The organism is Mesorhizobium sp. M1312 (assembly GCF_040318115.1).
In the GTDB taxonomy this organism is placed as follows: Bacteria; Pseudomonadota; Alphaproteobacteria; order Rhizobiales; family Rhizobiaceae; genus Mesorhizobium.
This window is the reverse complement of sequence record NZ_JAMYLQ010000032.1, coordinates 1-95,806: the sequence shown is the minus strand read 5'-3', so window position 1 is coordinate 95,806 and position 95,806 is coordinate 1. Positions and strand designations below refer to the sequence as shown.

At 62.5% G+C, this 95,806-nt stretch carries 83 protein-coding genes, 1 tRNA gene and 1 pseudogene; 43 read left to right on the top strand and 42 right to left on the bottom strand.

Annotated elements, in window-relative coordinates; translation table 11 throughout:
* Positions 1-157 precede the first annotated feature (157 nt).
* From NKH36_RS28500 to NKH36_RS28485, 4 genes and pseudogenes are all read right to left on the bottom strand, one after another.
* Positions 158-705, bottom strand: a pseudogene (locus NKH36_RS28500) (dihydrofolate reductase family protein).
* 41 nt (positions 706-746) lie between these two features.
* On the bottom strand, positions 747-899 hold the full coding sequence (locus NKH36_RS28495) for a dihydrofolate reductase family protein (protein WP_352961169.1): 153 nt from the start codon (positions 897-899) through the stop codon (positions 747-749).
* Between the two features lie 35 nt (positions 900-934).
* Positions 935-1,861 (bottom strand): SRPBCC family protein, encoded by a 927-nt coding sequence (locus NKH36_RS28490; protein ID WP_352961167.1) that lies wholly within the window; start codon positions 1,859-1,861, stop codon positions 935-937.
* Positions 1,858-2,199, bottom strand: a complete 342-nt coding sequence (locus tag NKH36_RS28485; RefSeq protein ID WP_352961165.1) for an ArsR/SmtB family transcription factor — start codon at positions 2,197-2,199, stop codon at positions 1,858-1,860. The genes NKH36_RS28490 and NKH36_RS28485 overlap by 4 nt, the downstream gene beginning before the upstream one ends.
* Before the next feature lie 440 nt (positions 2,200-2,639).
* Here NKH36_RS28485 and NKH36_RS28480 point away from each other — a divergent pair, with 440 nt between their 5' ends.
* On the top strand, positions 2,640-4,283 hold the full coding sequence (locus tag NKH36_RS28480) for an MFS transporter (RefSeq protein ID WP_352961163.1): 1,644 nt from the start codon (positions 2,640-2,642) through the stop codon (positions 4,281-4,283).
* A 55-nt stretch (positions 4,284-4,338) separates the two neighbouring features.
* Here the strand turns inward: NKH36_RS28480 and NKH36_RS28475 are convergent, their stop codons facing one another.
* The gene (locus NKH36_RS28475) at positions 4,339-5,760 is read right to left on the bottom strand and encodes a coiled-coil domain-containing protein (protein ID WP_352961161.1); all 1,422 of its coding nucleotides are present in this window, start codon (positions 5,758-5,760) and stop codon (positions 4,339-4,341) included.
* A 334-nt stretch (positions 5,761-6,094) separates the two neighbouring features.
* On the bottom strand, positions 6,095-7,207 hold the full coding sequence (locus tag NKH36_RS28470) for a TauD/TfdA family dioxygenase (RefSeq protein ID WP_352961159.1): 1,113 nt from the start codon (positions 7,205-7,207) through the stop codon (positions 6,095-6,097).
* Between the two features lie 468 nt (positions 7,208-7,675).
* Here NKH36_RS28470 and NKH36_RS28465 point away from each other — a divergent pair, with 468 nt between their 5' ends.
* Positions 7,676-7,960 (top strand): SCP2 sterol-binding domain-containing protein, encoded by a 285-nt coding sequence (locus NKH36_RS28465; protein ID WP_352961157.1) that lies wholly within the window; start codon positions 7,676-7,678, stop codon positions 7,958-7,960.
* 55 nt (positions 7,961-8,015) lie between these two features.
* On the opposite strand, the gene NKH36_RS28460 is transcribed toward NKH36_RS28465, so the two are convergent.
* Both NKH36_RS28460 and odc2 read right to left on the bottom strand, forming a co-directional pair.
* Complete coding sequence (locus NKH36_RS28460; protein WP_352965360.1) at positions 8,016-8,579, bottom strand: GNAT family N-acetyltransferase; 564 nt, start codon at positions 8,577-8,579, stop codon at positions 8,016-8,018.
* 262 nt (positions 8,580-8,841) lie between these two features.
* On the bottom strand, positions 8,842-9,975 hold the full coding sequence (gene odc2 / locus NKH36_RS28455) for an ornithine/lysine decarboxylase (RefSeq protein WP_352961155.1): 1,134 nt from the start codon (positions 9,973-9,975) through the stop codon (positions 8,842-8,844).
* 538 nt (positions 9,976-10,513) lie between these two features.
* Between odc2 and NKH36_RS28450 the strand changes: the two genes are divergently transcribed.
* The 4 genes from NKH36_RS28450 to NKH36_RS28435 all read left to right on the top strand — a co-directional run bounded on the left by NKH36_RS28450 (position 10,514) and on the right by NKH36_RS28435 (position 14,524).
* Entirely contained in the window at positions 10,514-11,713 is a 1,200-nt protein-coding gene (locus tag NKH36_RS28450; RefSeq protein ID WP_352961153.1) for an amidase, read from the top strand.
* Between the two features lies 1 nt (position 11,714).
* Positions 11,715-12,614, top strand: coding sequence for a LysR family transcriptional regulator (locus NKH36_RS28445; protein ID WP_352961151.1), 900 nt, complete (start codon positions 11,715-11,717; stop codon positions 12,612-12,614).
* An 85-nt stretch (positions 12,615-12,699) separates the two neighbouring features.
* The gene (locus NKH36_RS28440) at positions 12,700-13,368 is read left to right on the top strand and encodes a DUF1007 family protein (RefSeq protein ID WP_352961149.1); all 669 of its coding nucleotides are present in this window, start codon (positions 12,700-12,702) and stop codon (positions 13,366-13,368) included.
* Between the two features lie 4 nt (positions 13,369-13,372).
* Positions 13,373-14,524 (top strand): nickel/cobalt transporter, encoded by a 1,152-nt coding sequence (locus NKH36_RS28435; protein ID WP_502912132.1) that lies wholly within the window; start codon positions 13,373-13,375, stop codon positions 14,522-14,524.
* 31 nt (positions 14,525-14,555) lie between these two features.
* On the opposite strand, the gene denD is transcribed toward NKH36_RS28435, so the two are convergent.
* The 4 genes from denD to NKH36_RS28415 form a co-directional block, all read right to left on the bottom strand.
* A complete protein-coding gene (gene denD, locus NKH36_RS28430) occupies positions 14,556-15,533 on the bottom strand; it encodes a D-erythronate dehydrogenase (RefSeq protein WP_352961147.1) in 978 nt (325 codons plus the stop codon).
* Position 15,534: 1 nt separating this feature from the next.
* On the bottom strand, positions 15,535-15,741 hold the full coding sequence (locus NKH36_RS28425; RefSeq protein ID WP_029349698.1) for a hypothetical protein: 207 nt from the start codon (positions 15,739-15,741) through the stop codon (positions 15,535-15,537).
* Between the two features lie 63 nt (positions 15,742-15,804).
* Complete coding sequence (locus NKH36_RS28420; RefSeq protein ID WP_352961145.1) at positions 15,805-16,791, bottom strand: cation diffusion facilitator family transporter; 987 nt, start codon at positions 16,789-16,791, stop codon at positions 15,805-15,807.
* Between the two features lie 13 nt (positions 16,792-16,804).
* Entirely contained in the window at positions 16,805-17,491 is a 687-nt protein-coding gene (locus NKH36_RS28415) for a GNAT family N-acetyltransferase (RefSeq protein WP_352961143.1), read from the bottom strand.
* An 83-nt stretch (positions 17,492-17,574) separates the two neighbouring features.
* On the opposite strand from NKH36_RS28415, the gene NKH36_RS28410 reads away from it, so the two are divergent.
* Positions 17,575-18,777, top strand: a complete 1,203-nt coding sequence (locus NKH36_RS28410; RefSeq protein ID WP_352961141.1) for a pyridoxal phosphate-dependent aminotransferase — start codon at positions 17,575-17,577, stop codon at positions 18,775-18,777.
* 65 nt (positions 18,778-18,842) lie between these two features.
* A complete protein-coding gene (locus tag NKH36_RS28405) occupies positions 18,843-19,223 on the top strand; it encodes a YciI family protein (protein WP_352956323.1) in 381 nt (126 codons plus the stop codon).
* A gap of 16 nt (positions 19,224-19,239) precedes the next feature.
* On the opposite strand, the gene NKH36_RS28400 is transcribed toward NKH36_RS28405, so the two are convergent.
* The 3 genes from NKH36_RS28400 to trhO all read right to left on the bottom strand — a co-directional run bounded on the left by NKH36_RS28400 (position 19,240) and on the right by trhO (position 22,236).
* Positions 19,240-19,995, bottom strand: a complete 756-nt coding sequence (locus NKH36_RS28400) for an SDR family oxidoreductase (protein ID WP_352961139.1) — start codon at positions 19,993-19,995, stop codon at positions 19,240-19,242.
* A 280-nt stretch (positions 19,996-20,275) separates the two neighbouring features.
* Positions 20,276-21,058 carry a tellurite resistance TerB family protein gene (locus tag NKH36_RS28395; RefSeq protein ID WP_352961137.1) on the bottom strand — a complete coding sequence of 261 codons (783 nt, stop codon included), beginning with the start codon at positions 21,056-21,058 and terminating at the stop codon, positions 20,276-20,278.
* A gap of 254 nt (positions 21,059-21,312) precedes the next feature.
* On the bottom strand, positions 21,313-22,236 hold the full coding sequence (gene trhO, locus NKH36_RS28390) for an oxygen-dependent tRNA uridine(34) hydroxylase TrhO (protein ID WP_352961135.1): 924 nt from the start codon (positions 22,234-22,236) through the stop codon (positions 21,313-21,315).
* Between the two features lie 190 nt (positions 22,237-22,426).
* Here trhO and NKH36_RS28385 point away from each other — a divergent pair, with 190 nt between their 5' ends.
* Positions 22,427-23,065 (top strand): 2-dehydro-3-deoxy-phosphogluconate aldolase, encoded by a 639-nt coding sequence (locus NKH36_RS28385; protein WP_352961133.1) that lies wholly within the window; start codon positions 22,427-22,429, stop codon positions 23,063-23,065.
* Positions 23,066-23,175: 110 nt separating this feature from the next.
* Here the strand turns inward: NKH36_RS28385 and mepK are convergent, their stop codons facing one another.
* Complete coding sequence (mepK, locus tag NKH36_RS28380) at positions 23,176-25,080, bottom strand: peptidoglycan L,D-endopeptidase MepK (RefSeq protein ID WP_352961131.1); 1,905 nt, start codon at positions 25,078-25,080, stop codon at positions 23,176-23,178.
* 379 nt (positions 25,081-25,459) lie between these two features.
* Positions 25,460-27,001: a sigma-54-dependent transcriptional regulator gene (locus NKH36_RS28375; protein WP_352961129.1), complete on the bottom strand. Its 1,542-nt coding sequence runs from the start codon at positions 26,999-27,001 to the stop codon at positions 25,460-25,462.
* 210 nt (positions 27,002-27,211) lie between these two features.
* Between NKH36_RS28375 and NKH36_RS28370 the strand changes: the two genes are divergently transcribed.
* The 11 genes from NKH36_RS28370 (at position 27,212) to NKH36_RS28320 (ending at position 40,433) form a co-directional block, all read left to right on the top strand.
* A complete protein-coding gene (locus NKH36_RS28370; protein ID WP_352961127.1) occupies positions 27,212-29,050 on the top strand; it encodes a M3 family oligoendopeptidase in 1,839 nt (612 codons plus the stop codon).
* A 374-nt stretch (positions 29,051-29,424) separates the two neighbouring features.
* Positions 29,425-30,231, top strand: a complete 807-nt coding sequence (locus NKH36_RS28365) for a helix-hairpin-helix domain-containing protein (protein ID WP_352961125.1) — start codon at positions 29,425-29,427, stop codon at positions 30,229-30,231.
* Between the two features lie 173 nt (positions 30,232-30,404).
* The gene (locus tag NKH36_RS28360; protein ID WP_352961123.1) at positions 30,405-31,550 is read left to right on the top strand and encodes an aminodeoxychorismate synthase component I; all 1,146 of its coding nucleotides are present in this window, start codon (positions 30,405-30,407) and stop codon (positions 31,548-31,550) included.
* Entirely contained in the window at positions 31,499-32,161 is a 663-nt protein-coding gene (locus NKH36_RS28355) for an aminotransferase class IV family protein (protein WP_352961121.1), read from the top strand. Before NKH36_RS28360 ends, NKH36_RS28355 begins: the two co-directional genes overlap by 52 nt.
* Before the next feature lie 34 nt (positions 32,162-32,195).
* Positions 32,196-33,116: a heme-dependent oxidative N-demethylase family protein gene (locus tag NKH36_RS28350; protein WP_352961119.1), complete on the top strand. Its 921-nt coding sequence runs from the start codon at positions 32,196-32,198 to the stop codon at positions 33,114-33,116.
* 133 nt (positions 33,117-33,249) lie between these two features.
* Positions 33,250-34,695 carry a homospermidine synthase gene (locus NKH36_RS28345; protein ID WP_352961117.1) on the top strand — a complete coding sequence of 482 codons (1,446 nt, stop codon included), beginning with the start codon at positions 33,250-33,252 and terminating at the stop codon, positions 34,693-34,695.
* Between the two features lie 196 nt (positions 34,696-34,891).
* Complete coding sequence (omp10, locus tag NKH36_RS28340; protein ID WP_352961177.1) at positions 34,892-35,263, top strand: outer membrane lipoprotein Omp10; 372 nt, start codon at positions 34,892-34,894, stop codon at positions 35,261-35,263.
* 178 nt (positions 35,264-35,441) lie between these two features.
* Positions 35,442-37,547, top strand: a complete 2,106-nt coding sequence (locus tag NKH36_RS28335; protein ID WP_352965352.1) for a 5'-nucleotidase C-terminal domain-containing protein — start codon at positions 35,442-35,444, stop codon at positions 37,545-37,547.
* Positions 37,548-37,794: 247 nt separating this feature from the next.
* Positions 37,795-38,859: a ferrochelatase gene (gene hemH / locus NKH36_RS28330; RefSeq protein ID WP_352961113.1), complete on the top strand. Its 1,065-nt coding sequence runs from the start codon at positions 37,795-37,797 to the stop codon at positions 38,857-38,859.
* 148 nt (positions 38,860-39,007) lie between these two features.
* A complete protein-coding gene (locus NKH36_RS28325) occupies positions 39,008-39,958 on the top strand; it encodes an SPFH domain-containing protein (RefSeq protein WP_352961111.1) in 951 nt (316 codons plus the stop codon).
* 10 nt (positions 39,959-39,968) lie between these two features.
* Entirely contained in the window at positions 39,969-40,433 is a 465-nt protein-coding gene (locus tag NKH36_RS28320) for an NfeD family protein (protein ID WP_352961109.1), read from the top strand.
* A 53-nt stretch (positions 40,434-40,486) separates the two neighbouring features.
* Here the strand turns inward: NKH36_RS28320 and NKH36_RS28315 are convergent, their stop codons facing one another.
* A complete protein-coding gene (locus NKH36_RS28315) occupies positions 40,487-41,488 on the bottom strand; it encodes a KpsF/GutQ family sugar-phosphate isomerase (protein ID WP_352961175.1) in 1,002 nt (333 codons plus the stop codon).
* A 151-nt stretch (positions 41,489-41,639) separates the two neighbouring features.
* Between NKH36_RS28315 and NKH36_RS28310 the strand changes: the two genes are divergently transcribed.
* On the top strand, positions 41,640-43,370 hold the full coding sequence (locus NKH36_RS28310; RefSeq protein ID WP_352961107.1) for an outer membrane beta-barrel protein: 1,731 nt from the start codon (positions 41,640-41,642) through the stop codon (positions 43,368-43,370).
* Between the two features lie 104 nt (positions 43,371-43,474).
* Here the strand turns inward: NKH36_RS28310 and galU are convergent, their stop codons facing one another.
* Positions 43,475-44,380 carry a UTP--glucose-1-phosphate uridylyltransferase GalU gene (gene galU, locus NKH36_RS28305; RefSeq protein WP_502912131.1) on the bottom strand — a complete coding sequence of 302 codons (906 nt, stop codon included), beginning with the start codon at positions 44,378-44,380 and terminating at the stop codon, positions 43,475-43,477.
* A 212-nt stretch (positions 44,381-44,592) separates the two neighbouring features.
* Between galU and NKH36_RS28300 the strand changes: the two genes are divergently transcribed.
* Complete coding sequence (locus NKH36_RS28300) at positions 44,593-45,819, top strand: lytic murein transglycosylase (protein WP_352961105.1); 1,227 nt, start codon at positions 44,593-44,595, stop codon at positions 45,817-45,819.
* A 130-nt stretch (positions 45,820-45,949) separates the two neighbouring features.
* Entirely contained in the window at positions 45,950-47,191 is a 1,242-nt protein-coding gene (locus tag NKH36_RS28295; protein WP_352961103.1) for an SGNH/GDSL hydrolase family protein, read from the top strand.
* 80 nt (positions 47,192-47,271) lie between these two features.
* Here NKH36_RS28295 and NKH36_RS28290 read toward each other — a convergent pair whose 3' ends face one another.
* A complete protein-coding gene (locus NKH36_RS28290; RefSeq protein ID WP_352965350.1) occupies positions 47,272-48,726 on the bottom strand; it encodes a glutamate synthase subunit beta in 1,455 nt (484 codons plus the stop codon).
* A 143-nt stretch (positions 48,727-48,869) separates the two neighbouring features.
* Complete coding sequence (gene gltB, locus NKH36_RS28285) at positions 48,870-53,618, bottom strand: glutamate synthase large subunit (RefSeq protein WP_352961171.1); 4,749 nt, start codon at positions 53,616-53,618, stop codon at positions 48,870-48,872.
* Positions 53,619-54,088: 470 nt separating this feature from the next.
* Here gltB and NKH36_RS28280 point away from each other — a divergent pair, with 470 nt between their 5' ends.
* On the top strand, positions 54,089-55,141 hold the full coding sequence (locus tag NKH36_RS28280) for a threonine aldolase family protein (protein WP_352961099.1): 1,053 nt from the start codon (positions 54,089-54,091) through the stop codon (positions 55,139-55,141).
* A gap of 73 nt (positions 55,142-55,214) precedes the next feature.
* Here the strand turns inward: NKH36_RS28280 and NKH36_RS28275 are convergent, their stop codons facing one another.
* Positions 55,215-55,682 carry an Hsp20 family protein gene (locus NKH36_RS28275; protein ID WP_352961097.1) on the bottom strand — a complete coding sequence of 156 codons (468 nt, stop codon included), beginning with the start codon at positions 55,680-55,682 and terminating at the stop codon, positions 55,215-55,217.
* 539 nt (positions 55,683-56,221) lie between these two features.
* Here NKH36_RS28275 and NKH36_RS28270 point away from each other — a divergent pair.
* Positions 56,222-57,196: an alpha/beta fold hydrolase gene (locus tag NKH36_RS28270; protein WP_352961095.1), complete on the top strand. Its 975-nt coding sequence runs from the start codon at positions 56,222-56,224 to the stop codon at positions 57,194-57,196.
* A gap of 73 nt (positions 57,197-57,269) precedes the next feature.
* Here the strand turns inward: NKH36_RS28270 and NKH36_RS28265 are convergent, their stop codons facing one another.
* From NKH36_RS28265 to NKH36_RS28255, 3 genes are all read right to left on the bottom strand, one after another.
* Positions 57,270-57,812 carry a DUF1579 domain-containing protein gene (locus NKH36_RS28265; RefSeq protein WP_352961093.1) on the bottom strand — a complete coding sequence of 181 codons (543 nt, stop codon included), beginning with the start codon at positions 57,810-57,812 and terminating at the stop codon, positions 57,270-57,272.
* Between the two features lie 98 nt (positions 57,813-57,910).
* Positions 57,911-58,684 carry a histidinol-phosphatase gene (hisN, locus tag NKH36_RS28260; protein ID WP_352961091.1) on the bottom strand — a complete coding sequence of 258 codons (774 nt, stop codon included), beginning with the start codon at positions 58,682-58,684 and terminating at the stop codon, positions 57,911-57,913.
* Positions 58,685-59,089: 405 nt separating this feature from the next.
* The gene (locus NKH36_RS28255) at positions 59,090-60,046 is read right to left on the bottom strand and encodes an N-formylglutamate amidohydrolase (RefSeq protein ID WP_352961089.1); all 957 of its coding nucleotides are present in this window, start codon (positions 60,044-60,046) and stop codon (positions 59,090-59,092) included.
* 148 nt (positions 60,047-60,194) lie between these two features.
* On the opposite strand from NKH36_RS28255, the gene cpdR reads away from it, so the two are divergent.
* Entirely contained in the window at positions 60,195-60,557 is a 363-nt protein-coding gene (gene cpdR, locus NKH36_RS28250) for a cell cycle two-component system response regulator CpdR (RefSeq protein ID WP_006199474.1), read from the top strand.
* 118 nt (positions 60,558-60,675) lie between these two features.
* Positions 60,676-60,750, top strand: a tRNA-Val gene (locus NKH36_RS28245).
* Here the strand turns inward: NKH36_RS28245 and NKH36_RS28240 are convergent.
* The 3 genes from NKH36_RS28240 to NKH36_RS28230 form a co-directional block, all read right to left on the bottom strand.
* Complete coding sequence (locus tag NKH36_RS28240; RefSeq protein ID WP_352961087.1) at positions 60,739-60,996, bottom strand: hypothetical protein; 258 nt, start codon at positions 60,994-60,996, stop codon at positions 60,739-60,741. The two genes, NKH36_RS28245 and NKH36_RS28240, sit on opposite strands and share 12 nt — an antisense overlap.
* Positions 60,997-61,064: 68 nt before the next feature.
* Positions 61,065-62,027, bottom strand: a complete 963-nt coding sequence (gene fcl / locus NKH36_RS28235; protein WP_352961085.1) for a GDP-L-fucose synthase — start codon at positions 62,025-62,027, stop codon at positions 61,065-61,067.
* Between the two features lie 139 nt (positions 62,028-62,166).
* On the bottom strand, positions 62,167-63,321 hold the full coding sequence (locus NKH36_RS28230; RefSeq protein ID WP_352961083.1) for a dihydrodipicolinate synthase family protein: 1,155 nt from the start codon (positions 63,319-63,321) through the stop codon (positions 62,167-62,169).
* Between the two features lie 236 nt (positions 63,322-63,557).
* Here NKH36_RS28230 and NKH36_RS28225 point away from each other — a divergent pair, with 236 nt between their 5' ends.
* The 13 genes from NKH36_RS28225 (at position 63,558) to NKH36_RS28165 (ending at position 78,243) form a co-directional block, all read left to right on the top strand.
* Positions 63,558-64,601 (top strand): LacI family DNA-binding transcriptional regulator, encoded by a 1,044-nt coding sequence (locus NKH36_RS28225; protein ID WP_352961081.1) that lies wholly within the window; start codon positions 63,558-63,560, stop codon positions 64,599-64,601.
* Positions 64,598-65,617 (top strand): Gfo/Idh/MocA family protein, encoded by a 1,020-nt coding sequence (locus NKH36_RS28220; protein WP_352961079.1) that lies wholly within the window; start codon positions 64,598-64,600, stop codon positions 65,615-65,617. The genes NKH36_RS28225 and NKH36_RS28220 overlap by 4 nt, the downstream gene beginning before the upstream one ends.
* Before the next feature lie 10 nt (positions 65,618-65,627).
* A complete protein-coding gene (locus NKH36_RS28215; protein ID WP_352961077.1) occupies positions 65,628-67,229 on the top strand; it encodes an acyl CoA:acetate/3-ketoacid CoA transferase in 1,602 nt (533 codons plus the stop codon).
* Positions 67,222-67,998 carry an enoyl-CoA hydratase/isomerase family protein gene (locus tag NKH36_RS28210; RefSeq protein ID WP_352961075.1) on the top strand — a complete coding sequence of 259 codons (777 nt, stop codon included), beginning with the start codon at positions 67,222-67,224 and terminating at the stop codon, positions 67,996-67,998. The genes NKH36_RS28215 and NKH36_RS28210 overlap by 8 nt, the downstream gene beginning before the upstream one ends.
* 18 nt (positions 67,999-68,016) lie before the next feature.
* Positions 68,017-69,528 carry an aldehyde dehydrogenase family protein gene (locus NKH36_RS28205; protein WP_352961074.1) on the top strand — a complete coding sequence of 504 codons (1,512 nt, stop codon included), beginning with the start codon at positions 68,017-68,019 and terminating at the stop codon, positions 69,526-69,528.
* A 59-nt stretch (positions 69,529-69,587) separates the two neighbouring features.
* Positions 69,588-70,841: an ABC transporter substrate-binding protein gene (locus NKH36_RS28200; RefSeq protein WP_352965344.1), complete on the top strand. Its 1,254-nt coding sequence runs from the start codon at positions 69,588-69,590 to the stop codon at positions 70,839-70,841.
* Positions 70,842-71,005: 164 nt separating this feature from the next.
* Entirely contained in the window at positions 71,006-71,962 is a 957-nt protein-coding gene (locus NKH36_RS28195; protein WP_352965342.1) for a carbohydrate ABC transporter permease, read from the top strand.
* Complete coding sequence (locus tag NKH36_RS28190) at positions 71,959-72,903, top strand: carbohydrate ABC transporter permease (protein WP_027153273.1); 945 nt, start codon at positions 71,959-71,961, stop codon at positions 72,901-72,903. The genes NKH36_RS28195 and NKH36_RS28190 overlap by 4 nt, the downstream gene beginning before the upstream one ends.
* Before the next feature lie 4 nt (positions 72,904-72,907).
* Complete coding sequence (locus tag NKH36_RS28185) at positions 72,908-74,023, top strand: ABC transporter ATP-binding protein (RefSeq protein ID WP_095484049.1); 1,116 nt, start codon at positions 72,908-72,910, stop codon at positions 74,021-74,023.
* A gap of 5 nt (positions 74,024-74,028) precedes the next feature.
* Positions 74,029-75,531, top strand: coding sequence for a GMC oxidoreductase (locus tag NKH36_RS28180; protein WP_352965340.1), 1,503 nt, complete (start codon positions 74,029-74,031; stop codon positions 75,529-75,531).
* Positions 75,528-76,289 (top strand): 3-ketoacyl-ACP reductase, encoded by a 762-nt coding sequence (locus NKH36_RS28175; protein WP_352965338.1) that lies wholly within the window; start codon positions 75,528-75,530, stop codon positions 76,287-76,289. Before NKH36_RS28180 ends, NKH36_RS28175 begins: the two co-directional genes overlap by 4 nt.
* A 12-nt stretch (positions 76,290-76,301) precedes the next feature.
* Complete coding sequence (locus NKH36_RS28170) at positions 76,302-77,930, top strand: GMC family oxidoreductase (RefSeq protein ID WP_352965336.1); 1,629 nt, start codon at positions 76,302-76,304, stop codon at positions 77,928-77,930.
* 10 nt (positions 77,931-77,940) lie between these two features.
* On the top strand, positions 77,941-78,243 hold the full coding sequence (locus NKH36_RS28165; protein WP_352965335.1) for a Dabb family protein: 303 nt from the start codon (positions 77,941-77,943) through the stop codon (positions 78,241-78,243).
* Between the two features lies 1 nt (position 78,244).
* On the opposite strand, the gene NKH36_RS28160 is transcribed toward NKH36_RS28165, so the two are convergent.
* The 3 genes from NKH36_RS28160 to NKH36_RS28150 all read right to left on the bottom strand — a co-directional run bounded on the left by NKH36_RS28160 (position 78,245) and on the right by NKH36_RS28150 (position 81,658).
* Positions 78,245-79,090: an EamA family transporter gene (locus NKH36_RS28160; RefSeq protein ID WP_352965333.1), complete on the bottom strand. Its 846-nt coding sequence runs from the start codon at positions 79,088-79,090 to the stop codon at positions 78,245-78,247.
* A gap of 7 nt (positions 79,091-79,097) precedes the next feature.
* On the bottom strand, positions 79,098-80,012 hold the full coding sequence (locus NKH36_RS28155) for an endonuclease/exonuclease/phosphatase family protein (RefSeq protein ID WP_352965331.1): 915 nt from the start codon (positions 80,010-80,012) through the stop codon (positions 79,098-79,100).
* 95 nt (positions 80,013-80,107) lie between these two features.
* Positions 80,108-81,658 carry a cation:proton antiporter gene (locus tag NKH36_RS28150; protein ID WP_352965329.1) on the bottom strand — a complete coding sequence of 517 codons (1,551 nt, stop codon included), beginning with the start codon at positions 81,656-81,658 and terminating at the stop codon, positions 80,108-80,110.
* 160 nt (positions 81,659-81,818) lie between these two features.
* On the opposite strand from NKH36_RS28150, the gene NKH36_RS28145 reads away from it, so the two are divergent.
* On the top strand, positions 81,819-82,445 hold the full coding sequence (locus NKH36_RS28145) for a glutathione S-transferase family protein (protein WP_352965327.1): 627 nt from the start codon (positions 81,819-81,821) through the stop codon (positions 82,443-82,445).
* Between the two features lie 163 nt (positions 82,446-82,608).
* The gene (locus tag NKH36_RS28140) at positions 82,609-82,941 is read left to right on the top strand and encodes a hypothetical protein (protein WP_352965325.1); all 333 of its coding nucleotides are present in this window, start codon (positions 82,609-82,611) and stop codon (positions 82,939-82,941) included.
* 159 nt (positions 82,942-83,100) lie between these two features.
* Here NKH36_RS28140 and NKH36_RS28135 read toward each other — a convergent pair whose 3' ends face one another.
* The 11 genes from NKH36_RS28135 to NKH36_RS28085 form a co-directional block, all read right to left on the bottom strand.
* Positions 83,101-84,165, bottom strand: coding sequence for an ABC transporter ATP-binding protein (locus tag NKH36_RS28135; RefSeq protein WP_352965324.1), 1,065 nt, complete (start codon positions 84,163-84,165; stop codon positions 83,101-83,103).
* 29 nt (positions 84,166-84,194) lie between these two features.
* A complete protein-coding gene (locus NKH36_RS28130) occupies positions 84,195-84,989 on the bottom strand; it encodes an ABC transporter permease (RefSeq protein WP_352965322.1) in 795 nt (264 codons plus the stop codon).
* Positions 84,986-85,894 carry an ABC transporter permease gene (locus NKH36_RS28125; RefSeq protein WP_352965320.1) on the bottom strand — a complete coding sequence of 303 codons (909 nt, stop codon included), beginning with the start codon at positions 85,892-85,894 and terminating at the stop codon, positions 84,986-84,988. Before NKH36_RS28125 ends, NKH36_RS28130 begins: the two co-directional genes overlap by 4 nt.
* Positions 85,895-85,952: 58 nt before the next feature.
* Complete coding sequence (locus NKH36_RS28120; RefSeq protein ID WP_352965318.1) at positions 85,953-87,059, bottom strand: ABC transporter substrate-binding protein; 1,107 nt, start codon at positions 87,057-87,059, stop codon at positions 85,953-85,955.
* A 240-nt stretch (positions 87,060-87,299) separates the two neighbouring features.
* A complete protein-coding gene (locus NKH36_RS28115; protein WP_352965316.1) occupies positions 87,300-88,472 on the bottom strand; it encodes an iron-containing alcohol dehydrogenase in 1,173 nt (390 codons plus the stop codon).
* A 17-nt stretch (positions 88,473-88,489) separates the two neighbouring features.
* Positions 88,490-89,875, bottom strand: coding sequence for an aldehyde dehydrogenase family protein (locus NKH36_RS28110; protein WP_352965314.1), 1,386 nt, complete (start codon positions 89,873-89,875; stop codon positions 88,490-88,492).
* A 12-nt stretch (positions 89,876-89,887) separates the two neighbouring features.
* Positions 89,888-90,307, bottom strand: coding sequence for a type II toxin-antitoxin system VapC family toxin (locus NKH36_RS28105; RefSeq protein WP_352965312.1), 420 nt, complete (start codon positions 90,305-90,307; stop codon positions 89,888-89,890).
* Entirely contained in the window at positions 90,297-90,701 is a 405-nt protein-coding gene (locus tag NKH36_RS28100; RefSeq protein WP_352965310.1) for a helix-turn-helix domain-containing protein, read from the bottom strand. The genes NKH36_RS28105 and NKH36_RS28100 overlap by 11 nt, the downstream gene beginning before the upstream one ends.
* A gap of 106 nt (positions 90,702-90,807) precedes the next feature.
* A complete protein-coding gene (locus NKH36_RS28095) occupies positions 90,808-92,178 on the bottom strand; it encodes a glutamine synthetase family protein (RefSeq protein ID WP_352965308.1) in 1,371 nt (456 codons plus the stop codon).
* Positions 92,179-92,294: 116 nt separating this feature from the next.
* On the bottom strand, positions 92,295-93,857 hold the full coding sequence (locus NKH36_RS28090) for an amino acid permease (protein ID WP_352965306.1): 1,563 nt from the start codon (positions 93,855-93,857) through the stop codon (positions 92,295-92,297).
* A gap of 19 nt (positions 93,858-93,876) precedes the next feature.
* A complete protein-coding gene (locus NKH36_RS28085; RefSeq protein ID WP_352965304.1) occupies positions 93,877-94,695 on the bottom strand; it encodes an N-formylglutamate amidohydrolase in 819 nt (272 codons plus the stop codon).
* 134 nt (positions 94,696-94,829) lie between these two features.
* Here NKH36_RS28085 and NKH36_RS28080 point away from each other — a divergent pair, with 134 nt between their 5' ends.
* Entirely contained in the window at positions 94,830-95,657 is an 828-nt protein-coding gene (locus NKH36_RS28080; RefSeq protein ID WP_352965303.1) for a MurR/RpiR family transcriptional regulator, read from the top strand.
* Positions 95,658-95,806 lie beyond the last annotated feature (149 nt).

Here is a 95,806-nt window from a genome sequence, read left to right as displayed (position 1 = left end):
TCGACCTCAACGTAAGCCAACGATAAGATGGGAAACTGTTCGCGATGTCCTCGCACACCTGTTCGCGATGTCCCCGGTCCAAACAGTCCGGAGCGCGCCGCTTCCCCGGCTCTCCCATTTCGACAAGCCTAGTTGACGGGAGAGAGCGGATCGACCGTCATTGTCTGCTCTCCGGCGCGTAATGGAGAATGACAACACCTGACTTGAGCGTCCTCGTCTCCAGATGCTTCAGGGGTATCCGGTTCGGGCCGCCCTTGAAGAGCGGCGTGCCTCTCCCGAGAATGACGGGGTTGATCCCGAGGTGATACTCGTCGACCAGGCCGTGCTCCATCAGGGTCGCCGTGAGGCGGCGCTGCCGAACACGAAGATGTCTCCGCCGTCCCTGGTCTTCAGCTTGGAGACTTCTTCCGCGACATTGCCGTTGAAGACCTTCGTGTTGTTCCAGTCGGCGCTTTTCAGCGTGCGCGAGAAGACCACCTTCTCGATCTTGTTCATGAAGTCCGCGATCCAGCCTTGCTCGGACGGCCAATAGGCTGCCATGAGCTCGTAGGTCACGCGTCCGAAGATCAGCGTGTCGGCCTTTTCCTGGGTCTCACGAATGTAGTTCTCGAGTTCTTCTTCGAAGACGAACCAACTGATGTCCCCGTCCGGACCTTCGAAGAAGCCGTCGACGGTCACCATGTCCCATATGATCAGTTTTCTCATGGAACCCTCCTCTTCGTGTATCCCTTTGTGAATTCTCGGCTCTATCCCGCGAAGCGGAAGCGCATGTTGGTGATCTGCCCCGCTTCCGAGACCTCGGTCTTCTCCAGCCTGACCGGCTCCATGCCCTTCTGACTGAAGAGGCGGATGCCGACGCCGATGAGGACGGGCGCGACATGGATGAGGACCTCATCCACAAGCCCTAATTCGGGCCGACGGGAAGTCGCAGCATTCAGCGGGATGCGACGAAGCGTTCCAGTTTGCCCAGAGTTTGCAGTCCCAGTTCCACGGCACCGAAACCCTTCGCCTCCTGGAACTCGGCAGCCGTGCTGAATACCATGCCCAGCGTTACCTTCGTTGCCCCGTCCTGATCCTCGAACGAGGCCCAGGCGTCGGCATGTTTCGGCCCGTTCTCGCCCCAATGCAGCGTATAGCCGATCCTCTCCTCGGGCCGGACATCGACATAGAGATGGTGGTTGGGGAAGACCGTGCCGTCAGGCGCGATCATGTCGAATACCCATTCGCCGCCCGTTCGCAAGTCGATCCTCTTGGTCCGACAGGAGAAGCCTTCCGGCCCCCACCATTGCGGCAGCGTTTCAGAGTTCATCCAGGCGCCCCACACGACGGATCGCGGCGCCTGAATCACGCGCTGCAGCACCATAGTCCGTTCAGCTGCGCCCGCGAGGTTGTCCAGGCCGGCGCCGAAGCCTTCCCGATAGCCTGCCTCCATGTCCTGCGCCAGCGAGGAAAGCTGCACCGTCACGACCAGCCGGCTGCGCTCGTGCGTGCCTGAAAGATTTGCCGTCACCAGCGCTGCTGATTGCGTCACGCCTTCGCACGAGATCACCTCGTAGTTCACGCTGCACACCGCTGGCTTCAGCGCAAGCCAGCCATTCTCGCACCGGATGTCAGGCTGGCCCTCTACCTTGCAGAGCGAGACCTCGCGCCCACCCACCCTGGTGTCGGCCTCCAGGAACTCCACGGTGACCGAGGGCGATGGCGCAGCCCAGATCGCCCGTGCGGCCGGGGCCGTCCATGCCTCCCACAACACGGCCAATGGCGCGGCCACGTCCCGTTCGAAGGTGAGCGTCGCAAAGCGGCCCTTCCTATCATCAGGCACGGGACGGGTCGCATCGTTTGTAGCGAGATTCTGTGTCATTCTGCGCGCTCCTTCATCACATTCATCACAAATGCGTCCAACCGGTCGAGCCGAGCTTCCCAGATGGCCCGCTGTTCATCGAGCCATGTCCGCACTGGGTCCAGAGCCTCGGGCACGATAGCGCAGGTGCGTATCCGCCCGTCCTTGGAGGTGGAGATCAACCCTGCCTCCTCCAGCACGGAAAGGTGCCGCATCACCGTGGGCAGACGTAGTCCCGTGGGCCCAGCCAGATCCGTCACCCGCGCAGGCCTTTCGGCGAGTCGAGTCAGGATCGACCGACGGGTCGGATCGGCCAGAGCGTGGAAGAGCAGCGATAGATCAGGATCATGCTTAGCCATGTCGCTAACTATCGTCCAATTTGCTGGCGGCGCAACGAAAACTTCGTCAAGTCGCTAAGTTTTTTCCGTCCAAGCAGACGGCTTCCGTTGCCGAGTCCGCTGAGAAGTTGCTCGAAGCGATGCTCGCACAGGCCGATGCCTGCAATCGAAGACAAATTCCTGAAGCCGCCAGTCCGCTTCCCAGCCGTTCGCGTTTTATGGGTTTCATTCGCCTAGCAGGCAGCGGGCGCGGCGGGCGGAAAGTCGGCCACCTCACCGAAGCGCCTCACGCGGCTGCAAGGATGGCCGCTGACTTGTTCCGGCGTCCGCTATCCTGTTGTTGGACCATGATCTTCTTTGAAAAGGCGTTCGCCCTTTGCGAAGTCATGCTCTAATTCTAGGGGACGGCATGAGGGCACCGATTCTGGAAGAACGCAGCATTTGAAGTCGGGGAAGCATCCATGATCGACGACGAGCCGGACAGCGAACGCGTCTCGGCGCTGGCGCCGTTCCGGCACGGTATTTTTCGCGCCGTATGGTCCGCCAGTCTGGTTTCGAATTTCGGTGGCTTGATCCAGGGCGTCGGCGCCGCATGGATGATGACCACGATCGCCACCTCGTCCTATCAGGTCGCACTGGTCCAGGCCTCGACGACCTTGCCGATCATGCTGTTTGCGCTCGTTGCCGGTGCGATCGCCGACAGCTTCAACCGGCGCAAGGTCATGCTGATTGCCCAGATCTTCATGCTGGTCGTCTCGGTTCTGCTGACCGTGTTCACCTATCTTGGCTTGATAACGCCGTGGACGCTGCTCGCCTTCGCCTTCCTGATCAACAGCGGCACGGCGCTTTACAACCCGTCATGGCAGGCTTCTGTCGGCGACATGGTGCCGCGCGCCAAGCTGCCGGCGGCCGTCGCGCTCAACTCCTTGGGCTTCAACCTGACGCGCAGCGTCGGCCCGGCGATCGGCGGCATCATCGTTGCCGCCGCAGGTGCTGCGGCGGCTTTTGCCGCCAACGCTTTGAGTTATGTCGGGCTCCTCATCGTGCTTGCCCGCTGGAAGCCGGATTTGCCAGCCTCGACACTGCCGCGCGAGACGCTGGGGGCGGCGATGGGGGCCGGCCTGCGCTACGTCGCCATGTCGCCCAATATCGGCAAGGTGCTGGTCAGGGGTGCGGCTTTCGGCTTCAGCGCCGGCGCGGTTCTGGCGCTGCTGCCGCTGGTGGCGCGCGATGTCGTCAAGGGCGACGCCTTGACCTACGGCATCATGCTCGGTGCGTTCGGCATCGGCGCCGTCGGCGGCGCGCTGATCAGCGTCCGGCTGAGGCAGATCCTGTCCAGCGAGACGATGGTGCGCATGGCATTCGCCGGCTTCGCGCTTTGCGCCTTCAACGCCGCCGTCAGCGACCACGCCTGGCAGACGTCGCTCGGGCTGCTCATCGGCGGCGCCTGCTGGGTGATCGCGCTGTCGCATTTCAACGTCACGGTGCAGATGTCGACGCCGCGCTGGGTCGTCGGCCGGGTGCTCTCGGTCTATCAGACCGCGACCTTCGGCGGCATCGCGCTCGGCAGCTGGATTTGGGGTGTTGTCGCCGATGCGCATGGCGCCGAATTCGCGCTGGTCGCGGCGGCGGTCGCGATGCTGGCGGGCGGCGCAATCGGCCTCTTGCTGCCGTTGCCGCAGCAGGCGGTGCTCAACCTCGATCCCACCAACCGTTTCAAGGAGCCGCACCTTGCGCTCGACCTAAAACTGCGCAGCGGCCCCATCGCCATCATGATCGAATACATTATCCGCGAGGAGGACGTGCCGGAATTCCTGGCCACCATGGCCGAACGCGGCCGTATTCGCCGCCGTGACGGCGCCCGCAACTGGACGCTGGCGCGCGATCTCGAAAATCCCGCAATATGGATCGAGCACTATCACACGCCGACATGGCTCGAATACATCCGCCACAACAAGCGGGCCACCCATGCCGACGCCGTTGTCGGCGAGCGCGTACGGGCACTGCACAGCGGCGACGAGCCGCCCCGCGTCCGCCGCATGATCGAGCGTCCGACAACCGCCGGCACGGCGATCGTCATGCCGAAAGGACCGATCGAGCATTAGGCCGTGCCGGTGTGTCCAGTTGGATGAGCACATGACGGCGCAGCCCACTCGCGCTTTAGGACGCAGCGCGCAGGCTCGTCCGGACGCGCCGCCTGCTTGTGGCGCGGGCCTTCTCCGCCACGACACCGGTGATCTCGACCACGCCGTTCTCGTGCGGTCTGGCGTTTGTGACCTTGTGGAGACGCTCATAGGGCAACAGTTCCTTGACCCGAGCATCGAGCAAGGCGACTTCGGCTCGCAGATCCTCGCATTCCTGCCTCTGGACATCGAGCTGTATCTGTTCGGATGCCTGCTGCAGGGAAAGCTGCGAAAAATTCGCGCTCACGGTCGAAAGGTGCATCTTGTCGTCTTCGTTCTCCTTTCTGAGAACGGACAATCTTTCCTCCGCAATTTGCTTTTCGGCCACGGCGTCGCTCCATTGAGCCTTGAGATTGGCGATCTCGCTGGCGGCTTGACTGTTCTCGTTCGAGGCAACTTCCAATCGTGATTGGAGGTTGCGAATTTCAGAACGCAGGCCGCCGATCTCCGTGAAACTACGCGCACGCTCGGCTTCCCTGTCGCTTTCCATGATACGGACAGCTTCTGTCATTTCCGACAGCTTCGCTTGCGCGATATCGAGCGATTTCTGCAGCCGCATCTCCTCTTTCTCGCTCTTGCCAAGCGCAGCCAGCAGTTCCGAAAGTCGCGTCGCATCACTGGCATGAATCGTCGAGAGTTCATCCAGCCTGTGCCGCGCCTCAGCTTCCCGTTTCAGCGCCTTGTCGAGATCGATCGACAGGCTGACATGTTTTTCCCTTAGTATGTCGTTCTCGCGTGCGCATCTGTTGGCCTCAGCCGTTCTGGCCGAAAGCGTTTTTACGAGGTCGCCGAACTCCGCTTCGCGTTCTGCGCTCGCATTGCCTGCCACGACGAGTTCCAGCCTTGCTGCAGCCAGCGCACCGCGAAGTGCCTCCTTGTCCTCCACCAGGCTTATCTCGCGCTGCTGCAGCACCTCGACAGCGCTTTCACGCTCGCGCTGTTTTCTGGTCGCGTCGTGGAGCTGCTCCGATAGCACTCTTTGCTGCGTGGTCAGGCTGACATTTGCCAGTTCCAGTTCGTTGGCGCGAAGAATGTCCCCGTGAAGCAGCTTCAGGAATTCGCCTGTCAGATGATGCGAGGTCGCGATCTCCGACAGTTTCGTGTTGATCTCCTCCAGATACTCCCGCGCATCGTCAAAGAGCCCATCAACGGCATTTAACGCAGCCAGTCGGGTTTGTGCATGGGAAGTCAGCCGTAATGCGATCTCGGGAGTGTCCGCATCGTCCTCCGGCTGAGAGTTGTCATTCTTTGCTGCGAGATTCTCATCCGGGACGTCATTCAACGGCGATTGGTCGTCTAGCTTGAGACACTCATCGAACGCATCCGCCAAATCGGCTTCGAGCTCCTTGAATGCTCTGTCCACCTTTTCGGCACGCTTGATCAGACTTTTGATTCTCATGACTGAACATCCCCCTCTTGTAGCGCCATCATGGGGTCTTGATCCTCGCCTGCCGGATACGGGTTCATCCTACCTCCCCTGACGCGGTCGCCGCGTGAGATGACCGCTCTTGAATCTGCTGTCATGGTCCCGTTCACACCACCCTGAGCGCATGAGGCCGAGTCCACGCTAGGGACAGGCTTGGCCACTGTCCTCGTCTGTTTGAATGAGGCAAACCGTGTAACTGCCCTGATTGTCGCCCGCTTTCGGGCAACAACCGGAGGAGCGTCCGTCAGAGTTCCAGACTTGGGTACCGACCGCCACTGACCGCGCATCCGCGATCATCGTCGTGCCGCTATCGGGAGAGGACGCGAATACGACTCTGAAACTCACCCCGATCGACATAGCATCCGCGCAAATGTCGTTGCCCGGTGTTTGGGTTGAACGATTGGCGGCCGTGCAGCACCCGGCGATTGTCGAAGACCCCCATTTCGCCGGCCTTGAGGCGGTAGGCTAATTGAAAACGCGAGCCGCGGATCATCATCATCAGCTTGCGATAAGCCGCATAAAAGGGCGCGCATATGTCGGAGGGAAGGTCGATGACATCGACAAGATGGGCGTTGAACCGCAACTCTGTCACTTCTCCATCGCGTCGAGTTACGATCACAGGAAACCGACCGCGCAGATCGTAGTTTTCGTCGTGAAAACGATAGGGTATCTCGACCTCGCACAAGAGACGGTAGGCTTCCGGATCTTCCGCCTCTAACGCGGCCACGACCGCAAACCCGTCGGCAAAGACCGATCCACCGCCTTCAGCTTCGTTGGCGAGGCAATGCAGGAATTGATAGCCGGGCGGCACCTCCTGGTTGGCGAGATCGGTGTGTAACGGCAGGGCGACCGGCGTATAGGCCAGATTGTTCGGGTTTGGCATCGACACGACCTCGAACATGGTGCCGAAGTTTGTCTGGCGCAGGAATCCTATCCGCTCGGCCGCACGCCGCCCAGCGTCGGGATCATCGTCAAGCCCATCGACGATGGAGAGCCCGTATGCAGCCGCTGCCTTCAGCCAGGAGAGCAGATCGGCATCGCTTTGCAAGATGTCTCCGGCGGAGTGACGCGGTATGGTTTCAAGATCGAGCGAGCCGTCCCAGAGTTTCGGGGCGATGTCAGCCGGATCGTCCCGCTTTCTGCCCGGACGGTAGGATTCGAAGAACCGGCTCGGGAATTCCTCCTCAGCGTCGTCGTTCGGCCAGACAATGCTCACGGCGCCGCCCCTGTCCCGCACGCTGACGGGTCTGAGTGAGGGGTCTACGCTGGTCAGGTCGAATATTCGCTCTTCGGTCTGCGGGTGAAACGCCGATGGCGCATTATCCTTTAGCCAGAGCCACGGATAGCAGACGGTTTCGCCTGACGAGAAAGTCACGGCAAGCGCGGTCTCCCGGGCTTCCACGGAAAGCATGGTATTCATGACGGTGTCTCTCTGAACACGAAATTTAAGTTTCAGCTTGCATCGGGCCCGCAGGCCATCAACCCAGCGGTGGTGGCCACCACAAGCTCGGCTTCCCATAACGATGGGATCCGGGATTTCTGTTCGGTTCTTCGAGCACTCGATCACCAGGTGAAATCTGGCCCAGCTGAAATCTGGTTCAGATCCACATGGCGATGGTAGCGGTCATTTGCCGGCAGTGTCCAGCTAAATGCGATGGGACCGCCATCCCCTCTCTCGGCTGCCTCTTATGGACAACCCAGCTTCGCTGCGGCGATAAAACCATCCTCATCTCGGAGAACCGCGTTGACGTAAACGTCAACCCGAAGCTAAATGCGCCAGCGACCGTGATCGCGAAATGCGCAAGACGGCGACTTCGGCCAGAATCGAAGTGCCCCAGACCGAAGTGCCAATGGGTGCGACAAACGCAACGAGACGAGGAGAACGGCCATGGGCGTTCAGGAAATTGCCGACAAGATCAGCGCGCGCGTGGCGAGTGCTGGGTTCGATCGTTCGGTGAAATTCGATACCGGCGGCGACGGTGTCATCGTCATCGACGGCGCTGATGTCTCGACCACCGACGCGCCCGCCGACTGCACCATAAAGCTTTCGCTCGACGATCTGGAGTCGCTGATTGCAGGCGATCTCAACCCGACCATGGCGTTCATGTCCGGCAAGATAAAGGTCGAAGGCGACATGAGCGTCGCCATGACGCTGAGCCAGCTGATCGGCTGATTCAACCAATCCGGGATGAAAAAAGACGCCGCCCGATGGGCGGCGGCTTCTTTCGTCAGGCCGCGAGCGGCAGCCGCTGTGCCTTCAGCTTGCGCCCCGCCGCTTTCAACGTGCCCTGCACGCCGGCGAGCGCGCCTTCCGCCAATTCCAGCGCCAGCAAGCGGTGCCGTTCGTAAGGTCCGGGCATGGCAAGCGAGCCGGTTTTTTCGGCCGAAAACCCGAAACGCTCGTAATAGGGCGCATCGCCGACCAAGAGGATCGCCGCATGGCCGAGGCGCGCGGCTTCAGCGATTGCATGGCGCATCAGCGCCGAGCCGATGCCGGCATTCTTGATTGCCGGATCGACGGCGAGCGGGCCAAGCAGAAGCGCTGCCTGACCGCCCTCGCCCAGCACCACATCCCAAAGCCGCACGGTGCCGGTGACGGCGCCCGACGCATCGCGCGCGACAAAGGCCAGGCCTTCCGAAGGCCGGCGGCCGCGCCGCAGCTTTTCCGATGATTTTTTCCGGCGCTTCGGCCCCATGGCGCGATCGAGCAAAGCCTCGCGCGCCAGGACGTCGGCAGCGGCTTCGGCGGTGATGGCAAATGCGTCGGCAATCTCCCCCCTCGAGGGGGAGATGTCGCCGAAGGCGACAGAGGGGGTCGCCGCGCGTGAAGCGCCGACGCCGTGCGGTCCAAGAGAGGTCGCGTCAGCCGGACCGACCCCCTCTGGCCTGCCGGCCATCTCCCCCTCGAGGGGGGAGATTCCCGCGGCGCCCTCAACAATGAAATTTACAACGTCCATTTCCGCAATCCCTGGCGAGCGGAGATCTGTTCCACAGGCGAGCCCGGGCGGGCGACAGGCGCCCACCTGGGATGATCTGAGCGGTTCTTTCGAACCGTCAGATCACGTAGGATCGGAGAGGCTCGAAGCCGTTGAAGGCGACCGAGGCGTAGGTCGTCGTGTAGGCGCCGGTGCCCTCGATCAGCACCTCGTCGCCGATGGTCAGCGACAAGGGCAGCGGATACGGCGTCTTCTCGTACATCACGTCGGCCGAATCGCAGGTCGGCCCGGCGAGCACGCACGGCGCAGTTTCGGTGCCGTCATGCGCGGTCACGATCGGGTAGCGGATCGCCTCGTCCATCGTCTCGGCGAGACCGCCGAACTTGCCGATGTCGAGGAACACCCAGCGCACATTGTCGTTGTCGGCCTTCTTCGAGATCAGCACGACTTCCGACTTGATGACGCCGGCATTGCCGACCATGCCGCGGCCCGGTTCGATGATTGTCTCGGGAATCGCGTTGCCGAAATGCTTGCGCAACGCCGAGAAGATCGCCTGGCCATAGGCCTGCGCCACCGGCACATCCCTGAGGTAACGGGTCGGGAAGCCGCCGCCCATATTGACCATCTTCAGGACGATGCCTTCGTCGGCGAGAGTGGCAAACACCTTTTTGGCGTCGCCGAGGGCGCGGTCCCAGGCGGTCAGGTCGGTCTGCTGCGAGCCGACATGGAACGACACGCCATAGGCGTCGAGGCCGAGCGTCCTGGCATGGCGAAGCACGTCGACCGCCATCGCCGGCACGCAGCCGAACTTGCGCGACAGCGGCCATTCGGCGCCTTCGCCGTCGGTCAGCACGCGGCAGAACACACGGGCGCCGGGTGCAACGCGGGCGATCTTCTCGACCTCCTCGACGCAGTCCACCGCGAACAGCCGGATGCCGAGCTGATAGGCGCGCTGGATGTCGCGCTCCTTCTTGATGGTGTTTCCGAAGGAGATGCGGTCCGCCGGCGCACCGGCGTCCATCGCCATCTCGACCTCGGCAACGGAAGCGGTGTCGAAGGACGAGCCCATCGCAGCAAGCAGGCGCAGGATTTCCGGCGCCGGGTTTGCTTTCACCGCATAGTAGATTTTCGAATCGGGAAGCGCCTTCTCGAAAGCGCGGAAATTGTCGCGCACGACGTCGAGATCGACGACGAGGCAGGGGCCGTTCGGACGTCGGCTGGCGAGGAAGTCAAGGATGCGCTGGGTAGCCATCGGGGTCTCTCCATCAGCGCCTTTCGGCGCGCACAAAGGCTGCGGGACGCGGGTCATCGACCTCGCGAACACAAAGGCGGGACGTCACATCCATGGAACCAGCCGGTGGAGACCCCGGAACCATGAAGCGCCGTCTCGCGGCGGTGAACCTTGGCCTTGCCCGGCCTCGGTTCGCTTTGTCTGCCTTGGCTTGGATTGGGAGAACCCGTTCCGCACTGCCGGAAATGAAGGTGTGCCTCTTCAGTAACCCCGGTCTTTGGACGACCGGCAGAACACCAGAAAGGCCCGCACCGTCGTTGCTTCAAGGTGTCCTCGGTCTGGCAGTTGGCCGCTAAACCGACTGGAGGGGTTAGCTCCAGTTACCTTACCGATATTCCCTCACCATTTTGAGGATCGGCGGACACCCACAGGCACGTGCGACTTTGGGCAAGCGCGATATAAGGTCGAAGCATTTCACAATCAATAAAAATCGTACGCCAGGTTGTAAAATTCTTGGCGTCGAACAATGTTGCAACAACTGTATCCGGATATCGAACGCATGACAGGCACTCGCGGCCCTCTGAACGCTTTTCTCGACCTTGACGATGTCCCTGTGTCCAATGCGCAATCCGGCCCGCTTGCCGGCCTGCGGCTGGCCGTCAAGGATATTTACGACGTGGCCGGCTACCGCACCGGCTGCGGCAATCCGCAGAAATACCAGGAGGCTTCACCCGCCTCGGCGACAGCGTCGGCCGTCCAGGCGCTGCTTGATTTGGGCGCGCGCTTCGTCGGCAAGACGCAGACCGACGAATTGGCCTTCTCCCTGATGGGGCTGAACGCGCATTTTCCGTCGCCGGTCAACCCGGCAGCGCCGGACCGCATCACCGGCGGCTCGTCCTCCGGTTCCGCCGCCGCGGTCGCCGGCGGGCTGGCCGACATCGCCATCGGATCCGACACCGGCGGCTCGATCCGCGCGCCGGCGAGCTTTTGCGGCTTGATCGGCCTGAGGACCACGCATGGCCGCATTTCGCTTGAAGGCGCCATGCCGCTGGCCCCTTCACTGGACACGTTCGGCTGGTTCGCCAGGGACATGGCCACCTACGAAAAGGTCGGCACGGTGCTGCTCGACGACGATCGGCACCGCCGCGACTTGGCACGGGCCCTCGCCCTCGACGCGCTGGACGGCCTCGTGCTCGGCCCGCTGCAGGCCGACGAATATCGCGCCATGGTCCGCACTGTCGCTTCGGTGCTGGGCGCGCCGCGCACCGTTGCCCCGCTGTCGCGTTCCACCGATGATCTCTATTGGTGCTTCCGCAAGCTGCAGGGGTACGAGGCCTGGCAAAATCATGGTGCCTGGATCTCGCAGGGTGACCGGATGCTCGGCCCCGGCGTCAAGGAGCGTTTCGAGCATGGCGCGACCATCGATGCCGCAACCGCACAACGTGAAACGAAACGTCGCGTTTCGTTTCGTCTTGAGCTTGCCGACCTGCTTGGCGAGGACCGCGTCCTCGTGCTGCCGACCGCTCCAAGTGCCGCCCCGCTCAAGGCCGATTCCTTCGACGATTTGCAGACCTACCGCGAACGCGCGCTAAGGCTGCTGTGCCTTTCCGGCCTGTCCGGCTTTCCGCAGATCACCCTGCCGCTGGGCAAGGCTAAGGGTGCGCCATTCGGCCTGTCGCTGCTTGGACCTGAGAACAGCGACCGGCAGCTGCTGGCGCTTGCCGCGCGCATCCTTTCAGCCCACCAAGGGAGCGCATGACATGGATACGCTGACCCGCATGCGCGCCTTTATCGACGTTGTCGAGGCCGAAGGTTTTTCGGCAGCGGCGCGCAAGATCGGCCGCTCCAAGGCACTGCTGTCGAAATATGTGCGCGAGCTGGAGGACGAGCTCGGCGCATTGCTGCTCAACCGCACCACCAGGCAGTTCTCGCTGACCGAGGCCGGCCACACCTATTACCGCCGCGCCTCGGAAATCGTCCGCGAGGTCGACAGCCTGGCCGATGCGGTGCGTGAATCCTCCGGCGACGTTCGCGGCAGGATCAAGCTGTCGGCGCCGCGCACTTTTGCTGACGCACCGATCGGCCAGTCGCTGATCGACTTCGCCAAGCAGCATCCCGACATCGTGCTCGACATTCATCTCGACGACCGCTTCGTCGATCTGGTCGAGGAAGGTTTCGATCTCGCTGTGCGCATTTCGCGGCTGGAGAACTCCTCGCTGATCGCGAGGCGTCTGGCGCCGTTTTCGGTGCGGCTCTGCGCATCTCCCGAACTGATCGCCAAGCACGGCATGCCGGTGCGGCCGCAGGACCTTGGCCGCGTGCCCTGTATCATCGACACCAATGGCCGCTGGCTGACCAACTGGCCGTTCAAGGGCGACAGTGGCGATACGGTAACCGTTTCGGTCTCCGGTCCGATCGAGGTCAACAGTCCGATGGCCGCCAGGGCCGCCGCGGTGGCTGGATTGGGATTTTCCATCCTGCCCGATTTCATCGCCGCTCCCGACATCGAAAGCGGCCGGCTGGTGACTGTGCTGGATGACCGCATCCTTTCGGGTAGCGGCATTTTCGCCGTCTATCCGCACCGGCGCTATTTGCCTGCCAAGGTTCGCGTTTTTGTCGACTTCCTGGTGCAATGGTTCAAGACGAATGACAGCGCATGAGCTTTCAGACGCCTGGCGGTCCCATTTTCGCCCCCTTTCTGGTAACTCTCGATATTTACCGAAGTCGATGGAATCGCGACCGAGAATGCATCTGAAACGGCAAGCAATCATGATGGCTTCGGCCATGGCGGCGACATTTGCCATGGTCGGACCGGCCGAAGTGCATCCCCACGTCTTCGCCGAGGCCCGCCTCGAAGTGGTTCTCAGCCCGGATCACCAAAGTGTGAAGGCGTTGCGCCATCTCTGGCGCTTCGACGATTTGTTTTCGAGTACGGTGATGATGGAATTCGACAAGAATTCCGACCTGAAGCTCGACGACAAGGAGCTGAAGGAAGTCGCCGACACCGTCCATGCATCGCTGGCGGAATTCAATTACTTCCAACTCGTCACCGTCGACGGCAAGGACGAGGCGATGAACCCGCCGCCGCAGCTGATGGCCAATTTCGAGAACGACCAGCTCATCATCCTGTTCGAATCCGAACCGAAGGCGCCGATGAAGTTGGCCGGCAAGATCGATATCGGCGTCTACGACCCGACCTTCTACACGGCAATCGATTTCACCGAGGATGCCAATCTGCAGGTCGATGGCATGCCGTCGACATGCGCAAGCAAAGTCGTTCGTCCGAACCCCGACGAGGCGCTCGCCGAGAACCAGAAGACCCTGACGGACGCCTTCTTCAACGATCCGACAGGCACTGATATGAGCAAGATCTTTGCGACCAAGCTTGAACTGAACTGTCAGCCAGAAGGATGATCCGGTGACGAAACCGTCCCTGCGTTTGGCCTTCGGCCTTTTGGCCGCCGCCCTTGTGATGACGCACTTCCTCGGCGCCGCTCACGCCCAGAGCTCGCTCGGCATCGGCACCAATGACGGGATAGCTCCAACCACCGGCCCGTTCGCCCACATCCTGATGTGGATCAACCTGCGCCAGCAGGAATTCTACCGCGCGCTTGCCGGCGCGATGAAGGCGATGCGCGAGGACGACAGCAAGCTGTGGCTGCTTATCGGCCTGTCCTTCGCCTATGGCATTTTCCATGCAGCCGGCCCCGGTCACGGCAAGGCGGTGATCTCGTCCTACATGGTGGCGAACGAAGTCGCGCTCAAGCGCGGCATCGTGCTGTCCTTCGTCTCGGCCCTGCTGCAGGCGCTGACGGCGATCCTCGTGATGATGCTCGCCTACTTCGTCCTGCGCGGCACCACCATATCGATGACCGATGCGGCATGGTTCCTCGAAGTCACGAGCTTTGTCTTCGTCACCCTGTTCGGCGCCTGGCTTTTGTGGCGCAAGGCCGGCCCCGCTATCCTTCGCCTGTTCGGCGCCAACCCTGCCTACAGCCTCTCGGCGGCCCATGCCGGCCATTCGCACGCAAGTCATTCGCATGCCGGCCACGCGCATTCCGCGCATGTCCATGCGCTGCATGTCCATGACGATCACGATCATGCGCACGATCATAGTTTCCACGCACACGACCACAGCGCACATGACCATCACCATGGTCATGACGGTCATCATCACGCGGCGGGCGACGTTTGCGAGACATGCGGACATTCGCACGCGCCAGACCCGGCGCTGCTTTCCGGCGACCGCTTCGACTGGCGCACCGCCTGGTCGGCGGTGGCCGCGGTCGGTATCCGGCCGTGCTCGGGCGCGCTGATCGTGCTGAGCTTTGCCATGCTCAACGGGCTGTGGTTCGGCGGCATCCTGTCGGTGCTGGCGATGGCACTTGGCACCGCGATCACGGTCTCGATCTTGGCGACGCTGGCGGTGACGGCCAAGAACTGGGCGGTCTATTTCGCCGGTGACGGCCGCATGGGCAACCGCATCCATTCGATCGTCGAGATCGGCGGCGCAGCCTTCGTCTTCCTGTTCGGGCTGCTGCTGCTTTCGGCGAGCCTGACTGGCGGATGACGCCTTGCGCGTCCAATTGGACGCGCCCTAGCTAACCGGCAATCTTACCGTCCAGCTCGTCCTCGACATGGGCGCGGATGATGTCGTCGAAGCTGGTTTCGGCGGCAAAGCCATGCTCCCTCGACCGCCGCGCCTCGAACCGTGTCGGCCAGCCCTTGACGATCGCCCAGATCCTATCGTCGGGCTCCTCGCGGATCAGTTTCACCGCCTTGGCGCCGGCAATGCGTTCCAAGGCCTCGATCTGCTCGCCGACCGTGACCGCGACACCGGGCATCGTCAGATTGCGGCGCGGCCCGACGACGCTGCCGTCGATCCCTGCTGCGTGGATCAAAAAATTCACCGCGGAGCGCGGGCTGGCGTGGGTGTGCACGACAGAGCGCGGCACCGGCAATACTGCTTCCTGGGCGCTCAACGGCTCGCGGATGATGCCGGAGAAAAAGCCTGACGCGGCCTTGTTGGGCTTGCCCGGCCTGACGCAGATGGTCGGCAGCCTGATGCCGATGCCGTCGAAGAAGCCGCGCCGCGTATAGTCGGCGAGCAATGCTTCGCCCATCAGCTTCTGCGTGCCGTAGGAGGTCAACGGCGTCGGGTGGAATTCGTCGGGGATGATGTCCGGAAACGGTGCGCCGAACACGGCGATCGACGAGGTGAAGACGACGCGCGGCGCAAACCCCGCCAGCCTTATGGCATCGAACAGCGCCCTTGTGCCGTCAAGATTGACGCGATAGCCGAGATCGAAATTGGCTTCCGCTTCGCCCGACACGACGCCGGCGAGATGGAAGATCACGTCGGGGCGCGACGCGACCAGCCGTTCCATCGCGCTCGCCGCGGCGAGATCGCCTGTATGGATAGTGACACCGACGCCTTCCAGCGCCGGCGCCTGCGGCGGCACGATATCGTGAAGGTCGAGCGCGGCGATCCTCCGGCCGCTGAGCGTTCCGTCCTTCGCCAGCCGGGCGATGAGCTTGCGGCCGACCATGCCTGCCGCGCCGGTAATCAAAATACGCATATCAATGATCCTTTTTGCGCTGGCTGCGGCCACGCAGCCAAAACACGACGAAAATGGCCACCATGAAGACAGCGGCAATAACAGCGGCAAGAATGGTCGAGACTCGGCCGACCGCCAGCATCACGGTTGGCAAATAGTAGGCGGCGATGCCGAACAGCAGCAGCACCCAGAGGGCACCTATCGCCGCGTTGCGCGTGTCGCGATCCATCACGCGGCCCTGACGCGGCGGGAATTCATCAAGTTCGTTACCAATGCCATGGAACTTCCGGTGTCAGTGATAGTGGCCATGATGCGGAGCCGCATCGTGCGCATGGTTGTGCTCGCCATCGTGCTCATCATGGCTGTCGGCGCAATGGCCGAATTCCGGTTCTACAGTGGCGTGGGCAATGCCATGCTCGGCGGCAAGCCGCTTCTTGATGGCGCTGACCGCCTTGTGGGCATCGACGCCATCGTTGAGGCAAGCATGCAAGGTCGCCATGTTGCTTGACCCGTCGAGCGACCAGACATGCATGTGATGCACCTCGCGCACGCCCTTGATTGTCCCCTCTATGTCCCTGGCGATCAGGTCGCGATCGAGGCTTGCCGGCACGCCTTCGAGCAGGACATGGGCTGCTTCGCGCATCAGCGACCAGGCCGTGGACAGGATTAGCAGCGAGACGAGGACGGACAGGATCGGATCGATAGGCGTCCAGCCCGTTGCCAGGATGACCAGCGCAGCTATGATCGCCGCCGCCGAGCCAAGCAGGTCGCCGAGCACGTGCAGGATGGCACCGCGCATGTTCAGGCTGTCGCGGTCGCCGCCATGCAGCACGAAGAAGGAGCCGATATTGACCAGCAGACCGGCGATCGCGACGACCAGCATCGGCCCGCCGAGCACGGGCGCAGGCGTCAGCAGGCGTTCCCAAGCCTCATAGATGATCCACAGCGCAATGGCGAAGATGGCGATGCCGTTGGTGTAGGCGACCAGCGTTTTGACCCGGCCGAAACCGTAGGTGAGGCGAACGGTGGCCGGCCGGCCGGCCAGATGAAAAGCATACCAGGCAAGGCCGAGCGCGATACAGTCGGCGAGCATGTGGCCGGCATCCGCCAGCAGCGCCAGCGATCCGGTGAAGAGACCGCCAAGCGCTTCCACGACCATGAAGCCTCCGGTCAGGCAGGCTGCGATCAGCACCCGTTTCTTGTCGGTCGAGCCATGCACATGACCGGCGCCGTGGCTGTGGCCATGCCCTTGCGAACCCTGGTCATGGGTATGCGCCATTCACGAACTCCCGCTACGCACCGAACTCGGCGCGGAAATCCTCGAGCCGTCGCTTCTGCCGGCCGTCGCCATCGAAATTAGCCGGATCGAGCCATGCCTCATAGGCTCTGCGCAATGCCGGCCACTCCTTGTCGATGATCGAATACCACGCGGTATCGCGGTTTTCGCCCTTGACCACAAGATGCTGCCGAAAAATGCCCTCGAACTTGAAGCCGAAACGTTCCGCCGCGCGCTTCGACGGCTCGTTGCGGTTGTTGCATTTCCATTCGTAGCGGCGGTAGCCAAGCTCGTCGAAGACGTATTTCATGAACAGGAACTGCGCTTCCGTCGCTCCCGGTTTACGCGAGATCAGCGGACCCCAATAGATGTTGCCGATCTCGATGACGCCATAGGCCGGATCGATGCGCATCAGTGTCTGGCGCCCGGCAATTTTTCCGCTGGCCTTGTCGATGACGGTAAAGAACAGCGGGTCTTGGCTCACTTCGGCCTTGTCCAGCCAGGGCTGGAAAGCGGCGCGGCTCTCTGGCGGATAGTCGGGCAGCCAGGCAAAGCGGCTGTCGACATCCGCCACCGAGGATGCTTCAAACAAGCCGTCGCCGTGCTTTTCGGCGTTGAGCGGTTCCAGCCTGACAGTGCGCCCCTCCAGGACTTTCCGTTCGGGCCGCGGGCGCGGTTGCCAATTCTTGAGATTTTCCGACACCCAAAACTCCAATCCATTTGACTTTTGCGAACGGACGCTCACAAAAACGCTCGCTCGGCGAAAGAACCACACGGACGGGAAAAATGCTCCACACGATTTCGGCCTTCGATCGTCTCGGCGAGGAAAACGCTTTCGCGGTGCTGGCTCGTGCCACCGCGCTCGCCCATCAGGGCCGCGATATCGTCAATCTCGGCATCGGCCAGCCCGACTTCAAGACGCCGCAGCACATCGTCGAGGCGGCGATCAAAGCGCTGCGCGACGGCCACCACGGCTACACGCCGGCCAATGGCCTGCTGGCAACACGCGAAGCGGTGGTGCGCCGCACGCTGACCACCACCGGCGTCGAGGTATCGCCCGAGGCGGTGATGATCCTGCCCGGCGGCAAGCCGACCATGTTTGCCGCGATCCTGATATTTGGCGAACCGGGCGCCGAGATCCTCTATCCCGATCCCGGCTTTCCCATCTATCGCTCGATGATCGAGTTCACCGGTGCTGCTCCGGTACCGGTGCCGATGCGCGAGGAGAACGGCTTTGCCTTCTCGGCGCAGGAGACGCTGGCGCTGATCACGCCGAAGACCAGGCTGCTCATCTTAAACTCGCCAGCCAACCCGACCGGCGGGGTCACCCCCCGCGCCGAGATAGAGAAGCTGGTCAAAGGGCTGGAAGCGCACCCGGACGTCGCCATCCTCTCGGACGAGATCTACGACGTGATGACCTATGACGGCGAGACGCATTGCTCGCTGCTCAACTTTCCCGAAATCCGCGACCGGCTGATCGTGCTCAACGGCTGGTCGAAGACCTGGGCGATGACCGGCTGGCGGATGGGCTGGTCGATCTGGCCAAACGGCGACGACAAGGGCGCCCACCTCTACGACAAGGTGCGCAAGCTGGCGGTCAATTGCTGGTCCTGCGTCAATGCACCGAGCCAGTATGCCGGCATCGCCGCCATCGACGGCCCGCAGGACGACGTCGACAAGATGATGCGCGCCTTCGACCGCCGCAGGAAGGTCGTGGTCGAAGGACTGAACGCCTTATCAGGCGTTTCCTGCATCACACCGAAGGGCGCGTTCTATGCCTTCCCCAATATTTCCCAAACTGGCTGGAAGGCCAAGAAGCTGGCGTCTGCCCTGCTTGAGGATGCCGGCGTGGCGCTAATCGGCGGACCTGATTTCGGCACTCTCGGCGAAGGCTATATCAGGCTGTCCTACGCCAATTCCGAAGAGAACATCCTGCGCGCGCTGGAGCGGATCGAGACGTTTCTGGCAAATGAGGAGAGGCCACGTTGACCCCTGTCGGGAAAGGCTGGGGTCGAACCTCCTTGGATATTCCGAGCGAAGAAAGGTGACGTCAGATGTTTTATGCGATCCTCGCCTATCACGTTGAGGAAGTGATCACGGCGCTGACGCCGGAGGAGGACGCGGCGCTGATGACCGATCTGCTCCAGATAAACGAACGGCTATACCGGGAAGGCTCCCTTGGCCCGGCGGCGCGGCTCGGGGCGACACAAGACGCGTGTACCTTGCGCGGGCCGGGCGCCGGAATGGTCATTGACGGACCCTTCGCCGAGACCAAGGAGCAATTGTTGGGCCTTTACGTCGTCGATTGCGCAACGCGTGATGCCGCGATCGCGATTGCGCGCGACCTTCGGCGCGTCAATCCGACCGCCGTCTACGAAATCCGCCCCATTTCGCTGTATCTTCCCGGCGTGCCGCTTTCGGCTACGCAGTCTTAGACCGCTCTTCGAGTAACTACCCCCGCCCGACATACGGCATCTTCGTGGCCATCACGGTCATGAACAGCACATTGGCGTCGAGCGGCAGGCTGGCCATATGGACAACGGCATTGGCGACCTGCTGGACATCCATCACCGCTTCGGCGGCGATGGAGCCATTGGCTTGCGGTACCCCGACAGTCATCGGCTGCGCCATGTCGGTCAAGGCGTTGCCGATGTCGATCTGGCCGCAGGCGATGTCATAAGGCCGGCCGTCCAGCGCCAGCGTCTTGGTTAGCCCTGTAATGGCGTGCTTGGTCGCGGTATAGGGCACCGAGCCCGGCCGCGGTGCGTAAGCCGACACCGAGCCGTTGTTGATGATGCGGCCACCCATCGGCTGTTGCCTGCGCATGGCGCCGAAGGCGGCGCGGGCGCACAGGAACGAGCCGGTGAGATTGACCCCGACAACTTCGTTCCACACCTCGACGGGGATCTCGTCGATCAATGTCGACTTGTAGCTAGTGCCGGCATTGTTGAAGAGCAGGTCGACACGACCGAAAGCCGCCGCCACCGTCTCGAACATCTCGTCGACCTGATCGGCCTTGCTGATGTCGCAGGCGACCGCCAACGCCTTGGCCTGTGTCGATCCGGCGTCGGCGATCGCCTGGTCCAGCACCTGCTTGCGGCGTCCGCAGAATACCGTGTTCCAGCCGGCCTTGAGCAGTGCCGTGGCGACGCTTTTGCCGACGCCTGTGCCGGCGCCGGTGACAATGGCTGTTTTGTAGTCTGTCATAACTGTCCTCCTACAGCGCCGCGTCTCCGCAAAGGACGCCATAGCACCTTGATTTCGAGCAATTTGATTTTGTGCATGATCGCTTCCAAAAATCGATTCCGATTTCGGGTCATGCGCTAACCGGCTTCAACAAAAGGGCGGCCATTGGCGGCCGCCCTGATCTGAACCGGCCTGGGAGGAGGAAAGCCGATCCGACTACCTAAAATAATGCGCTTCCTAGGTAAACGAGACATTAACGCGAGAGCGGCGCCCGGATTCCCGCTCTCCGCGATCCTGAAGTCTACCAGCGCGAACTGGCGGTTGCCTTGCCCGACGCCGGTACCCCTGACTCCGGCACCGCTGACTCCGGCACCTCTGGCGCCGGCACCTTTGCCGCCGACACCGTTGCCTCGACATGGTCGACCAGTGCGTCCGGCAGGCCGAGGCGGCCGGCGAGCAGATCGAGGTAGCCGCGTTCGGCACGCTTATCCGGATCGATGGTGAGGCGCGAGGCGGTGTAGAGTTCGAGCTTCTGCGCGTCGGTTTGGGCGCTAGCGACCAGCGTATCCAGGTCGAGCGGCGTTTCCAGCTCCGACATCAGGAATTTCTCCGCGTCGGAGCCGATGCCCGCGAGGCTGAGCTTGCCGGCGATCTTTTGCCGTTCGTGGTCGTCGATGTGGCCGTCGGCCTTCGCCGCCGAAATCATTGCCCGCACCAGCGTCAGCGTGAATTCGTCCTCGCCTTGCGGCGCTTGCGAGGGATGGAAGCTGGTGTCGGCGGGCGGCGGCAGCAATTCCGGCGAGCCGGCTGCGGCCGTCTCCGCAGGCGCCTTGCCGTTCTTGTAGTTCTGGTAGGCCTTGTAGGCGAGGCCGCCGATCATGGCCAGGCCGCCGAGCTTCACCGCAGTGCCGGTGACCTGACGGCCAGCGCCGGTTCCGAGCAGCACCGCGGCCAGTGCGCCGGCGGCCAGCGGATTGTCCTTGGCCATCTGCACCGCCTGACCCCCTTTGTCGCGGACGGTCGACCCCGTTCCGGGAATTTGCGAGCCGAGCAGATCGTCGAGGAGCTTCTTGGGATCGAACATCAATGCCTCCAGAATTGGCCCGATCGAACGTAGACGGGCAGGTTTTCGGACGTTGAAGAGGTAGGTCCCGCATATTGACATTACAATGACGGATGGGGCGATTTGCCAATGATGGCGGGAACGAGATGATGTCAGGATCTGCCTTGTCGGCCCGAAAATCGGAATCGATTTTCGGAAAGCACGCTGCGTAGAATCGCTGGGTAGATTCAAATCGTTAGAGCGTACTTTGTGAGTCCAAGCGGACGCACGTCGCTCTAACGTCCGATGTGCGGAGCCCTGCCTTGCGCTTCTGCAAGTTCGACCTGGCGCTGACGCTCGGCGTAGCGCGCGCGATCCTCGTCCGAGCGGGTATCGAAGCAATGCGGGCATGAGGTGCCGGCGGTGTATTTCGGCGATAACAGGTCCTGCCCGGTCAGCGGATGCCGGCAGGCGCGGCATAGTTCCGCCTCACCCTCGACCAGCCCGTGCGACACCGAGACGCGCTCGTCGAAGACGAAGCACTCGCCCTGCCAAAGGCTTTGCTCGGCGGGCACCTCTTCGAGATATTTCAGGATACCGCCCTTGAGATGGAACACATCCTCGAAGCCGAGCGACTTCACATAGGCCGTCGCCTTCTCGCAGCGTATGCCGCCTGTGCAGAACATGGCCACCTTCCGGCCGACGAGCTCGGCCCGGTGCTGCTCGACCCAGGACGGGAATTCGCGAAAGCTCGTCGTGGCGGGATCGACCGCGCCCTTGAAGGTGCCGATCGATACCTCGTAGGCGTTGCGCGTGTCGATGACGATCGTATCCGCATCCGAGATCAGTGCGTTCCAGTCGGCCGGTGCGACATAGGTGCCGGCGCTTGCCGCCAGATCGAGATCCTTAACGCCCATGGTGACGATCTCGCGCTTCAGCCGCACCTTCATGCGGTGGAACGGCATCTGCGCGGCGCTGCTGTACTTGACCTCGAGACCGGCGAGACCTTCGATGGATTCGAGATGATCGATGAGCGCGGCGATGTCAGCTTCGCTGCCGGCGACCGTGCCGTTGATGCCCTCATGCGCCAGAAGCAGCGTGCCCTTGATACCGCGTCCGCAGCAGAAGGCGGCGAGCGGCGCGCGCAACGCCGCGAAGCCGTCGAGCCGGGCAAATCTGTAGAGCGCGGCGACGCGGAAAGGTTGATTGGGCAGTGTCATCGCCGAAGCCACTAAACGCTCATAAAAGCCGTTTCAAGGCTGATGCGTGGATCAGCCTCTCCTTCGTGGCTTTGACGGCCGGGGCTGAGGGCATTGCCGGAGTGCGTGACATCGCGACACGCTTCGTTTCGTGGACAGAAAAACGGCCTTCTGCTAACCGGTTGAACGGATCAATACCGGAGAGACGACAATGCCCAGCAAGACCGAAAAGCTCCTGTCGCTCCTCAACGGCCAACCGGTTATCCCGGTGCTGAAGATCGCCAATGTCGCCGATGCCGTGCCGCTGGCGCGCGCGCTGGCGCGCGGTGGCCTGCCGGCGATCGAGATCACGCTGCGGACCGCCGATGCACTGGAGGCGATCCGGTTTGTGGCAAGCAAGGTCGAGGACGCCATCGTCGGCGCCGGCACCATTCTGGACGCCCGCCAGTTCGGCGAGGCTGCAGCAGCCGGCTCCAAGTTCATCGTCAGCCCCGGCATCACCCACGAGCTTCTGGCGGCGGCGAAGGACAGCGACGTTCCGTTGCTGCCCGGCGCCATCACGCCGGGTGAGATCATGACCGCCCGCGAGGCAGGCTTGCGTTTCCTGAAATTCTTTCCGGCGGAACAGTCGGGCGGCATCGCATCGCTCAAGGCATTCGCCTCGCCGCTGGCGGATGTGCAATTCTGCCCGACCGGCGGTATCACCGGCAAGAACGCGGCCGATTATCTGAGCCTGCCCAACGTGATCTGCGTCGGCGGCTCCTGGGTGGCGCCGGACGAGTTGGTCAAGGCCGGCAAGTGGGACGAAATCGAAGCCCTGGCGCGCGCCGCGAGCAAGCTCGGGCGGTAGAGACACCTCTCACCCAAGTGGACCGGGTGCATCGCGGCGGCGTTTTTGTTTGCGAACAGCAAAAAGCCGCGCGGGTTACCCGGCGCGGCTTTGTATTGCTGGTCGATCCGCTACTTGGTCTGGAAGCGGGCTACCGACATGAACTTGACGGCATTGCCGGTAAACCGGTTGGCATCGGCCAGCTGATCGTTCGGCTGGAAGCCCGCGGTGTAGACCTCGGTCGGCGGCGTGTGCACGATATTGTAGGCATAGCGCGGCGCCGTCGTTGCGCTGGAGACGGTGGCGACATTCTCGCCGCTATTCAATGCCCAGCGCGCCGCCTTCGGCTCGGCGGCGACCACCACGGACTTGGGACCAGGCTTCAGGTCACGGGCGGTTGCCCTGGCTGCCTTGCGGGTGGTCTTCACACCCGCACCGATCGCCGCGGCCGGATCCGAGCCGGCCGGGCGGGCAGAGACAGCCTCGCGCGGCGATGCGGCATTGACGTTCGCCGGATTGCTGAGGACCGAGCTCGGCTGGGCGAGCGAAGCGACCTGGTATTCGTCGGTTGCGCTGACCCGCTCGAGGACGGCCTTGACCGCGTCGGATTGGACCTGGTCCGTCTCGGCCAAGTCGGGCCGCTCCAAGTCGAGTTGGGCCAAGTCGGGCTGGGCCAAATCGGGCTGGGCCAAGTCGGGCCGTGCCGACGGCAGCACCGAGAACGCATCGGTAGCGGTCTTGCCGTGCCCGGCCGTATCCGCGAGCGCCAAAAGCACATCCTTGTCCTGCGGCGCAAGGTCGGCCGCTGCAAGGTCGGCCGGCAGCGAGTGATCGGGACGCCAGGTCGGCAACGGAATGTTGTTGGCCGCAACCTGCGCCGCATCGGCGACAGCGGACGGCTCGGCCATGCCGAAGGGAGCGCTTGCCGGCGCTTGCGCCACCGCCACCGCCTGTTCGGTGGTGGCGGTGGCATCCGCCACGCCGAACGGAACGTTTTCGGGCGGCTGAGCGCCGACCTCGGTCTTCGGACGCGGGGCGAAATCAGGCAGCGGCACGCTGCGCGCCTGCAGCGCCGCGATGATCGTTTCCGGCGTGTCCTCCTCCGATTCCGGAGCGGGCGCATCGGCGATTTGCGGAATCTCGGCGCGCTTCGCATCCTCAGGCGACACGATGGCAATGCCCGGAAGCTTGCTGTTCTTGGCGGCCGGCGCCGGCTTCGCGGTCGCCAGCTTCACGCTCTTTGCCTTCGGCGCTGGCGCGGCCGCCACATCGGCGCTGTCATCGGCCTCGTCTTCACCGCCGCCGAAGAAAGCCGCCAGCAGACCGCCGGATCTTTTGGAACCGCCACCTGCGCTGGCCAGTTCGATGGCGGGAGCGCCGGCGCCCTTGCGCGCCTTGTAGGAAGCGAGCGCCTGTGAATAGCCGGGCAGCGGCTTGCCGTCGCTCGGCACATGCAGCGTCTTGCCATTGGGGAACACGCGCGCCAGTTCCTGGCGGCTGATGCCCGGCCAGTGGCGCACATTGCCGACATCCATGTGGACAAAGGGCGAGCCGGACCTCGGATAATAGCCGACGCCGCCGCCCTGCATCCGCAGACCGATGTCGCGAAGTTTCTTCAGCGGCACGCCGGGAATGTAGAAGTCCATGGCCTTGCCGAGCATATGCTGGCTTTTCTTGGCGACGCCCCTACTGCGGCTGCGCAGCATCGAGTTCGTGGACGACGAGCGATAACCGCACACGACCTGGATATAGTCGCGGGCGCCGCTCTGCCGGTAAGCCTCCCAGACCAGGTCCAGCAGGCGCGGATCCATCTTGGTCGGCTCGTTGCGGCGCCAGTCGCGCAGGATGACGTTGATCTTTTTCAGACCCGCCTGGTCGTAGCGGCCGCCGCGCTTGAAGACGATCTCCGCCTTCTCTTTGGTGTGGAGGTTATAGAGTTTCAGCGAACGCGTCTGGGCGCTGGCGCCGGTCGCAGCCGCTGTAAGGAAGCCAAAGGCGAGAATCACCGCTGCCAGCCATCTCGGCCAGACGCTCATGTGATAATGCCGCCCGTTTGTGTGTCGTTCGACTTTGTTCAAATCAAAAGGCCTTGCAGGCTGCCGTTTGTCCCCGGATTTGACCAACGGATGCGGTGGTGTTCGCATCCGAATATCGATCCTAATGGTTAATCATCGCTTATTGAAGCCGAAATGCGGTAACACCGTGGCGATATCCCGTCAAAAACATTGCGCAGGGTTTCTTGGTAAACCGCTGGTTTAGATCATGTTTCGGCCCTTGCCTGAACACGATCTGTTACCGGCCGCCTCAATGCGTGAATACTGCCGGCAAGCGCGTCACCCCGACGCGCGTCACGCCCGCTCGATGACTGAGAACTGTTCTGATGCCAAGCTGGCAAGCTGGTCCGGAGTTGCTTTGTCAGGAAGCAAGCCGGTCGATACGGCCTGTTTCCGGATCGATGCCGTATTCCTTGAGCTTCCTGTAGAGCGTGGAGCGGCCGATGCCGAGGCGGCGGGCAACCTCGCTCATCTGGCCGTTGTAGTGGTCGACGGCGAGCTTGATCATTTCGAGTTCGACATCGGCCAGCGCCCGCACATTGCCGCGTTCGTCCAGCGCCCGCAGCGTGCCGAAGCGGGGCTGCGGCCTGGCTGGCGGATCGAGTTCGGTTGCAGCGATGCCGTTATAGGCGGGCACGTCTTCGCCAAGCGGCTCGATGACCAACGGCGATGCAGGACGTGGCAACGCGCCATGCACATCGAGGTTGACGGTGCCCTCGACCTGCGCCCGGATCTGCGGAAACTCCTCTTCAGTCAGCACATCGCCTTCACAAAGCACCGAGGCCCGGAAGACGGCGTTTTCCAGCTGCCGGATGTTTCCCGGCCAGTCGTAGGCCTGCAGCATGGCGAGCGCCGCAGCCGAAATGCCGTGCAGGCGGTGACGTGGATCGGTGGGCGCAACCTTCTCCAGGAAGTGCTCGACCAAATACGGGATGTCGTCGCGACGATCGCGCAGCGGCGGCACGAAGATCGGATAGACGTTCAGGCGATAGAACAGATCCTCGCGGAACTTGCCGTCCTTGACCTGCTGCAGAAGATTGCGGTGTGTCGCCGAGATCAGCCTGATGTCGACCCTGACGGTCGAACGCCCGCCGACCGGATCGACCTCACCGTCCTGAACGGCGCGCAGCAGCTTGACCTGCACGTCGAGCGGCAGGTCGCCGATCTCGTCGAGGAAGAGCGTGCCCGAATGCGCTTCGACGAACTTGCCGGTGTGTTTTTCGGTGGCGCCGGTGAACGAGCCCTTCTCGTGGCCGAACAGGATCGATTCGACCAGATTGTCGGGGATGGCGCCGCAATTGACGGTAACGAAGGGTTTTGCGCGGCGATCGCCGCTGCCCTGGATGGCGCGCGCCACCAGCTCCTTGCCGACACCGGATTCGCCCTCGATAAGGATCGGGATGTTGGACGCGGCCGCCTTCTGGCCGAGACGGATCACCAGATCCATCGCCGGGCTGTGGGTGATCATGTCCTTGAAGGTCAGATGGCCGCCACGCCGCCGCGACGTGCGCTTCACTTCACCCTCGACCGCTTCGACCTTGAGCGCATTGCCGATCGATGCCTGCAGCCTGTCGGGAGAGGCCGGCTTGACGACGAAATCGAAAGCACCATGACGCATGGCCGAAACGACGGTCTCGATGCCACCCTGGGCAGTTTGTACGATGACCGGAACTTGGATGCCGCGCTCACGCATCGCCTTCAGCACCCCGATGCCGTCGAGGCCCGGCATGACGAGGTCGAGGATGACCACCGACACGTCGCGCGCATTGGGCCCGTCGAGAGCGTCGAGACCGGCTTCGCCACCATCCGTGATGATCGCGCTGTGGCCGAATTTCGTCACGGCCGCCTCGAGCAGCCTGCGCTGCACGGGATCGTCATCGACTATGAGTATGGAACCTGTCATGACTGGTTCAACGATGCTCGCCCAATATGCCCACCCCACTATGCCCGCCCAAATGGGCAATCCACCCCTATGGATCATCTTGGCACAGGGTTCTAAATAAGGTTTCAAAAAACCCGGTGAACGAATTCCTTAGGATTTGACCGGCTTTCTCATCCCTTTTGAATCTTTGAGGCTGACCGCTTGGGTCCTGCAATCTCGAAAGTATCGGCAATGCGCATGGTTTTTGGTCGGCAGCTTGCAGCGGCGGTGTCCGGTCAGGGCGCGGCGGAGCTTGGCGATCTGCCGGAATGGAATCTCGCGGATCTCTATTCGGGCATGGACGCCCCCGAGCTGAAGCGCGACATCGCCAGGGCGGCGGCCGATGCCATCAGCTTCGAGAGCCGCTGGAAAGGCACGCTCGCCGCCGAGGCAGAGCGTGCCGACAGCGGCAGGCTGGGCGAGGCGCTTGCCGCCTATGAGGCGCTGGAGGAACTGATCGGCCGGATCGTCTCCTATGCTGGGCTGGTCTATGCCGGCAACACCGCGGATCCGCAGCGCGCCAAGCTCTATGGTGACATTCAGGAGAAGATGACCGACGCCAGCGCGCATCTTCTGTTTTTCGCGCTCGAACTGAATCTGATCGACAATGGCGCGATCGAAACCGCGCTCGCTGCCGATCCCGCCTTCGCTCACTACCGGCCGTGGGTGCTCGATCTGCGCATGGACAAACCCTATCAGCTCGAGGATCGGGTCGAGCAGCTTTTCCACGAGAAGTCGATTACCGGACGCGGCGCCTGGAACCGCCTATTCGATGAGACGATGACCGATCTGCGCTTCGACATCGATGGCGAGGAGCTCACCCTGGAGCCGGCGCTGAACCGCCTCCAGCATGCCGATGGCGAGGCGCGCCGCCGGGCCTCCGAAGCGCTGGCCGCGACCTTCCGAAAGAATCTGCGCACGTTCACGCTGGTCACCAACACGCTGGCCAAGGACAAGGAGATTTCCGACCGCTGGCGCGGCTTCGAGGACATCGCCGATTCTCGCCATCTCGCCAATCGAGTCGAGCGCAGCGTGGTGGACGCGCTGGCCTCAGCCGTTCGCGATGCCTATCCGCGCCTGTCGCACCGCTACTATGCAATGAAGGCGCGCTGGCTCGGCATGAAGGTGATGAACCACTGGGACCGCAACGCGCCGCTGCCGGAGACCCCGCAAGCGATCATCGGCTGGGACGAGGCCAAGAACACGGTGCTTTCCGCCTATCAGCGCTTTTCACCTGACATGGCGGAGATCGCCCGGGTTTTCTTCGACCGCAATTGGATCGACGCGCCGGTCAGGCCTGGCAAGTCGCCGGGCGCCTTCGCGCATCCGACCGTGCCGTCGGCGCATCCCTACGTTCTGCTCAATTACATGGGCAAGCCGCGCGACGTGATGACGCTGGCGCATGAGCTTGGCCATGGCGTGCATCAGGTGCTGGCCGCAGGCCAGGGCGCGCTGATGGCTTCGACGCCGCTGACGCTGGCCGAGACGGCATCCGTCTTCGGCGAGATGCTGACCTTCCGCTCGCTGCTGGACCAGACCACGGACAAGCGCGAGCGCAAGGCCATGCTCGCCCAGAAGGTCGAGGACATGATCAACACGGTCGTGCGCCAGATCGCTTTCTACGAGTTCGAGCGCAAGGTGCATGCCGAGCGCAAGAACGGCGAACTGACATCCGACAGGCTCGGCCAGTTCTGGCTGGAAGTGCAGGCGGAAAGCCTCGGGCCGGCGATCAAGCTGCGCGACGGTTACGAGGTCTTCTGGACCTACATTCCACACTTCATCCATTCGCCTTTCTACGTCTACGCCTATGCGTTCGGCGACTGCCTGGTGAATTCGCTCTATGCGGTCTATCAAAATGCAGAGCATGGCTTTCAGGAGAAATATTTTGCCATGCTGCGCGCCGGCGGCACCAAGCATCATTCCGAGCTCCTGGCACCCTTCGGTCTTGACGCCACCGACCCTGCCTTCTGGCAGATCGGACTTGGCGTGATCGGCGGGCTGATCGACGAGCTCGAAGCTCTGGACAATTGACGCACAGCGCTGAACATACGGGGCTGACAGAACAGTTTAGCCGCAATGCATATTGAGGCCGTGCTATTCTTGCCCTAAATATCTGTTCTTAAATAACTCTCCGTGGAATTTTTCCGTTAGCTTTCGGGAAGCTGTATGATAGCGTCCCGCCTCAAGCTCAGTCGGGCGCGGGGCTCAGGCCAGGAAAAATCTTCGGTCCGGTCACGGCGCTTTGGCGAATGCGATAGCGGCCGTTGGCCATGGCAGGAAAAGCCGGTCGCCGACAGCACGATCTAAGCCGGCTGTTCCGTGAACAGCGGAGCCACCATTGAATGGTCCTTGTGCCAAGGTCACCACTCCAGGCCATGGCAGATGGATCGGACTGGAGAGAGACAATGGGCACTTTTTTCTACATGCTCCTGGCGTTCCTGGTAGGTGTGTTGGTTGGCTGGTTCATCTGGGGACGCCTGCGTGGCGAGCTCGACAGCCTGCGCGGTGACGTGGACCGCACGCGCATCGAGCGCGACAGGCTGCGCGCCGACGCCGACCGCCTGACCGGTGAACTGGAAGTATGCCGCGGCGCCCGCGCCGACCTGGAGCGCCAGTTGGCCGAGGCACAAGGCACCAAGACCGGCGCGACAAAGGCAGCAATCCCGGCACCCTCGGCATTGATGGCGACATCCGCGCCGGCCAAGTCGACGCCGGCCAAGACCACGCCCGCCAAGTCCGGGCCAGCAAAGACCGGGCCAGCAAAGACCGCGCCAGCCACGACCGCGTCCAAGAAACCGGCGGCCTCAAAGGCGGCAGCCGTGCCGAAGGCCAGTGCGTCGAAGGCGAGCGCTTCGACGGCAAGTGCGCCGAAACCTCCCGCCTCGAAGACGGGTGCTGCACCAAAGAGCGCTGCGCCAGCGGCAAAGAAGGCCGCGACAACAAAGGCGGCGGCTGGCAAAGCCAGCAATCTGCGCCGCCTGATCGGCATCGGCCCGGCAAACGAGCGACTGCTCAACGGGCTCGGAGTCACAACCTATGCGCAAATCGCCGCCTGGACGGCCGCCGACGTCAAGCGGATCGAGGAGACGTTGAACTTCGACGGCCGCATCGAGCGTGAGCGCTGGATCGAGCAGGCGAAACTGCTTGCCGCTGGCGACGAGAAGGAATTCGCGCGCCGCTTCCCGACCGCGGGGACCGCGAGCAACAGCTGAATTGCCTGCCGGCATCGAGCACATAACAGATTGGCGGCGCGCCCTCGAGGTGCCGCCAATTTGCTGCATCAAGGCTGCCTTTTGCGTCTTGAGACGCCGCTCTCTCGATTGCGCGCGATCGAGCCCCCATATAGAGCGATAGCTGGCGTCATCGATCGCAGCATCCGAGTCCCATGCCCCTGCCCTCTGCAATTTTCAGGAATGACGAGCGCGCACATCAGCTCGTTTTCGACCGCCCGGCCGACATCATCGTGGCGCATGAGGCAGAGGATTTCCTGCCGGCGCTGGAAATTGCTCAGGCCGCGCATGACGCTGGCAAATGGCTGGCCGGCTATTTCTCATATGAGGCCGGCTACCTGCTCGAGCCGAAGCTCGTTCCGCTGCTGCCGGGCGGACGCCGCGCCCCGCTTGTCTGCCTGGGGATTTTCGACGCGCCCGTCGAACAGGCGGTCGTGCCCAGCAACGCGCCGGCGACCAACGGTCCGATCTTCGACGCAAGGGCTGCATGGTCTTCAGAAGACTACGCAAGACGCTTTGCGCGGCTCCACAATCACATTCGCAAGGGCGATTGCTATCAGGGCAATTTGACCTTTCCGGTTCATGCGCAGTGGTCGGGCGATCCGCTGGCCGCTTTCGACGCGCTGACCGAGCGCCAGCCGGTGAAATACGGCGCGCTGGTCGCGCTCGGCGATCCGGTCGTTTTGTCGCGCTCGCCGGAATTGTTCTTCGAGGTCGACGCCGAAGGCATGATCGAGACCCATCCGATGAAGGGCACTGCCCCGCGCGGCGCGACCAAGGCGGAGGACAAGCGGCTGAAGGCGTTCTTGCTCAATGACGAGAAGAATCAGGCTGAGAACCGGATGATCGTCGATCTCCTGCGCAACGACATCTCGCTGATCAGCGAGGTCGGCACGCTGGAGGTGCCGGAGCTTTTCCGCATCGAGAGCTACCCGACCGTGCACCAAATGGTGAGCCGCGTGCGGGCCAAGCTCTTGCCCGACCTCACCATCCGCCAGATCTTCGCTGCGCTGTTTCCATGCGGATCGATCACCGGCGCCCCGAAAATCCGCGCCATGGAAATCCTGCACGATCTGGAAGCCACGCCGCGCGATGTCTATTGCGGCGCCATCGGCTGGATCGCGCCCGGCGGCAGGATGCGCTTTTCGGTGGCGATCCGCACCATATCGCTCTTTTCCAGTGGCGAAGCCGTCTACAATATCGGTGGTGGCGTCGTCTTCGATTCGACGGCCGAGGAGGAGTATCAGGAGTGCCTGCTGAAAGCGCGCTACGCGACGGGAACACCGCCGATTTCGAGCTGATCGAAACCATGCGCTGGCAGCCGGGCCAGGGCTTCCTCCGTTTTGACCGCCATTTGGCCCGCCTTTATGGCTCGGCAGCCGAACTGGGTTTTACCTGCGATCCGCAGAAGGTCGGTGAGATGCTCAGGAACGCCGTCGACCGGCCGGACATAGCCTTGCGCACACGCCTCGTCCTGTCGCGCAGCGGCAAGGTGACGGTCTCGGCGCTGCCTTATGAGCCGCATGCAGCCGACAAGGTCTGGAGGCTGCACCTGGCGCGGGTGCGGCTCGATTCAAGCGACACGCTGCTGCGCCACAAGACGAGCCGCCGGGACACCTATCAGCGGGCGCGCGCCGAATATCTGATCAGCCGGGCCGACGAGGTGCTGCTGGCTAACGAGCGTGGCGAAATCTGTGAGGGCACGATCACCAATCTCTTCGCCGATTTCGGCGACGGCGCGCTGGCAACGCCGCGGCTCGATTGCGGCCTGCTGCCTGGCGTATTGCGCGGCGAATTGCTGGACGAAGGCCGCGCCCACGAGGCAATTTACACCTTGGATGATCTTAAGTCGGCCAAAGCGCTGTTCGTTGGCAATTCACTGCGCGGATTGATCCCGGCGCGGCTGGGGTGACGTGATCCGTTTGGAACTCCCATATCGAGGCGGCATGAGCATCCCCACCTACACGCCCTATGACGGCTCGTCGAAGCTGTTTGCCATCGGGCTGAAACCGCTCGACTTCGACAGATGGATCGAGGTCGATGGGCATCTGCTGCCTTATCTCGCCGAAAAGCGCCGGCTGTATACCGAAATCCCCGGCAGCGTCTTCGTCGAAGAAGACGGCACGCGCAACGCCCAACGCGAGCTGCTCGACCTGCTCGGCGCGCATTTGCTGGCGAAGTATCCAGACCTCTATCGCCGCTCCGGCACCGGGATCGAGGTGATCGGCACTGAGGCCGGAACTGCCGGCGGCTTCAGCGATGCGCCGCTTGTCGCAGCCTCGTTGCTTGTGCAGGAAGACCTGATCCTGATGCGCCGCGACGAGAGTGGCTGGCGGCTGGTCGCCGGCTCGCTCTGCTTTCCCTCCTCATGGTCGCTGATCGAAAAATTCGGCAGGCCGTTGCAGGAGATCCATGCACCGGTGCCGGGCTTCGGTCCAGGCACGCGCCCGGCCGACCTCATCAACCGCATGTTCGACAGCCTGCAGGGTCAGGCCGTCGAGCGCTACAACTGGTCGATCCAAGCCGGCGATGCGCTCTACCATCCACTCTCGAACCTTGAGCGCATCGACCGCACCACCAACCGTCCCTCCAGATTCTCGGATGGCGATATCGATGTCCGTGCCTTCATCCGTGTCGAGCGCCAGACGCTCAGAAAACTTCCCGCTTCGCGTGACGTCCTGTTCACCATTCGCATCCATCTCAACCCGCTCAGCGTGCTGACGGGTCATCCCGATCAGGCAAGGCTGGCAGCGTCTTTCGCCGCACAGTTGCTGGCGCTCGACGAGGCCCAGCTCGACTACAAGGGCATGACATCAGACCGCGACCGGCTGGTTGCCTTCCTTAACCACATGGTGAACGCGGCCTAGCCGGCGGTTGGCGCTTTTCGCTGGTTTATGACAATGATCTGTGGTTGTAGCGCGTGGCAGTCGGGCAAGAAAATGCTCCGCTTTGCGTCTGTTTGCCCGGCTTTTCAGCCTATCTGAGGGAGTAATCGATAAAATGGCGAATGAAACCTGGCCCGTTTACGGTGAGATCACCGGCCCTGTCGTGATGATCGGCTTCGGCTCGATCGGACGGGGAACGCTGCCGCTGATCGAGCGCCATTTCAAGTTCGACAAGTCGCGCATGACGGTCATCGACCCGCGCGATACCGATCGCAAGCTGCTCGACGAGCGCAACATCACTTTCATGCAGGATGCGGTGACTCAGAAAAATTACAAGAAGCTGCTGACCCCGCTGCTGACCAAAGGTGGCGGCCAGGGCTTTTGCGTCAACCTGTCGGTCGACACCGGCTCAGTGGATTTGATGCGGCTCTGTCGTAAGCTGGGCGTGCTTTACATCGATACCGTCGTCGAGCCATGGCTCGGCTTCTATTTCGACGCCAAGGCCGACAATGCCAGCCGCACCAATTATGCGCTGCGTGAATCCATGATCGTAGAAAAGCACGCGCACCCCGGCGGGGCGACTGCAATCTCCACCTGCGGCGCCAATCCGGGCATGGTCTCGTGGTTCGTCAAGCAGGCGCTGGTCAACCTCGCCACCGATCTTGGCCTCGAGTTCTCGGAGCCCGCGCAGCACGATCGTGAAGGCTGGGCGAGGCTGATGAAGAAGGCCGGCGTCAAGGGCATCCACATCGCCGAGCGCGACACCCAGCGCACCAAGAAGCCGAAGCCGATGGACGTGTTCTGGAACACCTGGTCGGTCGAAGGTTTCATCTCGGAAGGGCTGCAGCCGGCCGAGCTCGGCTGGGGCACCCATGAGACGTGGATGCCGAAGAACGCCAAGAACCACAAGCATGGCTCGAAGGCCGCGATCTTCCTGGAGCAGCCGGGCGCCAACACGCGTGTGCGCAGCTGGTGCCCGACGCCCGGTCCGCAATATGGCTTCCTGGTGACGCACAACGAGTCGATTTCGATCGCCGACTTCTTCACCTTGCGCGGCAAGAAGGGCAAGGTTCAATACCGCCCGACCTGCCACTACGCCTACCATCCCTGCAACGACGCCGTGCTGTCGCTGCACGAGATGTTCGGCGCCGCCGGCAAGGCGCAAGCCGTGCATCACGTGCTCGATGAAAACGAACTGGTCGACGGTGTCGACGAGCTCGGCGTGCTGCTCTACGGCCACGATAAGAACGCCTATTGGTACGGCTCGCAACTGTCGTTGGCGGAAGCGCGCAAGCTGGCGCCCTATCAGAACGCCACGGGCATGCAGGTCACGTCTGCCGTGCTGGCGGGCATGGTCTGGGCGCTGGAAAATCCCGAGGCCGGCATCGTCGAGGCCGACGAGATGGACTACAGGCGCTGCCTGGAAGTGCAGTCCCCCTATCTCGGGCCGATAAAGGGCTACTACACCGATTGGACGCCGCTCGATAACCGCCCTGGTCTGTTCCCGGAAGACCTCGACAAAAACGACCCATGGCAATTCCGCAACATCCTCGTCCGATAGTGCAACATCCTCGTTCGATAGCAATGTCTCACTGCCTTGCAATCGCCTGGAAATCGGGCGATTGAAGGAAGGCGGCCTAGAGCGACGTGCGTCCATTTGGACGCACAACGTACGCCCTAGCGCCTTGAATGTACGCATCGTGCTTTCCGAAGATCGGATCGATTTTCGGCCGACGCGAGAGGAGAGGATTTTGATGATGACGATTGCGCGCAAACTGCTTTCGGCCGGCATTGTCGCGGCCGCTGCTGCCTCGGCGGCGTGCACCACCGCCGGCCCGGGCGGACCGCCTTTGGCCACGCGGAGCCCGGTCGAAGGCTCATGGATCGACGCGCAAGGCACGGGCCTATCGACCTTCGCCGGCGGCAGCTTCAACACCGTCGCGACCGACACCGGCCAGAAACTTGCCGACGGCAGCTACACCATGACCGGCGGCACCTCGGTCGAAATCCATGGCACTTCGCTGATCCGCCAGACGCCGATCAGCTTCAACTGCTTGTTGATCTCCACCTCCCAGCTTAATTGCACCAGCGCGAGCGGACAGAACTTTGTGCTGACGCGACGCACCTGAGCCCATACTGAATTGCTTTTGCAAAGGACGGCGGCTTGAGGCCGCCGTCCTTTTTGCGCCGGCAAAGCTGCCCCCGATTCCGCTTGCATCACCTAAAACGCGATGTGAACATGGGCAAAAAGCTGGCTGTTATGTTCCAGCAAGCAAGGGCGTTAAACAGGTCATCCGGGAGACGAAGATGAAGAAGATAGCCGTCATTGCCGCCCTGTCGGCGTCCGCGCTTAGCCTTTCGGCCGGCGTGTCCTTTGCCGACTACACGCTGAACATCCTGCACATCAACGACTGGCACAGCCGCATCGAAAGCAACAACAAATATGAATCGACCTGCTCGGCCGAAGAGGAGACCAAGGGCGAGTGCATCGGCGGCGCGGCGCGGCTGATCACGGCGATCGCCCAGGAGCGCAAGAAGCTGGAAGGCCAGAACGTGCTGCTGCTCAGCGCCGGCGACAATTTCCAGGGTTCGCTCTTCTACACGACCTACAAGGGCAAGACCGAAGGCGAATTCCTCAACCAGATGAAATTCGACACCATGGCGGTCGGCAATCACGAGTTCGACGACGGCGAGGCGGCGCTGGCGCCGTTTTTGGACATGATCCAGTTTCCGGTGCTCGGCGCCAATGTGAAGGCCGGCGCTCAATCCAAGCTCGGTGACCGCGTGAAACCGTCGATCGTGATCGAAGTCGGCGGCCAGAAAATCGGCATCGTCGGCGCGGTCACCAACGACACGCCGGAGCTCGCTTCGCCAGGTCCTAACGTCACGATCGAGGACGACGTCAAGTCGATCACATCAGAGGTCGAGAAGCTGAAGGGTGAAGGCGTCAACAAGATCATCGCGGTCACCCATATCGGTTACAAGCGCGAGCGCGACATCATCGCCAAGATCCCCGGTGTCGACGTGGTGGTTGGCGGCCACAGCCATTCGCTGCTGTCCAACACCGACCCCAAGGCTGAAGGCCCCTACCCGACGATGGTCGACAATCCGGACGGCTACAAGGTGCCGGTCGTCCAGGCGGCTTCCTATTCGAAATATCTCGGCGAATTCAAGGTCGTGTTTGATGACAACGGCGTCGTCAAGCAAGCCAGCGGCGACCCGATCTACCTCGACAAGTCGATTACGCCAGATCCCGCCGTGCTTGCCCGCATCAAGGAGCTCGGCGCGCCGATCGAGGCGTTGAAGAACCAGGAGGTCGCCGAAACCACCAAGGCGATCGACGGCAGCCGTGAGAACTGCCGCACCCGCGAGTGCGAGATGGGCAATCTCGTCTCCGATGCCGTCCTCGACCGCGTCAAGGACCAGGGTGTGGAGATCGTCATCACGAATGGCGGCGGTCTGCGCGCTTCGATCGACCAGGGCACCGTCACCATGGGCGAAGTGCTGAACGTGCTGCCGTTCCAGAACACAGTGGCGACTTTCCAAATTTCCGGCAAGGATCTGATTGCCGGACTCGAGAACGGTCTCAGCCAAATCGAGGACGGCGCCGGACGCTTCCCGCAGGTTGCCGGCCTGAAGTATTCATTCGACAAATCGGCTGCCCCGAATGCCGGGCGCGTCAAGTCGGTCGAAGTCATGCAAGGCGGCGCGTGGACCCCGATCAATCCGGACAAGGATTACCTGGTCGCCACCAACAACTATGTGCGCCAGGGCGGCGACGGCTATAAGGTGTTCGCCGACAAGGCCAAGAACGCCTACGATTACGGCCCGGGCCTCGAACAGGTGGTCGCCGATTATCTCGGCGCGCATCGGCCCTATACGCCGAAGCTCGATGGCCGCATCACCGAGATCGCGGCCGCCGCCGCGGCGGAACCGGCCCAGCAACCGGCCCAGGAACCAGCCAAGCCGGCCGAGGCTGCGCCCGCTCCGGCCGAGCCCGCAAAGCCGACCGAAGCGGCTCCAGCCGCGACCGCGGAGCCGGCGATGCCCGAACCGCCGGCTGGTTCCGACGATATCGCCACGACACCGCCAGCCGTCCCGGCGGAACCCGCCCCGGCAGCGCCGGCACCTGCCGAGCCCGCAAAACCGGCTGAGACGGCGGCCGCAGCACCGGCTCCTGCCGCGGAACCGGCCAAACCAGCCGAGGCTGCGCCTGCCGAGCCGGCAAAGCCGGCCGAGGCAACACCGGCCGAAAGCAGCCATATGATCGTTGCCGGCGATACCTATTGGGACCTGGCGGAGAAGGCCTATGGCGATGGCGCCAAGTGGAAAACGATCTCCGAAGCCAACAAGGACTACGAGCCGCGCCGCCTTCCCGTCGGCGCAACCTTGACTATCCCGGCCGCAAACTAAATTCTTCCGTCGTTTGTGGAAAACCCGTCCGGGGAACCGGTCGGGTTTTCTGCTTTCGCCCCTAATGCATGTCGCGCAAAAGTGTGCAGCGGTTTTGCGATAACGACATGCATAAAACAACGACCTAAAGCGCGTCGCGTGAGGCCGTCAAATGCGACGCGCTTTAGGGTAAGATAAGGTGCGGCCAGACGCTACATTGAAAACCGGCGCGGCATCGCTAGTTTCGCGCGGTGTCCGGAGATCCCTAATGACGCTTTCCAACCCTGTCGATCCCAAGGCTGCGAAGGCCCTCGGCTCGCTGCCGGCAGCACAGCCACCGGTCGGAGCGGGCAGGATCGGCGTCATGCTGGTCAATCTCGGCACGCCCGACGGCACCGAATTCAAGCCGATGTGGCGCTATCTCAGGGAATTCCTGTCCGATCCACGCGTCATCGAGATCAACAAGGCGATCTGGTACCCGATCCTCTACGGGCTGGTTCTCACCACGCGGCCGAAGAAGTCGGGCGCCAACTATGCCAGGATCTGGAACCGGCAGCGTAACGAGTCGCCGCTGCGCACCTACACCCGCGCCCAGAGCGAAAAGCTGACCGAGGCGCTGCGCGACCTGCCCGAGGTTATCGTCGACTGGGCGATGCGTTACGGCAATCCTTCGACCGAGAGCGTCGCCAAAGGGCTGGTGGCGCAAGGCTGCGACCGCATTCTCTCTTTCCCGCTCTATCCGCAATATTCCGCGACCACGACCGCGACCGCCAACGACCAGCTGTTTCGCGCGCTGATGAAGATGCGCCGCGCCCCGGCGATCCGCAGCGTGCCGCCCTACTATGCCGAACCAGTTTATATCGAGGCGCTTGCCCGTTCGATCGAGCGCCATCTGGCGACGCTCGATTTCAAGCCGGAGGTGGTCATCGCCTCCTATCACGGCATTCCGAAACCCTATTCCGACAAGGGGGACCCCTATCAAGCCCATTGCCTTGAGACGACCCGGCTGCTGCGGGAAAAGCTCGGCTGGGATGAGAAGAAGCTGATCACCACCTTCCAGTCGCGCTTCGGTGCTCAGGAATGGCTGCAGCCCTACACCGACAAGACGGTCGAGAAATTAGCCGGAGAAGGCGTAAGATCGATCGCCATCGTCAACCCGGGCTTTTCTGTTGACTGCATCGAGACGCTGGACGAGATCGGCAGAGAGGCGGCCGAGACCTTCCATCATGCCGGCGGCGAGAAGTTCGCACACATCCCCTGCCTCAACGACAGTGCCGAAGGCATGGCGGTGATCGAGGCGATGGTGCGGCGCGAGCTGTCGGGCTGGATCTGAAGCGGACATAATCGAGCGCCGCGAGCCCGGCTGTCTATACGCCGGCAATCCGTGATCACCCAATTGTAACATTTCTGAAACACACTTAAGTGTTTGGTGAAGTCGGTTGCGTTGAAACGTCTACCGCATCGGCCGGAGGGAGAGCCAAATGGATTTCAGTGGTTTCGATATCGCGCTTCTTGTTCTTGTCGCTCTTGTCGTGCTCGTGCTTTTCAAAGGCATCCGGACAATTCCGCAAGGCTACAATTATACCGTCGAACGCTTTGGCCGCTATACCAAGACATTGAGCCCCGGCCTCAATATTATCGTGCCGTTCGTCGATCGCATCGGCGCCAAGTTGAACATGATGGAGCAGGTGCTCGACGTCCCGACCCAGGAGATCATCACCCGCGACAACGCCACCGTCGCCGTCGACGGCGTTGCCTTCTACCAGGTGCTCAACGCCGCGCAGGCCGCCTACCAGGTCGCTGGGCTGGAGAACGCCATCCTGAACCTAACGATGACCAACATCCGTACCGTGATGGGCTCGATGGACCTTGACGAGCTTTTGTCGAACCGCGACGCCATCAACGAACGCCTGTTGCGCGTCGTCGACGAGGCGGCGCATCCCTGGGGTATCAAGATCACCCGCGTCGAGATCAAGGACATCAATCCGCCGGCCAATCTCGTCGAATCGATGGGCCGCCAGATGATGGCCGAACGCAACAAGCGCGCGCAGATCCTTGACGCCGAAGGCCTCAAGCAGTCGCAGATTCTGGAAGCCGAGGGCCGCAGGGAAGCCGCCTTCCGCGACGCCGAGGCGCGCGAACGCTCGGCCGAGGCCGAGGCCCGCGCCACGCAGGTCGTGTCGGAAGCGATCTCCAAGGGCGACGTGCAGGCGCTCAACTACTTCGTTGCACTGAAATACACCGAAGCGCTGACCAGGATCGGTTCTGCCACAAACAGCAAGGTCGTGCTGATGCCGATAGAAGCTTCGTCGCTGATCGGCACGCTCGGCGGCATCGGCGAGATCGCCAAGGAAGTCTTCGGGGGCGAAGGCACTGCCGGCGCCGCGCGGCAAGCTGCACGCCCGCCCGTGGTTCGCCCCAGCCAGACCTGAGGCCGATCCCATGTTCGACCGCATCATTTCCGAACTCGGCCCTTGGGGTTGGATGGTTCTCGGCTTCGTCCTTCTCGTGATGGAGGTCATCGCACCGGGCATCTTCATGCTGTGGATCGGCATCGCCGCGCTGCTGATCGGTGCAGTCTCCCTGCTCATCTGGGACGCAGGTTTTTGGACTTGGCAGGTCCAGGTTCTCGCTTTCCTGGCGATGTCGTTGGTTTCAACCTATGTCGGCAAGCGACTGGCGGGCGGGCGTCACGACCCGACAGACCAGCCGCTGCTCAACCGCCGCGGCGAACAAATGATCGGCAGGATGGCGACACTGGCCGAGCCGATCAAGGACGGGCGCGGCCGCATAAAGCTGGGCGACACGCTATGGCGCGTCTCCGGCCCCGATCTGCCGGCCGGCACGCAGGTGCGTGTGACGGGCGCGGCCGATACCGATCTGGAACTGACGGTCGAGGCGGTTTAGGACTGATCCCACCCATCTCGGCGGGCGATTGTTCAAACAGACTCCAAGGTCTGTCAGGCTGCGCCGATGCGCAGCAGGTCGTGCAGATGGACAAGTCCGACCGGCCGTCTGCCCTCGACAACCATCAGGCTGGAGATGGCCGAATTGTTGATCGTCTGCAGCGCCGTCGCCACCAGCGTATCCGGCCCGGCCGTCTTCGGCTCCTTGGTCATGACCTCATCGACACTCATCGCCAGAAGATTGCTGCCGATGTGACGCCTGATATCGCCGTCGGTGACGATGCCGATCAGCGCACCATCCGCGGCGGTTATCGCCACGCAGCCAAACCCCTTGCGCGACAATTCGAGGATCGCTTCGCGCATTCCGGTGCCCGAAGACACCAGCGGCAGCCTGTCGCCGACATGCATGATGTCGCGGATCCGCGTCAGATTGGCGCCAAGTTGCCCGCCGGGATGGAAGGTGCGGAAATGATCCGGCGTAAAGCCGCGCGCTTCGAGCAACGCGATGGCCAGCGCATCGCCGATCACCAGCTGCAGCAGCGTCGATGTCGTCGGTGCCAGGCCGTGCGGGCAGGCTTCCGGCGCACGCGGCAGCAGGAGCACCACATCGGCCGCACGCGCCAGCGCCGATCGCTCTCCGGCGGTGACCGCGATCAGCGGAATCGAGAAGCGCCTGGAATAGGCGATGATGCCCTTGAGCTCTCGGCTCTCGCCCGACCACGACATCGCGATGATCGCATCGTCCTTGGCGATCATGCCGAGGTCGCCATGATTGGCTTCGGCAGGATGGACGAAGAAAGCCGGGGTGCCGGTCGAGGCGAGCGTTGCGGCGATCTTTGAGCCGATGTGGCCGCTCTTGCCGACGCCGGTGACGATGACGCGGCCCTCAATCTGCGACACCAAGTCGATGGCGCGCGCGAATGGTTCGGTCAATCCGTTTTCGAGCGCGGCCGCCAGCGCCGCGACACCGGCCTGCTCGGTCGCTACCGTTCTGAGCGCCGAGGCGATCGAAGCTTGCCCGTCGAACCGCTTCTTGTCTGGGGATCCCGCATGCATGGCTGATGCGATTAGCGCTTTGCCGCGCGCCTGTCCAACGGAATTGCCATCGAGCGAGGCCTGATCCACCGCTGCCTCAACCCTCCGTTAACCATCCCCATTTACGGTTCGGTAAGTATGGCGCGCGTGCGCCGCGCAAGCAGTGGTGGCAATGTCCGGGGCCCAGCCTGAAAAGAAAAGAAGACGAAACGGCAAGGCGGTCTGCGCCTTGCTGCTGGCGACCAGCGTCTTCGCCTTGCTGCGGCCTGCGCAGCCCTATGCCCAGGTAACCGAGCTGCGCGGCGAGGTTTCGGAATCGGCAATTCTGGACGACCAGCAGCGCAACACCAGGCAATTGAGCCTGGCCAGCGCCCAGGATCAGACGGCGCAGGCCGGCGCAGTTACCCAGAGCACTGCGCCGACGCCCACCTACCAGCCGGCCAGCCCGGGCGCCGTACAGGACGACGACACGGCACCGGCGACTGGCAGCATTTTTGATCCGCCGGAGACCACCGACGATCCGTTTGCGGACACCCCCGCTCCCGTCCCGACGCGCCGGCCATCGAGCGCAACGCAAGGCGCGGCCGATCAAGACGAAGCCGCCGAGACACAAGCTGCAGCCACGACGGATGACACGGACACCGGCGAAACTGACCAGGACGCCACCAATCGCCGTGCTATGACCATTGATTCGGCCGACAGGCAGCAGCTCGATCCGGGCGCTGAGCGCGCCGAAGCCATCGAAGGCCGGGACAAGAGGGCCGAGGACGACCCGTTCGCCGCCACCGGCATCAAACTCGGCTCCTTCGTGATCAGGCCGACGCTCGAGCAGGGCCTGACGGCGTCGTCGAATGCCGATTCAAGCAGCGAAGGCAAGCCGGCCCTGCTGTCGGAAACGACGCTGCGCTTCAATGCCATCTCCGACTGGCGGGAGAATTCGGCTGTCATCGACGGCTACGGCACTTTTCTCAAGACTATATCGGGCGACGAGGTTCAAGAGGCACGGGGCCGTGTCGATGGCACCCTCAATGTCGACCTCGACAACGATCTGCGCGCTATCGCCAAGCTCGGCTACGAGGCGGCGCCGGAATCGGCTTCATCGCCGGTCGTCATCGAAGGCACCGTCGAGCAGCCGGTGCGCCAGACCATTGACGGCAGCCTTGCGCTCGAGAAGGATGCCGGCAAGATGCGCTTCGCCCTGACCGGCGCAGTCGAACACGACATCTACGGCGACGCCAAGCTTTCGACGGGCGGAACGCTGTCGCAGAAAGACCGCGACTCGACGCTCTATACAGCCACCTTGCGCACCGGCTACGAGATTTCCCCCGCCATCACCCCTTTCACCGAGGTCGAAATCGGCCGCCGGGTATATGATTTGCGCGTCGACACCAATGGTTTCGAACGATCCTCGACGCGGCTTGGTGTTCGGGCCGGCGCCGAGCTCGACCTCGGCGAGAAGCTTGCCGGCGAATTCTCGGCCGGCTGGCTGCGGGAGGCGATCGACGACGAACGCCTGGCGGCGATTTCGGGCGCCACTGTGAACGCCGACCTCAGATGGTCGCCGGAACGCGGCACCACGATCGGCCTCACCGGGCAGACGATCGTCGAGGGCACGACAACCCCCAACGAAAGCGGCGATATCCTTTACTCCGGCCGCCTCACCGGCGAACGGGAAATCCGTGCCAACCTGATCGGGAACGCAGCTCTCGGCGTGGACTGGCGCGACTACATCGGGTCCGACGGCCATGATCTGACGCTGAGCGCCGAGGCCGGACTGACATGGTGGCTGAACCGGTATGCCGGACTGACCACCCGCGCCAGAACCGAAAAACAGACCAGCAACCTGGAAGGCCGCGACTACACCGCCCACAGCATCTTCGTCGGGGTGACGCTGCAGCCGTAAAGCAAACTGTTGAAGGTTTGAGGTATGTCGAGATTCGGGTCAGGCGGTGGCGAGAACGGTGGTTTCGAGACCTGAACGCGGCCTACATTGGGGTATGCAATTTCCTAGAACGCCGCGCCCCGCTGCTCTGACGGTTTCATCTCGTCGAGGAGCTGGCGGATTACGCCCGCCATGCGTCCGTTTATGTCGCTGCGCCACAGCGCGAAGGCGACATTGGCCTCGATAAAGCCTTCCGGCGATCCGCAATCGAAGGTGCGCCCCCGGTAGTGGCAGCCATAGAAGGGCTGTTGCTTCTCCAGCTTCAGCATCGCATCGGTGAGTTGGATCTCGTTGCCGGCGCCCTTCTCCTGGCCCTCGAGAATCCCAAATATCTCCGGCTGCAGGATGTAGCGCCCGTTGATGTATAGGTTGGAGGGCGCCGTGCCGGGCTTCGGCTTTTCCACCATACCGGTGATGCGGAAACCGTGATGTGTATCCTCGCCGCGGCCGACGATGCCGTATTTATGGGCCTCGGCGGGGTCGCATTCCTGAACCGCGACGATGTTGTTGCCGGTTTCGGCATAAAGCTCGACCATCTCCTTCATGCAGCTTTTTTCCGACTGCATGATCATGTCAGGCAAAAGCAGCGCGAAGGGCTCGTCGCCGACCAGCTCGCGGGCGCACCAGACGGCATGGCCAAGGCCGAGCGGCACCTGCTGGCGCGTGAAGCTGGTCTGCCCAGGCGAGGGTTGCAGCCGCTGCAGGCGGGCGAGCTCGTCGTCCTTGCCGCGCTGGGCGAGCGTGTCATAGAGTTCGAACTGGACGTCGAAATGGTCCTCGATGACCGCCTTGTTGCGGCCGGTCACGAAGATGAAATGCTCGATGCCGGCTTCGCGTGCCTCGTCGACCACATACTGGATGACTGGCCTGTCGACGACGGTCAGCATTTCCTTGGGTATGGCCTTGGTGGCCGGGAGAAAACGCGTGCCGAGACCGGCTACCGGGAAAACTGCCTTGCGAACTCTCTTCATGCTATCAATTATCCGCTTCTAAGCCTGTTCGGCAATCCCGCTTCAAGACATTTTCGTGCCGGAATCGAAGATTATGGAACGGCTGATCAGAACAAATTTGTAGTCCGTAAAGCACCAACCCGCCTTTTCGTTCCCAACGGCACCTATGGTAAACTAAATGCTAACCGGGTTCGGCGATGAATGATCTTCCTGTGATGAAGAAGGAGGAAAAGATGTCTGTTCGCAACGCCGCAACGCGCTTCACAAGCTTCGTTGCGGCCGCCAGCCTGTCGCTTGCCTTGCTGATGCCCACCGGATCGGCTTTTGCCGACGCCGGTTTCCGGCAATGGGTGGCGAGTTTCCGCGCCACCGCGGTGCGGAGCGGCGTTTCCGGCGCCGTCTACGACCGCGCATTCGAGGGCATCAGCGATGCCGACCCGGTCGTGCTGGAAAAGGCGCGTTATCAACCCGAATTCACCGCGCCCGCCTGGGACTATTTCGACAACCGCGTCCATGATCAGTCGGTCTCCGTAGGCCAGCAGATGGCCAGGAAGTGGAAGCCGTGGCTGGACAGGATCGAGGCAAAATACGGCGTCGACCGTCATATCCTGCTGGCCATCTGGTCGATGGAATCGAATTACGGCGAAATCCTCAAGCGCGACGATGTCATGCGCAATGTCGTGCGTTCGCTGGCAACGCTTGGCTATGCCGACTTGAGACGATCGAAATTTGCCCGCACCCAGTTGATCGCGGCGCTGAAGATTTTGCAAAGGGGCGACATCGACAAAAGCCACCTCAGCGGCTCATGGGCCGGCGCCATGGGCCATACCCAATTCATTCCCACCAGCTATCAGGCCTATGCGGTCGATATGGACGGCGATGGCAAGCGCGACATCTGGAATTCGATTCCCGATGCATTGGCAACGGCCGCCAATCTGCTCAAGAAGAACGGCTGGCAGGCCGGCAAGACCTGGGGCTATGAAGTCAGCCTTCCCGCCGGAAAGAAGTTCCCGGCCGGATCGAAGTCACTGTCGCAATGGCAAGCGCTGGGTGTCACACGTGTCAACGGCAAGCCGTTCAAGAATAGCGCGGAGAAGGCCACGCTGAAGGTGCCAGGCGGCCGCGGCGGCCCAGCTTTCCTGATGATCAAGAATTTTTCGGTCATCAAGCGCTACAACAATGCCGACAAATACGCGGTTGCCGTTGGCCTTCTTGCCGACGGAATTGCCGGCTATGGTGGGCTTGTGCAGGACTGGAAGCGGCCTTTCACCAAGCTCTCCTTCGAGGAGAGGCAAGAGCTTCAGCAGCGGCTTTCCCAGTACGGCTACTATGACGGCAAGTTCGACGGCAAGATCGGCGAGGGATCGAAAGCCGCCATCATGGCCCTCCAGGCGAAGGCTGGCTTGACCCAGGACGGACATCCGAGCATGGAAGTGCTCAAATGGCTCAGGCAGAACTAGCCTCGCATAGGCCAGACTTGGAGCATCGGACCCAAACCGGTTTTGGGGAAATTCCGATGCTCAAAAAAAGATAGAGCGGCGGCGCGGTTGGATTTGAGGGTCCGGCGGTCTTAAGGGATGGAGAGGGTAATTGGTTTCGGCTGCGCGTATCTGGGTAATCCTTCGTCGCGTGCCGATCCTGATTCTGGCTATTGCCGTTCTGGCCGTCAGCACTGCCGCCGTCTTTCACACGCCGGCCGTGGCGCAGGAAGAACAAAGGCGTGGCTGGTCGCTGCGCGACTTGTTGTTTCTACGCCGAAGAGAGCGGGTGGGCCGAACCGAGTGGATGGAACCACCGCGACAAATCCAGAGGGTCGGGCCACGGAAGCCAAAAGCCAGAAAGCCCCGCGCCGCGCCGCGCCGGCCGGCTGAGCCGGCAACCCCGATTGTCGAGAAGGCGCCGGATGCCCGCCCCGTTCTGGTGGTCGGCGATTTCATGGCGAGTGGCCTCGCCGAAGGTCTCGACACTGCCTTTGCCGAAAACACCAAGGTCAGGATCGTTGTTCGCAGCAACGGTTCGTCCGGTTTCGTGCGTGACGATTTCTATAACTGGCCCGAACAGATCAAGTCGCTGATCGAGACCGAAAGGCCCGCCGCCGTGATCGTCATGCTGGGCTCCAACGATCGGCAGCAAATGCGCGTGAACGGTGAGCGCGAACAGCCGCGCTCCGAAGACTGGACCAAGGAATACGAACGCCGGACCGAAGCATTCGGCAATGCCATTGCATCGGCCAAGGTGCCGTATCTGTGGGTCGGCATGCCGGCCTTCAAGGCGCCGAAGATGACCTCAGACATGCTGGCTTTCAACGACATCTACCGCTCGACGGCTGAAAGTCATGGCGGCGAATTCGTCGACATCTGGGACGGGTTCGTCGACGAGGACGGCGCTTTTGTCACCAGCGGGCCTGATATCAACGGCCAGCCGGTGCGCCTGCGCACCGACGACGGCATCTATGTGTCGAAAGCCGGCAAACGCAAGCTCGCCTTCTATGTCGAAAAACCCTTGATGAAGATCCTTGGAATGAGCGCGCCCACAGGCACACCGGCAGCTTATGCGCCAGCGGGCGCTCCCGTCGAGGCGCCGGCCCCGGCACCCATGGCCGTCGATCGCACAGTGCCGATGCTGCTCAGCGATCCGGCGCTCGACGGCGGTTCGGAACTTCTCGGCGCCGCAGCGCCGGCAAAGGCAGACGGGTCCGGTGAAAAATTCGTCGTCGAGGGCAAGGCATCAGCTGCTTCGCCCGGCCGGGCCGACGATTTTTCCTGGCCGCCAAGGCGGCAGCCTGCTGCGGCGGCTGCTGGAAGCGACACGACGACGGCAATCAATCCTTGATACAGGCTCTGAGACCGTTTCGAAACTCGCTCCTGTGAGTCATATGAGGGTGTTTTCGAGAACCGGAGCGGAGCGTATTCTCAGCGCGGCAGCACGCTCGATCCCATCAGCGCCTCGTCGATCGAGCGGGCTGCCTGCCGGCCTTCACGGATCGCCCAGACCACCAGCGACTGGCCGCGGCGCACGTCTCCCGCGGCATAGAGCTTTTCGACGCTGGTCTTGTAGTCGCGGTCATTGGCCTGGACGTTGTTCGAGCGGCGGCTGTCGATGGCGATCTTCATCTGGCCAGCCAGCTCCGACACCGGTCCGACGGCAGCCGGCCCGGCAAAGCCGATGGCGATGAAGGCGAGATCCGCGCGGATGACGAATTCCGTGCCGGCGATCGGCTTGCGCTTTTCATCGACCTCGCAGCATTTGACGCCGGTCAACGCGCCGTCCTCGCCGATGAATTCGAGCGTCGCCACCTGGAACTCGCGCTCGGCGCCTTCGGCCTGCGAGGACGAGGTGCGCATCTTTGTCGCCCAGTAGGGCCAGACCGAAAGCTTGTCCTCCTTTTCAGGCGGCTGCGGCCGGATGTCGAGCTGGGTGACACGAACGGCGCCCTGGCGGAAGGCGGTGCCGACGCAGTCGGATGCGGTGTCGCCGCCGCCGACCACGACGACATGCTGGCCTCCGGCGACGATCGGCCGCGAGGGCCACGCCACCGACTGGATCGGCTCGCCGCCGACGCGCTTGTTCTGCTGCACCAGATAGGGCATCGCATCATGCACGCCATCGAGATCGTCGCCGGGAATGTTGGCCGGGCGCGGCGTTTCCGAACCGCCGCAATAGAGCACCGCATCGTATTCGGCGAGCAGCTCCGCCACCGGTTTGTCGACGCCGACATTGACGCCGCAATGGAAGCTCACGCCCTCGCCTTGCATCTGCTCGATGCGCCGGTCGATATAGTGCTTCTCGATCTTGAAGTCGGGGATGCCGTAGCGCATCAGCCCACCCGGCCGGCTCTCGCGCTCATAGACGTGAACGTCGTGGCCGGCGCGGCCAAGCTGCTGGGCGGCCGCCATGCCAGCCGGCCCCGAGCCAATGACGGCGACGCGCTTGCCGGTCTTCTTTTCCGGCGGATAGGGCCGGATATGACCGGTTTCATAGGCTTTGTCGGCGATCGCCTGCTCGATCGTCTTGATGGCGACCGGAATGTCCTCGAGGTTGAGCGTGCAGGCTTCCTCGCAAGGCGCCGGACAGATGCGGCCGGTAAATTCGGGGAAATTGTTGGTCGAATGCAGGTTGCGGATCGCATTATCCCAGTCGCCATTGTAGACGAGGTCGTTCCAGTCCGGGATCTGGTTATGAACCGGGCAGCCGGTCGGCCCGTGGCAGTACGGAATGCCGCAATCCATGCAGCGCGCGGCCTGTTTCTCGACCTCCTTGTCCGACATCGGCAGCGTGAACTCGCGAAAATGCCTGATGCGGTCGGAAGCCGGCTGGTACTTGTGCACCTGCCGGTCGATCTCGAGAAAGCCTGTTACCTTGCCCATAGTCCAGTCCCTGCTGTCCAGATGGCGCGCTCGACGACGCACCCGTTAACCTCATAAGGCAGCCATGGCAACCTTCAGTCCGAGGCCAGGATTGTTGATGAAGGCGCGACCGGGAAGCCTGGCTTCCCGGCAACTCCCAAAGCCTATTCCGCCGCCACGCCCATGCGCATGCGTTCCATTTCGATCAGCGCGCGGCGGTATTCGACCGGCATGATCTTGCGGAACTTCGGCCGGAAAGTCGTCCAGTTGTCGAGGATCTCGCGGCCTCGCACCGAACCCGTGTAATGAACGTGGTTCGAGATCAGCTGATAGAGCCGCTCCTCGTCATGGCTGGTCATGTCACCGGACACGTCGACGCGGCCTTTGTGGTCGAGGTCGCCGCCATGATGGAGCAGTTTCTCCATCAGGTCGTCTTCCTCGGGAACAGGTTCCAGTTCGACCATCGCCATGTTGCAGCGCTCGGCGAAATCACCCTCCTCGTCGAGCACGTAGGCGACACCGCCCGACATGCCGGCGGCGAAGTTGCGGCCGGTCTGGCCGATGACGACGACAATGCCACCGGTCATGTACTCGCAGCCATGGTCGCCAACGCCTTCGACGACGGCGGCCACGCCCGAATTGCGAACCGCAAAACGCTCGCCGGCGACGCCGCAGAAATAGGCCTCGCCCTCGGTCGCGCCGTAGAGCACCGTGTTGCCGACGATGATCGACTCGGCGGCGATGATCTTGGTGTTTTCCGGTGGGCGGATGACGATGCGTCCACCCGAAAGGCCCTTGCCGACATAGTCATTGGCGGCACCAATCAGTTCGAACGAAACTCCACGCGCCAGGAAGGCGCCGAAGGATTGGCCGGCGGTACCGGTGAGCTTCACCGAGATCGTGTCCTCACGCAGGCCCTTGTGCTTGAAGCGCTTTGCCACCTCACCAGACAGCATGGCGCCGGTCGAACGGTCGACATTGCGGATCGGCAGTTCGATGCTGACCGGCTGCCTGGCTTCCAACGCCGGCTTGGCCAACTCGATCAGCTTGCGGTCGAGCACATCGTCGATTGGATGCTTCTGCCGCTCGGTCCAGTGCACCGCCTCGTGCGGGGCATCAGGCTTGAAGAACATCCTGCTGAAATCGAGCCCGCGCGCCTTCCAGTGCTGGATCAGCGCCCGCTTCTCCAAGAGGTCGGTGTCGCCGATGATCTGATCGAGATGGGTATAGCCCATCTCGGCGAGCAGCGCCCGGACCTCTTCCGCCACATAGAAGAAGAAGTTGATGACGTGTTCCGGCGTGCCCTTGAAGCGCTTGCGCAACACCGGATCCTGCGTCGCGACGCCGACCGGGCAGGTGTTGAGATGGCACTTGCGCATCATGATGCAGCCGGCCGCGATCAGCGGCGCGGTTGAGAAGCCGAATTCGTCGGCGCCAAGCAACGCGCCGATGACGACGTCGCGGCCGGTGCGCAGGCCGCCATCGACCTGCAGCGCGACGCGGGACCTAAGGCCGTTGAGCACCAGCGTCTGGTGCGTCTCGGCAAGGCCCATTTCCCACGGGCTGCCGGCGTGCTTGAGCGAGGTCAGCGGCGATGCGCCGGTGCCGCCGTCATAGCCGGAAATTGTGATGTGATCGGCGCGCGCCTTGGCGACGCCGGCCGCAACCGTGCCGACACCGACTTCGGAGACTAGCTTGACCGAGACATCCGCCGCCGGATTGACGTTCTTGAGATCGAAGATCAGCTGCGCCAAATCCTCGATCGAATAGATGTCGTGGTGCGGCGGCGGCGAGATCAGGCCGACGCCAGGCGTCGAATGCCTGACCTTGGCAATGGTGGCATCGACCTTGTGGCCGGGCAGCTGACCGCCCTCGCCGGGCTTTGCGCCTTGCGCGACCTTGATCTGCATCACATCGGAATTCACCAGATATTCCGCCGTCACGCCGAACCGCCCGGAAGCGACCTGCTTGATCGCCGAACGCTCGGGGTTCTTGCCGCCGCCCGGCAGCGGCAGGTAGCGGTCGGCCTCTTCGCCGCCCTCGCCGGTGTTCGACTTGCCGCCAATGGTGTTCATGGCGCGCGCCAGCGTGGTGTGCGCTTCCCTGGAGATCGAGCCAAAGGACATCGCACCGGTCGAGAACCGCTTGACGATATCGGCCGCCGACATGACCTCGTCGAGCGCGACCTTCTTGCGCCCGGTTTCTTCGGCGAGCCTGATCTTGAACAGGCCGCGAATGCTCTGCGCCCGCGCCGTCTCGCTGTCGATCTGGGCGGAATAGTCCTTGAACGTCTCCCACGATCCCTGGCGCACGGCGTGCTGCAGGGTGGCCACCGCATCGGGCGACCAGATATGCGCTTCGCCGCGCATGCGGAACATGTATTCGCCGCCGACCTCGAGGCTGTTGCGCAGCACCGGGTCGTTGCCGAAGCCGTCGGCGTGGCGGCTGACCGTCTCGGCCGCGATCTCCTCCAGCCCGACGCCTTCGATCAGCGTCGCGGTGCCGGTGAAATACTTCTGCACGAAATCGGTCTTCAGCCCGATCGCGTCGAAGATCTGCGCGCCGCAATAGGACTGATAGGTCGAGATGCCCATCTTCGACATCACCTTGAGGATGCCCTTGCCGATCGACTTGATATATCGGGAGACGACCTCATAGGCGTCGACCTCGGCCGGCAGCTCGCCGCGCTTGTGCATGTCGAGCAGCGTGTCGAAGGCGAGATAGGGATTGATCGCTTCGGCGCCGTAGCCGGCAAGGCAGCAGAAATGATGCACCTCGCGCGGCTCGCCGGACTCGACGACGAGCCCCACCGAGGTGCGCAAGCCCTTGCGGATCAGATGATGGTGGACCGCCGCCGTCGCCAAAAGTGCCGGAATCGCGATGCGGTCCGGCCCGAGCTGACGGTCGGACAGGATGATGATGTTGTAGCCGCCGGCGACCGCCGCCTCGGCGCGCTCGCACAACCGGTCGATGGCGCCCTGCATGCCGGCCGCGCCTTCGTTCGAAGCATAGGTAATGTCGATCGTCTTGGTGTCGAAGCGGTCCTCGGTATGACCGATAGAGCGGATCTTCTCCAGATCGCCATTGGTCAGGATCGGCTGGCGCACTTCGAGCCGCTTGCGACGCGAATTGCCGACGAGGTCGAAGATGTTGGGCCTCGGCCCGATGAACGACACTAGGCTCATCACCAGTTCCTCGCGGATCGGGTCGATCGGCGGATTGGTGACCTGGGCGAAGTTCTGCTTGAAATAGGTGTAGAGCAGCTTCGATCTATCCGACATCGCCGAAATCGGCGTGTCGGTGCCCATCGAGCCGACCGCTTCCTGGCCGGTGGTTGCCATCGGCGACATCAACAGCTTGGTGTCTTCCTGGGTGTAGCCGAACGCCTGCTGGCGATCGAGCAGGCTGACGTCCCTGCGCAGCGCCCGCGGCTCGACCGGCTTCAGATCCTCGAGGATCAGCTGGGTGTTGGCGAGCCAGTTCTTGTAGGGATGCCTGGTCGCGATCTCCGACTTGATCTCCTCGTCGGAAACGATGCGGCCCTTCTCCAGGTCGATCAAAAGCATGCGGCCGGGCTGAAGCCGCCACTTCTTGACGATTCTTTCCTCCGGTACCGGCAGCACGCCGGCTTCCGAGGCCATGATGACGCGATCGTCGTCGGTGACGATGTAGCGCGCCGGGCGCAGCCCGTTTCGGTCGAGTGTGGCGCCGATCTGGCGGCCGTCGGTGAAGGCCACCGCCGCCGGCCCATCCCATGGCTCCATCAGGGCCGCGTGGTATTCGTAAAAGGCCTTGCGATCTTGATCCATCAGCTTGTTGCCGGCCCAGGCTTCAGGGATCAGCATCATCATCGCGTGAGCGAGCGAGTAGCCGCCCTGCGTCAGGAATTCGAGCGCATTGTCGAAACATGCGGTGTCCGACTGCCCCTCATAGGAGATCGGCCACAGCTTGGAGATGTCGTTGCCGAACAGTTCGGAATCGACCGAGGCCTGCCGCGCCGCCATCCAGTTGACGTTGCCGCGCAGCGTATTGATCTCGCCATTGTGGGCGACCATGCGATAGGGATGCGCCAGCTTCCACGACGGGAAGGTGTTGGTGGAGAAACGCTGGTGGACGAGGATCAGCGCCGTCTCGAAACGCGGATCGGTCAGATCCTTGTAATAGGCGCCGACCTGATAGGCCAGGAACATGCCCTTGTAGACGATGGTCCGCGATGACATTGACACGACGTAGAAGCCATTATCGACGCCCTTGGTCTCCTCGTGGATACGACCGGAAATGACCTTACGCAGGATGTAGAGCCGCCGCTCGTAATCGTCGTCGCTCTCGATCTCGGCACCACGACCCAGGAACACCTGCCGCTGGACCGGTTCGGAAGCAGCGATATCAGGCGCCTTTGACAGCGACGAATTGTCGACCGGCACATCACGAAAGCCGAGCAGCGGCTGGCCTTCGAGCTGCGCCACCTCGGCAATGATGCCTTCGATATGCGCCTGAAGCTCAGGATCGCGCGGCATGAACACATGGCCGACGGCGTAATGGCCGGGCTTGGGCAGTTCGACGCCTTGGCTGGCCATCTCCTCGCGGAAGAAGCGGTCGGGAAGCTGCACCAGCACACCGGCGCCGTCGCCCATCAGCGGATCGGCGCCGACGGCGCCGCGATGCGTCAGATTTTCGAGCACCGCAAGGCCGTCCTTGACGATTTGATGCGACTTCACGCCCTTCATGTTGACGATGAAGCCGACGCCGCAGGCATCATGCTCGTTGCGCGGATCATAAAGGCCTTGCGCCGCGAAGCCGGTATGGGTTCGCCCAATTTTGGTCAGGCCAGTGGCGATGGACCGATTTTTGACGGCTGGCGCTTTCGTCTGCGCGGCCGGGCCGTTCGTCGCAGATGGCGTCATTTCCGTCATCATCCTATCCTCCATTCCCAGCCCTGAGGGCGCTGGTTTCCGTTGGGAAGCGCATAAGCTTCCCTCTCATCCTTACGGCACGTCTTGCGAAATCCTTGTCGAACCAGGCGGCCTGGTTCGCATCCGGCAATCGTACAGGCCAGAGCCGGGCTGTCTACCTGTCGCTCGCGGCAACGGCCGGAGAGGCCCAATGATACGCCAATCCAGCCTCTTTTGTGCGACAAAATAAGACAGCACTACTGTCCTAAATTTTTATGACAGAAATTACGGATGCACACAAGACCGATTCACAACAATCTTGGGCATTTAGAGACAGAAAATTACGCGCGACTGTACCAAAACGCAACCTTCGGTCGTCCGCCTGTGTCCCGGCCTCTCGCTGGCTTTACCGCTTTTCCGCCGCTTGGCACTTGCGAGCGGCATGCGAAAGCGGCCAAGGTTGCCTCGATTTTCCCAGCACAGGCAAACGCATGAATTTCGCTTCCGACAATTGGGCAGGCGCCCATCCCAGCATCGCCGCGGGCCTGTCGGCCCACGCCGGCGGCTTCTCCACCGCCTATGGCGACGGCGCCCTCGATGAGGCCGTATACCAGCGCTTCAACGAAATCTTCGAGCGCGAGGTTGCCGTGTTTTTCGTGGCGACCGGCACCGCTGCCAATTCGCTGTCGCTGACCGCCTATAACAAATCAGGCGGCATTTCCTTCTGCCATCGAGAATCGCATGTCATCGAGGATGAATGCGGCGCGCCGGAGTACTTTACCGGCGGCTCACGGCTCTATGCCGTCGACGGTGCGCTGGGCAAGATCGATCCGAACAATCTGGACAGGGCGGTGAGCCGGTTTGCACCTGAAATCGTCCATTCCGGGCGCCCGATGGCGGTGTCGATCACCCAGTCGACCGAGGTCGGCACCATCTACACACTGAACGAAATTGCCCGAATTGCGGCGATCACCAAGCATCACAAACTGCCGCTGCACATGGATGGCGCCCGTTTCGCCAATGCGCTGGTCGCGCTCGACACAACACCGGCGGAGATGACCTGGAAGGGCGGCATCGACATCCTCTCTTTCGGCGGCACCAAGAACGGCTGCTGGTGCGCCGAGGCTATCGTGCTGTTCGATCTCGACCGCGCCAGGGAACTGGCCTTCCTGCGCAAGCGCGCGGCGCAATTGTTCTCGAAATCGCGCTTCGTCGCTGCGCAGTTCGAAGCCTATTTCAAGGACAACCTGTGGCTCGGCACGGCCCGGCACGCCAACGCCATGGCAGCACGCCTTGCAGCGCTGATCGAGGATTCCCCGTCGGCGCGTCTGGCCTGGCTGCCGCAAGCGAACGAAGTGTTCGCGGTGATGAAAAAGGCCGAGGCTGAACGAGTGCAAATGGCGGGTGCCGCCTTCTACGACTGGCACAAGCCGCATGGCTTCGACTGCCATATCGGCGAGGACGAGGCGCTCTACCGTTTCGTCACCAGCTTTGCGACCACGGCCGAAGAGGTCGACCGCTTTGGCCAGCTAATTGGTGGATAGCGGCACCTTATCCATAAAAAAGGGCGACGCGAAGCGCCGCCCTTCGTCCCTGAGGTCGTCTTGGTGACGCAGCTTACGCGGCGGTCTTGGCCTCGATCTGCTTGGCCTTCGCCGAAGACGCGGTGATCGCGATTTTGCGGGGCTTCAGCTCCTCGGGGATATTGCGCTTGAGATCGACGAAGAGCAGGCCGTTCTTCAGCGAGGCGCCAACGACTTCAACATGGTCGGCAAGCTGGAAGCGGCGCTCAAAGGCCCTGCTGGCGATACCGCGATAGAGCAGTTCGGAGCTTTCGCCATTGCCGTCTTCCTTGCGCTCACCCTTGACTGTCAGAACGTTGCGGTGAGCTTCGATCGAGAGCTCGTCGTCCGAGAAGCCGGCGACCGCCATCGAGATGCGATAGGAATCCTCGCCGGTGCGCTCGATGTTGTAGGGCGGGTAGGTCTGCGCACCTTCCGGCTGCGCAAGCGAATCGAGCATGGTGAACAGCCGGTCGAAACCGACGGTCGAACGATAGAGCGGGGAAAAATCAACGTGACGCATAGTGTGTTCTCCTGTTGAGCAACAAGGTTTGCGTGTGGCCGGTGCGAAACCCGTGACGGCGTTCCGAATAGGCCAGCGGCCCCGACATTGGCGGCCACAGCAGACATTTGGGGAGCACCTGAAAGCATTTCAAGATTCCTCGATGAACGGCAGATGAACCGCGGCTTCGGCGGACGTTCAGCTAAGTGGCGCTAGACTGCTCCCAGGATCAAGGAACAGGCGGCGGTTACGGTGCCGCGCGTCCTCCCGGACGCGCAAAGGACGCTGTAACACTTTGATTGCGCATGATTCACAGCGAAAATCGGTCCGATTTTCGGGTTCATGCGCGAGATGCCGCAACGGCGCCGACCGGGTGTAACGTCCCTTCCTCCCGGATCGACGGGGGCCGGAAGCATGCCGCAAGCTGCTTTCGGCCTCACTCGCCGGCTGCCTCGTTCAGCCTTTCCAACGCGTCCGGAATTCCTTGCTTTTGCTGCCTGGGCGTCTATGCCTACCAAAGCTTGCGCCATGCAGGCAGCGACACACAAACGCAGCGCCGAATGACGGACCTCCTCAACAAAATTCCCCTGTTCCGCGAAATTCCGGGCAATCCGCTACCGGAAAATGCGGCCGGTGGTTTCTTCACCACGCGCGATGGCAAGAAGATCCGCTACGGCCTCTTCCCCGCCGTTGCGCGCCCGATGAAGGGCACCGTGGTCGTGCTGACTGGCCGCAACGAGTGCATCGAAAAATATTTCGAGACCATCCGCAATCTTGCCGATCGCGGCTTCGGCGTGGCTACCCTCGACTGGCGCGGCCAGGGCGGTTCCGACCGGCTGATCAGCGACCGCGAGCGCGGCTATGTCCGCAGCTTCTTCGACTATACCGGCGACCTGGAACAGTTCTTCGAGGAGATCGTGCTGCCCGACTGCCGGGGGCCTTATTACATATTAGCCCATTCGGCCGGGGCGGTGATTACGCTGCTTGCCGCACCGTCGATGGTGAACCGCGTACGGCGCATGGTGCTGATCGCGCCATTCCTGGCCGTTCCCGACCTGCCGGTCTCGACAATCACCGTTCGCCGCCTCTGCTCGCTGTTCTGTCTGCTGGGCCTTGGCAAGCTTTATGCCGCCTGGGGTCCGCGGCCCAGAAGAACCATTCCGTTTGCCGCCAACATGGTGACATCAGATCCGGAGCGGTATCGGCGCAACACGCTGATCTACGAAACCTACCCGCAACTGGCACTCGGCGGCCCGACGATACGCTGGCTGAAAGCGGCGGTGGAGGCGTCCGAGGCCATCAGCGATCCCGACTTCATGGCCAGGATCCAGGTACCCTTACTGGTGATCGCCGCCGGGGCCGACCAGGTCGTCTCGACCAAGGCGGTGGAAACCTACACCAGACATCTGCGCCTCGGTTCGCTGCTGGTGATCGATGGCGCACGCCATGAAATATTGCAGGAGGCCGACTTTTATCGCGAGCAGTTCTTTGCCGCCTTCGATGCCTTCATCCCGGGAAGCGACGACACGGCCTGATTGAGTGCCGCACTCCCTCCGGACGCGCAAAGAGCGCTAGGCTTGAAAAAAGCCTGCCAACTCGATCGTCGGCCTACACTTGCCGGGCGAAATCCATGATCCAGTTGGTTTCCCGGGTCTTGCCGCCATCCGGTGAAAAAGCCTGCTCCCAGCGCGCCGATTTTTCAGTGATCCGCGACCACAGGAAGCGAACCTGGATATTGCGTCCGTCGACGGCGTCTTCGCACAGGAACGTGCCGACGCCTGCTTCGAAGGTGCCGCGCATCGGAACATCGATGGTTGCCGGGTTGCGTCCGTCGATCCACCAGATCGACCATTGTCTCGTCTCCGGATCGAACGTCCGCAGCGTGGCGGCACGATAGGCGTCGCCGGGCAATTCAATCACATTGTTGTCGACATTGCCAAGGCCACCAAGGATCTGGCGCACGTCGCATGTCCCGCCAAACACGTCCCAGTTCGTGTGGCCTTGCAGGCGCTTCCGCAACCTTCGATGGCTGACGTCCCAGCGTCCAAAGAAGAAATCGAAATCGGCCCGGCCATCTACTGGAGCATTTTCTGCTGGAGCATTTTCTGCCGGCGCATCGCCGGAATGGCTGGCTGTTGACTGCCTCGGCATGTGATTTTCCTCCCGTGACATTATCTGCATAGCAGAGAGCTGCTGACATCCTGCTGTCGGGAGGGTCGGGAAATCACCGCCCGAACGCTTTTTCCCGCTCAGCCACGCAGCGCCGCCATCGCGGCGGCATGAAGCTCCGGCGTTGCCGCAGCCAGAATGTCGCCGCCCCTTTCTGCCGGTCCGCCTTCGAAGGTGGTGACGACGCCGCCGGCTTTCTCGATGATCGGGATCAACGCGATGATATCGTAGGGTTTCAAACCGGGGTCGGCGACGATGTCGACGCTTCCCGCCGCGACCATGGCGAAAGCATAGCAGTCGGTACCGTAGCGGGCGAGCTGGACCTGTCGCTCGAACAGGTCGTAGCGCAGACGCGCATCTCCCTGGAACAGTGCCGGCGTGGTGGTGAACAGCGTCGCCTCGGCGAGGCTCGTTGTCTTGCGTGTCGTCAGCCTTCGCGGCCCGCCCGGACCTTCATAATGGGCACCGGAAGCGTTGGCGTAGAAAAGCTCGCCGGTGAAGGGCTGCGACATCATGCCGGCGACGGCATCGCCGTCGACCGTCAGCCCGACCAATGTTCCCCACACCGGCAGGCCGGAAATGAAGGCGCGCGTGCCGTCGATCGGATCGATCACCCAAATATGCCTGCTGGAAATGTTCTCGCTCCCATGCTCCTCGCCGAGGATGCCATGATCGGGATATTCCGCTGATATAAGCGCGCGGATGACCCGCTCAGCCTCGCGGTCGGCCTCGGTGACCGGGTCGAAGCTGCCTTGCTCCTTGTTGGCGATCGCGCCTTGGCTGCGGAAGCGCGGCAAGGTTTCGGCTGCGGCGGCATGCGCGATGCGCCGCATGAAATCGATGCTGATATCCAACTGATTCTCCCGCGTTGTAGCGTCCTGGAACTGTCGTCTGCCTGTGGATCTCCGCCAAAACAAGGGCGTGCGGAGCTTTTGCGCATCGATAACTGTTGCTCGAATGCAACGCTGGCGTCCTCGAAATTCAGTTTACACATCACAGTGAATTAAAAACGCTTATCGGCGGCTTGACATTTGTGCATCGCACAATAGATTTGTTCTCGGACAGGTTTTCCTGTCCATGCCCTCCTTGGGCGTTTCCTCCCTAGACTTCGACCGTGTCGTGCAAACGATGCGGTCTTTTTTTCGGCGCAGCATCCAGCTGATCGGGCGCCTTCCCCGCCCGCAACGCCGACGCCCATCTGGCGCAATATCGCTTATTTGGCGCGGAATCCCCGCACAAATCGATCCTGATTTTTGGCATCATTCGGCGGCAAGCGGCAGATCGATAAAATCGTGATCGGGCATCGCCATCAGGTCGGCCGAGAATTGCCCCAGATCGTCGGCGAGCGCATCGAAGCCGGCGGATTTCTGGAACGTCCGCTCGTTCATGTAAAGCCCGCGATTGACCTCGATCTGCAGGGCATGGAGATGGCGCACGGGGCGGCCATAATGCTCGGTGATGAAACCTCCGGCATAAGGCTTGTTATGGGCGACGGTATAGCCCATGCCGATCAGCAGGCCGATCGCCGTCTCGGTCAACGCTGCCGAGGCGGACATGCCGAAACGGTCGCCGACGATGAAGTCGGGCCTGACACCGCTGTCGCCTACCCTGATGCTCGCCGGCATCGAGTGGCAATCGATCAGCACGGCAAAGCCGAACCGCGCATGGGTCCTGGTCAAAAGCCGTTTCAGCGTCTCGTGGTAAGGCTTGTAGACGGCCTCGATACGCGCGATGGCTTCCGCCAACGGCAAGCGGCCGGCATAGATGTCGAGCCCTTCTCCCACCAGCTTGGGCACGGTGCCAAGCCCACCGGCGACGCGTGCCGAGCGGATGTTGCAGAAGGACGGCACGGGTTCGGCGAACATGCGCGGATCGAGTTCCCAGGGCTCCCGGTTGACATCGAGATAAGCGCGCGGAAAGTTTGCCGCCAGCATCGGCGCGCCGAGCGCAACGGCGCCACCGAACAATTCGTCGACATAGCAATCTTCGGAGCGGCGGATGGCGTTTCGGTCCAGCCTTGCCATGGCCAGGAACCGGTCCGGATAGTGACGGCCGCTATGCGGTGAGTTGAAGAGGAAGGGGACGCGCTGTTCGGCGCCCGACCGGATTTCGAAGGGGGGAACGACCGAAAAATCCTCGGCTGCCGTTTTCAATTTGAACGAATCCGGAAACACCAATGCATCATGATTGGAAAAGTGCCACCTCACCGGCCGCATGTCCAGCGTTTCGGCGTCCGGACCGCTTTGTTAAATGCGGATCGGGCCCTTTATCGTTCACTTGATGTTTACCGTCACCTCCTCATATACAGGATGGTTAACGGGCTGCCCCACGGCAGTCTCGGACGGGTGATTCGGACGGGATAAGATGGCACGCATTCTACTGGCGGAAGACGACGATGACATGCGCCGGTTCCTCGTCAAGGCGCTGGAGCGTGCCGGTTACCAGGTCAGCGATTTCGACAATGGCGCCAGCGCCTATGAGCGGTTGCGCGAAGAGCCTTTCTCGCTGCTCTTGACCGACATCGTCATGCCGGAGATGGACGGCATAGAACTCGCCCGCCGCGCCACCGAGATCGATCCCGATCTCAAGGTCATGTTCATCACCGGCTTCGCCGCCGTTGCGCTCAATCCGGATTCCAAGGCGCCGAAAGACGCCAAGGTGCTGTCAAAGCCGTTCCATCTGCGCGACCTCGTCAACGAGGTCGAAAAGATGCTGCAGGCGGCCTGACGCGCTTTCCGCCGCCGGCTTCCGGCGCGTCCCCAGCGGCGTGGCAAGGCGAACCGTTCTTTCCCTTTTCCTGCTATTGACGCGCCGTGGCAAAAATGGTGTATGCGCGGCTTCGGATGGGCGTGTAGCTCAGCGGGAGAGCACTGCATTGACATTGCAGGGGTCACAGGTTCAATCCCTGTCACGCCCACCATCCAGACAATCCGCCGTCACTCGTGCCCCGCGGATTTTCTCGTCTGACGAGCGCTTCAGGCGCCGTATTTTCGAGAATGCCAGAATCGGACGCCTTGATTTTTTGGCCCGGCCAATGCTTCTCAATGAAGTCGGCAGAGGATATCTTTTCGGCCATCTCGACGATATGAAAGTTGGTGTCCTGGGGAATCGCTCTTCCAGGTGAATCCGAAACGATATCCAAGCGTGTCGGCGAGCGATTTTGCATTGGCCATGGCCAAGAGACGGCCGCACAAGCCGTCATGTCTGCTGGCAGCGATCAGCGTCGATCGAGGATCAGGCCGCGCCGAGGCGGAGATCGCCCTTCTCGATATGCTGGAGAAACCACGCATAGGTCTGCTCCAATCCGCTCTGAAGCGAGTACCGCGGCCGCCAGCCCGTGGCAAACAGGCGCGACACGTCCATCAGTTTGCGCGGCGTGCCGTCCGGCTTCGTCGCATCGAATGTGAGCACCGCCTCGGCGCCGACGACGGAGAGCATGGTGCGGGCGAGCTCGGCAATGGTGATGTCTTCGCCCGAGCCGACATTGACGTGGCTATCGCCGGCATAGTTTTTCAGCAGCCAGACCAGAGCGTCGGCGGCATCGTCGACATGCATGAACTCGCGCATTGGCGTGCCCGACCCCCAGACCTCCAAGGTTTTGTCGCCGGCGCGCTTGGCCTTGTGCGCCTTGCGCATAAGGGCTGGTATGACATGGCTGGTGGACAGGTCGAAATTGTCGCCGGGACCATAAAGGTTGGTCGGCATCGCCGAGATGTACTCGACACCGTATTGGCGCCGATAGGCCTGGCACAGTTTCAGCCCAGCGATCTTGGCGATCGCATACCATTCGTTGGTGGGTTCGAGCGGACCGGTGAGCAAGGCGTCCTCGGAGATCGGCTGCGCCGCAAATTTCGGATAGATGCAGGACGAACCGAGGAACAGTAATTTCTGCACCTCGGTGCGAAAGGCGCTGTCGATGACGTTGGTCTGCATGATGAGATTGTCCTGCAGAAAATCGACCGGCAACCTGTTGTTTGCCAGGATACCGCCGACCTTGGCCGCTGCCATCACCACCGCATCCGGCCTGTGGCCAGCCATCCAGCGCCGCACGCCGGCCTGATCCATGAGATCGAGTTCATCGCGGGATGCGGTCAGGACCTCGCAGTCCTGGTCCGCCAGCCTGCGCAATATGGCCGAGCCGACCATGCCGCGATGCCCAGCCACGAAAACGCGCTTGCCCCTTAGGTCGAAATCCATTGGCGTATCCCTATGCAGAACGGTCGCTATGACCATCTGGCGCGCGCCGGATGGGCCTGCCTCGGACGCATACCGCATACAGATTTGCCCGGACAAGGCAAATCGAAGATTTGGCCGAACTCTTCTGATGGTATGGCGCTTAGACACCCGCGACGGCGCACAGGCTCTTCATTCTCCCGATGGCAAGCTCCGGGTCGGCCAGCAATCCGGCCTGGTCGGCAAGGCGAAACACATCGGCGTAGTGGCAAATGCCGCGCGCCGATTGCATGCCGCCGACCATCGAAAAATGGTCCTGGTGGCCGTTCAGCCACGCCATGAGGACGATACCGGCCTTATAATATTCGGTCGGCGCCTCGAAGATTTTCCGCGACAGAGGTACCGTCGGCGCCATCAGCGCGTCATAGCCGGCGCGGTCGCCGGCGGCCAGTTTCGCCAGCGCGGCATTGGCGACGGGCGCGATGGCATCGAAAATCCCGAGCAGTGCGTGCGAATGTCTCTCGCCATCGCCGGCGATCAGCTCGGGGTAGTTGAAGTCGTCGCCGGTGAACATGACCACCCCTTCCGGCAGCCGGTTGCGCAGGGCAACCTCTTTACCGGCATCGAGCAGCGATATCTTGATCCCCTCGACCTTGCCGGCGTGGCTTTCGATGACGGCGATCACCGTGCCGAGCGCGGTCTCGAAATCAGGGCTGCCCCAATAGCCCTTCAGCGCCGGATCGAACATATCGCCCAGCCAGTGCAGGATGACCTTGCCGGATGCTTGAGACAGGATGCGGTCATAGACGCTGATATAATCGTCGGGACCCTTGGCGACAGCCGCCAGCGCGCGGCTGGCCATCATGATCGCATTGCCGCCCAGGCCTTCGATGAAATCGAACTGCTCTTCATAGGCCGCGATGACATCGTCGAGCGTCCTGGCGGTGCCTGGCGCCAGATGGTCTGTTCCGGCGCCCGAGGCGAGATCGGCGCCGTCGACGGTTCGCGCCTCGGCGATCGAGCGGCGGATCAATTCCCTGGCGTTTGCCCAGTCGAAACCCATACCCCGCTGCGCGGTGTCCATCGCCTCGGCGATACGGAAGCCGAGCCGCCACAGATGATGGCGGAACGCCATCGTGCGCTCCCAGTCGATCGCTGGATGAGCCCATGGATCGGTCATCTCAAGGGGATCGGCAACGACATGGGCGGCGGCATAGGCGATGCGTGGAAACCGCGCGCCGATCACCGGCTGTGCCGACAGGCCGACAAGGCGGTAGCGAGTGCTACGACCGCCCTCCCCGGGCAAGGCAATGTCCATCAATCTCTCCCTTGATCGCACCTATAAATGGAACGTTCCAATAAATCAACCTTCTACGATTTCTCAATCCACGTCGCCAAAAATGCTGCACGCAGCGAGAAAGGCCTTAAAGTGTAAACTTTAGCTGCTGAGGACTCGGTTTTCTGAATTCGGGAAAATCCTGATTGACTCAAATGCATCACGCAATTAGAACGTTCCAATAAATTTCGACCAGAAAATACCGGAGGACGATCTGGATGGCCAGCAGGCCCAAGGCGACGATACTCGACATTGCCCGTGAGGCGGGCGTGTCCAAGTCGACGGTGTCGCTCGTGCTGCAGGGCAGCGATCTGATCCGGCCTGAGACCGCGCTGAAGGTCCGCAAGGCGATCGAGGATGTCGGTTATGTCTACAACCGCGGCGCCGCCAATCTGCGCAAGGCCCATTCCAACGTCATCGGCATGGTCATCAACGACCTTACCAACCCGTTTTTCGCCGAAATGGCGGTCGGCATGGAGCGTGTGTTCCAGTCGGCGGGCATCGTGCCGTTCATCGCCAACACGGCGGAGAACCCGGTGCGCCAGGAAGAGGTACTGAAATCGCTGATGGAGCAAGGTGTCGCCGGGCTGATCGTGTCGCCGGCGCGCGGCACGACCCCTGGTGCTTTCCGCCGCATCGAGATGGCGGGCCTTCCGATCGTCTTCACCATGCGCCGCCTTCCTGAAAGTCGCATCCCGGTGATCGCGCCCGACAATCATCGCGGCGCCTGGCTCGCCACCGCACATCTGATCGGCAAAGGGCATCGCCGGCTGGCCTTCTTCGGCGGCTCATCGGACCTGGTGGTCTATCATGAGCGGCTGGGCGGATTTCGCGAGGCCTGCGAGGCGCTCGGCATCGCCAAGCGCGATACACTGGTCGTTGAAGGCGAAACCAGCCGCAAGGGCGGCATTGCCTGCCTGGAGACGGCCCGCGCGATGGCCGATCCGCCGACCGCGGCGCTGTGCTTCAACGATGCGGTCGCCTTCGGCGTCATGCTGGCGCTGCGCAAGCGCGGACTCGAGCCCGGCGTGGATTTCGCCGTCGTCGGCTTCGACGACGTGGTCGAAGCCCAGCATTACATGCCGGCGCTGACCAGCGTCGCGGTGGATTCGGCAGGCCTGGGCGAGCGCGCCGCCCATGTCATGCTGAAGATGATCCAGTCGCGCACCACGCGCGCCGAGGATCATATCGGCGCCGTCAACCTCGTCGTCAGGGACAGTTGCGGTCCTGATCGCCGTGCTGGAATGGGAGACGCGGCATGACCGTCAAATGGGGACTGATCGGCGCAAGCACGATCGCCAGGCAATTCATGATCAACGCCATCCGCGCGCAACCGAACAGCGAGATCACGGCGGTGATGAGTTCCAGCCCGGAGCGCGCCACTTCCTATGCCAAGGAGAACGGCATTCCGCTTGCCGTCTCGACGCTCGATGAATTGCTCGGCTCCGACATCGACGTCGCCTACATCTCGACCACCAACGAATTGCATCTCGAACAGGCATTAGCTGCCATCAAGGCGGGAAAACATGTGCTCTGCGAAAAGCCGCTCGCACTGACCAGCGCCGATGCGCGCAAGATGGTCGCCGCCGCCAAAGCAGCCGGTCTCGTGCTCGGCACCAATCATCATCTGCGCAATGCCGGCTCGCACCGGGCGATGCGCGAAGCCATCGCCGTCGGCCGCATCGGCAAACCGATCGCCGCGCGCGTCTTCCACTCCGTTTATCTGCCTGAGGATCTGCAGGGCTGGCGCATCACCAGGCCGGAAGCCGGCGGCGGTGTGGTGCTCGACATCACCGTGCACGATGCCGACACGCTGCGCTTCGTGCTCGGCGACGATCCGCTTGAGGTTTCGGCGTTCACGCAATCGGCCGGCATGGCCGGGGGCGGGTTGGAAGACGGCGCCATGTGCATCTGGCGCTTTGGATCGGGCGTCATCGCCCAGTCGCATGAGGGCTTCACCACCAAATTTGCCGGCACCGGCTTCGAGGTGCATGGCAGCGAAGGCTCGCTGATCGCGAAAGATGTGATGACGCAGAAGCCGATCGGCTCTGTGCTGCTGCGCACGGCACAGGGCGAGGAGGAATTGAGCTTCGACCGCGAAGATCTCTATGTCAGGTCTTTGCGCCAGTTCCATGCGGCGATCCGTGGCGAAGGCCAGCCGTCGGCCACTGGCGAAGACGGCATCTGGTCGCTGACATCAGCCGAAGCGGCGTTACAGTCAGCCAGGTCCGGCAAATCAGTGGCGATCGATCCGAAACCCCGATCGATCCGAAACTAAGGGGCGCAGGGTGAGCAAGCTTGTCTCCGCAGCGCAAGCCGCAAGCCTGATCGGTGACGGCATGGTGGTATCCGTGTCGTCATCGAGCGGTCTCGGCTGCCCGGATGCGGTGCTCGCCGCCATCGGCGAGCGCTTCGACGCGGAGGGCCATCCGAAGGGTATCACGACGCTGCACCCGATCGCCGCCGGCGACATGTACGGCATCAGGGGTATCGACCATCTGGCGAAGCCCGGCCTGTTGAAGCGCACGCTGTGCGGGTCCTATCCCTCCGGCCCGTCATCCTCTGAACCGCCGCAGATCTGGAAGATGATCGGCGACAATTCGGTCGCCGCCTACAATGTGCCGTCAGGCATATTGTTCGACATGCATCGCGAGGCGGCGGCCAAGCGCCCCGGCGTGCTGACCAAGGTCGGCCTCGATACCTTCGCCGACCCGCGACATCAGGGCTGCGCCATGAATGCGGCCGCGAGTGAGCCGATCGTTTCGGTGCAGCAGTTCGACGGCGAGGAATGGCTCTATTTCCGCTCGATCGTGCCTGACGTCTCGATCATCCGAGCGACGACGGCCGACGAGCGCGGCAACCTGACCTATGAGCATGAGGGCGCCTATCTCGGCGGGCTGGAACAGGCGCTCGCCGCCCGCAACAATGGCGGCATCGTCATCGCGCAGGTCAAGCGCGTCGTCGAGAACGGCACGCTGAAACCGCATGACGTGCGCGTGCCCGGCGTGCTGGTCGATTACATCATGGTGGCGGCCGACCAGTTGCAGACAACGCTGACACCCTACGACCCGGCGATCTCGGGCGAGATCTTTCGGCCGCTGTCAAGCTTCCGCAACGCCGAAATGAATGTCCAGAAGGTCATCGCCCGTCGCGTCGCCATGGAGCTTGCCGACGGCATGGCGGTCAACATCGGCTTCGGCATCTCGGCCAATGTGCCGCGCATTCTTATCGAGGAAGGCCAGCACGGCAAGGTCACCTGGGTGATCGAACAGGGCGCGGTCGGTGGCGTGCCGCTGCTCGATTTCAAGTTCGGCTGCTCGTCGAACGCCGATGCCTTCATGCCTTCGCCACACCAGTTCACCTATTTTCAGGGCGGCGGTTTCGACGCGTCGCTGCTGTCCTTCCTGCAGATCGACCGCCACGGCTCGGTCAACGTGTCGAAGCTTTCGGCGCGGCCGCACGTCACCGCCGGCGCCGGCGGCTTCGTTGACATCACCGCGCGGGCGAAGAAGATCGTCTTTTCCGGTTTCTTCAATGCCGGCGCCAAGCTGTCGCTGGCCGATGGCGGCATCCGCATCGACCAGGAGGGCAAGGTCAAGAAAGTCGTCGGCGAGGTCGAGCACATCTCCTTCTCGGGCAAGCGCGCCGTCGCGCAAGGACAGGACATCACCTATGTCACCGAGCGCTGCGTCATGAAGCTGACGCCGGATGGGCTGATGGTGACTGAGCTGGCACCCGGCATCGATCTTCAGCGCGACGTGCTGGCGCAGGCCGAGATTCCGCTCGCCGTCGCCAACGATCTGAAAGTCACGCCGGACGCGCTCTATCGCGATCGGCCGATCGGACTCTCGCTCAATGGCGGCGCCTCGCTCGGAGGCGCGCATGGCTGAACCTCTCGTCACCTTTGAAACCGACGGCGGCCTCGGCATCGTCACGCTGCGCCGGCCGGAGAAATTCAACGCGCTGGACATACCGATGCTGCGGGCACTGGAGGCAGCGCTTGACGCAGCGGAGGCTGCGGACGGCGTCCGTGTCGTGCTGTTGTGTGGCGAAGGCAAGGGCTTTTGCTCGGGCGGCGATGTCGAAGCGTGGTCGCAAATGAGTGCCGCCGACTTCCAGGTGCAATGGGTGCGCTATGGCCACCGCGTCTTCGACCGGCTGGCGCGGTTGCGGCAACCGACCATCGCGGTTGTGTCCGGCCATGCGCTGGGCGGCGGGCTTGAACTGGCAGTCGCCTGCGACTTCCGCGTCGCCGAAGCGCATGTGAAATTAGGCCTCCCGGAAACGTCGATCGGCGTGGTGCCCGGCTGGTCCGGCACGCAGCGCGCGGTGCGCCGCTTCGGCGCGCAGACGGTGCGGCGCATGGCAATCGGCGGCGAGACGTTCGTGGCGGCCGAAGCACTCGCTCTGGGCATCGTCGACCGGATGGTCGACACAGGCAAGGCGTTCACCGAGGCCAAGGCCTGGGCCGGCAAGATCGCCGAGCGCGGCCCGCTAGCCACCGAGGCCGCCAAGCTGATGATCGCGATCGCCGAGGGCGAGGAAAGTGCCGCCGCGACAGAGGCGCTGGCCAGCGGCTTCATCACGCTGACTAGCGATCTCAAGGCTGGTGTCGACGCTTTCAAGACCAAACAGAAACCAGCGTTTTCAAGATCCTAAATGCAAGCGGAACCTCACATGAAATTGCCCCTCGACATCGCCATGCCCGCCGAGGCGGCCGCAGCACCGAAGACCTACCGGCTGCTGATCGACGGCAAGTTCGTCGATGCCCGCGACAGCCGCTCGCTGGAGCGCAAGAGCCCCGGCCATGGCTTCACGGTTTCGCGCTATGCGCAAGCCGGCGCGGCGGAAGTCGAGGCAGCGGTACAGGCCGCGCACAAGGCTTTCGAGACCGGCCTGTGGCCGCGGATGAAGGCAGCAGAGCGCGCCGCGATCCTGCTCAAGGCGGCGGACCTGATCGAGGCGCGGCTCGAGGAGATCGCCCGGCTCGACGTGCTGGAATCCGGCAAGCCGATCGCCCAGGCGCGCGGCGAGATCGGCGGAGCCGTCGACATCTGGCGCTATGCCGCGGCGCTTGCCCGCACGCTCCATGGCGAAACCTACGCCAACCTCGGCGACGCCATGCTGGGCGTCGTGCTGCGTGAACCGATCGGCGTCGTCTCGATCATCACGCCGTGGAATTTTCCCTTCCTCATCGTCAGCCAGAAGCTGCCGTTCGCGCTCGCCGCCGGCTGCACGGCGGTGGTCAAGCCGAGCGAGATGACCTCGGCCTCGACCTTCGTGCTCGGCGACATCCTGATGCAGGCCGGCTTGCCGGATGGCGTCGTCAACATCCTCGCTGGCCTGGGCGACGATGTCGGCGCGCCGATGGTCAGCCATCCGCTGGTCGAGATGGTGTCGTTCACCGGCTCCACCCGGGTCGGCAAGATGACCATGGCGTCGGCTGCGAACTCGCTGAAGAAGGTCTCGATGGAGCTCGGCGGCAAGAACGGCCAAATCGTCTTTCCAGATGCCGACCTCGAAGCGGCAGCCGACGCGGCGGTGTTCGGCGGCTTTTTCAACGCCGGCGAATGCTGCAACGCCGGCAGCCGACTGATCGTCCACGAGGCGATCGCTGACGACTTCCTCGGCGCAGTGAAGGCGCTCACCGCAAGGGTCACCGTCGGCGATCCGCTCGACGACAGCACCAAGGTCGGCGCGATGATCTCTTCCGAGCACCTTTCCAAGGTCACCGGCTACGTGACGGCGGCGGCAAACGACGGCAGCAGCGTCTATAGCGGCGGCAAGCAGATCGCCTCTAGTGCCGGTCAATATCTCGATCCGACCATCCTTCGCGGCGTCACCGAAGACATGGCCATTGCACGTGAAGAAGTGTTCGGCCCGGTGCTCTCGGTGCTGACCTTTGAATCGATTGAAGAGGCGTTGCGCATCGCCAACAACACGCCCTATGGTTTATCGGCGGGCGTGTGGAGCGCCAGCATCGACACCTGCATGTCGGTGGCGCGGAATGTGCGTTCGGGAACCGTTTGGGTGAACACGTTCATGGAAGGTTATCCCGAGCTGCCTTTCGGAGGCTACAAGCAGTCCGGTCTCGGACGCGAACTCGGCAAGCGCGCCGTCGAGGACTATACCGAGGAAAAGACGATCCAGTTTCATCGCGGCCAGCGCACCGGATGGTGGGTTGGCTGAGTTGGGAAGAACCCGGCGGACAACCGCCGGTCGTGTAGCTGCAACAAGGGAGGAAGTACATGTTGCGCAAATTGCTTATCGGAACGGCCCTCGGGTCGGGTCTTGCGTTCGCGGCCCATGCCCAGGACGTCAAGGAAGTCGAGATGCTGCATTGGTGGACGTCTGGCGGCGAGGCGGCTGCTTTGAACGTGCTCAAGGAGGACCTGGCCAAGCAGGGCTTTGCCTGGAAGGACGTGCCCGTGGCCGGCGGCGGCGGCGACGCCGCCATGACCGCGCTGAAGGCGATGGTCGCGGCCGGCAACTACCCGACCGCCTCCCAGATGCTCGGCTATACCGTGCTCGATTATGCCGCGGCCGGCGTGATGGGCGACCTGACCGAGACGGCGGTAAAGGAGGGCTGGGACAAGTCCGTTCCGGCCGCCCTGCAGAAATTCTCGGTCTATGACGGCAAGTGGGTCGCGGCTCCGGTTAACGTCCACTCGGTCAACTGGCTGTGGATCAACAAGGCGGTGATGGACAAGATCGGCGGCACCGAGCCTAAGACCTTTGACGAGTTCATCGCGCTGCTCGACAAGGCCAAGGCGGCGGGCGTCATCCCGCTCGCGCTTGGCGGCCAGAACTGGCAGGAAGCCACCATGTTCGATTCGGTCGTGCTGTCGACCGGCGGACCTGAGTTCTACAAAAAGGCCTTCAACGACCTCGACGAGGAGCAGCTGAAGTCCGACACGATGAAGAAGTCGTTCGACAACCTCGCCAAGCTCATCACCTATGTCGACCCGAACTTCTCGGGCCGCGACTGGAACCTTGCCACCGCCATGGTCATCAAGGGCGATGCGCTGGTGCAGGTGATGGGCGACTGGGCCAAGGGCGAATTCAACGCCGCCAAGAAGACCCCGGGCACCGACTTCCTGTGCTACCGCTTCCCGGGCACCGACGGCAGCGTGGTCTACAACTCCGACATGTTCGGCATGTTCGACGTTCCGGAGGACCGCAAGGCCGCCCAGGCAGCCTTGGCCACCGCCACTTTGTCGAAGAGCTTCCAGTCGGCTTTCAACGTCGTCAAGGGCTCCGTCCCGGCCCGCACGGACGTGCCTGACACCGACTTCGATGCTTGCGGCAAGAAGGGCATGGCCGACCTGAAGGCGGCCAACGAAGGCGGCACGCTGTTCGGTTCGCTGGCGCAGGGCTATGGCGCGCCGCCGGCCGTCGCCAATGCCTACAAGGACGTCGTCTCGAAGTTCGTCCACGGCCAGATCAAGACCTCGGACGAGGCCGTGACCCAGCTGGTTAACGCAATCGAAGACGCCAAATAAAAAACCGGCATGAAAGGGCCTTCCCCCCTCCGGTGGGGAAGGTTCCACCAAGCCAGGATGGCCGGCCTCTGGTCGGAATGGCGCCGGCGATCAGCCAACACGCCCCGTCTCGACGGGGCTAACCTTCCCGCCTGGCGGTGAAGGGACCCGAGAGGGAGGAGCCCATGACTACGGTCGCGACCCAGATCAAGCTGACGCCGGAGCATAGTGCGCGGCCGGGCGCCTCCATGCGTTCTCGCATGCAGGACGCGCTGCCGAAGATCGTGCTGGCGCCAAGCTTTGCGATCACCATCGTCTTCGTCTACGGCTTCATCCTGTGGACGGTCTATCTGTCCTTCACCAACTCCAAGACCTTTCCGTCCTATGCCATCACAGGGTCACGCGCCTATCAGCGGCTGTGGCGCTGGACCTTCGAGAGCGACCCGCCGTCGAGCTGGTACACCTCGATCACCAACATGGGCATTTTCGGTTTTCTCTACATCTTCATCTGCCTGGCGCTCGGCCTTTTCCTGGCCATCCTGCTCGACCAGAAGATCCGCGGCGAAGGCGTATTGCGGCCGATCTACCTCTACCCGATGGCGCTGTCCTTCATCGTCACCGGGGTCGCCTGGAAATGGTTCCTCGATCCCGGACTCGGCCTTGAGCAGACGCTGCACCAGTGGGGCTGGACGAGCTTCCATTTCGACTGGATCAAGAACAAGGATTTCGTCATCTACACCGTGGTGATCGCCGGCGTCTGGCAGGCGTCGGGCTTCATCATGGCAATGTTCCTCGCCGGCCTGCGTGGCATCGACGGCGAGATTATGAAGGCCGCGCAGATCGACGGCGCCACCACTTTCCAGCTCTATCGCCGGATCGTCATCCCGTTGCTGCGGCCGGTGTTCCTTTCGGCCTTCATCGTGCTCGCCCACCTCGCCATCAAGTCCTACGATCTCGTCGTCGCGCTGACCAGCGGCGGGCCGGGCGGCTCGGCCTGGCTGCCGTCGAACTTCATGTATGAATACACCTTCAAGCGCAACGAAATGGCCGTCGGCTCGGCCAGCGCCGTGATCATGCTGATGACCATCACCGCAATCATCGTGCCCTATCTCTATTCCGAGCTCAGGGAGAAGCCGCGATGAGCGTCATTGCCACGCCCGCTCGCCAGAGCACTGGCGGCATCAGCGCCAGAACCGTCAACCGCATCGTCATCTACGGCCTGCTGGCGCTGTTCGCACTGTTCTACCTGATGCCGCTGTTCGTCATGCTGGTGACCTCGTTCAAGACCATGGATGAGATCCAGAACGGCAACATGCTGGCGCTGCCGCAGGCGCCGACCTTCGAACCGTGGCTGAAGGCGTGGGGCGAGACCTGCGTCGGCCTGACCTGCGCCGGCATCAAGGGCTACTTCTGGAACTCCATCAAGATGGTGGTTCCGGCGGTGCTGATCTCGACATTGCTCGGCGCCCTCAACGGCTATGTTCTGACCAAATGGCGCTTCCGCGGCCACACGCTGGTCTTCGGCCTGATGCTGTTTGCCTGCTTCATTCCGTTCCAGTCGGTGCTGTTGCCGATGGCGACGATCCTCGGCAGCCTCGGCCGTTTCGGCGTGACGCTGCGAAACGCAACGGGATTTTCGTTCGGCTTGGGCAACCCGACGGTCAACCTGGTCTTTGTCCACGTCGTCTACGGGCTTGGCTTCACCACCTTGTTCTTCCGCAATTATTACGAGGCGTTCCCGACCGAACTGGTCAAGGCCGCACAGGTCGACGGCGCCAGCTTCTTCCAGATCTTCCGGCGCATCATGCTGCCGAATTCGATGCCGATCTTCGTCGTCACCGTCATCTACCAGTTCACCAACATCTGGAACGACTTCCTGTTCGCTTCGGCCTATGCCGGCACCGGCGACGCGATGCCGATGACCGTGGCGCTGAACAACGTCGTCAACACCTCGACCGGCGTCGTCGAATACAACGTCAACATGGCAGCGGCGATGATCGCCGCACTGCCGACCCTTCTCGTCTACGTGGTCGCTGGCCGCTATTTTGTGCGCGGCCTGATGGCCGGCGCCGTCAAAGGATAATCGAATGGCTTTTCTCGAAATCAATGGGCTGAGGAAGCGGTTCGGATCGGTCGAGATCCTGAAGGGCATCGACGTCGATCTCGAAAAAGGCGGCTTCCTGGTGCTGGTCGGCCCGTCCGGCTGCGGCAAGTCGACCTTGCTCAACACCATCGCCGGCCTGGAAACCATCACCGAAGGCGAAATCCGCGTCGACGGCCGGACGATCAACGATCTCCACCCTTCGAAGCGCGACATCGCCATGGTGTTCCAGAGCTACGCGCTCTATCCGAACATGACGGTCGCTGGAAACATTGCCTTCGGCATGGAGATGCGCGGCGTGCCGGCTCAGGAGCGCCAGAAGGCGATCGACAAGGTGGCGAAGGTGCTGCAGATCGGCCACCTCTTGCAGCGCAAGCCAAGCCAGCTCTCCGGCGGCCAGCGCCAGCGCGTCGCTATGGGCCGGGCGCTGGTGCGGGACCCCAAGCTCTTTCTCTTCGACGAGCCGCTCTCCAATCTCGACGCCAAGCTGCGCGTCGACATGCGCATCGAGATCAAGCGCCTGCACGCGACCACCGGCACAACGATCGTCTACGTCACCCACGACCAGATCGAGGCGATGACGCTGGCCACCAAGATCGCGGTGATGCGCGACGGCGAGGTGCAGCAGTTCGGCACGCCGGCCGAAATCTACAACAACCCGACCAATCTGTTCGTTGCCGACTTCATGGGCTCGCCGGCCATGAACCTGATCCCGGCGACGATCGGCGGCAATGGCAATGCACTTTCCGTGGTGCTGCAGCGAGAGGCGCGCGAGCCGATCTCGCTGCCGCTGGCCGATGCGCCGTCGGGTCTGTCGGCATTCCACGACAAGCCGATCATCTTCGGGGTCCGCCCCGAAGCCCTGACCGATCCGGAAGGGGCCGAACGTAACGCATCGAACATCGCCACCGCCGACTGCCATATCGAAGTCGTGGAACCGGCCGGCTCCGACACTTTCGCCGTCACCAATCTGGGCGGCAAGGCGGTGGTGGCGCGTCTGCGCGCCGACGCCAACATCCAGCCGGGTACCAGCACGCCGCTCGCCTTCAACCTGACCAAGGCAGTGTTCTTCGATCCGGCGACCGAGAACCGTATCCTCTGACAGCCATGACAAATCCCGACATCGTCATCATCGGCTCCGGCATCGGCGGCGCCACGATCGCCTCCGGCCTTGCCGGCAGTGGGGCCTCGATCCTGATGCTGGAGCGCGGCGAACCGCTGCCGGCGACGCCGCACACACGCGACACGCGCGCCATCTTCGTCGACGGCCACTATCGGCCGAAGGAGATGTGGCGCGAGGCCGGGGGTGCTGCGTTCAATCCCGGTAACTACTACTACGTCGGCGGCAATTCGAAATTCTATGGCGCGGTGCTGATCCGCTACCGCAAGGAAGACTTTTCGGAGATGGAGCATTATGGCGGCATCTCGCCTGCCTGGCCATTCTCCTATGAGGAATTCGAGCCCTGGTATTCCAGGGCCGAGCAGCTTTTCCGCGTGCGCGGCGCACTGGGCGAAGACCCGACCGAGCCGTTCCACTCGATCCCCTATGCGTTCGGGCCGGTGCCGGACGAGCCGCCGATCGCCCGCGCCCGCACCGAGCTCAAGGGCCTCGGCCTGCACCCGGCATCGCTGCCGCTCGGCGTCGACATCGATGCCTGGCTAAAGGACGGCAAGACAGGCTGGGACGCTTTTCCCAACACTGGGACCGGCAAGGTCGACGCGCAAACGGGGCCACTGGCGGCGGCACTGGCCGACCGGAACATCAAGCTCGAGACCGGCGCCCATGTCGAATATCTCGAAGCGTCATCGGATGCCAGGACGATTGCCGCCGTTCACTATCGCCAGAATGGCACGCTGAAGAAAGTGACGCCGAAGCTGGTCATCCTCTCGGCCGGCGCGGTCAATTCGGCGGTCATCCTGCTGCGCTCGCCATCTCCCGACGGCAAGGGCCTCGCCAACCGTTCCGACCAGGTCGGCCGCAACTTCATGAACCACAATTCGAGCGCTATGCTGGCGATCGACCCGCGCCGCAGGAACACGTCCGTCTACCAGAAGACGCTGATGCTCAACGACTACTATCTGTCCGGCGGCAAGGGCGGCAAGCCGCTCGGCAACGTCCAGCTTCTGGGCAAGATCGACGGCTACATCCTGACGGCCAACGTCAAGCTTGCACCCAAATTCGCGCTGGACTTCATGGCCGGCCACGCCGTCGACTGGTACCTGATGTGCGAGGACCTGCCCGATCCCGAAAGCCGCATCATGGTCGACGGCAACGATATCGTCATGCAGTGGCGGCGCTCCAACATGCAGTCGCTCGAGGGACTGACCAAGGTGATGCGCGAGAATTTCCGCGCCTGCGGTTATCCGATCGTCCTGTCGCGGCCGTTCGACAAGCGCACGCCGTCGCATCAGTGCGGTACGGTGAAGATGGGCGACGATCCGGCGACCTCGCCCCTCGACCCCTTCTGCCAGTCGTTCGACCACCGGAACCTGTTTGTTGTCGACGCTAGCTTCCTGCCGAACTCGGCCGCGGTCAATCCGGCCCTGTCGATTGCCGCGCAGGCATTGCGCGTCGCCGACCACATCCGCAAGACGGAGCTTGTCGCATGAGGCGCCCGGCAGCCATCGTCACCGGCGGCGCGCGCGGCATCGGCCTTGCTTGCGCCGAAGCGCTGGCCGATGCGGGCTTCGACATCCTTGTCGTGGACCTTGCCGATAATGCCCCTGACGGGCTTGCCGCTGACATCGCCGCCCGCGGTGCGAAGTTCGCCTACCATTGCGGCGACATCGCCGACCTCGACGACCATGCCGCATTGGTCGATGCCGCGACAAGCGCCTTCGGCCGCATCGACTGCCTGGTCAACAATGCCGGCATCGGCGCCGTCGTACGCGGCGACCTGCTGGAATTGAAACCGGAAAATTTCGACCGCACACTCGGCGTCAATCTGCGTGGCACCGTCTTCCTCAGCCAGGCCGTCGCCAAGGCGATGCTTGCGGCGCCGGGCGATCACCCAAAGTCGATCATCACCATCACCTCGGTCAGCGCCGAAATGGCCTCGCCCGAGCGTGCCGACTATTGCATCTCCAAGGCCGGGCTTTCGATGTGGGTGAAAACCCTGGCGCTGCGGCTCGCCGCCGAAAGTATCGGGGTGTTCGAGGTGCGGCCGGGCATCATCCGCACCGACATGACGGCAGGCGTCATCGCCAAATACGACGCGCTGATCGACGGCGGTCTGGTGCCGGCAAAGCGCTGGGGCGAAGCCGCCGATGTCGGCGACGCGGTGGCGGCACTCGCCGACGGCAAGCTCGGCTTTTCGACCGGCTCGATCATCAATGTCGACGGCGCACTGTCGGTGCCGAGGCTGTGAACAGGTGATGCCATGACCGACTACATCATCGTCGGCGCCGGCCCGGCCGGCTGCGTCCTGGCCAACCGGCTGAGCGAAGATCCGTCGCATCAGGTGCTGCTGCTCGAGGCCGGCGGCAAGGACTGGCACCCGCTGATCCACATGCCGGCCGGTTTCGCCAAGATGACCAAGGGCATCGCCGCCTGGGGCTGGTCGACCGTGCCGCAAAAGCACATGAAGGACCGCGTCTTCCGGTACACACAGGCCAAGGTGATCGGCGGCGGCTCCTCCATCAACGCCCAGATCTATACACGCGGCAACGCCCGCGATTACGACGCCTGGGAGAAGGAAGAGGGCCTTGCCGGCTGGGGCTATCGCGACGTGCTGCCCTATTTCAAGCGGGCCGAGAACAACCAGCGCTACGCCAACGATTTTCACGGCGACCAGGGTCCGCTCGGCGTGTCGAACCCGATTGCGCCGCTGCCGATCTGCGAGGCTTATTTCCGCGCCGGACAGGAGATGGGCATTCCCTTCAATCCGGACTTCAACGGGATAGCCCAAGAAGGCGTCGGTTATTACCAATTGACGCAGAAGGACGCGAGACGCTCCTCCGCCTCGGTCGCCTATCTCAGGCCGATCCGCGAGCGCAAGAGCCTGACCGTGAGGACCGGCGTGCTGGTGACGCGCATCGTCGTCGAGAAAGGCCGCGCCGTTGGTGTCGAGATCGTCGACAGGCCGGGCGGCCAGCCGACGACCCTGCGTGCCGAGCGCGAAGTGATCGTCTCGTCCGGCGCAATCGGCTCGCCGAAGCTCTTGATGCAGTCAGGCATCGGCCCGGCCGACCATCTGAAGTCGGTCGGCGTGACGCCGGTGCACGACCTGCCCGGCGTCGGTTCCAACCTGCAGGATCATCTCGACCTGTTCGTCATTGCCGAATGCACCGGCGACCACACCTACGACAACTATGCCAAGCTGCACCGGACGGTGTGGGCCGGCCTGCAGTACCTGCTGTTGAAAAAAGGCCCGGTTGCCTCCAGCCTGTTCGAGACCGGCGGCTTCTGGTACGCCGACCCGACCGCCGCCTCGCCCGATATCCAGCTCCATCTCGGCCTCGGCTCCGGCATCGAGGCCGGTGTCGAAAAACTGAAAAATCCAGGCGTGACGCTGAACTCGGCCCTCCTGCGCCCTCGTTCGCGCGGCACGGTGCGGCTGAACAGCGCCGACCCCGCCGACCACCCGCTGATCGATCCGAACTACTGGTCCGACCCCTACGATCGCGACATGTCGATCAAGGGGCTCAGGCTGGCGCGCGAGATCATGCGGCAGAAGGCACTTGCCCCTTACGTGCTGCGCGAGGTGCTGCCGGGGCCGACACTCACCAGCGACGACGAGCTGTTCGACTATGCCTGCCGCAGTTCCAAGACCGACCACCACCCTGTCGGCACCTGCCGCATGGGTCATGATGCGATGAGTGTGGTGACGCCGGATCTCAGGCTGCGCGGCATCGAAGGGTTGCGCGTCTGCGACGCCTCGGTGATGCCACACATCCCATCCTCTAACACCAATGCGCCGACGATCATGGTCGGAGAAAAGGGCGCCGATCTGATCCTTGGCCGCGAACCACTGCCGCCGGCCGTGTTTTCCGGCAACCGCGCGGCATAGGGACTCAAGAATGATCAGACACTGTGTTTTCGTCAGATTTCGCAGCGACGTCGACGCTACCGAGCGCGCGGCGATCCATGCCGATCTCGAGGCGCTACGGTCGGTGATCGACGGCATGGCCAAGGTCGAATTCAGCGCCAACACCAGCCCAGAACCGTTCACGCACGGCTTCACCATCGACTTTCGCGATGCCGCCGCGCGTGATGCCTATCTGGTGCATGAGGCTCACCGGCGGGCTGGCGCCCGGCTGGTCGCGGCGCTCGAAGGCGGCACGAACGGGCTGATGGTGTTCGACCTCGATATAAGCCCTTAGCTTATCCAAGCCTCAACGCGACGACGCCGGCAACAATGCTGAGCACGGCGACACCGCGCCAGGCAGTCATCTTCTCGCCGAGCGCAAACACCGAGATCATCATGGCGAACAGGATGGAGGTTTCGCGCAGCGCCGCGACCGAGGCGATCGGCGCCTTGGTCATCGCCCACATGACGATCCAGTAGGCGGCACCGCTGAGCACGCCAGTGTACACGCCCGCCTTCCAGTCGCGCGCCAGCACCGGCAGCGCCTTTGGTCCGCGGAAGATCAGGCACAGCACCAGCGCCCACAGCGCATCGCAGACGAACAGCCATGCCGCATAGCTCGATGCGGTAGCGGCCAGCCGCGCGCCGCTGCCGTCGGACAGCGTATAGCTGGCTATAAAGATCGAGGTGCCCAGCGCAAAGCCAACCGCACGCAGGTTCAGCCTCTCCAGATGCGCGCCACCGCGAAACGACAACACCAGCGTCCCGGCCGAGAGAAGGATGATCCCCACAATAGCCAGCGGCGCCGGAACTTCGGCGACGGCCACGATGCCGCCAAGTGCTGCAAGCAGAGGCGCCGTGCCGCGCGCCAGCGGATAGGTCTGGGCGAAATCGCCGGCCTTGTAGGCGCCGATCAGGAACGTCCTGTAGCCCATGTGGAAGATCACCGACGCGATGATGTACGGCCACACTTCCGATTTCGGCACCTCCACAAATGGCAGTGCCAGAAGCGCCACGGCGCCCATGCCGAGCGTCATCAGCGTGATCGACAGGAAGCGGTCGAGATGGACCTTGACCAGCGCGTTCCAGATCGCGTGCATGGCGGCGGCGGCAAGCACCGCGAAGAAGACGGACAGGGTCATCGGCGGCTCATCCGCCTCCGGCCCCCGTCGCGAACGGCGTTTCCAGGTCGATGTCGACCCGCAGCGGAAAATGGTCCGAGGCGATTTCGCCGATATCTGCGCTGACCGAGCGCACCCGTCCCGCCAACATCCCGCCGACGAAGCAATGGTCGAGCCGGCGCTTTGCCAGTCTGCCGTCGATGGTCTTCACATGGGTGTGGAAATCCGCCGTCGGTTCGCCGGTGACGGCGGCGGCATCGACGAAACCGTCGAGATAGGCGGCACCACGGTGATAGGGCGTGCTGCCGACGATGCGCCGGTATTCGCTGCTGCCCGGCTCCATGTTGAAATCGCCCATCCAGATTGCCGCCAGCGGGTTTTCCGGCACCGGCTCGCCATTGCTCCAGTTGCGCTCGGGTTCGTCATCGGCGCCGCTCCACGGGCCGCCGTCGGACAGTGCTCGGCGATGCTCGGCGAGCAGGTAGTCGATCTGCTCCAGCCGCTCTTCGGCGGCGATATGCGCCAGATGCAGCGACAGCACCCGCAACGGACCGGCAGGGGTGCGGATCATGCATTCAAGCGCCGCGTTGCGGGTGTTGAGCGGACGCACGGTACGGCGCAGCGGCAACACGTGCAGGCGCGACCAGACGATCGGCAGCTTTGACAGGACCATGGTGCCGAATTGCCGCCGCCGGTTGACGATGCGGCCGTCACGCCGCTCGCTAGCGTCCATGTCGAAGGCTGGCCCGTAGACCCAGTGATAATCAGGCAGCAGCCGCGAAAAGATTTCCGGCTGGTCATCCTCGTTAGAACGCAGCCAGTGCCGTTCCACCTCCTGCAGCGCGATGATGTCGGCACCGGCGACGACCTTGGCACAGCGCGCGAGATCGTAGCGGCCGTCGCTGCCGAAACCGTACTGGATGTTGTAGCTGACCAGCTTCATTGCTTAACCGGCTCAATTTTGTGATGGCAGTAGCGGTTTGGCGGATTCGTTGCAATGTGCAGCCGGATGCAGAGAGCTTGGGCCAGACAGCGCGCCTAAGTCGTTAGCGGCTGGAATCGTCCGGGCGGAGAAGCGGCCAGTTCCGACCAGTCGATTTCCTCCTCCAGGCGATGATACGCTTCGTCGCCGATCGTCCCGTCGATACGCAGCTGTTCCAGCGCGTCACGCTGGCTCTTGATGGCATAGAGGCGCAGCCTGTCGTACTCGGTTGCAGCCTGGCCATCGCCAGGATTTTCAGCGACCATGCGCTGCGCGGCAAATTGCTCGCGGACCACGGCCGCGGCATTCGATGTCTTGCCGCTCAACACGTCCAGCGCTGCCTGCATGATGGCGACGCGCGCCTGCGCGACTTCGCGGTCGACAATTTCGTCCGGATCGAGACCAAGCAGGCGCAGCAGCGGCTTCAGGCTGATGCCTTGCAGCACCAAGGTGCCGAGGACGACCGAGAATGCGGCGAGCACAATCGGGTCGCGGCCGGGAAAGTCAGCCGGCAAGGCAAACGCTGCCGCAAGGGTGACCAGCCCGCGCATGCCGCACCAGCCGATCAGCACACCGCCGCGAAACGACGGGGCTTCGGCCTGCCGGTCCGCGTCACCGAAGCTGGCAAGCCACCTCATGATCGCGCCGCATCCGAGCACCCATACGAGGCGCGAAACAATGACGACAGCCAGCACCGCTGCGGCGAACACGAACGCTTCGACCTGCCCCTGCTCGGCGAGCCGGCCGACGATCAATCGTGCCTGAAGTCCCATCAGGACGAAGGCAAGCACGTTGAGCACGAACACCGCTGTCTCCCAGACCGAGTAGGAGCTGACGCGATTTCTGGCCGGCATGCGGCGCGGCGCGGTGCGCGCGATGGTCATGGCATAGACGACGATTGTTATGATGGCGGAGAGGCCGATCCTGTCGGCCAGGATCCAGACGCCGAATGTTCCGGCAAATTGCACCACCGTGCCACTTGCCGGATCGCTGATGCGGCTGAGGGTGACGAGAGACAATCGGCCGAGCACGTAACCAGCGGCAAGGCTGCCGACCGTCGACAGCAAGATCATCGGAACCGCGCTGCTCAGCAGGATGGAGCCGGCAGCTGCCGAAACCGCCATACGGTAGATCAGGAGTGCCGTGGCGTCATTGAGCAGGCTTTCGCCTTGCAGGATCGCGGTGACGCGGTGCGGCACCTTGAACTGTCCAAGCACGGCCGACGCCGCGACGGCATCGGGCGGCGCGACGATCGCGCCAAGGGCAATAGCCGCAGCGATCGGCAGGCCTGCCATTGTCCATCCGACGAGGGCCACGACCGCGGTGGTGAAAACGACGGCGCCTAGCGCCAGCAGGACGAGCGGCAGCCTGTAGCGGTTAAGGTCGCGCAGCGACGTATCGTAGGCCGCGTCGAGAAGCACCGGCGCGATGAACAAGGCGAGCGCCAGTTCGGGATCGATCTCGATGGTCGGTGCAAACGGCAGGAAGGCGATGCCTGCGCCGGCCAACGCCAGCAAGGAGGGATAAGGAATCTGGAGACGCCGCGACAACGCCGTCAGCGCGACAGCGATCAGCAGGAGAACAAGGGTCAGCTCGAAAAGCGCCATACGTCAACGTAGCGGCGAAGCGCGATTGTTGGCAGTGGCAAAAACCATAAGCTGCTGTTGATTGGCCTAGTGCCCTGACTTGGCAGTATGCCGTGACTTGGCAGTATACCGTGACTTGGCAGTATGCGTTGAGGCGGTTGTCTGCGTATAAGCTTGGGTCATGATCCTCATCGGCCAATATGACTCGCCCTTCGTCCGTCGCGTCGGCATTGCGCTGACCCTGTACAACCTGACGTTTGAACATCGTCCCTGGTCGACTTTCAGCGATGCGGACAAGATCAGGCCCTATAATCCATTGACGCGCGTGCCAACCCTGGTGCTGGACGATGGCGAGGTGCTAATCGAAAGCCACGCCATGCTGGACCATCTGGACAGCCTTGGAGCGGCCGATCGCAGGATGTTTCCGACCGACGAGCCGGCGCGCCGCCAAGCGCTGAAGATCGCTGGTCTGGCCACCGGGCTGGGCGACAAGGCAGTCAGCATGTTTTACGAGAGGCTGCTGCACGAGACAGTCTCCGACCTCTGGGTCGAACGCTGCCGCAAGCAGATACGGGGAGCCATGGCTGCACTGGAAGCCGATCGCAGCGCAAGGCCTGAAACCTACTGGTTCGGCGATCGCATCGGTCACGCCGACATCGCGGTTGCCGCCGTGCTCCGCTTCCTTGGCGAGGCGCATCCCGGACTGGCTTCGCTTGCCGCTTTCCCGGCGCTCGGCGCCCATGCCGAACGGATGGAAGCACTGCCTGTCTTTCAGGCGATCTCGCAGCCTTTCATCCCGCCGGCTTGACCTGTCGATGACACCAGTCGTTTACTACCAGGCGAAGAATTCAAATCTCTATGCCAGTTTTAGCCGCGCAAGGAGCTCCCCGGTGCCAAGACTATTCATAGCATTGTGCACATTGATACTGTTTCCGCCCATGGCCACGGCCTCCGCGCTATACGACGAGTCGTTGGCGGCAAAGATCAAACTTTCGGGAACTTCGAGACCGGACCCAGGGATGGGACTCTGGGCGCAGCAGACGAATGAGAGATTGCTCTCCATCATAGAAGGGAAATGGGTTGATCTTGGATATTTCGATCTGACCAGCGAAGACAGTATGAAGAAATACTGTCTTAAGTATGGAGATTCTTTCAAGAAATTGACCGATTATTCCTTCGAAATCATCTCGCCTATCATTCCCCGGGCGAAGCAGGCGATCCACAAAGAGGATATTTTCAAAACGGGAATGTCCTATAACTACCGATGGAACATCCACAGCAAATGGAAGTCCTCAGGACGTTAGGGGGAAACGGCAAACAAATTCTGAGAAATGCCAATGGGACGAGTGCATTGCTGATGATGACCCCTAATACCCTGCTTGAGGTCGATTTCGATCTCGGAATGCCGTTCATGTGGGGTCGTTGCCCCGCCGGATCGGCGATCCAATCCCGTGTCTGCCGCTTTAATGCAGCACCAGCATGTCGCCCGACGAGAAGGAAATCTCGGCCTTTTCGCCGACGGCGGGCGGCGGGGTGGCCGGGCTGTTGAACGTGTCGAGCGACACCGTGCTGCCGCCGATGCCGACGCGAACCCGGATGACCGAGCCGAGGAAATGCACTTCGGTGATCTCGCCCGAAAGGCTCGCGTCGCGGCCGGGATGGCGGCCGAGCGAAATCGCCTCGGGCCGCAGTGCCAGCGACAGCGTGTCGCCAGACTTGGAGCCGTTAAGCTTTCCCTGCAGCGAGATCTCTTGCGCGTTGACGCGCACCTTGCCCGATGCCGCGTCGGTGACGGTGCCTTCGAGCACGTTCAACGTGCCGACGAAATTGGCGACGAACTTGGTTGCCGGCCGGTTGTAGATCTCGAACGGCGTGCCCACCTGCTCGGCCTTGCCGCCATACATGACGGCGATGCGGTCGGAGATCGACAGCGCTTCTTCCTGGTCGTGGGTGACGAAGACGGTGGTGATGCCGAGCTTCTTCTGGATCGAGCGGATTTCCTCGCGCAGGGACACGCGCACCTTGGCGTCGAGCGCCGACAGCGGCTCGTCGAGCAGCAGGAGCTTCGGCTTCGGCGCAATCGCCCGCGCCAGCGCGATACGCTGCTGCTGGCCGCCGGAGAGCTGATAGGGATAGCGGTCGCCCATCTGCGGCAGCTTGATGAGCTCGAGCATCTCGGCAACGCGCCTGTCGGCATCGGCCTTTGGCATACCCGCGACCTTCAGCCCGAAGCCGATGTTCTGCGCTACGGTCAGGTTCGGAAACAGCGCGTAGGCCTGGAACACCATGCCGATATTGCGCTGGTTGGGCTTGAGCCGGGTGATGTCCTTGCCGGCCACGACGATCTTGCCGGCGCTCGGCTCCTCGAAGCCGGCGACCATGCGCAGCACCGTCGTCTTGCCGCAGCCCGATGGCCCGAGGAACGAGACGAATTCGCCCGGCTCGACGTCGAGATTGAAGTCCTGGACGACGGTGGTGGCGCCGAAGGCTTTTCGAACCTGCTGGATGGAGAGGAATGGCTCGGCCATGGCTTTTCTTTCGGGTCAGTAATCTTCGATCAGTTTGGCCGGTTCGCCGATCGTGGCGCAAAACGCGACAGGATCTGGATCAGCGACATGCAGCCCCAGGTGATGGCGAACGAGATGAGCGCCAGTGCCGACGGCTCATAGGCACTGTTGGCGCCGATGTTCTGCAGATAGGGGCCGAAGGCCGGGCGGTTCAGCAGCGACGCCATGGTGAACTCGCCGATGACGATGGCAAAACTCAGGAACGCGCCGGATAAGACGGCGATCAGTACGTTCGGCAGGATGATGCGGGCGATGATGGTGGTCCAGCCGGCGCCGAGGATTTGTGCGGCTTCGGTGAGCGTTCTGACGTCGATGGTCCTGAGACCGGTATCGACCGCCCGGTACATATAAGGCAGCGCCAACGTCGTATAGCCGATGACCAGCAGAGCATCGGTGCCGCGCGCTGTCGCCAGAAAAGGCAACGCCGAATTCGAACCGAACATTCTGATGTAGCCGAAGACGATGACGATGGCGGGAATAACCAGCGGCAGCAGGGTGATGAACTCTACCACCGGCCGCAGATGCGGTAGCCGCAGCCGTATCCAGTAGGCCGTCGGAACAACGAGGAGCACGCCCAAAAGGATGGTGAAGATCGCCACAACGACGGAATAGGTAAATGTCGCCTGGAAATTCGGATCTTCGAAGACCGAGCGGTAGGCGTCAAAGGAGTATTCCCCTCGCCGCTTACGCAACGAGAATTCAAAGGTCGCCAAAAGCGGCAGGACAAAATAGGTGGTTCCCACGCCAAAAACGAGCCAGGCCCCAAAACGGCTGCCTTGCTTCATTTCAGCCACCGTTCGGCTCGCCGCTGGAACAAGATGTAGAAAAGATTGGCCAGGCCGGTGATGACGATCATGCCGAATGCAAGCGCGTAGCCTAGATTCGGATTGTAAAGCACGTCGCCGCGAATCTGCGCGAACAGCTGGATGGGCACGATGTTGAGTGACGGCCCCGTCAGTGCATAGGCTGTCGCGACCGCTCCGAACGCGTTGGCAAAAAGGAGGACCGTCGTGCCGAGAAAACTCGGCCATAACACCGGGATGACAACCATGCGCCAATATTGCCAATTGGTTGCGCCGAGCGTGGCGGCAGCTTCGCCCCATTCCTTCTTCAGCCCATCGACCGCCGGCGTGATGATGACGATCATCAATGGAATCTGGAAATAGAGGTAGGTGAGGATCAGGCCCCAGAACGAAAAGATACTGAAGCCGAGCGAATAGATGTTAATGCCGAAAACATCTCGCAACAGGATCGTCGCCACTCCGAGCCGACCTAGCGTCGCGATGAACGAGAATGCCAGCGGCACGCCGGCGAAATTCGAGGCGACGCCTGAGAAGGTCAAGGTCGCCGAGCGTAACCACGACGGCAAGCCGCCGCGAACGACTGCCACCGCCATTGCCAGGCCGATCAAGGCGCCAAGGACCGCGGAAACGAAGCTGATCTGAATGGATACCCAATAGGCGGCCGCGAGCTTTGGTTGCGACAACGCTATGATGTTGTCGAGCGTATAGTCGCCGGCTGCATTTTTGAACGCGCCCGCGATCAGCCCTACGGTGGGCAAGATCAGAAAGAGCAGCGCGAAAATGAAGAACGGAGTTACGCCTAACCAATGCAGTGGCAGCCGAAGGCGGCTGATCTCCGGCGCGCCAGGGCTGACGCTGGCTGTCTGGGATATTGTGGAGTCTGCCATGGAATTCCCGAAGTTCGGCATAGGGCGCCGGGCGGCGAACCGGCCGGCGCCCTATGAATTACTTCACGACGGCGCCAACGATGGCATCCCAGTTCGTGCTGATTTCCTTCTTGGCGGCGTTCTGCTCCTCCAAGGTTGGGAATATCGCTTTTTCGTAGCTCTCGGCGGCCGGCAGCTTGTCCAGCATTTCCTTCGGGATCACGCCCTTCTTGGCGAGATCATTGAAGCGGATCGGGTGGCAGTAGCCCTTCAGCCAGCCGAGCTGGCCTTCGTCTGAGTAGAGATACTCCATCCACAGCTTGGCGGCGTTCGGATGCGGCGCATAGGCGCTGATCGCCTGGACGTAGACGCCTGCGACCACCGCGCTCTTTGGCACGACGATTTCGATTTCCGGATTGCCGGCCATCTTGTCGCGCATGGCAAGCAGGTTGTAGTCCCAGTTCATCACGATCGGTGTCGTGCCCTGGGCGACAGCTGCCGCTTCACCGTCGACCGGCACGAAGTTGCCGGCATCGTTGAGCTGCTTGAAGAACTGCAGACCCTTGGCGGCGGCGTCCTGGCCGGGGGTACCGCCAGCCGCGAGGCCCGAAGCGTAAACCGAAATGACGGCGTTGTTCGAGGTGCGCGGGTCACCGGCGAGCGCCACCGAGTTGGCATATTCCGGCTTCAGCAGGTCGGCCCAGTCCTGTGGTGAGTTCTGCACGACGGCCTTGTTCACGCCGAAGGCGAGCACGCCGTAATAGTCGCCGTACCAGTAGCCGTCGGCATCCTTGGCGCTGTCAGGAATCGTATCCCAGGTCGAAACCTTGTAGGGTTGGATCAGGCCGTCTGCCTTGGCGGACGGGCCAAAAGACAGGCCGACGTCGATGACATCAGGCGCCTGCGGGCCCTTATTGTCCTTGTTGGCCTTGATCGCCTCGATCTCGTCGCCGGAGCCGGCATCGGGATTGAGCTCGTTGACGGTGATTTCCGGATACTTCGCCTTGAAGCCGGCGATGACGTCGCCATAGCCGCACCAGCTGTGCGGCAGCGCGATGGTGGTGAGCTGGCCTTCCGCCTTGGCGGCGGCGACGAGTTCATCCATGGACTGCGCCGACGAGATGGCAGAGGTCGCCATCAGGGCGACGGCCGTAAGGGAAAGCACTTTTCCCGTGAATTTGAACATGTGTTCTCTCCGTTGAACTGACGCCGTTGGACGCCTGCGATGCGGTATCGTTTTCGTGTGACAGCCCTATGAAAGCTTTGTGAAAGCGATGCCCTGCAGTACGAAAAGTAAACTCTTTTTGACGGACTGTAGCAATCGCTCCGCGATTCTTTTTCCGGCTAATGAATTTTGGTCTTGCCTTTCATCTTTTCCCCTTTCTTTGCCTCAATTCCCAGATCAAATTCCCGGCGCAAAACCGTCTCAGGCGGTGCCGGCAATGGCGTTGTCGAGTAGCGTCAGCGCCGCCTTCCTGGTCAGCTTGACCGGGTTGCCGCCGGCGGTCGGATCGACCACCGCCATGTCGGCGATCAGGCCCTTGCGCTTCTTGTCCATGTCGAGCCCCTTGATCAGGCCCGGCAGCGCGTGCGGCACCTTCAGTTCCTTGCGCAGCTTGATGACAGCCTTGGCGAAGCCGTCGAAGCCGCCCTTGATGCCGCAATAAGCCGCGAGCCGGGCGACGCGCACCTCGATGGCGTCGCGGTTGAAGGCCAGCACATAGGGCATGAACACAGCATTGGTCATGCCGTGATGGGTGTCGTAGAGCGCGCCGATCGGATGCGACAGCGAGTGGATAGCGCCCAGCCCCTTCTGGAAGGCGGCAGCGCCCATCGCGGCCGCACTCATCATGTGGGCGCGGGCGACGAGATCCTTGCCGTTGGCATAGGCCTTCGGCAGGTTCTCGAAGACGAGGCGCACGCCTTCGACCGCGATGCCGTCGGCCATCGGATGATAGCCCGGCGCGCAATAAGCCTCGAGGCAGTGGGCGAGCGCGTCCATGCCGGTGCCGGCGGTGATGAAGCCCGGCATGCCGACCGACAGTTCCGGATCGGCGATGACGATCGCCGGCAAAAGTTTCGGATGGAAGATGACCTTCTTGGTGTGGGTCGCTTCATTGGTGATGACGCCGGCGCGGCCGACCTCCGAGCCGGTGCCGGCCGTGGTCGGCACGGCGATGATCGGCGCGATCGCATCGGAGTTGGCGCGCGTCCACCAGTTGCCGATATCTTCGAAATCCCAGACCGGCCGCGTTTGGCCGGCCTGGAAGGCGATCAGCTTGCCGAGGTCGAGCGCCGAGCCGCCGCCGAAGGCGATGACGCCGTCATGCTTGCCCTTCTTGAACACGGCAATGCCGGCGGTCAGGTTGGAGTCCACGGGGTTCGGCTTGACCTCGGAAAACACGCCATAGGGTACCTTGGCGTCGTCGAGGATCTTCAACGTAGAAGCGACGACCGGAAGTTTGGCCAGCCCTGGATCGGTAACGAAGAGCGGCCGCTTGATGCCGGTCGCATCAAGCACATCAGGCAATTCCTTGATGCGCCCCGCGCCGAAGCGCACGGTTGTCGGGTAGTTCCATTTGGAAATCAATTTTGTCATTTTTATCTTTCGAAAAATCAGATGGCTTCACGCAGATGGTATGATTTCGGCCTCGTCAGATTGTCGTAGCCGATGGCCGACAGGGCCGCGCCCTTGCCGGTGTCCTTGACGCCGGTCCAGACCAGCGCCGGATCGAGATAGTCGCAGCGGTTCATGAACACGGTGCCGGTCTCGACGCGGTCGCCGATCGCCGCCGCATGGTCGATGTCGCGCGTCCAGATCGAGGCCGTCAGCCCGTAGGGGCTGTCGTTCATCAGCGCGATCGCCTCCTCGTCGTTGCGCACCTTCATGATGCCGACGATCGGCCCAAAGCTTTCCTCCCGCATGACGCTCATCTGATGGTCGACCTCGGTCAGCACTTCCGGCGCCAGGTAAGGCGAGCCTTGCTCGTCATTGGCCACCTTGATGTTGATGTGGGCCTTGGCGCCCTTGCGCAGCGCCTCGGCCTTCTGCTCGCGGATCAGGTCGGCGAAGCGCGCCTGGGCCATCGGCCCCATCGTCGTCGCCTGGTCGAGCGGGTTCCCGACGACGTAGTTCTTGGTTTCGGCGATGAAGCCTTCGACGAACTCGTCATAGACCTTCTCGTGGACATAGACGCGCTCGATGCCGCAGCAGCATTGGCCGGAATTGTAGAAGGCGCCGTCGACCAGGTTGGCGACGGCATGATCCACTTTGGCGTCGGCCAGGACATAGGCCGGGTCCTTGCCGCCGAGTTCGAGGCCGAGCGTCATGAAGGTGCCAGCCGCGGCCTTCTCGATGGCGCGGCCGCCAGCGACAGAGCCGGTGAAATTGACATGGTCGATCTTGCCCGAGCCGAGCAGTTTTTCGGTCTGCGCGTGGTTCATGACGAGGTTCTGGAACAGGCCCTTGGGCAGGCCTGCTTTGTCGAACGCCTGTTGAAAGCGTTCGCCGACCAGCAGCGTCTGCGCCGCATGTTTGAGGATGACGGCGCTGCCGGCCATCAGCGCCGGCACGATCGTATTGACGGCGGTGAGATAGGGATAGTTCCACGGCGCGATCACCATGACCACGCCGAGCGGCACCTTCTTCACATAGCGGCGAAACCCGTCCTTAGGATTTGAGGCCATCACCGGCTTCAGTGCCGCTTCCGCGATCTCGACCATGTAGCTGGTGCGTTCCCTGACGCCGCCGAACTCGCCGCCATAGCGCACCGGACGGCCCATCTGCCAGGCGATCTCCGGCACAATCTCGTCGGTCATGGCCACCAGCGCTTCCAGCATGGCCAGCATGTATTTGCCGCGCTCGACGGTCGGCGTCTCAGCCCATTTCTCCTGCGCCGCCTTGGCACGCTCGACCGCAGCGTTGATCGCCTGGTCCGTCGCGATTGGCCGTTCGGCATAGATCGAACCATCGACGGGAGATTTGAGTTTGATAGTTTCCAAGGAGGTTTCCAATCAACAAGGGACTGTTTTGACGAAGCCAGCCGCGCCATAGGCAAGGATCGCCCGATCGCGGGTGATAATCTCGAGGTTCTTCGAACGCGCCGTAGCTATGATAATCCGGTCTGTCGGATCGTTGTGAACGACACCAGGCAGGAACGAAGACTCGACCAAAAGCTCGCTGTCGATGCCCTCAACGCTCGTTGCCCCGGCTTGCACGAACCGTTCAAACCATGCGAGCGGCGACTTGATGAACGGAAGCCGGCCTTTGGCGACAAGCATTCCGATCTCCCAGGCCGACATGACGGAAACCGCGATCACGCCGCCATTTTTTCGCGCGCTGGTCACCTTCTCGACCGCCGTCCTCGTGACCGGCTGCTCCGTTGAGAGCCACAGCATGAAGCAAGTGTCGAGCAGCACTCCATCAGTCGTCATACACCTTGCCCCAATCCGGATCTGCAGGTGCGGTGTAATCGACATCGGGAAGAAGGGTGAGCGTCCCGGCCATGCATCCAAACAACGGATCAGCACCCCTCGGCGGCACGATGTGGTCTTTGTTGTCGTCATTCATTGCCGTTGCACCCTTGAAATCCACCTGCTCCTCCATGAAGCCCCGACGACGCCGGGCCCGAGTATTTTCGGTGCTTCCGTCGTTCGGTGAGCCGAGATGAAGCAGGACCCCGCTTGCCGAAGTACCGAAAATTTCCGCGATCTTATGGATTTCATCGATCCGCATGCGCCGTTCGCCATTCAGTGTCCGAGACAGCGCGCCTGGGTCTATACCTATACGGCTTGCTGTGCGGCGCAGCGACAAGCCACGCTCTTTCATTTGGTCCTGAAACCACGCCTTGTCGATTTTAGCTCTACCCTGGGGCAACATCAGCTCCGTGTGTTGTGATGTATTTATCGCAACACTAACATGAATCACAACACCGTCAATACCGCTCGAATCCTCTATGCAGTTCCCAATCGGTAATGCGGCGGTCGTATTCGAACTGCTCCCAGCGCGCCGTATGGACGTAATGCTCGAGCACGCCGTCGCCGAACGCGTGTTTCAGCATCTCCGATTTCGCCAGCGTCTCGGTGGCATCACGCAGGGTCTTTGGAATTTCCGGCAGCTGCGAGGCTTGATAGGCGTCGCCGACGAAGGGCTTCTGCAGTTCAAGCTTTTCGTCGATGCCGGCAAGGCCGGCCGCGATCAGCGCGGCGAAGGCGAGATAGGGGTTCAGATCGGCGCCGCCGATGCGGCATTCCATGCGGATGCCCTTGGTGCCCTCGCCACACAGGCGGAAACCGGCGGTGCGGTTGTCCTCGCTCCACATGATCTTGGTCGGCGCGAAGGTGCCGGCCTGGAAGCGCTTGTAGGAGTTGACGTAGGGCGCCAGGAACCAAGTGAATTCCTTGGCGTATTTGAGTTGGCCCGCCGCCCATTGCTTGCCGAGCGTCGACAGCGTCCATTCGGCTTGTCTGTCGTAGAAAAGCGGCGTCTTGCCGTCGGCGCTCCACAGCGAATTGTGGATGTGGCTGGAATTGCCGGCCAGCCCATAATTGTACTTGGCCATGAACGAAATCGCCTTGCCTTCGGACTCGGCGATCTCCTTGGCGCCGTTCTTCAGGATGACGTGGCGGTCGGCCATGTCGAGCGCCTCGGCATAGCGTACGTTGATTTCTTCCTGGCCGGGGCCCCACTCACCCTTAGAATTCTCGATCGGAATGCCGGCTGCTTGCATCTCGTTGCGCAGCCGGCGCATGACGCCTTCTTCCTTGGTGGTGATACCGATCTGGTAATCGCCGATATAGGGCGAGGCTGTGTCGAGGCCTTGCCAGTGCTTCTTGCGGGCGGAATCGTAGGTCTCGCTGAACAGATAGAATTCGAGCTCGGAGGCGAAATAGCCGATATAGCCGCGTTCGCTCAACCGTTTGACCTGCTTTTTCAAGATGGCACGCGGCGAATGCGGCAGGTCGTCATGGGTGTGATGGTCGAGCACGTCGCAGATCACCAGCGCCGTCTTTTCCAGCCATGGAATGCGCCGCAGCGTCGACAGGTCCGGCTTCATGACGAAGTCGCCATAGCCCTTCGACCAGCTCGCCGCTTTGTAGCCAGGCACCGGCTCCATATCGATGTCGGCGGCCAAGAGATAGTTGCAGCCATGCGTCTCGTCATGGGCGGAATCGACGAAATACTGTGCCAGGAACCGCTTTCCCGCCAGCCTGCCCTGCATGTCGACAATACAGGCCAGCACCGTGTCGACCTCACCGCTGGAGACCGCCTTCTTCAACTGATCGAACGAGAAATTTCCGGCCATTCCTTTGGCACTCCAGCGCTTGTCGTTTCGGGCCTGGCCCTTGAATCGGGCTTGTCGCCTTGAAGATGTGGAAAGCCATGGCCGGCTAGACGCCGGCCATGGTGATGGAGGAGGTGTCAGGCGCCGGCTTCGCCGACGGCTACCTCGGCAGCCTTGATCGCCGCCTGTCGCTTCGCAATCTGGTCGCCGACGGGCGGACCTTTGAAGCGGCGGTTCTCGAAACCGAACCAAAGCACGGCGGTCAGCACGATGAAGCCCAGGGTGATGTAGAGCACCTTGTCGTTCGGCGGCTGGATGGCGATGTAGAAGATGATCACCATGCCAACTACCGACAGGATGCAAAACAGCTTGAACAGACCAGCGCCGAGATTCCAAGGGCCGGGATTCGGCCATTTCTCGGTTCCGAAAGCCATCATGCCGAGCACGATCGGAATTGTGAAGGAAAGGAACAGGAACACCAGCGTCGAATTGACGACGATGGTGTAAATGTTGGTGCCGCCGATCGAAATGAACTGGGCAAGAAAGACATAGATGATCTCGAGGACCGCAGCCGTCCAGATGGCGTTGACCGGCGTGCGCCACACCGGACTGACCTTGGCGAGCGAGGCCGAGCCGACCGGCATGCCACCGTCACGCGAGAAGGCGAAAAGCATGCGCGAGGCAGAGGTGACTGTTGCGAGACCGCAGAGGAACTGCGCGATCAGGATGGCCAGATAGAGCAGCGTCTTCAGCCACGACGGCAAGATCGCGTCCATCGTCGCGAAGAACACGCCCCAGCCCTGCTTGGCGCCTGCCGCCAGATCCGGGATCGCCAACACGATCGCGCACAGCATCACCCAGCCGATCAGCGAGGACCAGAGCACCGACGAAACGATCGCCCGCGGAACCGAGTGCGCTGCCTTCAACGTTTCTTCCGAAGTATGCGCCGACGCGTCATAACCAGTGATAGTGTAAACCGGCAGTAGCAGGCAGAGCAGGAAGAGATACCCCATGGAATCGGACTGCGGGAAAACGCCGCCGCCTGCATCACCCGAATAGTTCGTGAACGTCCACAACCGTGTGATGTCGATCGCTGGAGCAAACATCAGGCAAGCGACGATCAGCACGGCTGTCGTTGCCAGGATCAGGAAGCCGGAGGCGTCCGTCAGCATAGCCGTCAACTTGATGCCGAAATGGTTGAGCAGCGCCTGCAACACGGTGATGAAGGCGACAAACCCGACGATCTCGCCAGGCGTACCAGTCATTCCGAAGGCTCCGCCGAAAGTGCCGACGAAGAAGAAGGCGGTGCCGATGTTGATCGCGCCGAGCACGGTGATCAGGCCAAGCAGGTTGAGCCAGGCGGTGAGCCAGCCGGTGAAGCGGTTCCCTAGAATGGACGCCCAATGATAGAGGCCGCCTGCGGTCGGAAACGCAGAGGCGATCTGGGCCATGGCGAGCGCGAAGAATCCCGAAACCATGCACCCGACGATCCAGCCGATGCCGGCGCCCGCGCCGCCGATCGACGACGTGGCTTGCGCGAAGGAGTTGATGCCGCCCGACAGGATGCAGATGATCGAAAACGAGATGGCGAAATTCGAGAAGCGGCTCATGCTTCGCGACAGCTCCTGGGCATAGCCCATTCCGTGGAGGACCTTCAGATCCTCCTTCTTGTCGACGTCCGAATAGTCTTGCGCTGACATTTTTGTCCCCTTCTGGTTCTTAGTTGGCCGATTGTACTGACTTTCCCACTGCGCTTGCTCGGGAGCCCCTGGCCTCCTCGGGCTCCAGATCTAGAAAAATGCCCGTGAGCAGATCCGCCCATTTCCGCTGCCCGGCTGCGCCGGAGATCTCGTCGTTGCGGATTTCGATCATCGCGCAGGGCAGCCCCCGCGGGCGCGCGTGCCGTTCCAGCGTGAAATAAACGCGGTCGGCCGGTGAATAGGGTTCGTTGACGCCGACCGTAACGCCGGCGAGCCGCTGCAGCGCGGCGACAAGCGGCGCGGCCAGCCGCCGATCCTCGTCATGGATGATGCCGATGTGCCAGGGCCGGCTCATACCCTTGTAGACCGGGTTGAAGGAATGGATTGAAACCAGCCGCGTCTCGAGCCCGCGCGCCAGCCTTTTGTCCATGATACTCGCGACCGCGTCGTGGAAGGGTTGCCAGGACAGGGCGATGCGCGCGGCGCGCTGCTTTTCCGACAGGCCGGCATTACCTGGAATGGCCGTGGTCTCGCTGAGTGGCGGCACCAGGTCCGGCGCGTCGAGCGGGCGGTTGCAGTCGATGACAAGGCGCGAAATGCCGGTCTCGACCAGCGTCGCGTCGAGCGCGTCGGCCATGCGGCGGGCGACCGGCAGCGCGCCGGGGTCCCAGGCGATGTGGCGGGAAAGCTCCCCGGCAGCAAGACCGAGCGTTCCGAATTCCGGCGGCAGGAAGTTGGAGGCGTGGTCGCAGGTCAGCACGAATGGGCTCGATCCGCCAGGGTTGGTCACCCTCACGGTTTCAGGCGATGCAAGGCTGGCGGGCCGTGCTGTCTCCATTGTTTTCAGTCCCCGGGGAGCGCTGTATCGTATATTACGTATTTTGTCTCATTGCGTCCCTATGGATGATTTCATACAGTTTATCCGGCTTTGTCAAATGCGATTTCAGCAAAGCAGCCACGGGTGAGGAAAAGATGATTTCGAGCATTGCCGAACTGATCTCGGACCGCATCGGCACGATGCCGGCGGGCGAGCGCCGCGCAGCGCAGACGCTGATCGCCAACTACCCGCTGACCGGCCTGAAGACGGTCGCCGAGTTCTCAACTGCCGCCGGCGTCTCCTCGCCGACGATCCTGCGTTTCGTCGCCCGGCTCGGCTTCCAGAACTACCCGGAATTCCAGTCGACGCTGCAGGACGAACTGGCGGCGCAACTGCAGTCGCCGGCGTCGCGCACGTTCAACCCGCCATCGCCGAACGGCAGCGCGGTGTCGCCGATGCTGGAGGCAACGCTCGACAACATGCGCGAGACGTTCAGGCACTTGTCCGACAAGCAGCTTGCCGACATCGCCGCAAAGCTTGCCGACCGGCGCGGCAAAACCTTCCTGATCGGTGGCCGCTTCACCGATCCGCTGGCGCGCTACATGGCCGCCCACCTCGCCATTATCCAGCCCAACGTCTTTCACCTCGCCGGACAGGAAAGCGTCTGGCGCGACCGGCTGATCGACATGGGCAAGCGCGACGTGCTGGTGATCTTCGACATCAGGCGCTACCAGGACAGCCTGGTCCGCTTTGCTGAGACGGCGCATCAGCGCGGCGTGCAGCTCGTGCTGTTCACCGACCAGTGGCTGTCGCCGATCGCTCGCTTCGCCCGCCATGTCATCGCCGGGCGTACCGCCGTGCCCTCGGCCTGGGATTCTTCGGCGGCCCTTTTCGTCGTTGCCGAAACACTGATCGGCGCCGTCACCCGGCAGCTCGAGGCCGACGGCGCCAAACGCATCCGCGAGTTGGAAAGCCTAAGGTAGGGCCGGCGCGGCCTGAACTCGACCGCATGATCACCTCCGTGCCGGAGACGGCGGCCAGCAGGCTCCAAACGCAAAACGGCCCGCGTGAAGCGGGCCGTTTTGATGTTTGGTTGCGGGGACAGGATTTGAACCTGTGACCTTCAGGTTAT

Coding starts and splice junctions, on each gene's coding strand:
- NKH36_RS28490 (WP_352961167.1), bottom strand. CDS start 1,861: ATGACACAGAATCTCGCTACAAACGATGCGACCCGTCCCGTGCCTGAT.
- NKH36_RS28485 (WP_352961165.1), bottom strand. CDS start 2,199: ATGGCTAAGCATGATCCTGATCTATCGCTGCTCTTCCACGCTCTGGCC.
- NKH36_RS28480 (WP_352961163.1), top strand. CDS start 2,640: ATGATCGACGACGAGCCGGACAGCGAACGCGTCTCGGCGCTGGCGCCG.
- NKH36_RS28475 (WP_352961161.1), bottom strand. CDS start 5,760: ATGAGAATCAAAAGTCTGATCAAGCGTGCCGAAAAGGTGGACAGAGCA.
- NKH36_RS28470 (WP_352961159.1), bottom strand. CDS start 7,207: ATGAATACCATGCTTTCCGTGGAAGCCCGGGAGACCGCGCTTGCCGTG.
- NKH36_RS28465 (WP_352961157.1), top strand. CDS start 7,676: ATGGGCGTTCAGGAAATTGCCGACAAGATCAGCGCGCGCGTGGCGAGT.
- odc2 (WP_352961155.1), bottom strand. CDS start 9,975: ATGGCTACCCAGCGCATCCTTGACTTCCTCGCCAGCCGACGTCCGAAC.
- NKH36_RS28450 (WP_352961153.1), top strand. CDS start 10,514: ATGACAGGCACTCGCGGCCCTCTGAACGCTTTTCTCGACCTTGACGAT.
- NKH36_RS28445 (WP_352961151.1), top strand. CDS start 11,715: ATGGATACGCTGACCCGCATGCGCGCCTTTATCGACGTTGTCGAGGCC.
- NKH36_RS28440 (WP_352961149.1), top strand. CDS start 12,700: ATGCATCTGAAACGGCAAGCAATCATGATGGCTTCGGCCATGGCGGCG.
- denD (WP_352961147.1), bottom strand. CDS start 15,533: ATGCGTATTTTGATTACCGGCGCGGCAGGCATGGTCGGCCGCAAGCTC.
- NKH36_RS28425 (WP_029349698.1), bottom strand. CDS start 15,741: ATGGATCGCGACACGCGCAACGCGGCGATAGGTGCCCTCTGGGTGCTG.
- NKH36_RS28420 (WP_352961145.1), bottom strand. CDS start 16,791: ATGGCGCATACCCATGACCAGGGTTCGCAAGGGCATGGCCACAGCCAC.
- NKH36_RS28410 (WP_352961141.1), top strand. CDS start 17,575: ATGCTCCACACGATTTCGGCCTTCGATCGTCTCGGCGAGGAAAACGCT.
- NKH36_RS28405 (WP_352956323.1), top strand. CDS start 18,843: ATGTTTTATGCGATCCTCGCCTATCACGTTGAGGAAGTGATCACGGCG.
- NKH36_RS28400 (WP_352961139.1), bottom strand. CDS start 19,995: ATGACAGACTACAAAACAGCCATTGTCACCGGCGCCGGCACAGGCGTC.
- NKH36_RS28395 (WP_352961137.1), bottom strand. CDS start 21,058: ATGTTCGATCCCAAGAAGCTCCTCGACGATCTGCTCGGCTCGCAAATT.
- trhO (WP_352961135.1), bottom strand. CDS start 22,236: ATGACACTGCCCAATCAACCTTTCCGCGTCGCCGCGCTCTACAGATTT.
- NKH36_RS28385 (WP_352961133.1), top strand. CDS start 22,427: ATGCCCAGCAAGACCGAAAAGCTCCTGTCGCTCCTCAACGGCCAACCG.
- mepK (WP_352961131.1), bottom strand. CDS start 25,080: ATGAGCGTCTGGCCGAGATGGCTGGCAGCGGTGATTCTCGCCTTTGGC.
- NKH36_RS28375 (WP_352961129.1), bottom strand. CDS start 27,001: ATGACAGGTTCCATACTCATAGTCGATGACGATCCCGTGCAGCGCAGG.
- NKH36_RS28370 (WP_352961127.1), top strand. CDS start 27,212: ATGCGCATGGTTTTTGGTCGGCAGCTTGCAGCGGCGGTGTCCGGTCAG.
- NKH36_RS28365 (WP_352961125.1), top strand. CDS start 29,425: ATGGGCACTTTTTTCTACATGCTCCTGGCGTTCCTGGTAGGTGTGTTG.
- NKH36_RS28360 (WP_352961123.1), top strand. CDS start 30,405: ATGCCCCTGCCCTCTGCAATTTTCAGGAATGACGAGCGCGCACATCAG.
- NKH36_RS28350 (WP_352961119.1), top strand. CDS start 32,196: ATGAGCATCCCCACCTACACGCCCTATGACGGCTCGTCGAAGCTGTTT.
- NKH36_RS28345 (WP_352961117.1), top strand. CDS start 33,250: ATGGCGAATGAAACCTGGCCCGTTTACGGTGAGATCACCGGCCCTGTC.
- omp10 (WP_352961177.1), top strand. CDS start 34,892: ATGACGATTGCGCGCAAACTGCTTTCGGCCGGCATTGTCGCGGCCGCT.
- NKH36_RS28335 (WP_352965352.1), top strand. CDS start 35,442: ATGAAGAAGATAGCCGTCATTGCCGCCCTGTCGGCGTCCGCGCTTAGC.
- hemH (WP_352961113.1), top strand. CDS start 37,795: ATGACGCTTTCCAACCCTGTCGATCCCAAGGCTGCGAAGGCCCTCGGC.
- NKH36_RS28325 (WP_352961111.1), top strand. CDS start 39,008: ATGGATTTCAGTGGTTTCGATATCGCGCTTCTTGTTCTTGTCGCTCTT.
- NKH36_RS28320 (WP_352961109.1), top strand. CDS start 39,969: ATGTTCGACCGCATCATTTCCGAACTCGGCCCTTGGGGTTGGATGGTT.
- NKH36_RS28315 (WP_352961175.1), bottom strand. CDS start 41,488: ATGCATGCGGGATCCCCAGACAAGAAGCGGTTCGACGGGCAAGCTTCG.
- NKH36_RS28310 (WP_352961107.1), top strand. CDS start 41,640: ATGTCCGGGGCCCAGCCTGAAAAGAAAAGAAGACGAAACGGCAAGGCG.
- galU (WP_502912131.1), bottom strand. CDS start 44,380: ATGAAGAGAGTTCGCAAGGCAGTTTTCCCGGTAGCCGGTCTCGGCACG.
- NKH36_RS28300 (WP_352961105.1), top strand. CDS start 44,593: ATGTCTGTTCGCAACGCCGCAACGCGCTTCACAAGCTTCGTTGCGGCC.
- NKH36_RS28290 (WP_352965350.1), bottom strand. CDS start 48,726: ATGGGCAAGGTAACAGGCTTTCTCGAGATCGACCGGCAGGTGCACAAG.
- gltB (WP_352961171.1), bottom strand. CDS start 53,618: ATGACGGAAATGACGCCATCTGCGACGAACGGCCCGGCCGCGCAGACG.
- NKH36_RS28280 (WP_352961099.1), top strand. CDS start 54,089: ATGAATTTCGCTTCCGACAATTGGGCAGGCGCCCATCCCAGCATCGCC.
- NKH36_RS28275 (WP_352961097.1), bottom strand. CDS start 55,682: ATGCGTCACGTTGATTTTTCCCCGCTCTATCGTTCGACCGTCGGTTTC.
- NKH36_RS28270 (WP_352961095.1), top strand. CDS start 56,222: ATGACGGACCTCCTCAACAAAATTCCCCTGTTCCGCGAAATTCCGGGC.
- NKH36_RS28265 (WP_352961093.1), bottom strand. CDS start 57,812: ATGCCGAGGCAGTCAACAGCCAGCCATTCCGGCGATGCGCCGGCAGAA.
- NKH36_RS28255 (WP_352961089.1), bottom strand. CDS start 60,046: ATGCGGCCGGTGAGGTGGCACTTTTCCAATCATGATGCATTGGTGTTT.
- cpdR (WP_006199474.1), top strand. CDS start 60,195: ATGGCACGCATTCTACTGGCGGAAGACGACGATGACATGCGCCGGTTC.
- NKH36_RS28240 (WP_352961087.1), bottom strand. CDS start 60,996: ATGCAAAATCGCTCGCCGACACGCTTGGATATCGTTTCGGATTCACCT.
- fcl (WP_352961085.1), bottom strand. CDS start 62,027: ATGGATTTCGACCTAAGGGGCAAGCGCGTTTTCGTGGCTGGGCATCGC.
- NKH36_RS28230 (WP_352961083.1), bottom strand. CDS start 63,321: ATGGACATTGCCTTGCCCGGGGAGGGCGGTCGTAGCACTCGCTACCGC.
- NKH36_RS28225 (WP_352961081.1), top strand. CDS start 63,558: ATGGCCAGCAGGCCCAAGGCGACGATACTCGACATTGCCCGTGAGGCG.
- NKH36_RS28220 (WP_352961079.1), top strand. CDS start 64,598: ATGACCGTCAAATGGGGACTGATCGGCGCAAGCACGATCGCCAGGCAA.
- NKH36_RS28210 (WP_352961075.1), top strand. CDS start 67,222: ATGGCTGAACCTCTCGTCACCTTTGAAACCGACGGCGGCCTCGGCATC.
- NKH36_RS28205 (WP_352961074.1), top strand. CDS start 68,017: ATGAAATTGCCCCTCGACATCGCCATGCCCGCCGAGGCGGCCGCAGCA.
- NKH36_RS28200 (WP_352965344.1), top strand. CDS start 69,588: ATGTTGCGCAAATTGCTTATCGGAACGGCCCTCGGGTCGGGTCTTGCG.
- NKH36_RS28195 (WP_352965342.1), top strand. CDS start 71,006: ATGACTACGGTCGCGACCCAGATCAAGCTGACGCCGGAGCATAGTGCG.
- NKH36_RS28190 (WP_027153273.1), top strand. CDS start 71,959: ATGAGCGTCATTGCCACGCCCGCTCGCCAGAGCACTGGCGGCATCAGC.
- NKH36_RS28185 (WP_095484049.1), top strand. CDS start 72,908: ATGGCTTTTCTCGAAATCAATGGGCTGAGGAAGCGGTTCGGATCGGTC.
- NKH36_RS28180 (WP_352965340.1), top strand. CDS start 74,029: ATGACAAATCCCGACATCGTCATCATCGGCTCCGGCATCGGCGGCGCC.
- NKH36_RS28175 (WP_352965338.1), top strand. CDS start 75,528: ATGAGGCGCCCGGCAGCCATCGTCACCGGCGGCGCGCGCGGCATCGGC.
- NKH36_RS28170 (WP_352965336.1), top strand. CDS start 76,302: ATGACCGACTACATCATCGTCGGCGCCGGCCCGGCCGGCTGCGTCCTG.
- NKH36_RS28165 (WP_352965335.1), top strand. CDS start 77,941: ATGATCAGACACTGTGTTTTCGTCAGATTTCGCAGCGACGTCGACGCT.
- NKH36_RS28160 (WP_352965333.1), bottom strand. CDS start 79,090: ATGACCCTGTCCGTCTTCTTCGCGGTGCTTGCCGCCGCCGCCATGCAC.
- NKH36_RS28155 (WP_352965331.1), bottom strand. CDS start 80,012: ATGAAGCTGGTCAGCTACAACATCCAGTACGGTTTCGGCAGCGACGGC.
- NKH36_RS28150 (WP_352965329.1), bottom strand. CDS start 81,658: ATGGCGCTTTTCGAGCTGACCCTTGTTCTCCTGCTGATCGCTGTCGCG.
- NKH36_RS28145 (WP_352965327.1), top strand. CDS start 81,819: ATGATCCTCATCGGCCAATATGACTCGCCCTTCGTCCGTCGCGTCGGC.
- NKH36_RS28135 (WP_352965324.1), bottom strand. CDS start 84,165: ATGGCCGAGCCATTCCTCTCCATCCAGCAGGTTCGAAAAGCCTTCGGC.
- NKH36_RS28130 (WP_352965322.1), bottom strand. CDS start 84,989: ATGAAGCAAGGCAGCCGTTTTGGGGCCTGGCTCGTTTTTGGCGTGGGA.
- NKH36_RS28125 (WP_352965320.1), bottom strand. CDS start 85,894: ATGGCAGACTCCACAATATCCCAGACAGCCAGCGTCAGCCCTGGCGCG.
- NKH36_RS28120 (WP_352965318.1), bottom strand. CDS start 87,059: ATGTTCAAATTCACGGGAAAAGTGCTTTCCCTTACGGCCGTCGCCCTG.
- NKH36_RS28115 (WP_352965316.1), bottom strand. CDS start 88,472: ATGACAAAATTGATTTCCAAATGGAACTACCCGACAACCGTGCGCTTC.
- NKH36_RS28105 (WP_352965312.1), bottom strand. CDS start 90,307: ATGACGACTGATGGAGTGCTGCTCGACACTTGCTTCATGCTGTGGCTC.
- NKH36_RS28100 (WP_352965310.1), bottom strand. CDS start 90,701: ATGAAAGAGCGTGGCTTGTCGCTGCGCCGCACAGCAAGCCGTATAGGT.
- NKH36_RS28095 (WP_352965308.1), bottom strand. CDS start 92,178: ATGGCCGGAAATTTCTCGTTCGATCAGTTGAAGAAGGCGGTCTCCAGC.
- NKH36_RS28090 (WP_352965306.1), bottom strand. CDS start 93,857: ATGTCAGCGCAAGACTATTCGGACGTCGACAAGAAGGAGGATCTGAAG.
- NKH36_RS28085 (WP_352965304.1), bottom strand. CDS start 94,695: ATGGAGACAGCACGGCCCGCCAGCCTTGCATCGCCTGAAACCGTGAGG.
- NKH36_RS28080 (WP_352965303.1), top strand. CDS start 94,830: ATGATTTCGAGCATTGCCGAACTGATCTCGGACCGCATCGGCACGATG.